General features: G+C 48.2%; 86 protein-coding genes and 2 pseudogenes. 57 read left to right on the top strand and 31 right to left on the bottom strand.

The features are described 5' to 3' along the window. The first annotated feature begins 383 nt into the window (after positions 1-383). The 3 genes from ACQ76X_RS24805 (at position 384) to ACQ76X_RS24795 (ending at position 2,850) form a co-directional block, all read left to right on the top strand. On the top strand, positions 384-1,115 hold the full coding sequence (locus ACQ76X_RS24805; protein ID WP_438496399.1) for an S-layer homology domain-containing protein: 732 nt from the start codon (positions 384-386) through the stop codon (positions 1,113-1,115). 478 nt (positions 1,116-1,593) lie between these two features. After that, a complete protein-coding gene (locus ACQ76X_RS24800) occupies positions 1,594-2,385 on the top strand; it encodes a hypothetical protein (protein WP_438496398.1) in 792 nt (263 codons plus the stop codon). A 261-nt stretch (positions 2,386-2,646) separates the two neighbouring features. Next, positions 2,647-2,850: a hypothetical protein gene (locus ACQ76X_RS24795; protein WP_438496397.1), complete on the top strand. Its 204-nt coding sequence runs from the start codon at positions 2,647-2,649 to the stop codon at positions 2,848-2,850. 218 nt (positions 2,851-3,068) lie between these two features. Here the strand turns inward: ACQ76X_RS24795 and ACQ76X_RS24790 are convergent, their stop codons facing one another. Beyond that, positions 3,069-3,662: a DUF4304 domain-containing protein gene (locus tag ACQ76X_RS24790; RefSeq protein WP_438496396.1), complete on the bottom strand. Its 594-nt coding sequence runs from the start codon at positions 3,660-3,662 to the stop codon at positions 3,069-3,071. 113 nt (positions 3,663-3,775) lie between these two features. Between ACQ76X_RS24790 and ACQ76X_RS24785 the strand changes: the two genes are divergently transcribed. Continuing rightward, positions 3,776-4,942: a DUF4317 domain-containing protein gene (locus tag ACQ76X_RS24785; protein WP_438496395.1), complete on the top strand. Its 1,167-nt coding sequence runs from the start codon at positions 3,776-3,778 to the stop codon at positions 4,940-4,942. A 153-nt stretch (positions 4,943-5,095) separates the two neighbouring features. Here the strand turns inward: ACQ76X_RS24785 and ACQ76X_RS24780 are convergent, their stop codons facing one another. Further along, positions 5,096-5,629: an NAD(P)H-dependent oxidoreductase gene (locus ACQ76X_RS24780; RefSeq protein ID WP_438496394.1), complete on the bottom strand. Its 534-nt coding sequence runs from the start codon at positions 5,627-5,629 to the stop codon at positions 5,096-5,098. A 191-nt stretch (positions 5,630-5,820) separates the two neighbouring features. On the opposite strand from ACQ76X_RS24780, the gene ACQ76X_RS24775 reads away from it, so the two are divergent. After that, positions 5,821-6,204: a winged helix-turn-helix transcriptional regulator gene (locus ACQ76X_RS24775; protein ID WP_438496392.1), complete on the top strand. Its 384-nt coding sequence runs from the start codon at positions 5,821-5,823 to the stop codon at positions 6,202-6,204. A gap of 17 nt (positions 6,205-6,221) precedes the next feature. On the opposite strand, the gene ACQ76X_RS24770 is transcribed toward ACQ76X_RS24775, so the two are convergent. Continuing rightward, the gene (locus tag ACQ76X_RS24770; protein ID WP_438496391.1) at positions 6,222-7,163 is read right to left on the bottom strand and encodes a helix-turn-helix domain-containing protein; all 942 of its coding nucleotides are present in this window, start codon (positions 7,161-7,163) and stop codon (positions 6,222-6,224) included. Positions 7,164-7,358: 195 nt separating this feature from the next. Between ACQ76X_RS24770 and ACQ76X_RS24765 the strand changes: the two genes are divergently transcribed. The 10 genes and pseudogenes from ACQ76X_RS24765 to ACQ76X_RS24720 all read left to right on the top strand — a co-directional run bounded on the left by ACQ76X_RS24765 (position 7,359) and on the right by ACQ76X_RS24720 (position 17,267). Next, positions 7,359-8,378: a glycoside hydrolase family 88/105 protein gene (locus tag ACQ76X_RS24765; RefSeq protein ID WP_438496404.1), complete on the top strand. Its 1,020-nt coding sequence runs from the start codon at positions 7,359-7,361 to the stop codon at positions 8,376-8,378. 12 nt (positions 8,379-8,390) lie between these two features. Then, positions 8,391-10,553, top strand: coding sequence for a 1,3-beta-galactosyl-N-acetylhexosamine phosphorylase (gene gnpA / locus ACQ76X_RS24760; RefSeq protein WP_438496390.1), 2,163 nt, complete (start codon positions 8,391-8,393; stop codon positions 10,551-10,553). 202 nt (positions 10,554-10,755) lie between these two features. Then, positions 10,756-10,983: a hypothetical protein gene (locus ACQ76X_RS24755; RefSeq protein ID WP_438496388.1), complete on the top strand. Its 228-nt coding sequence runs from the start codon at positions 10,756-10,758 to the stop codon at positions 10,981-10,983. A gap of 244 nt (positions 10,984-11,227) precedes the next feature. Continuing rightward, positions 11,228-11,506 carry a type II toxin-antitoxin system Phd/YefM family antitoxin gene (locus ACQ76X_RS24750; RefSeq protein WP_438496387.1) on the top strand — a complete coding sequence of 93 codons (279 nt, stop codon included), beginning with the start codon at positions 11,228-11,230 and terminating at the stop codon, positions 11,504-11,506. Positions 11,507-11,617: 111 nt separating this feature from the next. Next, positions 11,618-13,465 carry an N-6 DNA methylase gene (locus tag ACQ76X_RS24745; RefSeq protein ID WP_438496386.1) on the top strand — a complete coding sequence of 616 codons (1,848 nt, stop codon included), beginning with the start codon at positions 11,618-11,620 and terminating at the stop codon, positions 13,463-13,465. A 16-nt stretch (positions 13,466-13,481) separates the two neighbouring features. Continuing rightward, positions 13,482-13,793, top strand: a complete 312-nt coding sequence (locus ACQ76X_RS24740) for a type II toxin-antitoxin system RelE/ParE family toxin (protein WP_438496385.1) — start codon at positions 13,482-13,484, stop codon at positions 13,791-13,793. 98 nt (positions 13,794-13,891) lie between these two features. Further along, on the top strand, positions 13,892-14,680 hold the full coding sequence (gene yaaA / locus ACQ76X_RS24735; protein ID WP_438496383.1) for a peroxide stress protein YaaA: 789 nt from the start codon (positions 13,892-13,894) through the stop codon (positions 14,678-14,680). A 173-nt stretch (positions 14,681-14,853) separates the two neighbouring features. Next, positions 14,854-15,771: an AraC family transcriptional regulator gene (locus tag ACQ76X_RS24730; protein ID WP_438496382.1), complete on the top strand. Its 918-nt coding sequence runs from the start codon at positions 14,854-14,856 to the stop codon at positions 15,769-15,771. 74 nt (positions 15,772-15,845) lie between these two features. Next, a pseudogene (locus tag ACQ76X_RS24725) lies at positions 15,846-16,475 on the top strand (aminoglycoside phosphotransferase family protein); the annotation flags it as partial. A gap of 222 nt (positions 16,476-16,697) precedes the next feature. Beyond that, the gene (locus tag ACQ76X_RS24720; protein ID WP_438496403.1) at positions 16,698-17,267 is read left to right on the top strand and encodes a GNAT family N-acetyltransferase; all 570 of its coding nucleotides are present in this window, start codon (positions 16,698-16,700) and stop codon (positions 17,265-17,267) included. A gap of 78 nt (positions 17,268-17,345) precedes the next feature. On the opposite strand, the gene ACQ76X_RS24715 is transcribed toward ACQ76X_RS24720, so the two are convergent. The 6 genes from ACQ76X_RS24715 to ACQ76X_RS24690 are packed head-to-tail and all read right to left on the bottom strand — an operon-like array spanning position 17,346 to position 22,712. Continuing rightward, positions 17,346-18,797: a Sapep family Mn(2+)-dependent dipeptidase gene (locus ACQ76X_RS24715; RefSeq protein WP_438496381.1), complete on the bottom strand. Its 1,452-nt coding sequence runs from the start codon at positions 18,795-18,797 to the stop codon at positions 17,346-17,348. Next, positions 18,794-19,798, bottom strand: coding sequence for an aldo/keto reductase (locus ACQ76X_RS24710; protein ID WP_438496379.1), 1,005 nt, complete (start codon positions 19,796-19,798; stop codon positions 18,794-18,796). Before ACQ76X_RS24710 ends, ACQ76X_RS24715 begins: the two co-directional genes overlap by 4 nt. Before the next feature lie 11 nt (positions 19,799-19,809). Next, positions 19,810-20,175 carry a tautomerase family protein gene (locus ACQ76X_RS24705; RefSeq protein ID WP_438496378.1) on the bottom strand — a complete coding sequence of 122 codons (366 nt, stop codon included), beginning with the start codon at positions 20,173-20,175 and terminating at the stop codon, positions 19,810-19,812. A 45-nt stretch (positions 20,176-20,220) separates the two neighbouring features. Then, positions 20,221-21,054, bottom strand: coding sequence for a MetQ/NlpA family ABC transporter substrate-binding protein (locus tag ACQ76X_RS24700; protein WP_438496376.1), 834 nt, complete (start codon positions 21,052-21,054; stop codon positions 20,221-20,223). A gap of 42 nt (positions 21,055-21,096) precedes the next feature. Further along, positions 21,097-21,774, bottom strand: coding sequence for a methionine ABC transporter permease (locus ACQ76X_RS24695; protein WP_438496374.1), 678 nt, complete (start codon positions 21,772-21,774; stop codon positions 21,097-21,099). After that, positions 21,759-22,712, bottom strand: a complete 954-nt coding sequence (locus ACQ76X_RS24690; protein ID WP_438496373.1) for a methionine ABC transporter ATP-binding protein — start codon at positions 22,710-22,712, stop codon at positions 21,759-21,761. The genes ACQ76X_RS24695 and ACQ76X_RS24690 overlap by 16 nt, the downstream gene beginning before the upstream one ends. 311 nt (positions 22,713-23,023) lie before the next feature. Between ACQ76X_RS24690 and ACQ76X_RS24685 the strand changes: the two genes are divergently transcribed. The 6 genes from ACQ76X_RS24685 to ACQ76X_RS24660 all read left to right on the top strand — a co-directional run bounded on the left by ACQ76X_RS24685 (position 23,024) and on the right by ACQ76X_RS24660 (position 28,461). Further along, positions 23,024-24,070 carry a LacI family DNA-binding transcriptional regulator gene (locus tag ACQ76X_RS24685; RefSeq protein WP_438496372.1) on the top strand — a complete coding sequence of 349 codons (1,047 nt, stop codon included), beginning with the start codon at positions 23,024-23,026 and terminating at the stop codon, positions 24,068-24,070. Between the two features lie 86 nt (positions 24,071-24,156). Beyond that, positions 24,157-24,870, top strand: a complete 714-nt coding sequence (locus ACQ76X_RS24680) for a response regulator transcription factor (protein ID WP_038585898.1) — start codon at positions 24,157-24,159, stop codon at positions 24,868-24,870. Between the two features lie 170 nt (positions 24,871-25,040). Beyond that, positions 25,041-25,964, top strand: coding sequence for a sensor histidine kinase (locus ACQ76X_RS24675; RefSeq protein ID WP_438496370.1), 924 nt, complete (start codon positions 25,041-25,043; stop codon positions 25,962-25,964). A gap of 129 nt (positions 25,965-26,093) precedes the next feature. Then, positions 26,094-27,005, top strand: a complete 912-nt coding sequence (locus ACQ76X_RS24670; RefSeq protein WP_438496369.1) for an ABC transporter ATP-binding protein — start codon at positions 26,094-26,096, stop codon at positions 27,003-27,005. Further along, positions 27,002-27,709 carry an ABC transporter permease gene (locus tag ACQ76X_RS24665; protein WP_438496368.1) on the top strand — a complete coding sequence of 236 codons (708 nt, stop codon included), beginning with the start codon at positions 27,002-27,004 and terminating at the stop codon, positions 27,707-27,709. Before ACQ76X_RS24670 ends, ACQ76X_RS24665 begins: the two co-directional genes overlap by 4 nt. A gap of 17 nt (positions 27,710-27,726) precedes the next feature. Next, positions 27,727-28,461, top strand: coding sequence for an ABC transporter permease (locus ACQ76X_RS24660; RefSeq protein WP_438496367.1), 735 nt, complete (start codon positions 27,727-27,729; stop codon positions 28,459-28,461). 89 nt (positions 28,462-28,550) lie between these two features. Here the strand turns inward: ACQ76X_RS24660 and ACQ76X_RS24655 are convergent, their stop codons facing one another. Both ACQ76X_RS24655 and ACQ76X_RS24650 read right to left on the bottom strand, forming a co-directional pair. Continuing rightward, entirely contained in the window at positions 28,551-28,874 is a 324-nt protein-coding gene (locus ACQ76X_RS24655; protein WP_438496365.1) for a DUF2178 domain-containing protein, read from the bottom strand. Next, on the bottom strand, positions 28,874-29,080 hold the full coding sequence (locus tag ACQ76X_RS24650) for a helix-turn-helix transcriptional regulator (RefSeq protein WP_038585910.1): 207 nt from the start codon (positions 29,078-29,080) through the stop codon (positions 28,874-28,876). The genes ACQ76X_RS24655 and ACQ76X_RS24650 overlap by 1 nt, the downstream gene beginning before the upstream one ends. Positions 29,081-29,296: 216 nt before the next feature. Between ACQ76X_RS24650 and ACQ76X_RS24645 the strand changes: the two genes are divergently transcribed. The 6 genes from ACQ76X_RS24645 (at position 29,297) to ACQ76X_RS24620 (ending at position 39,113) form a co-directional block, all read left to right on the top strand. Next, positions 29,297-32,662, top strand: a complete 3,366-nt coding sequence (locus ACQ76X_RS24645; RefSeq protein WP_438496364.1) for a HEAT repeat domain-containing protein — start codon at positions 29,297-29,299, stop codon at positions 32,660-32,662. Positions 32,663-32,858: 196 nt separating this feature from the next. Continuing rightward, positions 32,859-34,856 (top strand): serine hydrolase domain-containing protein, encoded by a 1,998-nt coding sequence (locus ACQ76X_RS24640; protein ID WP_438496363.1) that lies wholly within the window; start codon positions 32,859-32,861, stop codon positions 34,854-34,856. A gap of 32 nt (positions 34,857-34,888) precedes the next feature. Continuing rightward, complete coding sequence (locus tag ACQ76X_RS24635; protein ID WP_438496361.1) at positions 34,889-35,587, top strand: response regulator transcription factor; 699 nt, start codon at positions 34,889-34,891, stop codon at positions 35,585-35,587. Continuing rightward, the gene (locus tag ACQ76X_RS24630) at positions 35,556-37,103 is read left to right on the top strand and encodes a HAMP domain-containing sensor histidine kinase (protein ID WP_438496360.1); all 1,548 of its coding nucleotides are present in this window, start codon (positions 35,556-35,558) and stop codon (positions 37,101-37,103) included. Before ACQ76X_RS24635 ends, ACQ76X_RS24630 begins: the two co-directional genes overlap by 32 nt. A gap of 207 nt (positions 37,104-37,310) precedes the next feature. Then, complete coding sequence (locus ACQ76X_RS24625) at positions 37,311-38,861, top strand: glycosyltransferase family 39 protein (protein WP_438496358.1); 1,551 nt, start codon at positions 37,311-37,313, stop codon at positions 38,859-38,861. Between the two features lie 6 nt (positions 38,862-38,867). Beyond that, positions 38,868-39,113 (top strand): hypothetical protein, encoded by a 246-nt coding sequence (locus tag ACQ76X_RS24620; protein ID WP_341377305.1) that lies wholly within the window; start codon positions 38,868-38,870, stop codon positions 39,111-39,113. A gap of 67 nt (positions 39,114-39,180) precedes the next feature. On the opposite strand, the gene ACQ76X_RS24615 is transcribed toward ACQ76X_RS24620, so the two are convergent. From ACQ76X_RS24615 to ACQ76X_RS24595, 5 genes are all read right to left on the bottom strand, one after another. After that, positions 39,181-39,819: a hypothetical protein gene (locus tag ACQ76X_RS24615; RefSeq protein WP_438496357.1), complete on the bottom strand. Its 639-nt coding sequence runs from the start codon at positions 39,817-39,819 to the stop codon at positions 39,181-39,183. Next, the gene (locus ACQ76X_RS24610; RefSeq protein WP_438496356.1) at positions 39,816-40,319 is read right to left on the bottom strand and encodes a flavodoxin family protein; all 504 of its coding nucleotides are present in this window, start codon (positions 40,317-40,319) and stop codon (positions 39,816-39,818) included. The genes ACQ76X_RS24615 and ACQ76X_RS24610 overlap by 4 nt, the downstream gene beginning before the upstream one ends. A gap of 11 nt (positions 40,320-40,330) precedes the next feature. Then, on the bottom strand, positions 40,331-40,900 hold the full coding sequence (locus ACQ76X_RS24605; protein ID WP_438496354.1) for a TetR/AcrR family transcriptional regulator: 570 nt from the start codon (positions 40,898-40,900) through the stop codon (positions 40,331-40,333). Positions 40,901-41,116: 216 nt separating this feature from the next. Further along, complete coding sequence (locus tag ACQ76X_RS24600; protein WP_038585936.1) at positions 41,117-42,892, bottom strand: ABC transporter ATP-binding protein; 1,776 nt, start codon at positions 42,890-42,892, stop codon at positions 41,117-41,119. Further along, on the bottom strand, positions 42,879-44,654 hold the full coding sequence (locus ACQ76X_RS24595) for an ABC transporter ATP-binding protein (RefSeq protein ID WP_438496353.1): 1,776 nt from the start codon (positions 44,652-44,654) through the stop codon (positions 42,879-42,881). Before ACQ76X_RS24595 ends, ACQ76X_RS24600 begins: the two co-directional genes overlap by 14 nt. A gap of 244 nt (positions 44,655-44,898) precedes the next feature. Between ACQ76X_RS24595 and ACQ76X_RS24590 the strand changes: the two genes are divergently transcribed. The 5 genes from ACQ76X_RS24590 (at position 44,899) to ACQ76X_RS24570 (ending at position 47,640) form a co-directional block, all read left to right on the top strand. Beyond that, on the top strand, positions 44,899-45,102 hold the full coding sequence (locus tag ACQ76X_RS24590; protein WP_438496351.1) for a MerR family transcriptional regulator: 204 nt from the start codon (positions 44,899-44,901) through the stop codon (positions 45,100-45,102). Further along, complete coding sequence (locus ACQ76X_RS24585; protein WP_438496350.1) at positions 45,099-45,674, top strand: hypothetical protein; 576 nt, start codon at positions 45,099-45,101, stop codon at positions 45,672-45,674. Before ACQ76X_RS24590 ends, ACQ76X_RS24585 begins: the two co-directional genes overlap by 4 nt. A gap of 269 nt (positions 45,675-45,943) precedes the next feature. Next, the gene (locus tag ACQ76X_RS24580; protein ID WP_081965672.1) at positions 45,944-46,279 is read left to right on the top strand and encodes a helix-turn-helix transcriptional regulator; all 336 of its coding nucleotides are present in this window, start codon (positions 45,944-45,946) and stop codon (positions 46,277-46,279) included. A 49-nt stretch (positions 46,280-46,328) separates the two neighbouring features. Next, positions 46,329-46,877 (top strand): DUF1700 domain-containing protein, encoded by a 549-nt coding sequence (locus ACQ76X_RS24575; RefSeq protein WP_076110270.1) that lies wholly within the window; start codon positions 46,329-46,331, stop codon positions 46,875-46,877. Positions 46,878-46,905: 28 nt separating this feature from the next. After that, entirely contained in the window at positions 46,906-47,640 is a 735-nt protein-coding gene (locus tag ACQ76X_RS24570; protein ID WP_438496349.1) for an aminoglycoside phosphotransferase family protein, read from the top strand. A 44-nt stretch (positions 47,641-47,684) separates the two neighbouring features. On the opposite strand, the gene ACQ76X_RS24565 is transcribed toward ACQ76X_RS24570, so the two are convergent. Further along, the gene (locus ACQ76X_RS24565; protein WP_438496348.1) at positions 47,685-48,845 is read right to left on the bottom strand and encodes a hypothetical protein; all 1,161 of its coding nucleotides are present in this window, start codon (positions 48,843-48,845) and stop codon (positions 47,685-47,687) included. Positions 48,846-49,078: 233 nt separating this feature from the next. Here ACQ76X_RS24565 and ACQ76X_RS24560 point away from each other — a divergent pair, with 233 nt between their 5' ends. Together ACQ76X_RS24560 and ACQ76X_RS24555 are read left to right on the top strand one after the other, a co-directional pair. Then, positions 49,079-49,780 carry an ABC transporter ATP-binding protein gene (locus ACQ76X_RS24560; RefSeq protein WP_341089812.1) on the top strand — a complete coding sequence of 234 codons (702 nt, stop codon included), beginning with the start codon at positions 49,079-49,081 and terminating at the stop codon, positions 49,778-49,780. Between the two features lie 13 nt (positions 49,781-49,793). Next, positions 49,794-52,322: an FtsX-like permease family protein gene (locus tag ACQ76X_RS24555; protein WP_438496347.1), complete on the top strand. Its 2,529-nt coding sequence runs from the start codon at positions 49,794-49,796 to the stop codon at positions 52,320-52,322. 49 nt (positions 52,323-52,371) lie between these two features. Here the strand turns inward: ACQ76X_RS24555 and ACQ76X_RS24550 are convergent, their stop codons facing one another. Both ACQ76X_RS24550 and ACQ76X_RS24545 read right to left on the bottom strand, forming a co-directional pair. Next, positions 52,372-52,842, bottom strand: a complete 471-nt coding sequence (locus tag ACQ76X_RS24550) for a GNAT family N-acetyltransferase (protein WP_438496345.1) — start codon at positions 52,840-52,842, stop codon at positions 52,372-52,374. Beyond that, positions 52,842-53,825, bottom strand: coding sequence for a DUF4003 family protein (locus tag ACQ76X_RS24545; RefSeq protein WP_438496344.1), 984 nt, complete (start codon positions 53,823-53,825; stop codon positions 52,842-52,844). The genes ACQ76X_RS24550 and ACQ76X_RS24545 overlap by 1 nt, the downstream gene beginning before the upstream one ends. Before the next feature lie 190 nt (positions 53,826-54,015). On the opposite strand from ACQ76X_RS24545, the gene ACQ76X_RS24540 reads away from it, so the two are divergent. Then, positions 54,016-54,921, top strand: coding sequence for a GNAT family N-acetyltransferase (locus ACQ76X_RS24540; protein WP_438496402.1), 906 nt, complete (start codon positions 54,016-54,018; stop codon positions 54,919-54,921). A 175-nt stretch (positions 54,922-55,096) separates the two neighbouring features. On the opposite strand, the pseudogene ACQ76X_RS24535 reads toward ACQ76X_RS24540, so the two are convergent. The 3 genes and pseudogenes from ACQ76X_RS24535 to ACQ76X_RS24525 all read right to left on the bottom strand — a co-directional run bounded on the left by ACQ76X_RS24535 (position 55,097) and on the right by ACQ76X_RS24525 (position 57,683). Next, a pseudogene (locus ACQ76X_RS24535) lies at positions 55,097-55,810 on the bottom strand (ABC transporter permease). An 80-nt stretch (positions 55,811-55,890) separates the two neighbouring features. Then, a complete protein-coding gene (locus ACQ76X_RS24530; protein ID WP_438496343.1) occupies positions 55,891-56,682 on the bottom strand; it encodes an ABC transporter permease in 792 nt (263 codons plus the stop codon). Then, positions 56,679-57,683, bottom strand: a complete 1,005-nt coding sequence (locus ACQ76X_RS24525) for an ABC transporter ATP-binding protein (protein WP_438496342.1) — start codon at positions 57,681-57,683, stop codon at positions 56,679-56,681. The genes ACQ76X_RS24530 and ACQ76X_RS24525 overlap by 4 nt, the downstream gene beginning before the upstream one ends. A 134-nt stretch (positions 57,684-57,817) precedes the next feature. Here ACQ76X_RS24525 and ACQ76X_RS24520 point away from each other — a divergent pair, with 134 nt between their 5' ends. Then, positions 57,818-58,819, top strand: coding sequence for a MerR family transcriptional regulator (locus tag ACQ76X_RS24520; RefSeq protein WP_438496341.1), 1,002 nt, complete (start codon positions 57,818-57,820; stop codon positions 58,817-58,819). A 177-nt stretch (positions 58,820-58,996) separates the two neighbouring features. Here ACQ76X_RS24520 and sstT read toward each other — a convergent pair whose 3' ends face one another. Both sstT and ACQ76X_RS24510 read right to left on the bottom strand, forming a co-directional pair. Next, positions 58,997-60,229, bottom strand: a complete 1,233-nt coding sequence (gene sstT, locus ACQ76X_RS24515) for a serine/threonine transporter SstT (protein WP_438496340.1) — start codon at positions 60,227-60,229, stop codon at positions 58,997-58,999. 286 nt (positions 60,230-60,515) lie between these two features. Further along, a complete protein-coding gene (locus ACQ76X_RS24510; RefSeq protein WP_438496338.1) occupies positions 60,516-61,052 on the bottom strand; it encodes a ClbS/DfsB family four-helix bundle protein in 537 nt (178 codons plus the stop codon). A gap of 388 nt (positions 61,053-61,440) precedes the next feature. On the opposite strand from ACQ76X_RS24510, the gene ACQ76X_RS24505 reads away from it, so the two are divergent. The 5 genes from ACQ76X_RS24505 (at position 61,441) to ACQ76X_RS24485 (ending at position 67,221) form a co-directional block, all read left to right on the top strand. Next, complete coding sequence (locus ACQ76X_RS24505) at positions 61,441-61,914, top strand: VOC family protein (protein ID WP_438496337.1); 474 nt, start codon at positions 61,441-61,443, stop codon at positions 61,912-61,914. 120 nt (positions 61,915-62,034) lie between these two features. Continuing rightward, on the top strand, positions 62,035-62,877 hold the full coding sequence (locus tag ACQ76X_RS24500; RefSeq protein WP_438496336.1) for an aldo/keto reductase: 843 nt from the start codon (positions 62,035-62,037) through the stop codon (positions 62,875-62,877). Between the two features lie 177 nt (positions 62,878-63,054). After that, positions 63,055-64,290 carry a GGDEF domain-containing protein gene (locus ACQ76X_RS24495; protein ID WP_438496335.1) on the top strand — a complete coding sequence of 412 codons (1,236 nt, stop codon included), beginning with the start codon at positions 63,055-63,057 and terminating at the stop codon, positions 64,288-64,290. Between the two features lie 151 nt (positions 64,291-64,441). Continuing rightward, complete coding sequence (locus ACQ76X_RS24490) at positions 64,442-66,139, top strand: hypothetical protein (protein ID WP_438496334.1); 1,698 nt, start codon at positions 64,442-64,444, stop codon at positions 66,137-66,139. A 185-nt stretch (positions 66,140-66,324) separates the two neighbouring features. Further along, on the top strand, positions 66,325-67,221 hold the full coding sequence (locus ACQ76X_RS24485) for an SDR family oxidoreductase (protein ID WP_438496333.1): 897 nt from the start codon (positions 66,325-66,327) through the stop codon (positions 67,219-67,221). An 83-nt stretch (positions 67,222-67,304) separates the two neighbouring features. Here ACQ76X_RS24485 and ACQ76X_RS24480 read toward each other — a convergent pair whose 3' ends face one another. Then, a complete protein-coding gene (locus tag ACQ76X_RS24480; RefSeq protein ID WP_438496332.1) occupies positions 67,305-67,898 on the bottom strand; it encodes a GNAT family N-acetyltransferase in 594 nt (197 codons plus the stop codon). A gap of 346 nt (positions 67,899-68,244) precedes the next feature. Between ACQ76X_RS24480 and ACQ76X_RS24475 the strand changes: the two genes are divergently transcribed. Then, positions 68,245-69,699, top strand: coding sequence for a serine hydrolase domain-containing protein (locus tag ACQ76X_RS24475; RefSeq protein ID WP_438496331.1), 1,455 nt, complete (start codon positions 68,245-68,247; stop codon positions 69,697-69,699). Between the two features lie 11 nt (positions 69,700-69,710). Here the strand turns inward: ACQ76X_RS24475 and ACQ76X_RS24470 are convergent, their stop codons facing one another. Beyond that, a complete protein-coding gene (locus ACQ76X_RS24470; protein ID WP_438496330.1) occupies positions 69,711-70,226 on the bottom strand; it encodes a DNA topology modulation protein FlaR in 516 nt (171 codons plus the stop codon). Next, complete coding sequence (locus ACQ76X_RS24465; RefSeq protein WP_438496329.1) at positions 70,214-70,645, bottom strand: NUDIX domain-containing protein; 432 nt, start codon at positions 70,643-70,645, stop codon at positions 70,214-70,216. The genes ACQ76X_RS24470 and ACQ76X_RS24465 overlap by 13 nt, the downstream gene beginning before the upstream one ends. A 343-nt stretch (positions 70,646-70,988) precedes the next feature. Between ACQ76X_RS24465 and ACQ76X_RS24460 the strand changes: the two genes are divergently transcribed. The 6 genes from ACQ76X_RS24460 (at position 70,989) to ACQ76X_RS24435 (ending at position 76,693) form a co-directional block, all read left to right on the top strand. Further along, positions 70,989-72,917, top strand: coding sequence for an asparagine synthase-related protein (locus ACQ76X_RS24460; protein WP_438496328.1), 1,929 nt, complete (start codon positions 70,989-70,991; stop codon positions 72,915-72,917). 31 nt (positions 72,918-72,948) lie between these two features. Beyond that, on the top strand, positions 72,949-73,074 hold the full coding sequence (locus ACQ76X_RS24455; RefSeq protein WP_038586022.1) for a paeninodin family lasso peptide: 126 nt from the start codon (positions 72,949-72,951) through the stop codon (positions 73,072-73,074). 114 nt (positions 73,075-73,188) lie between these two features. Continuing rightward, positions 73,189-74,121, top strand: a complete 933-nt coding sequence (locus ACQ76X_RS24450; RefSeq protein ID WP_438496327.1) for an aldolase — start codon at positions 73,189-73,191, stop codon at positions 74,119-74,121. Positions 74,122-74,125: 4 nt separating this feature from the next. Continuing rightward, entirely contained in the window at positions 74,126-74,425 is a 300-nt protein-coding gene (locus tag ACQ76X_RS24445) for a lasso peptide biosynthesis PqqD family chaperone (protein ID WP_038586027.1), read from the top strand. Beyond that, on the top strand, positions 74,422-74,880 hold the full coding sequence (locus ACQ76X_RS24440) for a lasso peptide biosynthesis B2 protein (protein WP_438496326.1): 459 nt from the start codon (positions 74,422-74,424) through the stop codon (positions 74,878-74,880). Before ACQ76X_RS24445 ends, ACQ76X_RS24440 begins: the two co-directional genes overlap by 4 nt. Before the next feature lie 13 nt (positions 74,881-74,893). Then, positions 74,894-76,693 carry an ABC transporter ATP-binding protein gene (locus ACQ76X_RS24435; RefSeq protein WP_438496324.1) on the top strand — a complete coding sequence of 600 codons (1,800 nt, stop codon included), beginning with the start codon at positions 74,894-74,896 and terminating at the stop codon, positions 76,691-76,693. A 1,199-nt stretch (positions 76,694-77,892) separates the two neighbouring features. Here the strand turns inward: ACQ76X_RS24435 and ACQ76X_RS24430 are convergent. Together ACQ76X_RS24430 and ACQ76X_RS24425 are read right to left on the bottom strand one after the other, a co-directional pair. After that, a complete protein-coding gene (locus tag ACQ76X_RS24430) occupies positions 77,893-79,077 on the bottom strand; it encodes a nucleotidyltransferase domain-containing protein (protein WP_438496323.1) in 1,185 nt (394 codons plus the stop codon). Between the two features lie 286 nt (positions 79,078-79,363). Beyond that, positions 79,364-79,825 (bottom strand): hypothetical protein, encoded by a 462-nt coding sequence (locus ACQ76X_RS24425; RefSeq protein WP_438496322.1) that lies wholly within the window; start codon positions 79,823-79,825, stop codon positions 79,364-79,366. 297 nt (positions 79,826-80,122) lie between these two features. Here ACQ76X_RS24425 and ACQ76X_RS24420 point away from each other — a divergent pair, with 297 nt between their 5' ends. The 4 genes from ACQ76X_RS24420 (at position 80,123) to ACQ76X_RS24405 (ending at position 83,372) form a co-directional block, all read left to right on the top strand. Beyond that, complete coding sequence (locus ACQ76X_RS24420) at positions 80,123-81,028, top strand: aminoglycoside phosphotransferase family protein (RefSeq protein WP_438496321.1); 906 nt, start codon at positions 80,123-80,125, stop codon at positions 81,026-81,028. A gap of 158 nt (positions 81,029-81,186) precedes the next feature. Continuing rightward, complete coding sequence (locus ACQ76X_RS24415) at positions 81,187-81,627, top strand: HEAT repeat domain-containing protein (protein ID WP_038586039.1); 441 nt, start codon at positions 81,187-81,189, stop codon at positions 81,625-81,627. A gap of 180 nt (positions 81,628-81,807) precedes the next feature. Further along, positions 81,808-82,404 (top strand): hypothetical protein, encoded by a 597-nt coding sequence (locus ACQ76X_RS24410; protein WP_438496320.1) that lies wholly within the window; start codon positions 81,808-81,810, stop codon positions 82,402-82,404. Between the two features lie 74 nt (positions 82,405-82,478). After that, a complete protein-coding gene (locus tag ACQ76X_RS24405) occupies positions 82,479-83,372 on the top strand; it encodes a lysostaphin resistance A-like protein (RefSeq protein ID WP_438496318.1) in 894 nt (297 codons plus the stop codon). 127 nt (positions 83,373-83,499) lie between these two features. Here the strand turns inward: ACQ76X_RS24405 and ACQ76X_RS24400 are convergent, their stop codons facing one another. After that, positions 83,500-85,041: an acyl-CoA synthetase gene (locus tag ACQ76X_RS24400; protein WP_438496401.1), complete on the bottom strand. Its 1,542-nt coding sequence runs from the start codon at positions 85,039-85,041 to the stop codon at positions 83,500-83,502. A gap of 433 nt (positions 85,042-85,474) precedes the next feature. Between ACQ76X_RS24400 and ACQ76X_RS24395 the strand changes: the two genes are divergently transcribed. The 3 genes from ACQ76X_RS24395 (at position 85,475) to ACQ76X_RS24385 (ending at position 87,766) form a co-directional block, all read left to right on the top strand. After that, positions 85,475-86,326, top strand: coding sequence for a hypothetical protein (locus ACQ76X_RS24395; protein WP_438496317.1), 852 nt, complete (start codon positions 85,475-85,477; stop codon positions 86,324-86,326). A 57-nt stretch (positions 86,327-86,383) separates the two neighbouring features. Continuing rightward, positions 86,384-86,908: a GNAT family N-acetyltransferase gene (locus ACQ76X_RS24390; protein WP_438496316.1), complete on the top strand. Its 525-nt coding sequence runs from the start codon at positions 86,384-86,386 to the stop codon at positions 86,906-86,908. 162 nt (positions 86,909-87,070) lie between these two features. Continuing rightward, on the top strand, positions 87,071-87,766 hold the full coding sequence (locus ACQ76X_RS24385) for a hypothetical protein (RefSeq protein ID WP_438496315.1): 696 nt from the start codon (positions 87,071-87,073) through the stop codon (positions 87,764-87,766). 94 nt (positions 87,767-87,860) lie between these two features. Here ACQ76X_RS24385 and ACQ76X_RS24380 read toward each other — a convergent pair whose 3' ends face one another. After that, positions 87,861-87,986 carry a DUF4023 family protein gene (locus ACQ76X_RS24380; protein ID WP_341089863.1) on the bottom strand — a complete coding sequence of 42 codons (126 nt, stop codon included), beginning with the start codon at positions 87,984-87,986 and terminating at the stop codon, positions 87,861-87,863. A 272-nt stretch (positions 87,987-88,258) separates the two neighbouring features. On the opposite strand from ACQ76X_RS24380, the gene ACQ76X_RS24375 reads away from it, so the two are divergent. Next, on the top strand, positions 88,259-88,906 hold the full coding sequence (locus ACQ76X_RS24375; RefSeq protein WP_438496314.1) for a TetR/AcrR family transcriptional regulator: 648 nt from the start codon (positions 88,259-88,261) through the stop codon (positions 88,904-88,906). A 12-nt stretch (positions 88,907-88,918) separates the two neighbouring features. Further along, the gene (locus ACQ76X_RS24370) at positions 88,919-90,127 is read left to right on the top strand and encodes an Acg family FMN-binding oxidoreductase (protein ID WP_438496313.1); all 1,209 of its coding nucleotides are present in this window, start codon (positions 88,919-88,921) and stop codon (positions 90,125-90,127) included. Positions 90,128-90,266: the final 139 nt, after the last annotated feature.

The following is a 90,266-nucleotide window of genomic DNA, read 5'->3' as shown; positions in this document are numbered from 1 at the left end:
GATGGGTCACACTTTTTATGGGAAAAGGTGAACTGGTCGGTCATTCCGGGTCCACAGGCTCGTTTGCTTTTTATTATCCTATAAAGGATCTGTTTTTTGTAGGGGATATAAACCAAATGGCTGATGCCGCTCTTCCGATCAGATTATCAATGCAACTTGCTATGGCAGCAGACTAACATATTTATCTTTAGGAAAAGATGAGATCGATTTGTAGATATGGTGTTCAAAACACTTTGTATTCGGCTCCGCCTCTGAGGCGGAGTTTTTTGCCGTTCAGCTGCTTATCTTTAATGCATTCAGCAACCGTAATCCTGCCCATTTCAGGCATTTCGATGTCCATTAATTTAATCTCGGGCCCCGCTTTTTCTTGTCGTATGAAAGTTATGACGAGTTGTCACTCGGCTACACCAACAACTACTTCCACTCCAGGCACATCCCAGGCGGAACTGGGCCAACTGACAGGGGTTTATCAGGATCTGCGACTTCCATTTTGGATTCTTCAGGTTTCCGTTACGGACGATGGCAAGCTGAAAATCAAGGACCCCTATGGCTCGAATATACTCCGGGAATTAGCTCCCTTGTTGTTTGAAGATGAGCTCGGGAATAAGGCGGCTTTTAAAGTCAATTCCAATGGTACCCAGTATGCCTTTTACAATAAGATGGATAGCTGGGCCAAAAAAGTTCCTGAACCCAACGTGTATACGGATGTGGGGAATGAGCATCCTTATGCGTCATGGATTCATGAAGCCGATCAGCTCGGTGTATTGTCTCCTGAAGGGGACAGCGATTTTCATCCGGAACAAGAAATGACCCGGGCGGAGTTTATTTCGGGGCTTATGCATTTGACAGGGATGGCCCCTTCTAAAAACACATCGTTAACAAGCGAACTGGAAGAGAAGGACTACTTGGGCTATGTGCAAAAAGCCAATGAGCTGGGGCTTGTGCAAGGGCGCGGCCCGGAACAGAGCATTGCTGTCACTGCGGCCATTACGCGCCAGGAGGCTGCTGTTTTGATGTGGCGGGCGGCGATGATAGCCGGGGTGAATATGAACAAGTCATCCGGTATCAAGCTTGCGGGGGACACGGCGCCGTGGATGCCGTGCAGTATATTGTGAATAATGGCATGTACGGGCCGGGAATTGCACGGAATTCCGCCGGAACCTTGGACTACCGCTCAAGCGAACCCCTTATACGGCAGGAAGCTGCCGCATTGCTGAGCCTATTTTGCAATCGGCTGTCCTTGAATTGAAATTTAGGGCTATCCCTGGAACGAATATTGTCTACAAAGATAAGGCGGGTCTGAATATTTATATGCAAAATACCCTGACTTATATTTAACGGTACACGAAGAAGATGAAGGAATCTATTGAGTAAAAACATAATATTCAATAAATAATGCCAGCAGAAATGCTGGCTTTCGCTTTTGTTAATTTATAAATTTTGTCTGAATTGTTAAGTATGTGAATTTATTTGGTAATTGACCTTTGGAAAATCGAAGCTTACAATTGTCATAAAATGGTATATAAAGGAGTGATATAGAAATTTCTGGAACTAGATGGTGTAAATGCCGATTCACTAATAGACATGATTAAAATGTCCTTTTCATGGGAGAACTGGTCAGCAATTCTCGAAATTTCAGACAAACTGCTTGAAGTCGCAGCTATAGCATACGATTCAAATAAGCATAGTTTCAATAAGATTACTTTTAAAAGAAGCATCGTGTATTATTTCGGATACAGTTCATGTATGAAAGGGATTGCGCTTCAGAAGTTGGGGAGACTTCCTGAAGCAAGGGAGTGTATAGCCCAATACTCAGACTTGAGTTGGATTAAGGACTCCACTCCTGAAGATCTTACTGAAATTGGTTATTACAAAAACATTGCTGTAGCTAACACATACGTCCTTGATTTGCTCGAAGGCAAGGTAGATGTGCTTTCTGATTATATAGAATTCCTTAGGAAGAACGATAAGGAAGAACTTCTTGCCGGTCTGATTACAGTATTGGAATCATCGATTAAATATAATTACTCTATAGATTGGATTCTTGACGATTTCAAAGATCAAGTCAAGGAGTTAAGCAGTAAAGAAAAAAGAGAAGATGTAAGGTATTACATAGATTACATGTACCTCCATGCAATATATTTGTATAAAAAAGGAAAGTTTTTTGATACAATATACCTGATACTAGACATTCTAATACTCAGTGATAAATTTGATGATGGGACAGGTTTCAGAAAAGCTATTGCATTTTATGAACTTCTCAGGAGTTACGCTTCAATTTCGCAACAAGAGATACATCAAAATATAATGAAAAATATCTTAGAGAGGGAGTTTTTGAAAGATGAAAAGAACATTTTTGTTATTGGCAGCCGTATTGTTAATTAGTTCTAGCGTAGTCATGACTTCCGCAAGCGCAGATGATAGGGATCTCTCAGCAAAGTCAGTATCCATCAGCAGCTTATCTCTCAACAATCATGGAGCAGGACACTGATTTACATTTCCTCTTTTGATAAGGTAGAATAATATTATGAATGTGGTTTATCGGTGGATTTTCGTCAAAAATCCACATAGGCTCTGTCTGAAAAGGCAGGGCCTTTTTGTTCCGATACTAACTGGGGAGACGGTGGTATCGGACAAGGTAACAACATGTTAGGCAAATTGCTGATGGAAATCAGAAACGGTCTGGATGGATATGTCCCGGAAATTCTTTTTGCCCCAGTGGATTGTGTATCCGGATATTCATCCCTTCAGCATTGGCTGGAGAAAGGAAATCTTATTCAGACACCATCGGTGACCAGAATTCAGGCAGTAGACGAGCTGCTTGATTCGGTTTGGGGCAGTCGGGAGTGAGGTTTTAGCGGACGTGGGCTTGGCCATAAAATATGCGGATCGCTGGCATTGTAATGGCGGAGTCTTAAAGGGTTTATCCATAGAAATAGACCGCTACCTTTGAGCAGGGCGGCCTATTTCTTTTTCCGCCCATAGAGCCTTCTATCGCTACTGCTATTATACGATGTTGTTAAGTGTAAAGAACGTCTTGATTAGGCGTTCTTTTTTTGCACAATCGATCAAATCCCGTACTCACCAAAAATACCCGCATACTTCTTTTCTAATATCGTCCAGCGCTTTTCGGCTCCGAATTTCAATTGTAGCTGCTTCAGATATTGCCCGGCGGCTTCTGTATCACCTGCTTGCAGCAAAAACCGGAAGGTTTCTTCGCTTAAATGCAGCGCTACCCTTGCCATGTAATAATCGACTATTGCTCTGGCGCTGGTCATTGAATGCATGAATGTAAGGGCCTCTTCCAAGTGCAGCAAAAGCTCATCTGATAATTGGTCTGGATCGATATCAGGCGTTAACGAATAATGGTCCGGAGCCGAGGGACAGATTTCTCTGATTCGGGCGGTAAAGTGAGACTTGTTCTCCAGAGGCGGCGCCGAGGGCAGAGTGGATTGCAATAGCGCTAACTCGGTGGAATGAATACTGCAGTTGATATAGAACAGGACGTGATTCCAAGTGTTCGCCTTCGATTTTTGAATATTGAATTTATAGACGAGAGTATCATCCGGTTTGTAGAAATTCAGATCTTTTTTAAGATAATCATATTTGGAGAAAAAGGGTTTGACGTCTTTCGTGATCATTTCTGTAAATAATTCTTGCAAAGGAAGCCCTCCCAAATCAAAATTAATAATGACAATCCGTCCTTACCATTTTCATTCCTTATCATTTATACTGAATAAAGTTATTACACATCTAAGGAGCCGCCGAACCCATTATGAATAAAAAAGAAGTCGCACACATACGCAAGCAGTTTAAGCTGGATCATGACCTGATGAACATCTACGACATTCTTAACGTGTATATTATGAAGGAGAGCAACGAGATCTATCATTGGGAGCGCCTGCCGTTTGGCCTTGTGGACAGAGAAAAGCAGGAACTGTATATGGGGAATTTCAAAAAACTGCTCACCGGTGAGTTGGACCATAAGCTGTTCGAGCTGAAGTTTCAGGAGGAAGCGGAGGACCCGACGCGGGTAATGCTTCACCAAGGTCTGGTGACAGGTGATGCTGAAGAATGGCAGGACCTGATGATGCTGCTCGTGGACAAGATGCTGGTAGATGTTAAGTACGAGAAGGATATGGTGATCACTTTTGTCCGCGGGCAGTATTACCGGCCGACTAAGGCCAGAAATGATGAAGCCGAAGAAAGTGAGAAGGACGAGATGTTCGCGCATCCGTTTATTCTGTGCAGCGTGAATTCCACGGAACAGCAGCGCAAAAACCTCATGTTCGATTATGTGGAGCGGGAATTCAAGTACAATATCATTGTCGATCCGATTATCAAGCTCAGTTCACCGGAGCAAGGGTTCTTTTATCCGAGTGTGACAGACAACTATTCTGATGTGAACCGCATTCTGTATTGTACGGGAAAATCGAATTATCCGGACCCGCAGTTCATCGAGCAGGTCCTGAATGCCGAGAGATCTGTAACAGCATTGGAAGAGAGAAGCTTCTTCGAAGATATCGTGAAGGAATTGGCGGGCGAACAGCTTGATACGACCACCCTCGCCCAGGTGTATGAGGAAATCCAGCTGGTTATCGAAGGTGGCGAAGGGGAGGAAGAACCTCCTAAGCTGGATTACAAAGATGTGGAACGTGTCCTGGCGGCAAGCGGCGTAGAGAACGTGACGGCGGAAAAGGTGGAGCGGGCGTTCGAAACGGTCGTCGACGATAAGTACTACGAAATGAAGGCAAGCAGCGTTATACCGAAATATACTTCAAAATCGATTAAGATCGAGACGAAGGTAGCCACCATTACCGTCAGCCCGCAGGATTTAAGGTATGTGAAGCAGGTGAATTATCAAGGAAAACGCTGCATCATGATCGAGGTTGACGAGGAAGTAGTGATCGAAGGGTTCACACTCAGTACGGAAACGTTGTAGACCCGTTTGACAGTGCTGGTTGAAGCGTGCAGTCTTCGAGTTGGTTTGAGCACAGGACTCACAGGTGGAGCGTTGCCCACTTTTGTGAAGTAGGGGCTATCCTTAAAGTCTTAGACAAAGACTTGGGATAGCCCCTGTTGTGTTTGGATTTAGTTACTTTTGGTGCTTAAAGATATAGTTGATATATTCTTTTGCACTATTATTAATTTCTTCATCGCTGGCTTGAAATGAAGCTCCGAAGACAGCAAAGTAGGGGAGTGCCACTGCACCTACATGCCCTGTACTGGCTTTGAAAGGCGCGATCACTTCATCCACGGTAAAAGAAACAGAGCCCTCCGGCAAATAATTTTCTTTTTTATCGCCGATGGACATGGCAAGCCCTAACTTCTTCCCTTTAAGCTTGTCACCTTTTGAACCATAAGCCCACCCGTAAGCAAAAACATCGTCAAACCATTTTTTTAATAGTGGAGGATAGCTGTACCAATACAATGGAAATTGAAAGATAATATGATTATAGGCTTCTAATAAATTTTGCTCTCTAGGAACATCTATATTCCAGTTAGGATACTCTTTGTAAATCTCATGAACTGTAATATCGCTTGGATATTGCAGCAATTCTTCTTTCCAGCGCTGGTTGATCCTTGAAGCCTCAAGGTTCGGGTGTGCCAGAATCACCAGTGTTTTCATTAGGAAATCTCCCTTCACAGGCCTGTATTTTTTTGAATATTATCATTATCTTGCAGGCCCCAAAAAAAGAAAATACACACAATAAAGTAAGATGGTTACTTCAAAGTACGTACTGGACTCGGAAAAAAATATATGCAACAATGAATTTTCAGACCTGTGTTATAAGATCGTCATTAACGAGGTGTTATTCAATGAAGCAATATCATCTGGGCATAGAGGCAACACTTGAAATCATCGGTGGAAAGTGGAAATCTCTGATCATTTGCTTACTGATGCCCGGTGCGAAGAGAACAAGCGAATTACAGCGCAATATTCAAGGCATTTCACAAAAGGTTCTGATCCAGCAGCTTCGGGAACTTGAGGAGGATGGACTCGTCAGAAGATATGTATACCCGCAGATGCCGCCAAAGGTCGAATATAGCCTCACGGAATATGGAGTTACAGCCAATAAGATCGTTGACGTTATGTGTACTTGGGGAAAAGAGAATATTAAAATGAGACAACGGCAAGGAGAAGATATCGTCTTGCTGGAGGATAAGTCACCGGAGCACTTTGAAGACCGGAAAGATTACTAAAACCATATACGCCCACCTCACACCCACCCCGTAAACTCCAATATCGACGCCTTCGCCGACTGCGCTTCGGACTGTGCCCCTTTACGCCATTGTTTAGGCGACTCTCCCATGAGCCTGGAGAAGCAGCGGTTGAAGCTGGAAATAGAACGAAAGCCGACCTGCTCGGAGATGGAAAGAATGGAATCATCCGTACTTTTTAGCTGCTTGCAGGCCTCTTCGATTCGGGTGCTGCTCAGGAAATCGAGAGGTGCCGTTCCCATGATTTCATGGAATTTTCTGCGGAAATGCGTTGTGCTTAAGTGGCATAAATCCGCCAGGAAACCAATGGTGATGGGGGCCATATAGTTTTTTGTGATATACTCCAGAGCTGGCGAAATGGCGAAATAGCCCTTCATACTATGCTCTGTTTCTTGTTCGGCCAGCATTTCATTTGTGGAATGAATTCTAAGCAATTCTATATAGAGAGACAGCAACAATCCGTAAGCGCTTTCCTGGTAGTAGGGCTTCTGCTGCTTGAGCTCCTCTACGACCGACGTGGCAAGAGAATAGACTTTGGGATATTGCTCCTTGTTCAAAATACAGTTCTTTCCCAGCACCCTCCACAGGTTCGGCTCGAAGCTGCTGTAGGCACTTTTGAAGGAATGCTGAAACAGCTCCTCCGGTGAAAAAAAGAGATAGGACCACAGACTCGCCGTATCAGGCGAACTGTACGTGGTATGGGGCAGGTATCTGGGGAGAAAAGTCACATCTCCGGCTTTAAAGGGGACGGCTTCTCCTTTGATCTCCATAATGCCGCCATCTGAATAGCAAATGCCAATCTCCAAATGGTTATGGAAATGAAGATGTTCGCTTTTGATATCGGATATCCTCCAGCGGTCCCCGCTTAACAGCAGGACAGGGAAATGGATAGGCAAGCTGTAATGGCGGTACTCGATGACAGGTTTCTTTTTTCTGGGCATATTCGCTGCTCCCATTCCATTACTTGAATTTGTATTGATTCAACAACAAATGGTTGAAATTGCGCAGTTTTGCTGTGAATGTGCTTAGATGTATACCATTATACTGCTTACAATAGAGTATATAAAGCGTTTACAATAAGACGGACGGCTCTAAAGGCGCCTTTGGGGGCGTGTGCGAAGGAGAGGGGAATGCAGATGCTTCAAATCAATTATGACAGGGAAGAAATATTAAGCGTTATCGACAAAGTCACCAGAAAAACACTCGCGATGGATTTAACGTGGGACTGGCCTTGCGGGGTGGCTTATTATGGGGTATCCAGAGCCTATCAGACCACAGGAAATAAAGAGTATTTGGATATGCTTGTCCAGTGGGCAGATGAATATATCGAGCTGGGCCTGCCGGACTGGACGGTAAACACCTGTGCCATGGGCCACATGCTGATCACCTTGTATGAAGAGACAGGCAACCAAAAATATTGGGATATTGTGATGAGTAAGGTGGATTATATCCGCAGCAATGCGCTGAGGTTCGGGGACAATGTGCTGCAGCATACCGTATCCGTGTCTAATGATTTTCCGGAACAGGCCTGGGCGGATACGTTGTTTATGGCGGCATTTTTTCTGCTCCGCGTAGGAAGCAAGCTAAATGATCAGGAAATGATCCAGGATGCCCTGAATCAATATTACTGGCATATCAAATACCTGCAGGACCCAAGCAGCGGTTTCTGGTACCACGGCTACAATAACATCAAGCAGGATCACATGTCCGGGTTATATTGGGGTAGAGCGAATGCTTGGGGCGCCTACACCATGTCGCAGGTCAAGCCGCTTTTGAAGGACTGGTATTTGTACCCTCAGTGTATGGACGTGGAGTGTTCACTCCGGGATCAGCTGGCGGCGCTCAAGCTTGTTCAGACGGAGAACGGTTTGTGGCGGACGGTGCTCGATGATGAGGAATCCTATGAAGAAGTATCCGCGTCTTGCGGGATTGCGGCGGCTATGATCAATAACGGCAATCCGCTGCATACCAAATATGTGCAAAAGGCCCTGAAAGGCATCTTGGACAATATCAGTGAAGATGGGCGGGTACTGGGTGTATCGGGTGGAACAGCGGTGATGAAGGACCGGGAAGGGTATCGCAATATCCCCAAAGACTGGATTCAGGGCTGGGGTCAAGGCTTAGCACTCGCTTTTCTGTCCGATATGCTTCAATAGGAGGGAACCAGGTTGTCCAATCTAACCAAGGGAGCCTTTACCCTGCCGGGAGAATCCGGTTATGAGGCACTGACCCTGAAACTCGCTGAACGGTGGGGTGCCGATGTCATCCGTGACAGTGACGGCACGCAATTGTCCGATGAAATTATAAATGCAGGATACGGTATCTACTCTACAATCTGCATCATTAGGGAACATAACGTGTGGGCGTCGCAAAATCCGGATAAGCTGCAGCAGTGTTTTTTAATTACGAATCCGAAGGTGGCTGTACAAGATTATGTATCCATCTATCTGATGGAGGATTTTTTTGCTGAACAATTCAGAGTGAATGATTCCAAAGAGGCATTTAAGTATTGGCAGGTTATAGACCGGACGACCGGGGAGGAAGTTCCAAGAGAACAGTGGAATTATGATCGGGAATCGGGAAATGTAGTCCTTACCGGAATTGCTCCTTGGCATAAATACACGGTCAGCTTCATGGCCTACCGGATCTGGGAAGAGATCTCCATGTACAATCATACGACGAACAACTGGGATAAAGAGCATTTGATGCAGATTGATCCCATCTATCCGGAAACGCAAAAGTATCTGCTGGACTGGATGGAAGACTGGTGTGTACAGCATAAGGAAACAACGGTTGTGCGGTTTACTTCGCTTTTTTATAATTTTGCCTGGATCTGGGGTAGCAGTGAGCGCAACCGCCATCTGTTCTCGGACTGGGGTTCATACGATTTCACGGTAAGTTCAAGAGCGCTTGATCTGTTCGCCAAGAGATATGGATATTCGCTGACTGCCGAGGATTTTGTGAATGGCGGCAAATATCGCGTCAGTCACATCCCGGCTGAGCAGCGCAAGCTCGACTGGATGGCCTTTATCAATGATTTTGTAATTGGATTTGGCAAGCAATTAATTGACATTGTGCATCGGCACGACAAACTGGCTTATGTCTTCTATGATGATAGCTGGGTTGGCGTAGAACCTTACAATGACCGCTTTCAGGAGTTTGGCTTTGACGGGATGATTAAATGCGTGTTCTCGGGTTATGAGGCACGGCTGTGTTCAGGTGTAAAAGTGGATACGCATGAGATCCGGCTGCATCCGTATCTTTTTCCGGTTGGGCTAGGCGGACTTCCTACCTTTATGGAGGGCGGTGACCCCACGCTGGATGCCAAAAAGTACTGGATCAACATCCGGCGCGCGCTCCTAAGGGAGCCTATTGACCGGATCGGACTGGGCGGGTATTTGCATCTGGTCGAGCCTTACCCGGATTTCTGCGATTATATCGAAAAGATTGCCAATGAATTTAGACAAATTAAAGAGCTGCATCAAGAAGGCAAGCCTTATCAGATTAAGACGAAGGTAGCCATTCTCCACGCTTGGGGCAAATTAAGATCGTGGACATTGTCCGGCCATTTCCATGAAACATCTATGCATGATTTGATTCATATTAATGAAGCTTTATCCGGATTGCCGGTTGATGTGCAGTTCATTGATTTTGAGGATATCCTTCAGGGCGTACTGCAGGATTGTGATGTAGTGATCAATGCCGGCTCTGCCGGATCTGCCTGGAGCGGCGGGGACTACTGGAAAGACAACAAGTGTGTGGACCTGTTGACCAAGTGGGTGTATGAGGGCGGTGCTTTTATCGGGATTAACCAGCCTTCGGCGCTTGAAGGTTACGACAGCTTTTTCAGAATGGCACATGTTCTCGGTCTGGATGAGGATACCGGCTCCAGGGTCGCTCATGGAAAATGGACTTATGACACTCGGGACGAGCACAGCTTGGTGCCTGAAGGGGCTAGGATAACACCCAAGAATAGCATTTATCTTACCGACGGGTCAGCTGCGGTAGTGGATGAAACGGGTGGCAGGATCACACTGTCTACTCATGCCTTCGGTAAAGGCAAGGGGATCTACCTTCCTTCGTTCGAATTCAGCTTTGCGAATACAAGATTGCTGCTGAATCTGATTCGCTTTGCGGGCAATGAGTTACATGAAACGAAGTACATTACGGATAACTTATTTACAGAGTGTGCCTATTATCCGGAAAGTAAGATATTGGTTGTGATTAACAATAGTGATCAACTTCAAAGCACTACGATTGATACGGAGTATGGGCAACAAACATTGGAGTTAGCTCCGTATGACACGATTATCTTAACTATTGGCGATTAAATAACATTCAAAAAGCTCAAGCCTGCGGCTATATGCCCGGTGCTTGGGCTTTTTTGCCATGATAAGGTTGTATAAAGTTATGATAAGAGAAGTATGATGGAGATAAGGGGATCAATGTTTGTAACATTCACCTTTTTAGGGCTACACAAATGGATCAGTATGCTATAATCCAGACATATCATTTATTTCTGGAGGGGTTGCAATGGCTCTGATTAGAAATTTAAGTAAAATATCAAGAAATTCAAGATTACAAACAGAGGCGGAATCTACCTACAACATTTTGATACACAATGGAAAGAAGTTTTTACAGATAAATACGTATGGTTCAAAGGATCGCGTTCATACAGACGTAGTAAGCCAAAGTATTCAAATAGACGAGCAATCGGCCAAACAATTATTGGAAATTATTAAATCCGAGTTTTCTTTGTAACTTTAGTTTTGATTTAGTCATTTTAAGGAGGGACTTTTTAATGCTACATATAAGCAAATTCAAGAATATATAAAGCAAAAACATGGCTATATTCCTAAATCATGCTGGTTTGCGCACATGAAAGAATCATTTGAATATTTTAAAATGATCTAGGTTTTTCGCAGTGATGAGTGGAGAACTAGGATCATAATATTGAATCGATATCATAATTATGATATGATGTCGCTAAGAAGGAGGGGGAGCTATGCCACAGATTAGACCTGTATCCGATTTGCGCAACAACTTTGCTGAAATATCTAAAATAGTACACGAAAGTCAGGAACCAGTTTTTCTCACGAAAAACGGATATGGTGATATGGTTGTTATGAGCATCAAGCAATATGAAAATATTCAACAGAACCAAGAGATCTTTATGAAGCTTAAAGAATCTGAGCATGAAGCTGATACCTCTAATGAACGTTATAGTCACTCTGAGGTGTTCAGTAATTTGAGGATGCAGATTCGGAATAGACCCAATAAATAACATTATCGACATCCAGTTTTAACCATGAAAAGATTTTTCCACGTCGTACTAAGACGTGTTTTTTTAGAAAGTGATAAATAGGTATGGTCATACATATTTGGAGGTGTGCTAATGAATAAAAGAGAGACCGAGCTTAAATACATACTTGAGTCCATAACGGAAGATCTAGAGGGCCTCTATCCTAACGAACAGATAGCTCGTATGATCTTGGTTATTGTGACTATATTTTATTTAAGAGAGTTAGAACATAGTGAAAAGGACCAAGTTTCTCGAGCTGTACTCTCAGAATCACGATCAATTGCCCATATGCTGGACCAAGCCGTGATTGAACTTGAGCATCTACACAAAGAGTTTAAAGGAGTTTTTACAGGATTGGTTCCCTCATTCCTTCAATATAACTACTCTGACACAGTCTTTAAAACAATGATTGAGAAGATTATCAATATTCAATTCATCGATCAAGAAGAGATTGTTCAATTTATTAATTTCATTGCGTTAAAATATAGTAGTAATAATGGAGGAAATCAGACGCCGGAAACAATCATTAAGCTAGTTTTGGGTTTGATTGATTTCAAGAATATTTCTTCAGTTGCTGATTATTGTTCTGGAATATCTAGTTTTGCAATTGAATTGTTTAGACATTTCAGAGTTGAGGGATCTAATAAGCCTGTCTCTTATTATGGTGAAGAGAAAAATGCGTCAGATTATTTAATTTCGAAGTTATTGTTGAACATCAATAATGTCCCCTTTTTTCATATTACGAATAAAGATGTGTTAGATAGGGTTTATCGAGAGCCTGAACGGTTAACGGTTGACTTTATCTGGTCAGATGCTCCTTTCGGAATGGTATGGAACCAATCGGAAGGTCAGAATGATCCAAGATACAAGTATGGCATCCCTCCCAAGTCCTCTGCAGATTGGGCATTTTATCAGAATGCCTTATATCATTTAAATAACCATGGACAAGCAGCCGTAGTCGGCACAAAGGGCACGTTGGTAAGGAGCACTGAAGTGCATATTCGCAAAGCAATTACGGAAGAAGACTTAATTGAAGCAGTAATTACGTTGCCGGAGAATCTTTACCTTAAAACGAGAGTGGGTACAGAGCTCATTATATTTAATAAGGCTAAGTCAAAAAGTAGGCGTGGACTGATATTGTTTATTGACGCCAGCAAGTATACACAGAGATTAAATAGGAACCAATGCTCGATTCAGGAAGAGGGGATTTCGAAAATTGTCTATGCATATAGAAATGGAATTGAAGAGGAGAACTTCAGCAGATTTGTTGATCTGGCGAAGATAAGAGAGTACGATTATAGTCTTAACCCCAAGGAATATTTAGACTTTGATGTGTTGAAACATTCTTTTCATCAAACAGTCAAGCTTGGTGAGGTTGCCGCAATTAGACGTGGCGTTCAACTAACGAAAGAAGAGCTTGAGGAGCTATCAAGTACAGCCACTCACTATTTATTGAATATTAAAGATATTGAGAATGGAAGAATTGCCTATGATGAGGAGTCAAGGATAACGTATAAGAAGCAGGACTGGCTGGAGAAATTTGCGATCCGCCCTATGGATATCATCATGACTTCCAAAGGGTCTGTGGTCAAATTCGCAATTGTAGAAGAGAAGTGTGAGGAAGCTTTTGTGAGCGGTAACCTGTCCATCATCAGAGTGGATCATGCTCTATATAATGTCTATGTTTTGTATGAGTTCTTACAAAGTGAAGTGGGACGTAGAATGCTTGATGGTCTGCAGACAGGGACTACAATTAAATTGATTAATCCGTCCAAATTAGAAAAATTTGAAATCCCCTTACTCTCTATAGATTTGATGAATCGAGTAGGAGCTGAGCTTAGAGAGAATAAGCGGAAATATGAAGAGCAGATTCAAGAAGCAGAACAGAGATTTACTCTGGAAAGAGGCTGGTTGTTGGAACAGATAGGAATGAGTAATTAACCTGGAGGAGACGCTTATGGACGGAAAATATAAACTGCGTTATCTAACTTTGGCTTATTTAGATTTGCAGGACATTGTTGATTATGTGTGTAATGAGCTTTCTGCGCCGGATGCAGCGAATGATCTCGTGGATAAGTTTGATGAGGCCATATCCAGGTTAGAGATGTTCCCTTTTTCAGGGCCGATCTGTTACAACATTAATGGTCTAAAAGATGAATATCGTTTTCTAGTTGTAGAGAATTATATGGTATTCTATGTCGTGTTTGACGATATTGTTGAAATTAGACGAATACTCTACGGTAAGCGCAAATATGAAGATCTGATATAAGTTTCGAAGTAAACTATGATAGCCTGGTTCCGGAAGACCAATTGGAATAGGATAAGGGTAAATTTATTTTCCCCCACGGGGCAAGAAAAGGGAACGACATGAGAATAATTATTTCGCCTGCCAAAAAGATGAAGCCGGACACGGATGTCTTTACTAGCCGCCAGATGCCGCAATTTATAAACGAGTCGAAAATTCTGCTGGCCACATTAAAAAAGCTGAACTATGAAGAAGCAAAATTCCTATGGAAATGCAATGATGCTATCACCACGCTAAATGTTGAGCGGATTGAGAATATGCATTTAACCCGCAATTTGGCGCCGGCTCTCTTCGCCTACGAAGGGATTCAGTACCAATACATGGCACCGGGGGTGCTACAAACGGAGGAGCTGGAGTATCTTCAGCAGCATTTACGGATCTTGTCGGGGTTCTACGGGATACTCCGGCCGTTTGACGGGGTTGTTCCATACAGACTGGAAATGCAGGCCAAGCTGGCCGGACCGGGCTTCAGTTCGATTTATGGATTTTGGGGCAGAAAACTGGCCGATCAGCTTTTTGCGGAGAGCGGCTGCATTCTGAATTTAGCCTCTAAGGAATACAGCAAATGCATTTCCCCTTATCTGGGAAGAGATGTTCGAATGGTTACTTGTGTATTCGGGCAGCACATCGGTGGTAAGGTGATCGAAAAAGCAACCCTGGTCAAGATGGCCCGAGGTGAAATGGTACGCTTCATGGCTGAGCGGCAAATCAGGTGCGTGGAGGATATCAAAGGCTTTACCGGGTTTGATTTCGAATTTGCTGATGAGTTGTCAAATGAGAGCACCTATGTGTTTATACAAAAAGTTACGAAAACTGGTGGTAATAAAGTCTGTACAGGAACAGGAAATTGATTGAAGGAATTAAAACAGTTAAAAAGCTCAAGCCTGCGGCTATATGCCCGGTGCTTGAGCTTTTTGCTGCAATAGACCCGTTCCCCCTTACTTATTTATAAGCGCTTATAATGGATGCAAATAATGTATAATTTTAGTAATCAATAAATACATAGGTATTGGGGAATTGATAGATGAATAATGACTATTTTAATAGAATTGATAACGTAATTAAATACATTAAGGAAAATAGCAATCAAAAACTCACTCTCGATATATTGGCTGGCGTTTCAAATTTTTCGAAATATCATTTTACAAGAATATTTACCTCTATAGTCGGTGTGACTCCAGTTGCGTTTGTAAATCAAGAGCGTTTACAAAAGGCTGTTTATCTTTTGGCTGAAACTAATAAGACTATTCTAGAAATTTCAAATCAATGCGGTTTCGAATCGGTGTCAACCTTCAATGCTCTCTTTAAGAAACGCTATAGTAAGACCCCAAGTGACGTTAGAAATAGTGTAAGGAAGAATAGCAATATTTCATTACACTTCAGCAATAAGCAAGAAGAGTTCTCTCAGCTTGAGGCTTACAATGGGATTGGGAGAAATCACATTCTGAAGAGGGCGTGGGAAAACGTGATCACAATCGAAGAACTTCCTGAATATGAAGTGGCATATGTTAGGCATGTCGGGAGTTACTTGGATACTCATGTTGCATGGGACAAGTTGGGACGTTGGGCAAGCTGGCAGGGACTTACTCCGAACCATCATTATTTTATCGGAATATCGTTGGATGATGGAAATCTAGTAGAAGAATTTGCTTGCCGATACGATGCTTGTGTCACATTACCAAGTGGATTCGAGAGATCCGGACATACAAAACATGTGGAATTCAAAACACTTTCTGGTGGAATGTATGCTGTATATCCATTCTACGACACAATCGATAAATTTGTTCTCGCCTATCAAAATGTATTCAGTCTATGGTTACCGAACAGTGAGTATGATGCCGACGATAGGCCATGCCTAGAATTCTGTATGAATGATCCTGCTAAGGATAAGGAAGGGAAATGTAAAGTGGATTTATATATACCGGTCAAGAAGAGAATATAAATAACCATATGAAAGGAAGATGATGATTGGGATCTCCTATAGGTATCGTGGACTGGGTAGAGAAAAATGAAAATATGGATGAATTATTAAAGCAAGAAGAGACCTTAACCACACATCCAATGGATCATGGCTTTGAAGCTGAAGTTATGAAGATAAGTTCAGATAAAGAGAGCTTTGTATTGAAAGTATGGAATAAGAGCTCAAGACCTGATGTTAGTTTTCAATTTCATTTATTGAATGCCCTTTTTGAAAGAGGATTATCAGTCTCTAAGCCATTGGGCTGGGGAGTAAATCCAAATGCAGATAAGGTGCTGTTGACTACCTTTGACGGGATGCCGGTTAATGAACTGAATGAAAAGAAAATGATGGATATTGCGAATATATTATCAAGGATACATCAAACTCATGTAGAAGAGATTGGAAATATACATCTTCCCGAGTACGATTTCATTGATTACTTTTTTCCTGGAGTAAGGGGACATGATGACTTAAATAGCGCATTAATTTTTCTTGTGCAAATCAGTCAAATCAAGCAAGATCAGATCATTCATGGTGATTTCCATTTAGGAAATATTCTAGAGGAAAATGACCGATACACCGTAATCGATTGGACGAACGGGCAATTAGGGGATTCCAGATATGATTTTGCGTGGTCACTTACTCTACAAAAAATATACATCTCAGAGCGATATGCACATGTGTTTCGTTCCGCTTATCTGTTAGATAATGATATTCAGCAGAATGAGTTTGAAGTTTTTGAGGCGTTGGCTTGTCTTAGGTGGGTATTACTTCATAGAAACGGTGGCGTACCCAAAGGGCTTAATACGATAGAGAGAGTAAAAGGGTTAATAGCCAACAATTCATTCTTACAAGAGCTGGAGTTTAGAGATTTATCAATTAAAAAGAAGATATGGAGCGGTGACAGAGTGAACATAGAAGCGGTTTTTGAGCAGTTACCTTGCCTGAAGTCAGAGGGTTTCGTATTGAAGAAGATTGAAGATCATCATCTTGAGGAAGTTTTTGAAATCTATAACAATGACAAAGTGTTTGAATACTGTGGCATAATACCCAAACACAATAAAGATACTGTGAAAAATATGATTGGCCATTTCGAGAGAGATTATAATAAAAGGTCAAGGGTTAAGTGGGGGATATTCGCCAGTCCTGAACCTGATCGGTTGCTTGGAATTATTGAAGCTGTCGACTTTAATCAAAAGGTAAATGCTGTGACGATTGGCTACTTTTTATCGGAAGCACATTGGGGCAAAGGTATTGCTAGCGAAGCGGTGAAAATATTAATCGATTTTTTGTTTATGGATGTCAACGTCAACAGAATTCAAGCTGAAGTGATGCCTCTGAATGAGACTTCAAAGAAGGTATTGTTGAAGAATGGCTTCATCAAAGAAGGAACATTAAGACAAGCGACACTATGGGCAGGTAAAGGAATCATCGATTTAGAGATATACAGTATTTTAAAAGAAGACTATGTAGAGTGAAAAAAGCTTCTCCATTCGGGTTCCATGCCAGTGGAGACAACCGGAAGCACCGGCCTTTCAGGCCGGTGCTTCACTCTGTTAATTTTGTTCTTTCTCCTCGCTTAACAGCTTGTCTATCACAAGAACCGCCTTAACATAAATCAGGAAGGCATCCCATATGGCCTCCAAATACATGGCCTCGTCCGGCTGGTGACCTCCTCCTCTTCCGGCAGGAAAGGGGGAGGGCTTGTCCCGGCGCAGAGGGCCGAAGGCTGCTGCCCGTGGCAGCCATCTGGCGTGGGTAATGCCGCCCATGGCATAAGGGGGCTGGTTGGTGCCCAGCTCCCGGTTGGCCAGATCACATAGGGCCGCCGCAATGGGATCATCCGGGGCGATATAATGCGGCGGACTATCCTCCGTGCGAGTCAGCCGCATACCGTAACGGGCGGCCGCCTCTTCCAGCAACTGCTGTATACCGCTTTTCTCCTGGGTAACCCCGTAGCGGATGTCGCATAACAAGCGAAGCCTGCCGTTTTCCATATGGACGGCTGCATTGACTGTGGCTTCTCCCGACATGTCACGGAAGGCGATGCCCAAGCCATGCCCGTAAGGCCTGGCGAAGCATTCCTGCACGAAAGCCAGCGCCCGCAGCGTCCGGCTGCCCCGAACCAGCCCATGGGCGGCAAGAGCGGCTGCCAGCTTCACGGCAGCATTGTCCGTGCCCTCGGGGAAGGCGGCATGTCCCGCTTTTCCCGATGCCGTAATGCGGACGCCCTCCGGTAGAGCCTCAACCGTGAAGGAACCGGGCAGCACCTGTCTTGCATGCTCCGGGTCCACGTCCCGCAAGATTGCCGAGGCGGCTGCGGGAACCACGTTATATTCGGTCCCGCCGCTAAAGGCCAGCAGGTTGCCGTCGGCCACTTCACCTTCGAAATCCGCACGCAGCATTCCCTTTTCGGCAAAGCACAGGGGGAAATAGGCGTCAGGCACAATGCCGAACAGAGGAGGCTCATGCCGGGACAGGAAGTGGCGGATATCGCGCATGCCGTTTTCCTCATTGCAGCCGAGAAACAGATACAGCCCGTGCTGGAGGGGCAGCTTGCTGTCAGCAAAAAATTTCAGCACATAAAGCGCCGCCACAGCCGCCGCTTTATTATCCATGGCCCCACGTCCAAATAGGTAGCCATCCCGTACAAAGGGCTCGTAAGGCGGGAAGCTCCAGTCCCCGCCCTCCGGCACCACGTCCAGATGGGCGAAAAATCCGATGCTTCCCCGCTCCGAAGCTGCCAATTCCCCTTTGACACCGTAGCCGTCAAAGTCCGTCACATCCAGCTTCTCCCGCTGCATGAGCCGGATGGCTTCGTCCAGGACAGAGCTGCAGCCTTCGCCGAAGGGCTGGGAGCTTCCGGGTTTGTAAGCCAGGCCTACGCTGTTGATGCGGATGAGCCCTTTGGCATCCTCGATCATGGCTTCCTGGTTCGCTTCAAGAAACTGAGAAATGTGCCAGTCCAGTTCCTGGCTGCTCTTCATCTCCATAGAGCTTGGCTTCATCGGCCCTGTCCGGCAGCCGTAAGATGCAGCCGGTTAAGCCGGCGGTCGATTTCCTCTATAGCACCGTCCGGGAAGCGGAAGTCTGCTCCGGCCAGATTTTCATGCAGGTGGCGTTCCTTGCGGATACCCAGAATTACATTCACATGCTCATGCTTGGCCCGCAAATATGCCACTGCCAGAGAGCTGGTGGAGATGCCGAATTCCAGTGCCAATGCCTCGAGCTCCCGGGCGAAATCAACAGCCAGCAGGAAAGCCTCTCCTTGCCACCAGCGGTCATTCTGCCGGGGATCGTCCTGGGGCAGGTGGTAATCCTTTCCGATGTGCCCGCTAAGAAGACCCTGGGCCAACGGGGAATACGCATGGAAGCTGATGCCATTGTCCTTGCACAGAGGCAGCACATCCGCCTCCGCCTCTCTGGACAACATGTTGTATTTCTTCTGCACAATGGAAATTTCCCCGTGCCCGATATAGCTTTGAATATGATGGGGCTCGCAGTTAGATGCACCGATGGCCCGTATTTTCCCTTCCTTCTTCAGCTCCATCAAGGTACCGATGGTTTCCTCAATAGGCGTCAGGAACGGCTCCATGGCCGGGTTATGAGTATAGTAAATATCGATGTAATCTGTACCCAGCCGCTTCAGGCTCTCCTCTACTTCAATGCGGATGACACGGGGGCTAAGGTTGCGCTTGACCCGGCGCCCCTCCCAGGTGAAGCGGTAGCTGCCTTCCTCATCACCCCACCACAGCCCGCATTTGGTAGACAGGATCACCTTGTCGCGTCTTCCCTTGATCGCTTGTCCCACGATTTCCTCACTGTGGCCGAAGCCGTACACGGGCGCCGTATCGATGCAGTTGATGCCCGCATCCAGTGCCGCATGGATGGCCCGGATGGATTCCCCATCGTCCGTGTCCGGGAACTGGAAGCCCCCGCCCATGCCGAAAGCGCCCAGTGTCAGGACCGAAGCCTCGATTCCACTACTGCCGATTTGCATTGTTTTCATAGCGCCGCTCCTTAAGCCTGGACCTGGTCCAGCCGCAGCTGGCCGCCTACGCCCACATTTTCATCTCCGTGTTCCTTAATAATGACGATGGTCTTCACGTTCACTCCGGCCAGTACCCGCTCCGCTGTAAGCTGGATGTTGCGGACAAGGGCACGCTTGGCTTCCACAGGTTTGCCCGGGGCTGTGTACACGAAGAAGGTAATCTCCTCGTAATCCTTCGGCGTGCTGTTGATACGCGGAAACTCCTGCAGGGTGATGGATTTCAGCTGGGGCGGAAGCTGCAGTGATTCCGTTACGGCGGTGCCGATTTCCTCTACAAAACGTTTTTTGTCAGCCTCATTCAGGGATGTGTTTGCCAAAACGATTACAGTTGCCATTTGGATCAGTTCTCCTTTTATATATAAGATTTTAGTAGTGCCGGATTATGAGTTGTAAGGCTTTTTCACACCGTTATAGGTTTCTAGCAGCCATTCCGCATACTCCTTGGAGGACAGAATGTTCACAACCTTATCCAGCCATTCCTTGTTTTGTTCTTCGGTGTCTTTATTGATAGCGAGAACGATACCCCCGTACTGCTTGTAAACCTCTGGGGTTTCCTGAAGCAGCGCCGTATCGATGGTGACCTCGGGATCTTTCATTTGATACACGGTAATGGAGGGAGCGGTCATAGCATCCAGATCAGCAAATGCGCCTACCCGGCTCCGGGGATCAATTTCTACGAAATTGAGCTTTTTCTTGTTTTCCGTAATATCCAGCAGGGTTGGCAGATCTACACCCTCACGGAGCTTGATCAGGCCGTTGGTGGCAAGCAACTGCAGTTCCCGGGCCCGGTTGGCGGAATCGTTGGCGATGCCGATTTTGGCACCTTCAGGAAGGCTGTCTAAGCTTTTGTGTTTTTTAGATACAAAAACCACAGGAGTCGTATAAATATTAGGACCATAGGTAATCAGGTTCGTACCATTGCTTTGGTTGAAGCTGGTCAGGTACTTCTCATTCTGAAAGTAGTTGGCGTCAATTTCCCCTTCCGCTGTGGCATTGTTCAGTGCGATGTTGTCGTTAAACACCTTCACCTCAATGTCATAGCCTTCGGTCTTCAGCTTTTCGGCCACGTAATCGATATCCGGCTGCTCACGGGCGATAACCCCGATGACGATTTGTTTGGACTGGTCACCGGAGGCGCTTTTGCCGCAGCCCGCCAGCACCGACAGGGCAAGGACGATGACCAGCGACAGAGCGGTGAAGGACATTTTTTTCATAAAAGCATACCTCTTTTCTTGGAATTGGTTTGGAATAAAAGCTTATTTTAGCTTTCGATAAAGAAAATTGCCGCCGAACTGGATGAACTGCACGATAATAATGAGAATGACCACAGTGCTGTACATGATGGTATCGTTGAAGTTCTGGTAGCCGTAGGTCAGCGCCACCGCTCCCAGTCCTCCAGCGCCCACTGTGCCGGCCATGGCCGTAAAGCCCAGCAGGGAAACATACCCTAAGGTCAGATGGGATACGATGGACGGAATGGATTCACTCACAATGACATGGAATGTAATTTGCCAATCAGAGGCACCAAAGGATTTGGCTGCCTCGATGAGGCTGGAATTGACTTCCTTGAAGCAGCCCTCCAGAAGTCTGGCGATAAGCGGAGAGCCCACAATGGTTATGGAAAAAATAGCCGCCGTGGTTCCGATGGTCGTGCCCACCACAAGCCGAGTCAGCGGAATGATGGTAATAATAAGAATGATAAAGGGCACGGAGCGAAGCACGTTGATAATGGCGCTTATGGTTTCGTACACCAGCCGGTTGGGTCTGAGCCCGTTCACATCGGTGGTAATAAGGATAAGCGCCAGCACAAAGCCGAAGAAGGTGCAGGTGACGACTGTGCCGCCCAGAATGATAAGCGTTTCGCGCAAGCCGGGCAAAATGATGCGGTCCAAAATGGTCTGGAAATCGTACTGGTAAATTACACTCTCCTCCATTCTGTACTCGTATCCTCAAGAAAAGTCTGTGCCTTGGGGAAGTCGTCCTTGTCCACCGCAAGGGTAAAGGCTCCCGCGATGCTCTCCGCATACCGGTCAAGCCCGCCCCATACAACCTCGAAACGGATTCCCGTAGCTGTGGCGAACCGTGACAGCAGATCATTCTGACCTGGCCGCTGTACGATCTCGAACACCACCTTGTCTTCCGGCTGTCCCGTACCGGGCAACCCGAGAAGCTCGTCCAGTACCTCAGAGCGGCCCAGGAAAATATCCTGCACGGAACCCGATACCTTTAGCTCCCCTTTGCTCAAGAGAGCCATATCGGTGCAGACCTCCTTCACTACCTCCATCTGGTGGGTCACAATCACGATGGTAATGCCCAACTCCTGATTGATTTTCTTCAAAAGCGCCAGGATGGATTTTGTAATATTGGGATCCAGGGCACTGGTGGCTTCGTCACACAGCAGAATCTTCGGATTCATGGCCAGGGCTCTGGCAATGGCTACCCGTTGCTTCTGGCCCCCTGAAAGCTGGTTGGGCCGGGAGTGGATTTTGTCCGACAGCTCCACCAGCCGCAGAAGCTCGTGAATACGCGCATCAGCCTCAGCTTTCTTGTAGTTGTAACACTTCATCGGAAACATGATATTTTCATAAACAGTCTTCCGCTCCAACAGGGAAAACTGCTGGAAGATCATGCCGATACCGCTGCGGAACTTGCGGAGTTCGGCACCACGCAGCCTGCTGATGTCTGTACCGTTCACCCGCAGGGTCCCCTGTTCGAAGGTTTCCAGCCCGTTGATGCAGCGCAGCAGGGTGGACTTCCCGGCGCCGCTTATGCCTACAAGACCATAAATATCTCCGTCCCCGATGGTTACATTAATGCCCGAGAGTACAGGCTTGTCCCCGAAGGATTTGTATAACTCTTTGATTTCGATCATGGCAAAACCCCTTTCACCGTAACAACCGGATAACCAGACAACATGGAACCTTCTGCAGCTTTCCGGGGAATAAATCTTGCCGAAACCGTCCTTTTCCCGTAAAATTATATCGATCTAATTTTGTGAGAAAAAAATTTTTGTTCCGTCCGGAAATAATAATCTTAAATGCATATAAGTTTACTGGGGATAATCGTAGCAGGTGCCTATGAGCCTGTCAATACTAAATATTATCTGTTTGAAATGTATGCTATACTATTGTAAATTTATCCGGATAAAGGAAATGAATCGTACGGAAAAAGGAGGAATGCGGTTTGGCTTCGCGGGACAAGCGGGTTACCCTTCAGGATGTGGCCGATGATGCCGGGGTTTCCCGGGCGACAGCATCGCTGGTCGTCAGAGGAAGCAAGTCTATTAAGCCCAGCACCCACAAGAAAGTAATAGAATCCATCGAAAAGCTCGGCTATGTGTATGACAGGGTGGCGGCGAGCTTCCGCTCCCAAAGCTCTTCCACGGTGGGAATCGTGATTACCGATTTTGAAAACCCCTTCTATCATCAGATGCTAACGAAGGTCGAGGATATGCTCTATGAACAGCAGTTTACTTTCCTGCTGGGCATGTCCTCCGAATCCCGGGAGAAGCAGGAACGGGTGCTGGAAACGATGCTGGAGCACCGGGTATGCGGGATTATTCTGACTCCGGTGGTCGACACCCAGCCGACTCTGTTCAACAAGCTGCGCGCCCTGCAAATACCGGCGCTTCTCATGGGGCGGGAGGTAGCGGGCTCCGGCGCGGATTATGTGGGAACGGATTACAGACTAGGCTCCCAATTGGCTGTCCGGCATCTGGTAGAGCAGGGACACCGGCGGATTGCCTATATCGGTGGTATGCTTCCCGGCAATACAGCCTACCAAGAACGGATAGACGGCTACTGCAGCGCCCTGCAGGAATACGGCCTGGAAGTGGACCCCAAGCTCATTATGCCTACCCCGCTGAACCGTGAGGGAGGGATCCGCGCCATTCAGGAGGTGCTACAGCTGGAAAACCCGCCGACGGCCTGCTTCTGCCATAATGATATTATTGCCCTTGGCGTCACCATCGGCTTGCGGCTGCAAGGTTTTATCCCAGGCGAGCATATGGCCATTGTGGGCTTTGACAATATTCTGGAGACGGAAACGGTGGAGCCTAAGCTGACCACAGTATCGGTCTTTCATGACCAATGGGGCGTTGAGGCGGCCCGGCAAATGCTGGACAGGATCGGAGGTTTGCAGAGCGACCCAGTCAAGATCATTATCCCGCCCAAGCTTATTGTCCGGAAATCCTCCGTTTGCTTCAAGGGCCTGCCGAACTTGAAGGCCTGAGCCAAATCCCCGGCGGGTTTGACACACTCGGAAGATGCCATTTCCATTTTGCAGTATAATAGGATGGAAAATGGAGGGGAATGGCGATGAACGATGCGATATTGATTATAGAAGATGAAGCAGGAATTGCCTGCATGCTGGAACTGCTGCTGTCCAGGGAAGGGTATTCTTCCGTCCTTACCGCTTCTACCGGGGCGGAGGCGATGAGCCTGATGGACAGCCGGGAACCGGATATAATTTTACTGGATGTGATGCTCCCGGACTGTAACGGCTTCGAGCTGTGTCTGGAGCTGCGCAAAAAAACAAACGCCCCGATCTTATTCCTGACTTCGCGGGCTGCCGATTATGACAAGCTGACCGGATTTGCGATGGGCGGGGACGATTATATTACCAAGCCGTTCAACTCCCTGGAGGTGGTGGCGCGGATCAAAGCCCAGCTTGCCAGAAGAAGACTGTATCAACAGGAGGCTCCATCTGCCTGTTACACTTTTGCTGATTTTGAAATCAGCAAGGATACCGGCGGGCTGACGGTGCGCGGCCAGCAGCTTCACTGTACGGCTAAGGAGTTCGCGCTGCTACTGTTTTTTGCCGAGCATCCGAGCCGGCTGTTTACAACGGCCCAGCTCTATGAACAGGTCTGGGGTGAAATGCAGCTGGGCGATGAGAAAACGGTTGTTATTTATATTTCCAAAATCAGAAACAAAATAGAGCAGGACCCGAAGCAGCCTCGTTACATTGTCAATTTCCGTGGATTAGGCTACAAATTTATTCCGAACCCCGTACCGACTGGTCAAATATGAAAGGGGTCGTTCGTGTTGGCCTGCGGCTGCTGCTTTTTTTACTTGCCCTGGGTATAGGTGTTATCGCCGCCTGGCTCGTTCTGTTTATCCTTTTTATTTTTATGCGGCAAATGCTTCCATAGCTGAAGGGACTTGAGTACATACAGTTTCAAATCTGGAGTTTCCTGATCGTGTGCTTGTCTGCGCTTGTCTTCTATCTGTGGAGCCTGACGAAATCGATTTTTTATATGCTGAACTGGCTGAAGCGGCTGGCACAAGGCCAATATGACGAACCTTCGCGGAGCAATTGGCGCGGCCGCCCCATTCCCGGAAATCAGCTCACGCTGCCCTATGCTCTCTTTAAAGAAATAATCGGGCAGTTGTCCACGTTGACCCTTGCACTGCAGCAAACAGAGAAAGAAAGACACGAATTGGATGAGAAGCGAAAAAGCTGGATTGCGGGCGTGCGGCATGATCTGAAAACCCCGTTGGCCTATATTCGCGGTTACAGTTCCATGATTGCAGCCGCTGATCAATATGCGTGGTCTACTGCGGAAATAATCCAGTTCGGCTCCTTAATGGAACAAAAGACGATCCAGGTAGAGCAGCTTATTGAAGATATGAATGCTTTCTATCAACTGGACGGCAGCGAGGTTCCGCTCTCGCGGGAGTCTACGGAGATGGCAGGATTTATCAGGCAGATCGTTACCGATGTCGCTGATCATCCGCTGGCTGCACAGCATACCTTTGCCTTCAATACGGACGGGGAGAAATATCTTGATATCGACCAACGCATGATTCGGCGGGCGCTGCACAATTTGCTGTGGAATGCCGTGGTTCACAATCCTGCGGGGTGCCATATTGAAACCGGGCTACGCTGGGATCAGTACGAACTGACGGTTGAAATTCGCGACAATGGGACGGGAATCGATGCGGCGGCGCTAGAGCGGCTAAACGCTGCGGATGACAATATGTTGTCGGCGCGGGCCAGATTGGCGGGCTCCGGCCTGGGCATGGCGCTGGCAAAGGGTTTTGTAACAAGGCATGGTGGCAAAATGGCTGTACATAGCAAACCGCAGCAAGGAACGCAAATCACACTTTTATTTTTTTCTTGAATGCAGGCTAGACACCTATTTTTTGTGGTGTTGGCCTGTTTTTTTTACTTGATTTTTACTTTTCTTTACCCTGCTGCTACTTCCAGCGCCTATTATTGTCCCTATATCAAAGATATGAGGTGACAGGAGATGCCACAACTTATAGTGGAGACAAAAGGGCTGACCCGCCGCTTCGGCGAGCAGGTGTCGGTGAATGAGGTAAACCTGGAGGTTCCCGAGGGGAAAATATACGGTTTTCTAGGGCCGAACGGTGCAGGGAAAACTACAACGATCAAAATGCTGCTGGGTTTGCTCCGGGCAGATAGCGGGACGATCCGTATTTTTGGACAAGAGATGCCGGGCAACAGTCAGGACATTTTACGCAAGGTAGGCTCATTAGTAGAGAACCCATCCTATTACGGGCATTTGACCGGGTACAAAAATTTGAAAATACTGAGCACACTGCTGAAGCTACCCGACCGGCGCATCGGTGAGGTGCTGGAAATTGTGCGGCTGACGTCAAGTGCAAACCGTAAAGTGAGCGGATATTCCCTCGGTATGAAGCAGCGGCTCGGCATAGCAGCAGCCTTGCTGCGGGATCCGCAGCTGCTGATCCTGGATGAGCCGACCAACGGCCTGGATCCGGCCGGTATCCAAGAAATACGGCATCTGATGCTGTCACTGGCCCATGATCAGGGAATGACGATCATGCTGTCCAGCCATCTGCTGAGCGAGGTGGATACGATTGCAGATGAGATCGGAATTATCAGCAGCGGCAAACTCGTCTATCAGGGAGCACTAGAAATGCTGGAGCGGCGCAGGGGAAAAGTCATGGAATTTGCAGTGGAGCGCCCGGAGGAAGCGCTTCGCACGCTAATGCTGCAAGGATTTTCCGTGGAGCGGGAAGGCAATATGCTGTCAATTTCAGCAGAGAATGTCAGTATGTCGCAGGCAGAATTGTTCAAACTGCTGGGCCCTTACGGGATTATGAATGTACGGGAAAACAGCAAATCGCTGGAAGAGCTGTTCATGGAGTTGACCGGAAAAGGAGTAAGCTTATGATGTGGCGGGCCCTGCGGGCCGAAGGCATGAGGCTCAAACCTGCGGCCCGCTGGCTGCCGGTTATCAGCGCCGGGCTGTTCATCGCATTTATGTCGCTGGAATGGTATCTCTATTTCAAAGGCCCGGCAGGGGTATACAGCGTGTTTAATGTGATGTATATGTTTCTAGGTTTCGTATTGCTGCTAAATACCGCGTTACTCACGGGTATGATTGCCGGTTTGGAACACGAATCCAATAGTTGGAAGCAGCTGCTGACCCTGCCTGTTTCCCGCTCTGTTCTTTATTGGGCCAAGGCGCTGTGGGTTCTTTTTCTGCTGTTGTGTACGGCCTTGCTGATTATTGCCGGCCTGATCCTGCTCTGGATTTGCTACACTTCAGAACCGCTGCCGTTCCAGCTTCTAATCAAGCAAATTATGTACAGCTTTCTCGCATCAACTGCGGTGCTGGGGCTGCAGATGTGGCTGTCTATCCAATTCTCGAACCCGGCCATTCCGATGTCCATCGGCTTCCTGGGCGCTGTTTCTGGCCTATTCATAGCGCGGGACAGCGGAGCAGCATTGTGGACCTGGCTGTGGCCATGGGCCTATCCGACGATGTCCAGTCCGTTCATGGCACATCCCGAGAGGTGGATTGGCATCAGTGCAGGCCTGGGAACGGTGCTGCTAGCCGCCGGGGCCCTGCATTTTAAAAACAAACAATTTTAATTAACAGGGGTGTGATTATGGAAAATTTGATGAAAGCCGAACGAATGAAGTTGCAGTATCCCGTCATCTTCATCCTGTTCCTCCTCGGTGCGCTGGGAAATGTGATGCTCGGAATGAATAGTTTAAATTCGGAAAATTTTGTCGGTTTTTTTGTGCGCGGATGGAAAACCTTTTATCTGCATATGGCCAGCTTTCACGGCTTGTTTTTTTATCCGCTTTATGCCGGGGTATTAGCTTCTTTTATTTGCCGTTATGAGCATACAAACGGGGGCTGGAAACAACTGTTTTGTCTGCCCATTCCCCGTTCCCGTGTCTATTATGCCAAATTAGGAACGCTGATGCTGCTGATGGGGGTGATTCAACTGCTTTTTACCGGATCATATCTGCTCGCGGGAGAACTGCTTCAATTGGGGAATGATTTGGATTTTACCGAATTGATCATCGGTACGGTTGGGGGCTGGCTGGCCATACTGCCGTTTGCGGCGCTGCAGTTATGGGTATCCATGCGCTTGAAGTCGTTTGTTTCCTCTTTGATTTTATCTGCTTCGATCGTGATAGCCAACATTGTGCTTACCGGGCTTCATGCTTCGATCGGCGCCTGGTTTCCTTCTACAACGGCCTACTACGCGATGTATCCAAGGGGGACGGCTTTGTCGCCCCGGCTGGATGTGATCCCGTTCATTCTCATTGTGGCCGTAACCTCTGGTGTTTACATCTGGGCGGGACGCCGTTCGCTTATGCGCAGGGTCTAGCTTCTTGAACAAGACAAACTCCTGAGTTCCATTAGGAACAAAGGAGTTTGTCTGCGAATAAGGCCTCGTATTAACTGTGTTTGTAAAGCTTATAAAACTTTATCAAAGTGGCGTAAGGAAAATAATTCAATTGCATTTCGCATAAAAATTGCAATTAACGAATATAGCAACACTCTATCAAGACCAATACTATATTGAATATCGAAGATTGTTGTTATAAAAACTCCAATACAAATTGCAAAGCCAAGTGCACTATAGTAGTGCATTGCTACGTGGTTCGCCTTATTCTGAACCAATTGCCAACGTTCATCATTTCTATATTCTTTTATTTTTACAGCTTGGAAGCATGGAAGGGCAATAGTGCATATACCTAATACGACCAACACCACTAACATTACGAATTGGTAAATCATTATTTTTCATCCTCCTCAAGTACAAATACTTCATTAATAGATACATTAAATGCTTTGGCAATTTTGAAAGCCAACTCCAACGAAGGTGTATATTTATATTTTTCAATGGATATAACTGCTTGTCGTGAAATCCCGACATGTTCTGCCAAATCAGCTTGTGTCCAGTCTCGTTCAGCTCTCAAAACTTTAATACGATTATTAACCAATGTAATGAACTCCTTCCTATATGTAATCAACCAATTACATTATCATTGTAACTACCTAGTTACATATTGTCAATAAAAGGATACATTATAGATAAAAATCTAATGGATTTTTGCCGATGCAAAAGAAAGCATGGTATGAGATTTTTTTAAAGGGTATGGATAGATATATATAGAATAAAGTTTGGATGGAACAAGAACAGGTGAAGGAGGGGACTTATGATTTTCAAAAAAGGTCCAATGGATAAAAAAGGTTTGCTTAAAGAATTAGACTCACTAGGCTATTCAGACAGAATCCATAAAATTGCCACTCTAGGCCGTGAAAATCATGGATCGACCCAATATTCAAAATTGCTCGCTTCATTACTGAAAGGCGGTGTCTATGAGGCACAGCTAGCCTTAATGGGGGCTATTGCCACACAGGATGCAAAGATTATTGTGTCAGCGTTAAAGCATCCTATGGCTACTATTAGAAATCAGGCAGCCGGTCTTTTGGCCAAAGTGGCTTCAGATATTGATATTGAACGTGAACTCCCGGAGCTATCCCATGATTGCCGCCGCAAAGTACTGCGCAGTATTTCATTTAATCATCGTCAAGAATTGGCGGAGCGTTTACTGCCTGTTGTGTATGCCCGGTGGGGGGCGGAGGAGGCCTCTATTCTGCTGCCTGCATGTTCTAAGGAAACGGTCAATAAATGGCTTGTAGAGATTGGATATATCGTTGTGAACTGGAAAAAATTAGCCAGCCGTCATCTTGATGCCGTTGCGGAGTATTTTAAAACAACGTTAGAAGGCACCCCCCTTAGGGAAAAGGGATATGTGTGGTGGAGATTTTCATCAGTTATCGAAGCTTTATGCAATTTAAAGCCGGATTTCATTCTCGAATGTGCCATGAATCATGGACCCATGGGTATCATCCATCCTGCGCTTAAAAAACATCTGGGTACTTTAGTCCGAATCCATCCTGAAGCAGTGTATAAGCTGCTAACCCGGAAGGAGTCACGAAGCGATCTGATCTCTCATGGTGTGCCGGATGGCGTTTTAAGAAGGAAAAAATATTTTTCCATAGATCAATGGATTGAATTAGCCAAGCTGCTTGCAGATACCCCCATACATATAGCGAAATTGCTTGAGTGTATGGCTCCTTCAAAGCGTAAAGTGATTTTTGAGTCGGTATATGAAGAGAACAAGCGTAAAGAGCGCATTTTTCCAGAGACATTACTGTATCAGTTACCGCATACATTGCGCGACAAGGAAGCAACCCGGATGCTTGGTCTGCGTGAAATCTATGATAGCCGGGACAAAACGATTAGGGTTTCGGCTTGCCGTTCTATTCATCATTCAAGAGAGCTGCTTGAAAAAGCGGCATATGCCTCTAATGCAGACGAACGCGCAATGGCACTTGTACAGCTGGTTAAAAGCACTGCGCTATCAAGGCAAGGTATGGATGAGACTTTGGTGTATTTAGGCCGCATCAAAAATGATCAGGATCCTGTACGCTCTGCAGTGATTAGAGAGCTTGCAAACAGCCCGGCATCTATGTTTACGGATGAGAATGTAAAGGAACTTACTTTACTCGTTGATAGTGTTATTGAGGCTAGAGATACTTCCTATGCTACAAGGTTTGCCACACAGGAATTAGCATTTGTGATTATGCGGTTTAATGCGGTACATCCCGGAAGTGAGATCTTTAAGTTCGCTTTAAGCACGATCGTAAAGTTAGCCAAGCAGAGCGGACAGCTTACACTTCCATCCTTCCAGGAAAATATACCCCGGGGTATAGAAGAGCGAATATTTGACGTGGTTTATCCACTAGCAGTGGCGGCAAATCGAAGAGAAGATTACAATTTGGTGATCAGCCTGGCGAACTCGTTTGGCAAAAGAGGCTTTGGTATCTCCAAACTTCAAAATTTACTAAGCGATGCAGCAAAGGAGAAAACAGCTTCTATCGCAGTACGGGCGGCAAGACATTGGCTTGCACCTCCTAACACACGGGATGAGAGAGTCAGAGAATTATTAACCCTGGATAAATCGTTTATTACCGTAAACGAAGTGTTTCTGCATCTGCATCTAAAACGTCAAGAATGGCTAGATCCATTTATTTCGGGTGAGGTTATTAAGGGCAGGTTCTTAACGGGGAAAACCATTCATGTTGTGCCGGCTACGGATGGGTTCCATAGGTGGCTGCCGCGTCAGCAACAATCTTTTAGAACCTCAATAGAAAGCATTGCGTCAGATGCCAAACGCAGTTTTTATGAACGTTCAACAGCTATAAAGCTAATGGCAAGAATGCCTGATGTCAGTCCGGATAAGCTGGTAAAGTATTTAAAAGATAAGGAAGTAGCTGTAGTAGAAGCTGCACTTTATGCACTTTCATTGTTGGAAGAACCCGAAAAGGCACTTCCCGTTCTACTGGAGAATTTGGATGGAGACAGAGCCCGTGTAGCCATGTACTCGATACCCAGATGCATTCGTAGAGTGAATCCGGTTGTATTGACTTCAATACTTAAAAAACTGTTAAACCGGGACAAACTTAAAATCACTGTCAGAAAAGAGGCCATCCGGTTACTAGGTGCTTATAGAAGCAGTGACAGCATTCCGCTATTGATGAACGAGTTTGAAAAGCCTAATGCACATAAAGATGTAATCATTGCCATAGGGCATGCAGCGAGACAGCTTTTAGATGATGAATGCGGATGGAAGATTTTAAGCAACATGGCCATTTCATCACAAAGTGATATTGCGAAAAGTGTACTATTGCAACAACCCAATGAACTTCCGGTAAACTATAGATCCCGGTATTTAGAATTAATCATTAGAATTGCCGGTCATACAGATCCGGATGTTGGAAGATTTGCTTTGAACAGTATGATCCGTTGGACAAATGGACATGAAGAAATCATTGCGGCTGCCGCTGCAAAGGTTATTCTGGATTTAGAAGATAACGCCAGATGGAATATTGCAATGAACACGCTGACAGAAACATGCCGTGATGGTAAGGTCAATGAGAGGGTAATTGCTGTGTTTAAGGATTTGACCAGTGTAGAAATAAGTGAGGATTGGAATGCTAATGCCAAAAGAGATTTGCCTCATCGGCAACGTCTGTTGAAATTTGCTGACAAACTGACCTCTTTGCCACAGAACACACGCGTAAACCTCGTGCCGCTGTATACGGGTATTATTGACTGTCTGGCAGCGGATGAGACCTTAAAGCAGGTTGTAATGAAATTGTATGTAGCCTCAATGGAATGGAATAATGTTCAGGAATCCGTTGCTTACCTAAATAAAATAGTTCATTGTATTTCAAATCAGCCACATCTTTTAGGCGATGCCTATAAGCAGGTTGCACAAAATTTAAAAGACAGCAAAGGCTACTGGAATCCAGAAACCCTATTAGAGATTGTAGATGTTATAGGGTCGGAAGGTAGTTACGAATCTCAGTTTATTGGACTTTCTTTGCTTGAGGTTGCAGGAAGTGTTTTATTGTGGAGTCCGGATTGTGCCCGGCTTTTAAGATTATATAGAAATCATACGAACATTGAGATTCGCTCACTTGCGTTAGACATTTGGACAGCAATCGATTAATTATGATAATAGTAAATGGATAAGGCCATGAATTTCTACGTCAGTAGAGCTCATGGCCTATTTGGATATCGCAGTTATTCGCCGGATTGCGCATTGTACACGGCTTTATCTTTTCTTTAGATTTATACCGCTTTTTTCTCCATGTTGCCGCTGTATCATGGTCCTATAAGGTGTTAATAGAGACAGGAGTGGGAGCATGAGAACAGGGTTATGGATGAAAATAGGGCTGGTGGTGGCGATTTTGGCGCAACCAGTGGCGATGCAGCCGCAGTCTACGCAGGCACAAGCGGTGAAGGTGCAGCCGAAGGAGGCGCAGTCGCTATCGTCTGCAGCGGCCACCGCGCCGGAGCAGCATGAGGAAGCAGCCGCTTCCGCGGAACGGGAGCGCTTTGAGCAGCAGACCGATGAATTTATGAAGACAGCGATGGACAAGTACCATGTGCCGGGCGTAACTTTGGCGGTGGTCAAGGATGGCGCTGTCTTGCTGAAGAAGGGCTACGGCTATGCGGATGTGGAGGCCAAGGTGCCGGTAGATCCGCTCCAGACCCGCTTCAGCATCGCTTCGGTCTCCAAGGTTTTTACGGCTACAGCAGCCATGCAGCTGGCGGAGCAGGGGAAGCTGGACTTGGCGGCGGATGTGAACCAGTATTTGCCGGATTCTCTGCAAGTGGCCAACTCTTACAAAACTCCGCTAACCATGAAACATTTGCTGACCAATACCGGGGGGTTCGGCAATGCCGAACAACGCGAAGGGGCTTGGTCGAACACAGTTCCGGAGCAGCGGGTTCCGCTGGAGCAGACTCTGCAAAAGCTGCTGCCGCCGCTGGTGAGGGCACCAGGAGATGCGGTGCAGTATAGCAATGAGGGCTTCACACTCGCCGGATATATTGTGGAAAGAGCAAGCGGCCTGTCCTACGATGACTATATCCGCCAGCATATTTTTGCTCCTCTACATATGGACAATAGCTTGACCTATCTTACGCCGGAGCGTTTGAACCAGCAATTGGCCCAGGGATATTCTTACGATAAGGGGTTTGTCAAAATGAAGCAGGGGGAGGTTTTGACCTACCCCACTGGCTCTATCTGGTCAACCGGTGACGATATGAGCAAGTTTGTATTGGCCCATCTGCAGGGTGGGGGCCAAGGGGAGAACGCGATTTTACAACAAGATACCGCCAAGCAGATGCACTCGCAGCAATATTCCACGCATCCCCTAATGCCCGGTTATGCCTACGGCTTTTTTCAAAACTACAAAAATCCTGCCATTCTGGTTCACCCCGGAGATACGGAGGCTTTTTCCAGTCTGATATCGATCATGCCGTCCAAGGGACTCGGGTTTTTTATCGGCTGCAACTCCCAATACGAAGGAGACGACGGGACCTTCCGGGATGCCTTTGAGGAACAGTTCTACTCCTTTTTCGGAGTAAGTCTGGATCAGCCGCTGGCCGAATCGACCGGGGAGGCGCCGGAACCCGCTGCAAGCATTCAAGCCTACGCGGGTACATACGCCATGGTGATTAGCGAGGGACTGGGCCCGGGGGTTTCCAAGCTGCGTTACCAGATGGTTACACCAAGAGTGACCGTCAGTGAGCAAGGGGAGGTTACCCTGAAATCGGCGGGTGAGGAGCTGAACGGGCAATATACACGGATTGGCAAGCGGATTTTTTACAATAAAAAGGTCAATAAATATCTTGTGCTTAAAGTAGGGGAGAGCGGGAGCAAATATGTCGTGCTGGACACTACAGTGCCCTTCCAGGCGTTTGTTAAACTGAATCCCTGGGAAGCAGGGGCCGGAGGATTGGCTTGGAAAGTAGCGCTGGCTGGCGCATTGCTGGGTCTTATAGCGGGAGTGATTGCCATTTGCAGACGCAAAAAATCGGGACCCAAGCGGATGTGCCTGCGGCACAGGCTTCCTGCCTATCTTATTGCTCCGCTTATTCTTGGTACCGCGGTAGTTACGATGCTGGGCGTTTTCTCCGAAAGCCGTGCGGTACAGGGCCAGTGGCTGCTTGCCGCCAACCTCCTTGCAGCGGGAATCGCAGCAGGCATAGCGTGCTCGATTGGATTTGCGGTAAAATATGGACGAAGCAAAAAACTGCATCTCCTTGACGCAGCGGTCATACTGGGATTGGGACTGGCCGGAGCGAGCGCGATCTTTTACATGTATCTGATGAAGCTGCTGCTTTTTGCATAGAGGAGACAGAGAATGAAAGGCGGCTGGCCGAGATGTGCGCCCGGATTTTAATTGTGGATGACGACCGGACGATTGTGGAATTTTTATCAATATTTTTGGAACGGGAAGGGTACAGCATTTCGTCGTGTCATGATGGGGAGAAGGCGCTGGAACACATTCGGAGTGAGGTCTTTCAGCTCATTTTGCTGGATATTATGATGCCGGTCATGAATGGTTTTGACCTGATTGGCCGGATTAGGGAAATCTCGGAGGTTCCGGTAATTTTCCTGACAGCCAAGGATCAGCAGGAGGATAAAATCAGGGGATTCATTGCCGGCTGCGATGATTATGTGACGAAACCTTTTGATCTGACAGAGCTTTCCTTGCGAATCTCGGCGATTTTAAAGCGCAGGCCGGCGGCTGCGGAAAAGACGGCTGTAACCCCGGGGGAGCTGCAGATTAAGGATATCACTCTGTTGCCGGAGGAGCATGCGGTGTCCAAAAATGGTGTGGAGATCAACATGACGCCGAAAGAATATGGGATATTGCTGCTGCTGGCCAGGAACAAGGGCCGGGTGTTTACCTCACGCGATATTTATGAGCTGGTCTGGGAGGATACCTACCTGGAGAGCGACAACACCGTGCTTACCCATATCCGTAATCTGCGGGAAAAGCTGGGGGATACCGTCAAAAATTCCAAGTACATCAGAACGGTCTGGGGTGTTGGTTATAAAGTGGACAAAGAAGCTTAAAACAGGGCTAGTCGGAGAACTGGTCCTGATTTTTATTCTGTCACTGGCAGCCACGCTGGTCGCAGTTTCGTTGACAGCCCATTTTCTGAAAGGCTCGGCATTATTTTATCCGGCTCAGACCGATGCGGAGCGGATGATGAGCTACGGTGAGAAGGTTGGCAATCCGCTGGCGGCTTGGCTGGAGGCCCGGGCAGGCGAGGCGGCTATTCCCCATCGGCTGGAGCAGGAGCTGCGGGTCAAGTTTCCCTTGGACTACAATAAAAGCTTTAGGGCCGTAGAGGAAGTAGTCGTGTCTGTGGTGAACGGGCAGGGGGAGCTGCTTCAGGCCAATTCGCATGTTGTCATTGTCCGCTCCGGAGAGACATTGCCGGGGGGGAAGGCGTTGCTGTCTACCGCAGATTATTCCCCTGCGCCGGAGGCTGGTGGTTTCGTGATCGGCAATCCCGAGCAGGAGCAGGTCTACAATATCGTGTTCTTTTCACCCAAAGAAGGCATCAACATCAGCTATAACAACGGCTCCGGCACAAAATTGCAGGAAACGCGGAAGCTCGGAAACGGGCTCTATCTGGTGGCTGCAAGCACGATTACTTATACAGAGAGTCCTGTATCTTTGCTGGGTGTTGTTGTGTTTTTGCTGTTTTTTTATCTTGGTGTCCGGGGGCGAATCCGGTATATGCGCACTCTCGAACGGGGCACGCATACGCTGTACGCGACTGATTTTCAGGCTCGAATCCCGTTAAAATACAACAACGAGCTTACCACCATGGCTACAGCACTGAATGATATGGCCGAGCAAATCGTCGCAAGCCGGAGCAAGGAGAAGGATTTTCTGCTCAATATTTCTCATGACCTGCGCACGCCGTTAACTTCCATCATGGGTTTTCTCAGTTTGCTCAAAGAGAAATCGTATAGCAGTGAGCTGGAAAGGGAGCGGTACGTCGAGGTTCTGGAGGAGCGGACCGAGTACTTAAAGAAGCTGATTGATGAGTTTTTTGAAATTTCGAAGCTGAAATGGAAACCGCCGGTGATAAATAAGAGCAGGGTGAATATGCAGGAGCTGCTGCGCCAGGTTGTGGAGGGGTACCATCCCCAAAGCAGGGACACGCATATTGAGACGGTTCTGCTGTTGCCGGATCAGTCGGTTCATGTGGAGGTGGATGCTGATCTTTTCGTCCGGGTGCTCGAAAATCTGTTGTCTAACGCCTTCAAATACAGCCGCGCAGATACGGAGCTTGTCATCCGCCTCCGGGAACCGGTGGCAGAGAGCCGCCGACAATTCCCGGTACGGCTGGAATTGTGGAGCACGCCGGCCCAAGCGATGGACAGCTGGGAGCTGCAGCGGTTGTTTGAACGGTTCTACAAGCGGGATTCATCGCGGGCTGGCGAAGGCGCGGGGCTGGGCCTGTCCATTGCTGCCGAGATCATCAGGCTGCATGGAGGCAAGCTGGACGCGCGGATCAAGGAAGAACGCCTGGGGATGATTATTGAACTGGAGCGTTCGCCGTGCAACAGCTGATGTACATGAACGCTGCAAGACGCTCGGGGAATTGCTCCCCGCAGCGTCTTTTTTTTGGATACACAGGCACAATAGGGCTCGTGATAGGCGGGGGACTTCGACCCTCCCGATTTTCATTGGATATTCAGGTTGGGTGTTTATAATACGTCTATGAATCGGGGCAAGAGAATATAAAGCTGTGAAACTATTACGTTTAGGAGGTTTTCCATGGTAAGGGGAACTCAAAGAATACTGTATATCCTGCTTGCTTTCTGTATAGGACTTTTTATCGCATCCTCCTTTTTTATCCGGGCAAAGTATACCTACTCTGTGTACGGTGATACCACGGTTCTGGAGAAACAACATTGGGTTCTGTTTATCCTGGCGGCCGCGGCCGTTCTGGCTGTAAGCTTTGTTCTGTACAGAATGTGCTTAAAGCTTAACCGGTACAGCAGGAAAATCGTAATTCCGGCTGTGCTGCTGTTTTCGTTTGCGATCCAGCTCGTGATCATTTTCCTGTTTCCCCGGCTGCCGACGGATGATTCGCAAACGGTGCTGTCGCTGGCGATGGATATGCTGTATGAACAGGATTATTCCTCTTTTCAAACGGGGGGATATCTGTATATGTTTCCGTTTAATTTCTCCATGGTCCTGTACCTGAAAACATTGCTGTTCTTATTTCCGGATAATTATCTGGTGATCAAAATATTCAACATCCTGTTCTCGCTCGTTACAACGTTAATGGTCTATTTGCTGTATAAAGAGCTTAATGCCCGGTCGAAAGAAAATGATTATGGGGTTTTGATAATTGCCGCAACCTATGTTCCTTCCTTGTTCATGAGCAATTTTATATATAACGATGTGATTGCTACAGCTTTTCTGACCAGCGCTTTATATTTTGCCGTCAGGTTCCTCCGAAGAATGTCCATGAAGGATATTCTGCTGACTGCCATTCTGCTGGCTATCGGCAACTATTTCAGAAGCACCGGGATGATCTTTCTGATCGCAGTCCTGATCTGCCTGTTCTTCAGCATCCGGACCCTTGGGCTTAAGAAGGCCTTAGCTTCTATAGGCATAACAGTATTGCTGTTCAATGTGCCCGGCTGGACCCAGAATGCTGTACTGCAGGCAACGCATGTCGTAGATGAGCCGGTGAACAAGAAGTCCGCTCCCGTCTATATGTGGCTGAATATGGGCATCAATCTGGAGACCCTTGGGTTCTGGGACAATCAGCAGAGCTACAATATATACCAGAGAGAGGCAAACTATAATAAAGCGGACAGCGTAGAGCTGTTCAAGGCATCCATCGGCGATAAGCTCTCTGAGGCCAGTCTGGGTGAACTCGCGGAAATGTATTATAAAAAGCTGGTGTGGACCTGGACAGAAGGGACGTACCAGATGGAGAGATACGGCATTGGAAATGACGGATCGTCCAGAAGCGGAGGGAGAGCGGGGTTTGTGATGGACCGCTATAGTTATACTACCTTTGCCACGGATTTGTTTAAAGGAGATTCGAAGTATAGAAGCGGTCTGCTCTGGGTGCTGTATGTCCAGAATTTCCTGATGTATGGCTTTATTCTCATTCGATTGATAGGCAGCATAAGTGCTAAAAGGTTTGAGGAAACCTCTATAATTCTAGTGGTTCTGGGTTTTATCGCGTTCTATCTGCTATGGGAAATAAAGTCCCGTTATATCTATCCGGTGTATCCGTTATTGATCGTGCTGTCGTATATGGGATTCAAAGACGTATATGATTATATGTTAAACAGAAAGAGGTGATTGAAGATGCGAACCAAGAGATACTCTATCTTCTTACTTGCAGCAGTGCTGGGTTGTTCACTGGTGCTCACCTCATGCGAGGCCATAACCGCTCAAAAAATCACAAAAACGGACTCCGGCTCAAGAATGAACGGGTTCCCGGGAGTGAACGGCGGCACGGACCGGGGTGGAGGCGGCCAGGGAATAAATGGTGGAGGTCCGGGAAGAAGCGGCAGTCAAGGGACGGACGGCGGGCAAGGCGGGAGACGGTGAGCACTCCCTGCCTTGTACTGTCCGTTGCGGGAGGCCGCTGAAGTCTCATGCGTAATCCCAAGGCAAGCTATAGGGTTCTTCGGATGTCTTTCTTCTTCAGGCCGTTCTTCTTGGCGGTGGTGTTCCAGAAAGAGTGGGTCGCGGCAAATTTCCAGGCGAAGCGCGGGAAGTTTGGACTGAAGAGCATAGATTCATCTATACTTTGCGATTGTACATTATGTGCCAGGCTTTCCATTGCCTTGCCCAGATTCTTAAGCGGGCCCGTTCCAAGGGGAACCTTCTCGATAAAGTCCATCATTTCACCGGCGCCTTGACCGAGACCCTGCCCGAAAATTAGACCGGAACGGATGCACCAGTTCTGAATGATCTCAAGGGCAATGTGATTCTGCTTCCCTTCAAAAAAACCATTATTCATCAGGGTATAAACGTAAATATCCTTCTCACGCCGCGTTTTCATGTATTCCTCAAGGGTAACAAGCATTCTGAATAGATGGGACGGGACTCCATCCACATAAAGCGGGAAGGCAATAATCAATATATCCATGCCGCACAGTTCGCTATATTGCTCGGGGGTCAGCGGTTTTTTGTTAATGTTATAATGGGTGATTTCATGCCCGGTGCTTATGAGCGGCTCCAGTGTCTTCAGCAGGTGGTCTGAATTGCTTTTTCGCAGCTTGGGGCTTCCGTTGATCATTGCGATGTTCATGCCAGTACCTCCTTGACGGCCTGCAGTCCGTTATGGAAATAAACCGAATTCCCTGAGGAATACAAATTTAAGCTATTTGCTGCGACCAGCTTTTGTGCTGTTCCCTTCTCGGCTTCAGTGATGTCTTCACCGTAAAAATGCACGGTCAGGGCAAATTCATGGTCATAACGGTTGCGGTGATGGGTTTCACCGTTTTTGGTTACAAAATAAGGCAGCACGTAGGAAATGCTCCGGTTCAACACATTGAGGATGAAAGGACTGTAGCTTCCATATTCACATTTACTGATAATCATCAGTTCATCGCATTTCGAGAGAAGTTCCCCCATGTTGTTATAGCCGTCCTTCAGAACACAGACTCCAGGCGTCCGGATCCAGCACCCGAAGCAGCCGATACAATGACGGATAGTACCATTGTCCGAGATTACAGTTACGTCGGGGGTGTTGTCTTCAACCAATGCCGCAAATTGTTGCGGATCCAAGTCGTGAATAATCATTTTCATGGGTTATCCTCCTAAAATACAGGTTTGAGCGTAAAGATATCCCGCCAATCTCCGGAATACCGAACCCCGTTATTGGTGAGCAGTGAGGCCATTCCGTGCACCATTGACCATAGGGCAACCAGCTGCTTCGCATATTCTTCTTCCGGCAGGCCAAAGCTCTCAAACAACTGATAGGCTGTTGTGCGGAATAGAGCAAACGGCGGATAATTATCCGAATTATAATGGTCCAGGTCAATGGTGATGTCCGAATGGTAGAAAATAAATTGAAAATACTGCGGATGGTCAACGAAAAAGTCAATGTAGGCCTGCCCCAGCAAGGAAATCGCCTCCTGAGTGCCCTCCTTTCCGTGAATGGATGTACGCAGTGTGTCCATAAATTGCGCAGTGACATGCTCGCCCATAGCGTAAATCAATTCGTCAATATTCTTAAAATGGCTGTACGGTGCGGTATGGCTGACACTGCATTTCGCTGCGACCTTGCGCAAGGAAAAGCTCTTTAAACCATCTTCATTAATAAGTGTGATGCCAGCTTCTATAAGCTGATTTCGCAGATTGCCGTGGTGATAGGGTTTGTCTTTCATGTGATGGATGCATCCTTCCATTAATCTTAGCGCTGTAAAGATTGTAGCATATAATCTTTACAGTGTTAAGATGTGAAATCAGTTTTAGAATACAGCTGTGTCAAACTCCGCGTTTATGAGAGAGGAAGGTTCTATATCCATAAAAAAATCCCTTCCAGGTTTTTCCTGAAAGGGATTATGACAGCTATAGAATAATGTCTGAGTTTGATTTAGTGGCTATGCTTCCATCTTCTGCGCTGTATAAAGCCGGTAATAGTGGCCCTTGCGTGCTATAAGCTCGTCATGCGACCCGCTTTCCGCGATGCCTTTGTTTGCGACATACATAATGCGGTCGCAGTTTTTTACGGTGGACAGGCGATGCGCGATAATGAACGAGGTGCGTCCCTTAAGCAGCTCATTGAGGCCCTTCTGGAGCAGACGTTCAGTTTTCGCGTCGATTGAAGAAGTTGCTTCATCCAGGATCAGAATGCGCGGATCAGCCAGCAGCGTTCTGGCGAACGAAATGAGCTGCCGCTGTCCTTGCGAGAGCTTGGAGCCACGTTCATTAACCTCGGTCAGGTAACCCTGATCAAACTCACGGATGAATTCGTCGGCACAAACTGTCTTGGCCGCAGCGATCACTTCTTCCTCAGTAGCATCGAGTTTGCCGTAACGGATATTATCCAGGATGGTCCCGGAGAAAATGAAGCTGTCCTGCAGCATGATCCCCATCTGGCTGCGAAGGGACTTCAGCGTAACCTGCGAAATATCCTGTCCGTCCATAAGAATCCTACCGCCAGTAAGGTTATAGAAGCGGGAGATCAGATTGACGACTGTTGTTTTGCCTGCGCCAGTCGGTCCCACCAGGGCGATGCTTTGTCCTGCCAGAACATCAAAGGAGATATTCTCCAGAATGTTAAGACCCGGATCATAGGCGAAGGTTACGTTGTCGAAGGTGACGTGGCCCTGTACAGGCGGCAGTGTCTTCGCATCCGGAATATCGCTGACGGTAACCGGCTCATCCAGCGTTTCGAAGATACGCTCCAGGTAGGCGACGGCATTGATAAAGTTATTATACAGGTTCGAGAGATTCAGAATCGGCTGCCAGAAGCGGGCGGCATAGCTGCTCATGGCAAGAATCACACCAAAGGTGACATTTACAGGGTCCAGCGTCAGGAGACCCACCAGAAAGATCATCGTTGTAACGATGGTGCTCAGGTTGTCGACGCTAAACGGGATCAGCATGTTGAAACGCACCGCCGTTATCCATTCCTTGCGGAAATTACCGGCCAGACGCGTGAAAATCCCCTCATTGCGCTGTTCACGGTTGAACATTTGGGTGACGCCGATGCCGCTGATGCTTTCCTGCAGGTAGGCGTTCAGATTGGAGCTTTTGTTGGACACCGCCTGCCATGCCCGGCGCTGCCGGGTTTTGATCAGCAGCATGATGCCGAAGAATACGGGCAGTCCTGCCAGGATGACGAACGAGAGCCGTACATCGACGGCGAACATGAATGCGGCAATAAAGACCAGATTCACGATTTCCAGAACAAAGTTGATAATACCATTGGACAGCACATCCGAAACCGAATTGACGTAATTCACGACCCGGATCAGGATCTTGCCCTGCGGCCGGTCATCATAATATTTGAAAGGCAAATCCTGCAGATGCTTAAACAAATCCGTGCGGATGTCAAAAATAATGTCCTGTCCGACGCTTGTCATGATGCGTGAGCGATAGGTGGCCAGAATAACACTGACCACGATGGTCACAAGCATCAGTGCGGACCAGCCCAGCAGCGGAAGCTTGGCTTTGGCGGGAATGGTCACGTCGACGACATGCTGCATGATCAGAGGAGCGGACAGTGAAATGGCCGCTGAAATCGCGCTGAGCACAAACGCGAAGATCATGGGCTTTTTCTTCCGTTTGATATACACCATTGCACGACGGAAGTGTTTGATATTAAACGGCGATTCCAGATTCTCATCGACGTCGAATTTATTCCTTGCCATTAGCGGTCACCAGCCTTCCAATACCCTCGTTCTGCAGCATAAACACATCGTAGTAGTAGCCCCGTTTCACCAGCAGTTCGGCGTGGGTACCCTCTTCAATCAGGCGTCCGCCATCCAGAATGAGAATGCGGTCAGCCTGCGAGGTAGTAGACACCCGCTGCGCGATAATGATCTTCGTGCAGGGATAATCCAGATCGCGCAGACTTTTCTGAATGTGTTCCTCAGTCTCAAGGTCAACGGCAGAAGTCGTATCGTCCAGAATCAGAATAGGACGGTGGACCGCCAAGGCCCGCGCCAGCGCAATACGCTGCTTTTGCCCTCCGGACAGTCCAACCCCACGTTCCCCGACAACCGTGTCATACCCTTCGGGCATTTTGGAGATGAAGTCGTGGGCAGCTGCGAGCTCGGCATAGGCCATGGCCTCTTCCTCCGGAAGATCGGGGTCGCCATAGGCGATGTTTCCGTCGATGGTATCGGAGAACAGGAGAACGTCCTGGGTTGCCATACCGATATTGTCGCGGAGCTCATCGAGCTCAAGCTGGCGGACATCCACGCCGTCTACCAGCACACGTCCTGCGGATACGTCGTAGAAGCGGGGGATCAGGTTGATGATTGTCGTTTTGCCCGATCCCGTCGAGCCCATGATCGCTATCGTTTCACCGGGTTCAACTGTAAAGCTGACATCGTCCAGCACGGTAGCGCTATCATATTTGAAGCGCACCTGATCGAACTCAATGCGGCCTTCGTAACGGCGTTTCTGTATGGACTTATGTTCGTTTACAATATTAGGCCGGGCATAATAGATGTCGATGATTTTAGTCAAGCTGGCAAAAAAGCGCTGAATGTCGTTGATAATAATCCCAATGTTGCGCATCGGGTTGGATATGGCCCAGATGAGCGAAGAGAAGGCAGCGAATTCACCAAAAGTGATCCGGCCTTCCATAAGGAACAGCCCGCCAGCCAGCATCAGGATGACGTTGAAGCCCTGAGCGAAGGATTCCAGATAAGGAAAGTAATCAAGCCATACCAGGGCAGCCTTTTTGTTAGCTGTTGAATAGTTGACATTCTTCTCTGTGAATTTTTCGATCTCGAACTCCTCGCGGGCGAAAGCCTTGACTACACGGTTGCCTGAAATATTCTCCTGTGTAGTGGTGTTAAGCTGGGACAGCCGCTCGCGCAGGTCAATATACATTGGACGGACGCGTTTGGCGAAAATGAAGGCCACGATAAAAATCGGTGGCGACAGGATAAGCATCCACAGCGTCAACTCCGCATCTATTGTGAAAAAATAGATAACGGCAGCAAGGAAAATTGTTAACGATTCGATGATCGTCTTGAAAATCCATGCCATAGAGTGCCGGACCATGTCCAGATCGCCTGTCATCTTGGTCATGAGGTCGCCGGTGCGGTTATGGTCGTAATATTCCCTGTCCTGTCCCTGAATCTTGTTGTACAAATAAATACGGATGTTGTACATCATGTTCTGCGAGGACTTTTCGTACTGCATGGTTGTCAAATAAGCAAGACCCGTGCGGAGCAGGGAAAAGCCGATCATGCCCAGGCAGAGCGCGATCAAGAGCCCCCGCTCTTGTGTGAGATTCTGCTGCGCATTATCGCCGGCTATGAACGTGTCGACAATGCGCTGACTGATGTACGGATTCACGATCGTAAGACTTGAGCCTACCACCGAGAGGCAGAGCGCCAGAATGTACCGCGTACGGTTTCCCTCCAGGTTCTGCCACAGCCATTTTAGTTCGAACATCTAATCACCTGTTTCTGAATGTTCTTTCACTCTTGCTGGAAAAAGAATGAATAAATCAAGGTGATTATAACATTATCAAACGGCCAAGTATCGTATCCTGCAATATTTTCTTGTTACAATCGATTGAACTCTTTCGAAGGGGTTTTGATTGATTTTGCGGAATTAGAGAAGGAACGGGTTGAATATGGAACCTTGACTTTGACGTCGCGTCGCACTTTACAATGACCCTGAGAGGAGGAGTCGCATGGAGCTTCAGACCATTAGCCAGATATCCAAAAGCTTTAAGCTCTCTACGCGCACCTTGCGCTACTATGAGCAAATCGGACTGATCCAAAGTACAAAGGTAGCGGAATATGCATACCGGACCTATGATGCCCAAACGGTGCTGCGTCTGCAGCAAATCGTGGTGTTGCGGAAGCTCGGGATTCCGCTAAAGCAATCATTGTGATTCTGGAGAGCAAGGATTCGGCGGAAATCATCGCAACGTTTGAACAGAACCTGAAGCAGGTAGCGGATGAAATTACAGCGCTCTCTACCATACGCACCATTCTGAACACGTTCATCGTCCGACTGAATGAAAGTACTCAGCTGAATCTGAAGCGGAATCTGCTGGATGATGTGTCCATCCTGCCGCTGTTCGACTCCTTAATCACAAGCAAAATCCATTTCAAGGAGGACAAGACGATGGAGGATTTAAATCGGGCGAATGACCGGCTGGAGAAGCTGACGGACCGGGAGGTGCGGATTCTTTATTTGCCGCCGATGTCAGTAGCCGCACTGCACATTATTGGGAAGACAGCGGAGCTTGAGGGGAAGGAACCGATTTATGAGTTTATTCAAAAAAGCAAGCTGCCGCAGATCAAGCCGGATTTCCGCCATATCGGGTTCAATCATCCGGATGGACAACTGCCAGATGGGAGTGATCATGGCTATGAAAGATGGATCACCATTCCGGATGAGATGCGGTCTTTTGGAGGAACATCTGAATTACATTCACAAGTACATGCTTGCGGCGGATGACAGCACGATCCAGTTGGACCTGTTGATGCCGATTAAAGAAAAAGTGCGTAAAAACGTATAGGCGTATGATGTAAAACCATATTTAGATATTTGCTGGAATCTATAATGTAGAAGAGATGGCTGCTAAGCTCATTAGGCAGCTTCTTTAGTTATCTTGAAACCGTTATCATTTGTTGTTTGGGGTAATCGTAGAAAAAATAGGAAAATAAAGTTTGTTCACTAGTGTACGCCGCACAGTACTGTGTGGTATTATAGTAGTGTAAGGGGGGATGGCTTTGGATATGTCGGAATGGATTTCTCAGGTGCGCCGGGGGCTGCTGGAATATTGCATCCTGCAGCTGATCAGCAGCCAGCCCCGTTACGGTTATGAGCTGGTGACGGCGCTGGGTCAATGGGAGGTGCTGGCCGTTAATGAAGGGACGCTTTATCCTCTTTTGCGGCGGCTGCTTAAGGAGAATTATTTAGAAGCCTTTTGGAAGGAATCGGAGACCGGTCCGCGCCGCAAGTATTATTCGCTCACCCCGCCTGGACGCGAGCTGCTTGCTTCCATGACAGAGGAATGGAGCAAGGTTGTAGGTGCTATCGGGCAAATTCAGCTGTATTGATTAGGTAATCAGGTGCGGCAAATACATGTTCAGTTGGAGGGAAACACAAATGGAAACAAACTCGAATGATTATCTGCGCAGGTTTTATGAGGCATTGGATTTTTTGCCTGAGGAGGAACGGGTAGATGCTGTCCGGGAAATTGAAAGCAGCATTGCCGACGGCATGGCGAGCGGCCAGCCGGAGGCGGTTATATTAGCTCGACTTGGCAATCCGCGCAAGCTGGCCAAGGCTTACCAAAGTGAATATATGATGGGCCGGGGCAGGAGCCTGTCGCTGAAATCCCTGTGGCAGATGGTGACTTTTTATTGCACTACCGGACTGCTCAGCATCATGATTATTCCAATCCTGGCTACTATCGCTTATGGCTTTGGCTTTAGCGCAGTTTTGATCTTGCTGGCAGGGGTGATCCGCAGCTTCGGCGTTTCCTGGATCAATATGAACCTGGGTAACGGATACGAAGTTCCCTACGCGTGGAGCATCCCTGTTGCCCTTCTGTTCAGCCTGTTTGTTGGTGGAATTGCCTTCATCAGCCGCAAATACTTGCTGATCTATATGAAGTTTCTCTCCAGGCAATACAGCCGGCTGATTCCCCGCTAAAATTTATATGAAAAGGCAGGTAATCTAAATGAAATATGGGAAGATCATTGGTGAGGGTAATACAGCGACCGTATATGAATGGGAAGAAGGGAAAGTGCTTAAGCTTTTCGCTGCGGGTTATCCTCAAAGTGATGTGGAAACAGAGTTTCAAAACACCAGAATGATCAATGATATGAGCTTTGCCAAAGCAAAGGCTTATGAAATGATTAGCTGCGAAGAGCGCATGGGCATTATATATGAGAAGGTGGATGGTGAATCCCTGTTGGATTGGGTTTTGAGGACAGGCGACCTTCAGGGCTGCGCTGAATATATGGCAAGACTGCATAAGACAATCCTTCAGAACAAAGTCAGCGATGTAATGAATTACAAAGAATTTCTAAAATATCATCTATTAAATGTTCCGCCGTCTAAAAGAATGGATCACGGACAAATATGCGGGATTCTGAATAAACTTAAGGATGGAGATACCCTTTGCCATGGCGATCTTCATCCCGGTAATATATTGCTCGTAAGCGGTCAGCCCGTTGTTATTGACTTCATGAACGTGTGTCATGGAGATTTACTATATGATGTGGCGAGAACAGTGTTTTTGGTACAGTATACTCCCGTCCCCGAAGCTGCTGACGACCGGGAGATGCTGTTGCGGTTCAAAAAAACACTGGCAGATTTATATCTTAACGAAATGAATATTAGCCGGCATATGATAGAAGATTATCTGTCCGTTATTATCGCGGCGAGAGCGGGAGAGTGCCCCGACGAATAGCCGGGGGAGCACTCTTCATAGTCTAGTGGCGGTCAGGTTCATTACTAACTCAGCTTACCGTTTCGCCCGGTTATTGCCTCTTCTAATTCCTTATATTCACTAGACCGGGGGTCCACATTGCTTCCTGACAGTCTGAGCTTCTTCAAATGAGAGAGGTTCAGGAGTAGGCCGGGATCTGAAAATGAGGTTTTGCATAAATCCAGTGTTTCAAGCCCGGTCAGGGTGGAGATGAATCCCCATGATTTTGGCTTAAGCATAGTCAGATCCAGGTTGATTAACGACGACATCCCGGTCAGTGCTTCCAGATTCTTTACTTTGGTTCCCCATATCCAGAGCAGCTCCAAATGGGGGAATTGCTCCCGTATGCCTTCGATGGAATTCAGTTTAGTTTTTTCCAGATACAATGTTTTTAGGTTTGGACAAATCCCCATTTCTTGAAAACTCTCCACAGATGAGCCTCTAAGCCGTATTTCCTCAATGCTGTCATGCTGGTAGAAGGGACTTAGATCACTTGCGGCAGCAAAATTAGCGTCCAGAATCTTCAGTTTCCTCAGCTGTGAAACATATGAAAGATCCACAAGCTTTTTAGGTGCGATCAATCTGATTTCCTCTACATTTGGAAAAACCCTGAAAGAATCTAGGCTTTCCAGCTGGCAGGTTTGCCCTCCCAAAGAAACCTTCTTCACACCCGCGGCGGGTGCAAAGCCTGGCACAGCCTCAATCTCATCAAAGCTCATACTGATAGTCTCCAGGCTGTCCGGGAGAACGGTTTGACTGTCATAATTATGCTTGGAGAAACTGACCGACTTCAAGGATTTAAGAGGGGACAGCAATTGATCGGGCAGCGTGTGCTGGACATAGAACATTTGCAGAGATTCCAGATGTTCAAGCCGGGAAAGGGTCTCTATATTCTTTTTAATCGTTGTTTTACTTATAAAGCTTAGATGTTCCAGACTCGTGGCGGAATCCAAGCCTGCAAGATCAGGCAGGGTCAGCCTGGAATTTGTGGTGCCGAATTCAAGCTTCTTGAGATTTGCGAATTCTTTTAAAGGCTCGTAGGTTGTGATCTGTTTGACCTGGAGAAGTTTCAGTGTGTCCAGCTCATAAATGGAGCGGGGCTGATGAAACCATGCGTACTTTTTATAGTTCTCGACGTATGAAGCTGCTTCGTCCGCAAGGGCAGCTTTTGACTTGGCGTAATCCATTTCACGGCCTCCTAGCAAAATAAAATGATATAAACAGATATTGCTAACTTAGCATACGGCCTCTCCTATAACAAATCACAAGATGCCGGATCGGGGAACCTGCTGAGCCCCGGCAGGCCTCATCTTTGTATTTATGATAAACTAAACCATATACAGCCGCACCGGACAGCGTATTGAAAATGTACATAGAGTGAAGACTGGGCTTGGTCCGGATAGAGACAGGAGGATGAGGCATGAGCTTTGTTGCCGTAAAGGGTGAGTACAAGCGTTACAAGATGGGCGAGAATGTGATTGTCGCCAACGACGGGATTGATTTTGAGATTAATAAAGGTGAATTTGCCGTCATTGTCGGTCCCAGCGGCGCGGGTAAATCGACCGTGCTTAATATTCTTGGCGGAATGGATTCCGCTGACGAAGGCCAGGTCATTGTGGACGGTACGGACATTGCCAAGTTCAGTGCCAGGGAGTTGACAGGCTACCGCCGCAATGACGTGGGTTTTGTGTTTCAGTTCTACAACCTGGTGCCCAATCTGACAACGCTGGAAAATGTCGAGCTTGCTTCGCAGATTTCCCCGCGTGCCTTGGATGCGCGTAAGGTGCTGGAGGATGTAGGACTGGGGGCGCGGCTGGATAATTTTCCGGCTCAGCTGTCCGGCGGTGAGCAGCAACGCGTCGCGATTGCCAGAGCGCTGGCTAAGCAGCCGAAGCTGTTGCTCTGCGACGAGCCGACAGGCGCGCTTGACTACAACACCGGCAAGCAGGTGCTGAAGCTGCTGCAGGATACCTGCCGCAATACCGGAACTACGGTCATCGTAATCACGCATAATCTGGCGATTGCCCCGATGGCAGACCGGGTCATTGAGATCAACAACGCTAAGGTACGGAAGATGGTAACCAATCCTTCGCCGGTATCCGTTGACGATATCGAATGGTAAGGAGAAGGCATCTATGAAAAAACGAGCGCTATGGGAAGATATTTTTCGTGAAATCGGGCACACCAAGGCCCGCTTTATTTCAATATTTGCAATTATTATGCTGGGCGTCAGCTTTTTCTCAGGGATCAAGGCAGCCGGGCCGGATATGCTGGATACCGCCGGAACCTTTTACCGGGAGACGGGGTTGATGGATCTGAAAGTGCAGAGCACCTACGGTTTGACCGAAGACAACCTTAAGCTGCTGAAGGATGTGCCGGGGATCGGTGAGATTCAGCCGGGTTACAGCGCGGATGTGTTCGCCGGAGACAATGCTTTGATCCTTAAGGTCTTTTCGTACAATACAGATGCAACGCTTAACCAATACCGCATGATCGAAGGACATCTACCGGAGCATTCCGGAGAAATCGTGCTGGATGACGTGCTGGCCGGAGAATATGCGCTCGGAGACAAGATAACGTTTAGCGGAAACGGTAAGGATACGGAGCTGACAGACGACTTTGGTACACTGGATTATACCGTAGTGGGCTTTGTGCGGAGTCCCCAGTTTATTGAGAAGAACAACCGGGGGACCAGTACGATTGGCAAAGGCACGGCGGATGCGTTCGCCGCTATCCCGGAGGCAGACTTTAAGCTGCCAGTATATACGGAAGCCTATCTGTCTTTCACGGATACTGCCGGGCTGAAGGCTTATTCGCCGAAGTATGAGGCGCTGATCGAACAGCATACTCAAGCGGTAGAGCAGGCGCTATCCGGCTTGCCGGAAGCGCGGCTTGCGGAGCTGCGGGCGGAAGGCGAAAAGGCGTTGTCCGGCGGCCCCCTGGAGGTGGCTGCTGCCAAGCAGCAGCTCGCAGCGCTGGAGCTGCCCAAGATCTATGTCACAGACCGGAATGTAAGTCCGGGGTATACCGAATATAAAGACAACGCTGACCGGTTGTCGGCGATTGCGAGCGTGTTTCCGGTGTTCTTTTTCCTGATAGCTGCGCTGGTCAGCCTGACGACCATGACACGGATGGTTGAGGAGCACCGCCTGCAGATCGGAACACTTAAAGCGCTTGGTTATGGTAACCGTGACATTATGGCCAAATTCATGGTCTATGGCACGCTTGCCAGTCTGGCGGCTTCGGTAGTTGGGCTTGCCGTGGGCTTCACCCTGTTGCCTACCATTATCTATAATGCGTACAGTTCACTCTATAACCTGCCGGATATCGTCAAGAGCTTCTATCCTTCGTATTCCATTCTCTCCGTTATTGTGGCGCTAATTTGCACTACGCTCACGGCTTGGATCGCTTCCCGGGTAGAGCTGCGCAGCAACGCTTCCGTATTGATGCGTCCGAAGGCGCCGAAGAGCGGGCAGCGGATTATACTGGAGCGGGTATCCTTTGTCTGGAAACGGCTGAATTTTGTCCAGAAGGTTACCGCACGGAATCTGTTCCGCTACAAGCAGCGGATGTTCATGACTGTGTTCGGTGTAGCCGGCTGTACGGCGCTGATCCTGACCGGGTTTGGCCTCAAGGACTCGATCGGCAGCATCGCCGGAGAGCAATTCGGCACGATTATGAAATATGATGCGCTTGTAGCGCTGCATGATGATGTACCTGCCGGTTCACGGGATGCCTATGAGCAGTTGATCACCGGGGAGTCCGCCATCACCGGGACGCTGAATGTGGCGCAGGAAACGATGACCGCACGTGCCAGCGGTGTAAATGACCAGGATGTGAATTTGTTCATACCAGCAGCTGTTGATTCGTTATCCGACTATGTGGAGCTGCGGGACCGGACAAGTGGAGAAGGGCGGAAGCTTACAGACGAGGGGGCTATTGTCTCGGAGAAGCTGGCTAAGCTATACGGGCTTGAGCCGGGCGACAAGTTGAACGTCGTGGACAACAAGAACGAAACCTTCAAGATTCAGGTCGCGGGGATTACGGAGAACTATGTGATGCACTATGTGTACATGACACCGGCGTATTATTCTTCTGTATTCGGGAAAGAACCGGTATTCAACACAGAACTGCTGAACTATGGCGTGCAGGATGCAGCCTGGGAAGACGGACTCAGTGAAAAGCTGACGGCTAGTGAGCGTGTTGCTGCGGTCAGCTTCTCCAGCAGTGTAGGCTCCGCCTTCGACGATACCATGAAGAGCATGGACGTTGTAACCTTGGTGCTCATTGTGTCAGCGGCGGCACTGGCTTTTGTCGTACTTTACAACTTAACCAATATCAATGTGTCCGAGCGGATCCGCGAGCTGTCGACGATCAAGGTGCTGGGCTTTTATGATAAGGAAGTAACGTTGTATATTTACCGCGAGAATATTCTGCTGAGTGTACTCGGCATTGTGGCCGGTTCTGGGCTCGGCATATTGCTGCACAGCTTCGTTCTGAGGACGGCTGAGCTGGATGCGACGATGTTCGCCCCAATCATCAAGTGGCCCAGCTATGTGTATGCCGCGCTGTTAACCTTGTTGTTCTCGGGTATTGTTATGGCTTTCATGCATATCAAGCTCAAACGGATTCATATGATTGAGGCGCTCAAGTCAGTGGAATAACGCTTGATAACAATATGAGCAAAGCCAGCCGATATCGGCTGGCTTTTTGTCAAATAAGGGACGATAATTTCATATGCAGGATAGGAAAAGGGTTTCCCTGCTCATCCAATGCAGACCGGTCAAACACTTGAAATCCCATATGCTCGTAGAACCCTGCAGCTTGGGGATTCTGCTCATTCACGTCCACCTCGTGTACATCCAGTGCTTCAAAAACCCGGGCAACCAGCTTTCTGCCGATGCCTTGCCCCATCGCCTCAGGGGCTACGAACAGCATCTCAATCTTATGGTCCTGCACCCCTATGAAGCCCAGCGGCTGCTCCTGTTCATCGGTGAACACAAGCAAATGGCCGATTTCCCGGAGTCCTTCAAGAACCACAGGCCGAAGAGCAGCGATATCCTGTTCGGAGAGAAAATGATGGGTAAGGCGTACCGATGCTTCCCAAATGCCCAATAGACCGGATAGCAGACCTTCCGTTCTGGCTATGACCCGAAGTATGCGTTCCCGATCTTCCTCCGTCATCAGCTTGAGGACGCCGCGGCAGCCGAAGCAGCCGCAGCTGCAGTGATTGCAGTCTGCTGGGCAATGATAATGTTGGTGATGCTGGTGGAGAGCACCGTGTTCAGGATACCGTTTTGCACTTCATCCACAGCTTTGAACGCTGCCAGCGCAGCAGACAGCAGCAGCAGCTCCTGCTCGGTGATCGACCATTTGCCGAACCCCTTTTGCGTGCGGAGAAATTCGAAGGTCCTGGAGACATCGTTCACAATGTCCTCCCTGCTTAGGGGAAGCAGGGACAGCACGCCAAGCGAAGATAGGGTGAATTGCTTGTCCATGCGGATGTTCTGTGCAAGGAAGGCATCGCGTAAGGCCAGTACACGGTCCGCCGCCTCCTTGGCTTGATTGCCAAGAACCAGCACTTGTGTCAAGGCTTGCACGCTGTTGCCGGACCGGAATTCGGGCTTAAGCGTGGCATAGAGCTGCTCCATCCGCTCCACGCCGCTTTCGATATCGATATCGGACAGGCCAAGCATGGCGGCGAAGATGTAATCATCCTGCCCCGTAAGGAAACGGTGCTTCGCCTTCATGCTGTCATAAAACCGCTTTGTCCGCTCTACCGTGCGCAGATATTGATCCGGCGCTTGGTTTGCGGCAATTTGATAAGCCGCCACGACCAGATAATCGGAACCATAGAATTTGATATCCTTCAACATGTCATATACGGACAGCGTGTTTCTAAGCTGTCCTTCCCTGTCGGCAGAAAGGGAGAGCAGGGCGGAAATGCTGATTGCAGAAGTCCCTCTGAATGAAGAGAAGAGGCCGGTGTTCTCCTTGATCAGCTCATAGCTGGCGCGGATCGCCCCTTCATCTGCAACTTTATCCTCTATTGTGTACAGTAATGCCGCTAACCGGCTGACCAGCGCATTTTGCCAAGGGAACTCCTTTTTGATACTTTGTGCGTTTTGTGCGAACAGCACAAGCCTTGCTGTATACGGTTCCTTCATTAGCAACCACCTCTCACTAAACTGTGTTTAATTTCCTATTAGATATTTTACTATAAAATGCAAAAATGAAGAAAAACGAAAGCTATAGATGACTATATTTAAAGTCTACCTTGCCGGGTGCAGTGTACTCAGTCAATATTGAATTAGGAAAGTAAGCGGTACCCGAGAAAATTGGAGGGCGATGCTAGTGATGAAGGATTTTGTAATCCGAAATCCGAAAGAAGAAGATGCGGAGCAGATCGGGAGCCTGGATTTTGTTCTTAATATGACCTATCTGTATCATGGTGATCTGGATAAGAGAAATATGTTCTGCGCAGTGAATGGGGAAGATAAAATTATAGCGGTTGCCCACCTGATGGAGCATGAGACCTTTCATGCGGCCGGACATGATGAAGACAAGGATTTCATCCGATATCTAAAGTTTCAAATCCTATTTGCGGACGGTGTTGAGGATGAACAGATTAAAGATGCCCTGACGGATGCGTTAATTAGACGATCCAGAGAAATTAAAGCCGAGCATCCGGATAAGCGCATTGTACTAGCTGAATATTTAGACGCGGAAAATCTCAAGGATTTGAGCTACTACCTGGCCCGCGGATTTACCATCCGGGACACGATTATCGTATTTAAATTCGACCTCAGTCAGGACATTCCCCGCTATCCTTTACCGGAGGGGGTGCAGGTGCTGCCATTTCTACTAGATAACAGCGAGGCTTTGGAACAGTATCATCAAGCGGAGCTCGCTTCCTTTGACGGTGTCGCCTGGAGTATGAACCATTTAAGCTGGATGCAGGGATCGCCGGAAATGGTCAACTTTTGTGCGTTTGCCGGCAATCAATTGATCGGCAACACGTCCACATGGCGCATCACGGATGAGCGGAGCGCAACGGAAAGTGTTTTTGTCATACCGGAGTGGCAGAAACAAGGCGTCGCCCGGAGCATGATATGCACAGCTCTGGAGCATCTGAAGCAGCAGGGCAAATCAATCGCCACCTTGGGCACACATGGAAACAATCAGAAGGCCATTCGCCTATATACTCAGATTGGCTATGAGCTGTACGGGTTCATCCTGACGATCGGCTATGCAATCGATTAAAATACGTAAAAGGAACGTCCTGAAATGGACGTTCTCTTTACGTCGTATAAGAGTTAGAACGATTACGCTTCAAAGCGAATTATACAACTAGGAAGCTGCCAATGTAAAAGTGGAACAACCAGGCAGCGTGGTGCTTCCAGCCAAGTTTTTCGTCGGGATCATCAAAATTGGTTGTTCAGCTGGATGCGCTGGAATACTTGTGGAGGCTGCGGTTGAAGAAGAGTGTCGCAATTGTAAAAAGGATGACCATAAGCACGGCTCCTGCCGCAAGCATAAGGGGCTCAGCTTTCTGGACAAGTGCTTCAGCCGGAACCGATACAATGAACCCGACAGGCAGCACCCACGTCAAGACCAACCGGAGCGGGCGCGGATAGATGCCGATCGGATACCGTCCCGCTTGCAGGATATCTTCCATAATCCACAACAAGTAGGTCCCTCTGTACCAAAAAGCGACAGAGCTCAGAATCAGCATCACGGAATACAGAATTCCGAGTGAAATAACTAGTGCAAGCAGAAACTGAGCAGCGGCTAGGAGGGTTATTTCGCTGTTCATGCCGTCTATCGCGAAAAGGATTACACCTGTGGCAACGGCGATATGCAGAATCGATCAGAGAGACCATTCCCGCACACTGATGTAATATTGGGTCGATATAGGTTTCAATAGGGTATAATCAAACGTCCCGCTTTCAATCTCGCCGTCCATGCCGCCAAGCTTGTTCATGCTGGGGCCGATCACAACATTTTTTACGGCTTGCACCAGCATGTAAACGCCGAGCACAGCCAGAGTCTCCGGCATCGTCCAGCCGTTAAGGACCTCATTGTTGACGTAGAGAATATAAATTCCCCCAATACCGCCTGCCAGACCTAACACCGCACTTAAAAAATTCATAACAAAGTTCAGACGATATGCTGACTCATTCTGAAACGCCGCTTTCATGAAGGTAAAGATTAGTCTGAAATATCTCATGGTTATCCTCCCACTGCCGAATATTTACGCTGGCCGTACCGGTTCACACCATAACACACAAGCATCAATACAGCAGTCCAGAGCAGCTGCATGGTGAAGCCCCGGATCATGCTCTCACGGTTTAATGTGCCCATAAGCGCCTCCACCGGGAAAGAGATCAGGTACCGGTAGGGCAGAAAATGCGTAAGCTGGTTAAGCTGGCCGGGGAACAAGGCAAGCGGAGCCACCTGTCCGCCGAACAGAAAGATGAAGGTATCGTTGACACTGAGCAGTGCCGAGGAATGCTGTGTCCAAAAAGCGAGAAGGGACAGGATGTAGGCTAGCAGAAAGCGAATCATGAGTGCAAGCATAAGGGCCGCAAGGCCGGCAGCTACGGACACAAATGTAAAACTGGCCTGCACGCCCAGCAATAACCCGAGTAGCGTAACCACAACCGCAACAAACGGGATGCACACCATTTTGACAGCCGCTTCTTGTCCGACCGCTCCATAAATAAGAGGCAACGGGCGCAGCAGCGCTGAGGATATCGAGCCATTATGTATCGCTTGAGCCGTTGACCAGTGTGTCGTCGGATACGTCATTTGATTGATGAGGATGAGGCACAGATAGTATAGAACAAAGGCATTCCTGTCATATCCCCCGATTGTGCCGGATGACGCAGCCGTCGACCAGACGATCATATAGATCACAGGTCCGATCATCCAGCCGAGTGCAAGCGTCCAGAAGAATCCTTTTTCCGACATGAAATTGAAGAGCTGGCCCCGAATCATCGCTATTCCGCCGCGGATATTCATACGGTGATCCCCTCTGCATATATGGTGTCAATCACTGATTCAATGGGGGGATCAGCGATTCCGAAATCAATGAGGATATACCTGCTCATCAGCATTCCGCTAGTCCTCACGACATCCTCTTTCTTTACCCGGAGGGTGTACTCATTTCCGCTATTCTCAATCCATTCTGTGGGAATTCCATCTATCTGAAGGCTCTCCGGGCTCAGAGGAGGATTATCTTCTTCAAGAGTCAGCTTAATGATCCGGTAAGGCGTGATCTTGTCCGTCAGGCTGGAGAGCTTACCGTCATAGACCAAGTGTCCGCCGTTGATCAGCATCACCCTGGAGCAAAGCGAAGTGATATCGGACATATAATGGCTTGTCAGAATAACCGTTGTACCAAATTTCTGGTTATATTCCTTCATATATTGCCGCAGCCTTAATTGCATTGTCACGTCCATCCCAAGTGTCGGCTCATCCAGATACAGGATTTCCGGCTTATGCAGAAGGGTGACAATAAATTCGCATTTGGACCGTTCACCGAGCGAGAGGTTGCGGGCGCGTTTTTGCATAAGCTTACCTACATCGAACATGTCCCCAAGCTCTACAAGATGTCTTTTGAAATCCGCTGTGGGCACTCCGTAGATCTCTTTGAAAATGTGCATCGTATCATACACGGTGTTATTCCACTGCATTTGGCTGCGATTGCCCATGAGCATGCTGATCTTCTTGAGATATTGGGGTTTGCGCTGCCAGGGCGTAAATCCCGCCGCCGTTGCACTGCCTGAAGTCGGGTAGAGCAGCCCGGAGAGCATTTTGAGTGTCGTGGTCTTGCCTGCGCCATTCGGCCCGATGAACCCCACCATTTCGCCGCGTTCTATGGCAAAGCTCACCTCGTCTACAGCCTTAACTTCATTAAACTGCGGACGGAACAGGCTGCCGAACGCCGAACGAAGGCCGGCTTCCCTGACTGGAATACGATATGTTTTTGACAATCCATTTGCTTCGATATGATACGCCATAGATTCATCCTCCTTTGATGACAGGAGTTTATCATGCCAGGGGAGGGGGGGTGCGAAACTGGAAGGTTCTATTTGATAGCTGTTGTTCTCTGTGGTATAACAGATGTATCTTTTTTCCAAATGGGGGTTGTTGCATGCCGGAACAGTGGGGACACTTCGATATTATCCTTGGGTCAGTCATGAGCAGCAAAGGCATTGACAGCGGGAGGCTGGCTCAGCTTGCACACGTTCAGAGGAGTCAGCTGAATCTGTATATTACCAATGAAATCAAGCGTCCCGATCTTGGCGTTCTGGCCCGGATTTGCACAGCGCTTGCTTGTGACATTGGAGAGATTATGAAGTTTACCCCCGGTGAATCAGCCGCGAGGCCCAAGCCGATTCTTAATACATCCGGTGAAGCATTTTATAGGACAGGACAAATCGCTCAGGAGCTGGGCGTACATCCCAACACGATAAGGTTTTATGAAAAAATAGGGCTGATCTCACCGGTAGAACGCACGGAAAACCGCTATCGGCAGTTTACATACAGACATCTTACACAGCTTCGGGTTTGCCGATTGATCTTCGGTACCCCCTATACCAACCGCACTCTAAGAAACACCGCCTTTTCGGTTGCAGCTGCCCTTAAATCATGGGATGTGGAGCTGGCGTTAACCAATGCTGAAGCCTATCAGCATCTATTGGAGAAGGAATACGCCTCTGCACTGGAAACAGCGTCGCTGCTTAAGAATTGGACCGAGAAAGGCCAGCTGCCCGGCACAGGGAATGTGTATAGCCATAAGGAAGCCGCGTCTTTGTTAGGAGTCACACCGGAAGTGCTGCGCAATTGGGAGCGCAACGGGCTGATCTGTGTTCCGCGGCAGCCTGATCAATCCCGCGTCTATGGAGATGAAGAAATTGCAAGGCTACGCATCATCTATATGCTCAGGCAAAATCATTACAGCATATCCGCTATCCAGCGCAGTATGCTCATTTTCGACAGTGGCAACAGCGCCGGAGCCGTTCTTGCGCTTAACCAGCCTGCGGCGGATTTGGAAATTGAATTTGTCAGCGCAGGCGATCATTGGCTGGACACCCTTGCCAGCCTGACTATAAGCGCAGCTGCAATCAAACAAATTGTAGTGGAGATTAGATAGGAAGGCTCCAATTATTCACCACCCGATAGCCATCTCAAGATAGCAACCTTCACTTGCTGCAAATAACTTTATAAAGAGTGACATCAGGGTTGACGAAGCGCAGCAGAAACCCAATCCAACCGGGAACAATAAACAAGCAGGAGCTCAAGGTCTCCTGCTTGTTTTTATCTACACTATTTATTGGGTATTAATCACAAATTCCACGCCTTCTTTGCGATTTTTTGCATATTCAGCGGTTGCTGTGAATAGTAAGTCGGAAGATGAGTTAAGCGCAGTCTCGAAAGAGTCCTGCAGAACACCGATAATGAAACCTACACCAACGACTTGAATCGCAATATCATTCGGAATGCCGAAGACGCTGCATGCTAGAGGAATCAGTAAGAGCGATCCTCCGGCAACACCTGAGGCACCTGCAGCAGAGATAGCAGACAACACACTAAGAACAAGCGCCATACCAAAATCCACTTCAATGCCGACCGTGTGAACAGCAGCGAGGGTCAAGACGGAAATTGTAACAGCTGCACCCGCCATATTAATCGTAGCACCTAAGGGAATGGACACAGAATACGTATCTGCATCCAGATCCAGCTTTTCACATAATCTCATGTTGATGGGAATGTTTGCGGCTGAGCTGCGAGTAAAGAATGCGGTAATCCCGCTTTCCTTCAGGCAATGGAAGACAAGAGGGTAAGGATTTCTACGAATATTCAGATATACAATTAACGGATTAATCACAAGCGCCATGAATAACATACATCCAATGAGAACAAGAAGTAGTTTACCGTAATCAAGCAGAGATGAAAGTCCCTTTGCTGTAATAGAATCAAAGACAAGTCCCATGATGCCTAATGGTGCCAAGCTGATTACCCACTTGACGATTCGCGAGACAGCATCTGAAAAATTAGTAAGCGTGTCTTTGGTGTTATCATTGGCATTTCTAAGAGCAAAGCCAAGTAATATAGCCCATGTCAGGATACCGATATAGTTGGCATTCATTAGGGCGTTTACCGGGTTATCGACCACATTAAACAGCAAAGCTTTGAGTACTTCTACAATTCCATCAGGTGGAGTCAGGTCGCTCACACCCTTTACAAGTGATAAGCGTACCGGAAACATAAAACTTACGATAACTGCAATCAGCCCTGCCAAAAATGTACTTAAACCATACAGAACAAGAATCGCTTTCATATTCGTTTGTTGGCCTTTTTTATGTTTGGATATGGCCGACATGACTAAGAGCAAGACCAATACAGGTGCGACTGCCTTTAATGCCAGTACAAACAAGGAGCCGAAAATGCTGACCCCAGTTGCATCAGGAATCAATACAGCTAGAATTATACCAATTACAATCCCCACAAGTATTCGTTGTACTAGGCTCACTTGGTTCCACTTGAGCAATGCTGTCTTCATTACTTCCCCCCGGTTTCAATATGGAAATATAACTAAGCCCTGACGCCTGCTTTATCGCGGCAGCGTATGTAAGTTTATCACGAAAAATGTCGATTGTGTGCAACTGTAAAAATTTGCACACCGTTATTCGATCTTCCGCTTTTTGATAGTGTTCCGCCGGAAATGGGCGGCTTGTCAGGTGCAAATGTCCATTTAGCCACTTACCCGATTGGGGGGAGTAAACGGGACTCTATGGTTTGCATTAATAACGAGCTTAACGCTCTTGGGATGCTAACCTCAACATTTGTTATGCATTACCCGGGTTCTCCGCCGCACTGTGTTTCTTCCACTTTCTGATTTTGGCGCGGAAGTTGGTGAACGGTGCGACTGAATTGATGTGAATCCATCGGGCCATCGGCCAGTTATCCTTGCTGCCGGTCCATTTGCGGGTGCCTTGGGTGAACAACTCTTCTTCGGTTAACGTACCGATCCATTCCAGCCACTCCTGCTCCCTCTGACGGAATAGGTCTCGCAGCTCGGCGAGGGATAATGCGGCATATTGCTCGTAGAAGGACTGGTAAAGTCCGCCAAGCTGGTTCCATTTATAGCCGGGTGACGGCATGTGGACCTCATGGCCTTCCCGTTCATCCTTGTCCCAGCCCATGACGAGCGGAAGCCAGCCAAGCTGGTAGGCGATAATTTCGGCGGGTGTTTTATCCACCTCAGGTATTCTTGCATCCCTCTGGCTGTCGTCGATCCCGTCAAATTCTGCATCCAGCAGCACATACTTGGAATGAATGGTCTCGATTAATTCCTCTTTGGACGAATATTCATAGCTTGCCACAGCAGCGCACCTCGTTTTTATTCTAGTTATACCATAGAGCAGTGACGACAGTATGTCATATTTAACCAAAGCAGGATCATAGCAAAAATCTATAATCGTATATAAAGGATGGAAGTGAGATCACGCTAATTTTGTTAATGGCCCAAACTATTTACCTGCTGTATTATAAAATCCAGATTAAGGGTATTGGGAATCAGCTGGATCATAATTCTTTTAAGTTTATAGAAAAGCATTTAAAGCCTAAGGAACTCTAGTCCCGATGAATCGATACGGCAACACAGCGTGGAGTAATGTAGAAGATTATCTATTGGCAGTCCCCCAGTATGGGGAGTTCTGGTACGTGGAAGAATAAGACGAGCGGAATATGAAACTATTGGAGGAATCTGTGATGCAGAAAATAGTTACGAATTTATGGTTCGATACCGAAGCGGAAGCAGCGGCCAGCTTTTATATCTCTATCTTCAAAAACTCCAAAATCATAGATACCCTGTATTACGGAGAAAACGGGCGGCGGCCCGCCGGAACGGTTCTGACGGTGACGTTCGAGCTTGACGGTCAATCGTTCACTGCGCTTAACGGCGGACCTGAATTTAAGTTCAGCGAAGCCATCTCCTTATTGGTCAACTGTGAGGGACAGGAAGAAGTTGATCATCTGTGGGAGAAACTGTCCGAAGGCGGCTCCAAAGGGCCATGCGGCTGGCTAAAGGATAAATACGGCCTGTCCTGGCAGATTTGTCCCACCGTCCTCGAAGAAATGCTGAAAGATCCCGATCCGCTCAAAGCGCAGAGAGTTACAGAGGCGATGATGGGTATGGGCAAGCTGGACATCGCGGCGCTGAAGCGGGCGTTCGAAGGGGAGTAGAGGCGACACTTCCAGACTAAATAAGGTAAAATAGAACTGGGTGCAAGCGCGTTTGCGTCTTCAACATAAATAGAGTGCAGCCCGTTTGGGGATTGCACGACACAAAGGAGAAGAGTAACGATGACTGAAAGAATCCCGGAAATTGAATTGAACGATGGACTAAAGGTGCCTGCGATTGGATTTGGGACTTACCGCTTGAAGGGTGAGGGCGGTGTGAAAAGTCTTACAACAGCGATTGATGCCGGCTATCGCTTGCTGGATAGCGCCTTTAATTATGAGAATGAAGGAACGATTGGCGAAGCGGTTCGCCAAAGCTCTGTGCCGAGGGATCAGCTGTTCATTACGTCCAAGCTGCCGGGGCGCCATCACGCTTATGACAAAGCGGTGGAAACGATCCAGGAATCCTTATATCGGGCCGGATTGGACTATTATGATTTCTATCTTATCCATTGGCCGAACCCCAATGTGAATTTATACGTTGAGGCCTGGCAGGCGATGATCGAGGCCAAGAAGCAAGGGCTGATCCGCTCCATAGGGGTCTGCAACTTTTTGCCGGAGCATATAGAGCGTTTGATCAAGGAAACTGGAGTAGCGCCAAGCATGAACCAAATCGAGCTGCATCCTCTGTTTAACCAGGAAGAGCAGCGTCGTTGGCATAAAGAGCACGGAATCGTGACCGAATCATGGAGTCCGCTCGGACGGGGCAGCAGTATTCTGGAGAATGACAAGCTTGCTGAAATTGCCGGAAGATATAACAAGTCAATCTCCCAGGTCATCTTGCGCTGGCATGTCCAGCTTGGAGCGGTTCCGATTCCCAAAGCAGGATCTGTAGAGCATCAGCGAGATAACCTGAACGTGTTTGATTTCGCATTGACTGAAGCAGAAATGGAGACAATTTCAGGATTAACCTCAGCATCCGGGCGTATCGCGGATCAAGATCCGGCGACCTATGAGGAATTCTAAACGTACTTGACGCATGTGTGTTCACAAATGCTATAGATCGGACAACCCTATCCGCAGTAATGGATAGGTTTTTTTTATGTGCAGGTGGGCAAAAGGGTTCGATTCATAATTAAGCGGGCGCGGGCATTTAACCGATAAATAAGTATAGTTGAAAGGACACGGAGGATTTATTGAACGTTGAAAAATATACTCAAAGTCGCATCCACGATCATACTGCCGTTTGCTCTGCTTGTGCTGGCGTACTTCTTTGCCAATAACACACATACCTTGTCCCAGCCGCAGCTGGAGCTTGTGAGGCTTGCCCCCTATCCTATCTTTCTGATCGGAGGCGTCCTCTCCTGGAAATTCAACCGCAGCCGGGAGTTTTTCCTGCTCCTTATTTTTACGCTCAGCCTGGCCTCACTGCAATATTTGCGGGAGCTGCCCGGCGCGGGTGGCGAGGTGTCGGTGTCCGATCTGCACTCCATTCTCTGCCTGGTGATTCCTGTCAATGTCCTGATCTTCTCTTTCTTTAAGGAGCGCGGGATATTCAGTCTATGGGGACTTCTCCGCATTGCATTTATATTGGCTCAGGCAGCAGCCGCCGTGTGGTTGTTGAACCCGGACCAAAGCGTCATTCTGCACCGGATCGGCAAGGATCTGCTGCCTGTAACGCTGCGTGATCTCACCCCATTGTCGCAAGTCTCGCTGATTGCTTTTGTGTTGGCGGGGATAAGACTTATCATCAGGCAAGTTTCCCAGAAGTCATCGCAGGATATTTCTTTCATTGCGGTGCTGGCGGGAATGTTATATGTGCTGCATAGCGAGTATGATCTTATCCTATATTCCATATTATGGGGCGTATCGGGGATCATTCTGATCACCTCGATCATTCAGGATTCGTATTCGATGGCGTTCTCCGATGAGTTGACCGGACTTCCTTCCAGGCGGGCCTTGAAGCAGGATATGATGAAGCTGGGGATGAATTATGCGATTGCCATGCTGGACATCGATCACTTTAAGAAATTCAATGATACTTATGGCCATGATACGGGGGATGAAGTGCTAAGGCTCGTCGCTTCTACCTTAAGAGAGGTTGCCGGAGGCGGAAGGCCCTTCCGTTATGGCGGTGAGGAATTTACGATCCTGTTCCCGGGTAAAAGCATTCAGGATGCTTTGCCGCATCTGGAAGAGCTGCGCGAGAAAGTGGCTAAGCGTGCTTTTACACTGCGGGGGAAGAACAGAGGAAAAGGTAAAACAAAGCGCAAATCGAAATCTGCAAGCTCAAGATCAGCCAGGCCCATTTACATAACGATAAGCATCGGCGTTGCCCAAAAAAATGAAAAAAACAAAACGCCGGATACGGTCATGAAGTCTGCGGACACCGCCTTATACCGGGCCAAGAAAAAAGGGAGAAACTGCGTAAGTAAGTGAATATTCTATTTCATAAGGCACCAAAGCAACAAAAACATACATAGTATAGCGGTTCTTAGACCAAGCAGAAACGGGGGCATTCGGTAAGGTTCAATGTTGGAGCAGGCAGGAGTATTCTTAGCAAAATTATAATCGATGGAGGAAACAACGAATGAAAAAGCTATTTAGTCTGCTGCTTATATTGTTAATGGTTACACCAGCCTTTGGCAGCACAACCTTTGCGGACAATGCGGTGAAGGCTAAGGTGGCAGAGAGCAGCACATTTTTTAATGGAGAAGAGAAGCAGTCTAACGGATTCGCGATACTCGGCAATAATTATTACAGCTTGCGTGATATCGCCGAACATTTCTCTGGAACCTCCAGCCAGTTCGATATTACCTGGAATAAGAAAAACAACGCGATTGAGATCATAACCGGACAAGCCTATACTCCTGAGGAGAGCGGAGGCAGCAAATATTACAGCCAGAGCAGCAGCTATAGCGCTACACTGTCCAATTCCAAGGTGGTGCTTGACGGGCAGTTGCAGTCTATTAAGGCCTATACGATTGACGGCAGAAATTATTTTCAGTTGAGAGATTTGGCCGCCAAGATTCCGTTTGAGCTCGAATACGACAATAAGCTGAACCAGCTGTCGATGTTCTCTAAGGTTCCGGACCATGCGTACCGTGTGAAGACGGGGGCTGCGGTGGAGAGCAATGCCGAATCGTCTAATTTCCCCAGATGGAAAAGTACAGTAGAGTCCTACCTTGTCAACAATAGCGACGGGACAGTAAGCGTCATTGAGGCGGGCAAGGAGGTTGCGATTGAAACGTACAATGCCAAATATGAATTGACAGCAACTCAAAAAGTAGCTTATGAGCTTCCGCTGTTCGGCGGCTTCTACAGCGGTGAGAAGTACAACTATATTGCGTTTGGACAAGAGAACCGTGAAGAGGATAACAGCAAAGAGGTCATTCGCATCGTCCGTTATGATAAAAGCTTCAACCGTATCGACAGTGTGTCTGTTAAAGGCGGGGAGAGCTACACGGTAGTACCTTTTGATGCAGCCTCCGGAAGGATGGCCGAACAGGGAGATACGCTTGTCTTCCACACCAGCCGTGAAAGATACACGACAGAAGACGGATTAAACCATCAGTCCCAGCTCACAATTATCGTGAACACCAGCACCATGACCGTGACCAATGATATGGGAAGATTTCAGAAAAATCATGTCAGCCACTCCTTCGATCAATATGTGCTGTTCGATGGAAGCAGCCATGTGCTTGTGGATCATGGTGATGCCTATCCCCGTTCAATCGTCCTGAATAAAGGCGACGGCAAGAGTTACAGCGAGGTGGACCTGTTCCAGATTCCTGGGAGAACCGGGGCGAATGCCACCGGGGTTTCGGTTGGCGGGTTCGAAATGTCCGCAGGCAATTATATTGTTGCTATGAACAGCATCGACCATTCCTTGGTTAAAGATTACACCTCTTATGAGATGGTTGGCCTGGAGAAGGATCAGCGGGATATCATGCTGAATGTATTGCCCAAGAACAGCCTTGCCAGCGCTTCCGTTAAACATATCACCCTGGCTAAGTATGTAGGCACCGATCGTATTGCCTCCATACCGAAACTGGTGAAGATAACGGATGACAAATTCATGGTGCTGTGGCAGGAATTTGATAAGGACAATCATCCGGGTGATTTGAAATATGTATTCATCGATGGTTCGGGGCAAGCCGCAGGTGCGATCCAGACGATTAAGCATTTTGTATTATCCGAATGCAATCCGGTCGTCAGCGGGGGCAATATTGTCTGGTACACCAACAGCAATGGTTCGCGGCTATTCTATACGATTCCGGTGAACTAGGCAGCAAATTATAGCGGGACTCTCTCCCGATCCTAACAGCATCAGGCCGCATCCTTATTCGTAAGGGCGGCCTTTTTGCTGTGCCTTTTGCATTGGAATGGAAATAATCTTCCGTTTAGAGAGCCCAGTTCTGGTTACATAAAGAGATAAGAGTTGAATCATTTTGGACTGAGGAGGAATTTACGATGAGTGATCAATATACGATTCAGGACCCTGTGAAACAATATCAGAAAGCCACGCCGGAGTTCCAGCAGCAGCAGCCCGCTCCGGGACTGGAGAAGGCGATGCATCCGAAGCCGGATGACGGTGCGGAAACCTACCGCGGCAGCGGACGGCTTACCGGACGCAAAGCGATTGTTACCGGAGCAGACAGCGGGATTGGCCGCGCGGTGGCGATTGCCTTTGCCCGCGAAGGTGCTGATATAGTCCTGTCCTACATGCCGGAGGAAGAGGCTGACGCGAAGGAAGTGGTCAAGCTTGTAGAGGAAGCGGGCCGCAAGGCCGTCGCCCTGCCAGGCGATCTCAAGGATGAGGGCTACTGTGAGCAGGTGATTGCCGCAGCGGTCGAACAACTGGGCGGAGTCGATATTCTGGCCAATATTGCGGGCAAGCAGCAATTCGTCCCGGATATCGCCGATCTCACCACGGAGCAGTTCGACGCCACCTTCAAGACGAATGTGTACTCGCTGTTCTGGCTCTGCAAGGCGGCGATCAAGCACATGAAGCCGGGCAGCACGATCATCAATACTTCTTCGATTCAGGCGTATCAGCCTGCACCGATTTTGCTGGACTACGCAACCACGAAGGCTGCGATTAATACGTTCAGCAAATCACTCGCTCAGCAGGTGGCGGGCAAGGGGATCCGGGTGAACGTTGTGGCTCCCGGCCCGGTGTGGACCCCGCTTCAGGTCAGCGGCGGCCAGCCGGAGGAAGTGCTGAAGGACTTTGGGGCGAAGACGCCGCTGAACCGTCCCGGCCAGCCCGCCGAGATGGCTCCGGCCTATGTATTCCTGGCCAGCCAGGAATCCAGCTACATCAGTGGTGAAACGCTGAATGCCAATGGCGGGATGCCGACGCCGTAATCAGGATAGTCCCAAAAAGCAGACGCCGTTATGCAAACGGCGTCTGCTTTTTTCGTTATTATAGCTAGGAACAATGGGGGGATTCACTCCCCTCCGTACTCTACACCCCGAACCTTGGCAAATATCATAGTATGTCTTAAAGTACCCGTTACATCACATTTGTCGTTGCGCAGCGTCCCTTCCAAGGTAAAGCCTGAACGCTCAGCGATTCTGGCACTCTGCACATTGCGGGAATCACAGCGGATTTCAATCCGGTTCGCCTGCAGCTCCTGAATCGCGTATTTCGTAATGGCATCTACGGCTTCTGTGATGTACCCCTGCCTGGCGAAAGCGGAATGAACCCAATATCCGATCTCGAACTTGCGTGATTGCCAATCGATCCGGTGCAGGCCGCTGCTGCCGATTAATTCCCCCGTTTCCTTCCGGAATAAGAGCAGCCTCAGATCTGTACGCTCCAGGAATTCCAGCCGCGAGCGGCGGATGCTTGCTTCGGATTCCTCAATGGTAGGTACTTTGTTTGCCCAAGGCATCCACGGACGCAATTCCTCAATGCTTTCTTTGACGGCCTCGTTTACAGCAAGACCATCTCCCCAATGTGGGGCGCGGATCAGCAGGCGTTCACTTTCAAAGCTTTCGGGTATGGATAACATAATAAGGTTGCTATCTGTGATGCCCATAGGTCCAACTCCTTGATTAGATTTCACTAGTCTATATTCTATCGTAATTGTTCTATACTATGAAATAATGCACTCGGAAAACAAATAGTAACGATAAAATAACTATATAGATTGAACTTAAGGTTTTAGAGTACAGGATCAGTCGCAACTACGGTGAATATTTGGACTTCCGGCCGCTGTTGTCTTCAGATTTCTTGATTTTAACCGCTATTAGCGGTAGAAATCCGAAGACAAAGGCGGACACTACCGCTCCTCCAGTTCCAAAATCCCCCTCCGTTGCTCCTTTTCCTTATCTCAAGTTTTTAAGTTCATTCTATATAATATTTTAGATTAGGAGGTATAAACCATGAAGTTATCCAGAGGTATTCCCGATCATCACGGGATATCTTCCAGAAACCTCTTAGATTTCTTCACTGCGATCGAACAACGGGAGCTTGAGGTGAACCAGTTTATGCTGCTGCGGAACGGTGTAGTAACGGCTGAGTTTTCACGGACACCGTATCGCCCGGATTGCCCACAATTGCTGTATTCGCTGAGCAAAAGCGTCACCTCCATAGCTGTAGGCATCGCCTGTGACGAAGGGCTTATGGAACTGGAGGCCCCGGTGATCTCCTTCTTTCCGGACAAGCTGCCGCAGCGGATCTCTGCCAACTTGGCGAAAATGACGGTGCACCATCTTTTATCCATGAACGCAGGCCACCATGATAATATGTATGCCGCTGTGGCCAGGGAGCAGGACTTTGTGCGGGCATTTCTGGCACAGGATGTTCCGCATGAGCCGGGAAGTTATTATGTGTACAGCACGCATTCCACCTATATGCTGTCTGCCATTATGGAGCAGGTTGCGGGGCAGGGCATGGTTGATTTTTTGATGCCAAGATTGTTTGAGCCTTTAGGCATACCTCGCCCATCATGGGAGACTTGTCCGCTGGGTATTACAGCAGGCGGGATGGGATTAAGCTTATCGATTGAAAGTATCGCGAAATTTGGCCAGTTGCTGCTGAATAAAGGACTGTATGCGGGAAAAAGAATTGTGTCTGAGCAGTATATCGAATTAGCCACTATGGAACAAAGTGACAACCGCCGCCTCGCCAGAGCAGACCGGGTCGACTCGGCACAAGGCTATGGATACCAATTCCATCTATGCCGGCGTGGGGCGTATCGGGGGGACGGCTCTTTTGGCCAGCTCTGTTTTGTGGCTCCTGAACAGCAAATAGTTATTGCGGCCACCTCGGCCTTTGAGAATATGACGAAGCTGCAGCGTCTTTTAGACTTGATTTATGATTACATTATCGATCGATTAGACCAAGGTGGGGTCAAACGGATTTCCAGTCACTCTGAGGATATGCTCAAGCTCCAGCACCGGTTGGGGGCTATGGCTTATCCTGTTCCTGCCTTCAAGCCTATACCGGAAAATATACCGAATCTGGTTAACAGATGTTATTTAATCAATGAAAATCCCCACGGTCTCCAAAAAATCATTTTTGAGTGGAAAGACGAACAACTGGAGCTTCATATGTTCTATGGGGATGAGCGGGATAACGTCATTCTGTTTCATTTTTCCAAGCCGCTTCATGGGGCAGATGTGTTCCCTAAAGACTTATCCCAAGAGCGGCAAGAGGTGGTCACGTATGCGCTCTGGGAAAATGCCAGCATGCTTCAACTCATCCTGTTCTACATCGAAACGCCATACGTGGTCACCTATACAATAGCCTTTCATGACAACAAAATCGACTTTGCGTTCAACATTAATGTATCGCTTGATATACCGAACTATAGGGTTACGGGAAATCCCGCATAATACAGGCGGATTTATAGCTTGATGTGCTTGTGAAGATTGCTGTTGTCCCGTAACACAAGCAGCTTATCCTGATACGGCTTCAAGGCTGCGAAAATTTCAGGCCGCTCTTTCTGCTGATGTCCGTAATTCCATATGTACATTTTTTTCAGCATTTCAAAGGATTGTTTATAATTCCCTTTTTGAAACCCCAGTTTTTGTACGGCGAATCGTTTGAATATGCGGTAATTCCTTTTCCAGATATGTGTGTCCAGATACATAATCATCTCTGCCTGCTCAAAGGATTGCATTACCCATTTATGATGCACGCCTTCAATGATCCACTTGTCAGTGGCAAGGATATTATTCAGTATCTGGTCTCTGTCTTCCACGCTGTTCCTGACATCACCGCCTTCTGTCCGCCTCCATACGATGTTGTCGAGCTCGTAATAAGGGATATCTAATGAGGAGGACAGATTTCTTGCTAAGGTGGATTTACCGCTGCCGACGGGACCAATGATATGAATCCTGTTTGGTTTTACTCGGTCCATTGTCTGGGTCCGATCACATGGAAAAGTTGCTGGCTGGCGGGATTTAGCGCGTGCAGGATTCTTTGCACAGTGAAATCGCTAATGGGCCGGGGCAGGTCGTCTACAGCACAATATTTGCACTCCACAATCTCCGGCGAGCAGGGTTTAGGTGTTTGATAGGAGTCTTCTTTACAAGTGAAAACAAAATGGTGCATATCATTACTCGGGTCATAGTAGACCCCGGTTAAAGACTCTGGAGTGACCTTAAGTCCTGACTCCTCCAGCACTTCGCGCCGCGCGCTTTCCTCTGCCGACTCTTGTGCCTCGGATAACCCTCCGGGCAGTTCCCAATTGTATTTACCGTAGCTGTGTTTAACCAGAAGGACATGCCCTTCCAGATTCAGGATGACTGCTGCCGCGCCGATCAGTTTATTTGACACAATAGACACTCCTTAATCGTTATATTTAGGATGATTGCTTGTCTGGTGGCTGACTGATCAGGTTGCCGATACTATTTATAATAGTAAGCAATGGCTGAACAACAATCAACCGCCGGGTGTGATTCCCTAGATGCTTTCCTCTACCACAAAAGTCTACTGAGGTCAATACGCTAAAGGATACCTAAAAGTAGTCTTAGGTGCTATTCACAATGAATGGCAATACCGTTATCTTATATATTAAGAAGTGTTCTTTATTAAGAACTATTAAAATATAAACGCTGGAAAACTCCTGCCGGGTTTTAAGAGCCGAGTGGAGATTTTTTATACAGGTGGAGGCCACAAAATGAGCGCAATCGCCGGTATCTGCCAATTGCAGCACCATAATCTGAATCCTGATCAGGGACCGAGTCTTATGCAGCAGCTGAGCCGTTATCCTGCGGATGATGCAAGGGGCTGGCAGGGTCAGGGGATTTTCCTCGGTTGCCGTGCGCAGTGGATTACTCCACAATCCTTGAACGAAAAGCTGCCGTTTTATGATCCCGAGCGGAGGATAGCAATTACAGCGGATGCCATTATCGACAACCGCAGCGAGCTGTTTGGGCAGCTTCAGGTGCCCTATGAAGACCGGGACACCATACCCGACAGCTTGCTCATCCTGCTCGCCTACGAGAAGTGGGGAGATCAGACACCCGTTCATCTGGTAGGAGACTTTGCCTTCATGATCTGGGACGAGCGCAAGCAAACCCTTTTCGGAGCCAGAGATTTCTCCGGCAACCGGACGCTCTATTTTCATAGATCCACTGAAAGTTTCGCTTTTTGCACAGTTATTCATCCGCTGCTTTCTATGCCGGGTGTAAGCCATAAGCTGAATGAAGAATGGGTCTCAGAGTTTCTGGCTATTCAGAATAGAGTCGATGCGACGGACTGCTTTTCAACGGTTTATCAAGCTATTGAACAGCTGCCTCCTTCACATTCCATGACCATCACCGGGGAGAAAATTACATTCTCCCGTTACTTTATATTGCAGGCACCGCCTAAACTGCGTCTTGGCTCCAACGGGGAATACGAGGAAGCCTTCCGCGAAGTATTCGGACAGGCGGTCAAAGATAGGCTTCGGACCCATCTTGCCGCCGGTGCCAACCTGAGCGGGGGGCTTGACTCCGGCTCGGTAGTCAGCTTCGCTGCTGAAGAACTCCGTCGCCGCGGGAAACCATTGCATACCTTCAGTTATTATCCTGTAGACAGCTTTACCGGTTTTAATCTGGGCAAAAGGGTAGCAGATGAGCGTCCTTTTATTCAGGAGACGATTGATCATGTAGGGAATATTCAGCCGAGCTTTCTGAACTTTCCCGAGCAGAGTCCTTATACCGAGATTGACGAATGGCTGGATATTCTGGAGATGCCCTACAAGTTCATTGAAAATTCTTACTGGCTTAAAGGCATATTTGAACAGGCACAACAGCAGGGACTTGGTGTTCTGCTGAGTGGACAAAGAGGCAATTGGAGTGTTTCCTGGGGACCTGCACTGGATTATCAGGCCAAGCTGATTCGTGAATTCCGGTGGCTCTCTTTCTACCGTGAGAATAAGCAATACAATCAGTCGATGGAAGCGAACCGCAGAAAGGTGCTGCAGATCGTCGGTAAAAAGGCCTTTCCGTCGCTTGAGCGGCTGCTGCCCCGCAAACGGGAGATGCAGCTTGAGCTGATTCATCCCGATTTTGCCAAACGAACGGAGGTCCATGAACGTCTTCGGGAATTCAATATGGACCGTAGACCCTCCTCGCAGACGGTTTATGATATCCGCCAGAAGCATTTTGAGCAGCCGCATATCTGGAATGTCAACGGAACAGTGGCTACCAAGATGTCGCTGAAGTACCGGGTATGGGACCGTGATCCCACGAATGATCTGCGCGTGATCCGCTTCTGCCTGTCCGTGCCGGAGGGACAGTTTGTCCAGAACGGGGTGGACCGTTCCCTGATTCGCAGAGCCATGGAGGGACGTCTGCCGGATGAGGTCAGAATGAACCGGAAGCAGCGCGGAGTGCAGGGAGCAGACGGGATTCTCCGGATGCTGCCGCAGTGGGACAGCTTCCTCGAAGAGCTTCGGGAAATGATTAAGGACCCCCGGACTGCAGCCTACTTGAACAACAATGTGCTTGCGGGATGTTTGGACCGGATTAGTGAGCCTAAACCGGAGATGATTTACAATTCGGAGTTCCGCCTCCTTACACGGGGACTTGTATTTTACCGCTTTCTGAAATCATTATCCTGATAGCAAGACGCCTGAAAGGGGGTGAAAGAATATGAAAAAGGAATACAGCAAGCCTGCTTTGGAAGTGCTCGACGTTAAAATGACTATGGCTGGACCAGGATTTAAACTCGCCGACTCCTTCCAAGATGATCCGGATGAGATCGTGCACTACTCCTAAGACTGCTTTTGGTCGTGCGGCCCTCATCCCCCTATGCTTGCTGAAGGGGGAGAAGGGCTATCTTTTCATCATCACCTTTTAGAACATGTGAATTTACAGGATGGAGTGAATCGTATGGCGAGTATCGTTCAAGGCTTGGCTTATAAAGCATTTGGTCTGCAAATTCATAGTGAATTTCCCTTGCCGGAGCTTCCTCTTACTGACCAGCCGGGGGTGATCGGCAGTGTGTCGGTCCTTCAAGAAGACTTGTCGGAGCGTTGGCAGGCCATTCCGAAGATCACACCCAGCCTGGGTGTATCAGGGAACGAAGTTATGTTTGAAGCCAAGGAAACCGCTATTTTCTCCATTCGGGACGGCAGTACGATTACAGTGTCACCTGCACCAGGTGCGGATGGCGACTGTGTACGGCTCTTTATTCTGGGAAGCTGCATGGGCGTTCTGCTGATGCAAAAAAAAATTCTCCCTCTTCACGGCAGTGCGCTTGTACTGGACAACAAGGCTTACGCGCTAGTTGGGCGTTCAGGGGCAGGTAAATCGACACTTGCCTCCTATTTGATGGATCAGGGCCACCTGCTGATCAGCGACGACGTTATTCCCGTTATGGTGCAAAATGGACATCCATTAGCAGTTCCAGGTTATCCGCAGCAAAAGCTGTGGCAGCAGAGCTTGGACTATTTGGGAATGAATTCGTCCTCTTACCGCCCGTTATTCGAACGTGAAACTAAATTTGCCGTTCCCGTGCATGACCGCTTCCAGGCTGAACCGCTGCCGCTCGCAGGTGTGTTTGAATTGTCGGCGGCCGGAGAAAGTCCGGTAGCCCTGCACGCCATCAGCGGCCTGGAACGGTTCCATACTTTATTTAATCACACTTATCAAAAGGCGATGATTGACCGGATTGGGATCCGCGAATGGCATTTTGGCATGTTGGCCTCTTTTGTTAACCGGCTGCCGATGTACCGGCTTACCCGTCCTGAAGCAGGCTTCAGTGCCCCGGCACAAGCTTCGCTTATATATGAAACGATCCAACATCAAGTGGAGGAGAGATGAACCTATGAATACTACAAATATTTTGTCCCTTGAAACGGTCCTTGTGCAGCGTGAGGGCAATATCGCCAGTGACATGGACGGCGAGAAAGTCATGCTGAATGTGAAGAATGGCAAGTACTACAATCTGGGTGAGGTTGGCGGAGAGATTTGGTCGGCCCTGGCATCACCGGTTACCGTAAGACGGATTGTGGAGACCATCCAGGAGATTTTTGAAGTTTCGGCGGAGCTTGCCGAGCAGGATGTGGTTGCTTTTGTGCAAAGTCTGCTGGATGAGGATCTCGTCGTAAATGTTAGCGGATCATGACAACCCTCCGTCGCATCCGCCTGTTGCTGACCGTTGACAAGGCTGCTGTGGCGCTGATTCCAGAGGCATTATGGAGGCTTTTTCTGGTGCGAATCCAGCTGCTTTTTCCGTTTGCAAGAACGGCTCCACGGCTGGGGATACAGTCTCAGGAGACTTCTGAGGTGTCCAATGCGGCCGATATTCCCCGGATTAAGCATATTACGAAAGCGATTCGTGTCATCAGCCGTTTTACACCCTGGAAGAGCACCTGTATGGTCCGTGCAGTGGCTGGGCTACAAATGTTAGAGAGACGCGGGATTGAAAGCACACTCTATATGGGGGTTGCCAGAGATAAGCAAGGTCAAATGATCGCCCATGCCTGGCTGCGCAGCGGAGCTTATTATGTCTCCGGCGATGATGCCATGCAGGGTTTTGTAGTTGTGGAGAAGTTTGCCAAAGTGTTACAAGCCGAGTAATCGAGGTGGGACCATGCAATCCATAATCTATTACATCCGGCAGCTTCAGCGCTTGTCCGGAGTCAAACTGTACCTTAACCTCCTTGGCATGGTCATCAGCGGACTGCTGGAGAGCTCAGCCATTCTGCTGCTTGTACCGATGCTGGGAATGGCCGGTATTCAGCTAGGCGGAACAGGAGCGGGATACAGTATACCTATGCTCGGTTTCCTGTCAGAGCTGCCGCAGACGACGGCGCTTGGGATTGTGCTCGGCGGGTATGTCGTTATCGTGTTCTGTCAAAATTTGATTTCACGCTTTGTTGCGGTCCGTAATGTGGAGATTCAGCAGAGCTACAGCCGGCAGCTGCGGTATGATGTTTACAGCGCACTTTTGCGGTCGGAGTGGGCCTTTTTCCTCAAAAAACGCACCTCTGACCTTATCAACGTAATGACCACGGAAATGGCGAGGGTGCTCGCTGGAATCAGCTGTTTTCTGCAGTTTCTCACCTCACTCCTGTTCACACTGGTGCAGATCGGCTTCGCCTTCTGGCTGTCCCCTAAGATGACTCTCTCTGTACTGGTATGTGCGGTTCTGCTGTCCTTGTTCTCCCGCAGATTCATCCGCAAAGCCAAGAGGCTGGGCAGTCGCAGCTCCCAGCTCGGCCAGATGTATCTAGCCGGAATCACGGACCAACTGAACGGAATCAAGGATATCAAAAGCAATAATCTGGAGCATTCCCGGTTGGACTGGCTTCATGGGTTTACCGCTGAGGTCAAAAACGAGCAGCTGGACTATACAAGACTGCGCTCGAATTCCCAGCTGCTGTACAAAATGTCGTCGACGCTCCTGATTGCTGCGTTTATCTTCGTGTCTTTCCGGTTTCTGCACGCAGAAGGCCCGTCTTTCCTGTTGGTCATCCTCGTGTTTGCCCGGCTGTGGCCGACTTTTGCTGCCCTTCAGTCGCTGATGGAGCAGCTCGCCTCTGTACTGCCTTCCTTCAAGCAGCTTCAGGCGCTGCAGGAAGAATGCCTGCAGGCTGCTGAACACGGTGCGGAAGGGGAAAGTGCGAAGCAAGTTACACCTATGGCTTTGAAGCAAAGCCTGGAAGCCCGGAACGTGAACTTCCGTTATGATCCGCAGGAGCCGCAATATTCGCTCCAGGGGGTAAATGTGGTGATTCCGGCTAATAAGATGACGGCGATTGTCGGACGTTCGGGCGCAGGGAAAAGCACGCTAGTCGATCTGCTTATGGGGCTGATGCAGCCGGAATCGGGCGAGATCTTGGCCGACGGTCAGTCCATTTCAGGAGACAACCTCCTGTCTTACCGGCGCTCCATCGGTTATGTAGCGCAGGATCCTTTTCTGTACAACGCGACGATCCGCGATAATCTGACGATGATCAAACCGGATGCCAGCGAGGAAGAACTGTGGGAAGCGCTGGAGTTTGCTTCTTCGGCCGATTTTGTCCGCAAGCTGCCGGAAGGACTGGATACGCTGATCGGTGACCGGGGCATCCGCCTGTCCGGCGGCGAACGGCAGCGTCTGGTGCTGGCACGCGCGATTATCCGCAAGCCTTCTATTCTGGTCCTCGATGAAGCGACAAGCGCGCTCGATACCGAGAACGAAAAGCGGATTCAGGAAGCGCTCGAACGGCTAAAGCATTCCGTGACGGTAATCGTGATCGCCCACCGGTTGTCCACCATCCGGGGAGCCGATCAGATTCTGGTCATCGACCAGGGTCGGGTCATCCAGCAGGGCGTGTTCGGCGGTCTGGCCTCGGAAAAAGGCGGCATGTTCAGCCGGTTGCTGAGCAGCCAGGAAGAGGCAATGTAGGCGACGCACAATTTCGGGTTGAAGCTGGCGAGACCTGTTGACGACTGGACATCTTAGAGGGATAGATCGGTAAAGAGATAACAAATAGAGAAATAGACTAAAGAACGAATAGACGAATAGACGAATAGACGAATAGACAAATAGCATGGCCCCTCTCTACCGAAATCGGCAGGGAGGGGCTTTTGGTGTCACATCTATCAGCCGATTTGGCATGGAGTTTGAAGATGATTGCACTTTGTACAGCAGAATTCCACCGAAAGCAGGTATATTTCGATTCTACTGCACTTTGTGCAGTCATATTTCGAAGAACCGCCGATATGCAGCTATATTTGAGAAATCTAGTGTACGAAATACAACAGAATGCTATGTGAGCTCCAAAAGAAAGGAATCTAGTGTATGAAGTACACCAGATTCCTTGATGGCTTTTACTATAATTAGTGAAAATGCTCTCTAAACCCCATCGACGCCATAGCAGAGCTTAACTGCCGCATACGGGCAATGGGTGTTCGACACACCCAATTTGGGGCACGCGCAATGCTTACTCACCCAATGCTCGGCACTTATGTATCAGTTCACCCAACATCCCGCACACGCAACGCTCGGCTCATCCATAACTCGGTTTACCCAACGTCCCGCACACGCAACGCTCGGCTCACCCAGTACTCAGTTCACCCAACGCCCTGCACGCGATACCCAGCTCACCCAACGGCACACACATCCTTCTCCTGTGCCGTCCTCCGATTAAGCACGCGAAATCATCACTCCGCCGCAATCTCAAGGTTAGCTTATATAGATGAAGGTTTGATTTGGACAGCAGCCTAGTTAGATGTAGTTACTGCAGCTATCTGGTGCCACGGCGGCCGTTTCTGGGAGTTAGATGTAGTCTGTGCAACTAAAAATAGGAATTTGCTCACTTTTAGCTGAATTCCTCAAAATAGATGTAAGGAGTGCAATTATATCCATATCGAACACGAAAAGCTGGATTATAACTGCACGAAATACAACTAACCAAACAGAGGGGGAAACCCGAACTCGCACTCCCACCTGTACCCGAACCCGAACTATGAACCCGCACCCGCACTATGAACTCGAACCCGCACTACCCAAACACAAACCACAGGCGTGTATCTCCGTCCACGTTGTACAATTGTATTTGGCCCGCCCTGTAGCAGCTGCCTTATCACACTTATGTAAATATGTTAATTCTTTTTGCCGGTTAGTTTTCGCCAAGTCCATAAGAAGGGGCGTAGGGGGAAATAAAGAAAATGCAGTGGCTTCGGCAGGGGCAGCGTTTTCTTATCCACCGCATAAGGATAAAGGAAGCCTGCTGCATATAGGAACTGATGCCACGGCGTAAGAATCGCCGGCTGATAATATTTGTAATGCCGCTCCACCTCGGGTTCCAGGGGCGGATTGTGCAGATTAACCATACGTGCCACATAGAAAAGTGCAAGCTGTGCCAACCGGCGAGCCTTCGGCTTGTCCGTCAACCCGGACAGACCGGGAGCAATCGGCACCTCCAGCAAATCCGCCGCGAGGATCAAGGCTTGCCCACCAACGCTGTCGTAATTATAACGCCGGAGCAGCCCGGTCAACACGCCGGCGTCAGGCTCTTGCAGAAGCAGCTGTTTAATATCCAGCAGCCATCTCAGCCTCGACCAGCCATGCCTTGCCCCATGCGCAGCCAGAAACAGGAATAAATCCTCCCTGCCCAAGTAATGGACGTTTTGTCCGAGCTGGCTGCTTGTCCGTGCATGTTTCCAAAGCTCATCAAAAACCGGCTCCTTAGAAGGCCCGGGACTTAATCGCCAATGAACCTCAACCTTGATGTTTTTGGCGGGGTGATTGAAGGTGTTGTGATGTTCGCGCCACTTCCAGTCTCCCAATATGCTCTCGAATTCCTCTTCTTTCACGTAACCGAGAGAGACCAGCAATGCTTCCGTCTCGGCCAGCTGTTCCATCGGCACAATAAAATCGAGGTCACGCGAGGTGCGCAGCGAGATATCACCGTATAAATCCTGTGCAAGCACCGGACCCTTCAGAAACAGAGAACGGATATTCAGCCGGGCAAGCGATTCGCCGATATTCCCCATTTCACCGCTGAGCTGAAGCATCTGGACGGTATTTCTGCGGTACTCCCATTTCAAACGCTGGGTAACCACAGACGGTACAGATTCACCTTGCATGCGGCTAAGCTTGGGATATAAAAAAGGATAAACGCGGTGATGCAGCGATAGCCGGATCATCAGCTCCCAGTCGATATCCGCGAACCGCTCCGGATTCCGCTCCGCCATATCATCGATGCTGTCAGCTGTAAGCAGTGCAAGAAGAAGTAATACTTCCTTAGATAAGCTCCTTTTATCAAGGGTATACCGGTCAGTCATAGAGACTCTCCTTAGTGGAATGTGAACAGATCCGTTGGCGGATTTGTTCTATTTAAAGAACGCATTGTGAGCGTAACACCGTCATCCGAAATTTGTCAATTTTTATGTGGATGATGTGCATTGTCCTTGCATTGGGCATGTCTTTAATTAAACATACAATGTGCAATAGAAGCATGTAAGAAACTCTATGATTGCCCAAATCCACAATGAAAATTCAAACACTGGAAGCGGTCTGCCGGACGTATTTACCATTCTCCATCTCGTTGTAGAGCACCCGGATGCCTCTTTATAGATGCCGATTTCCTTCCCGGGAAAAGAGGCCTGTTCTACCGTTTGCCCTAATCCCTTCGATCCATTGTGCGGTATGGTCCACGTTCCAGGCGGCAGCTTCTTCGTGCTCTCCAGTGAGATAGCTGATACGGAGCAGGGAGGAACCCGCTTTTCCGGTTTTGCCCAGATGGGTACGTACGGCCTCCACCCTGTTTATCGTTTCAAGAGGGATGTTTAAGCTTTTGGCCGGAAAATACATCTTGAAGATCAGGGAATCTTTGGTCAAGGCCAGCCAGCCGTTTCCGTGGAATTGACCTGGGCCTAGGGAAGAAAGACCATAGAAGTTAGCCAAACGCTCAGAAAATATGATCTCACAGGCGCTCATCTGCTTCCGTACCTGTAGGAATCTCAAGACTAGTCCGACCAATGCAAGGACCGCAATGCAGCCTGCTGCAATAACTGCTGGAATGAGTACCACCTTCTCCTGTTTCTTATTTCGAACAGATTAGGGCTGAAGTGAATCCGTCCCGTGCAAATATTTTACCACTTTCATCCATTACAGGAAAATGAGATCCCCCACTTTTCGAGTGGATAATTCTGATTTTGGCCAGTTAATACTGCATTTCCAGTAGGGTCCATTTATGTTAAGATATTTATCCGATGCCACAAGAAGAGGAGAGCGACACTGATGTTGCCTGAACTGGCGAAAAAATAGTTATAAGTAGAAGCTTGTTTGGGGAATCTCTGACTTCTAGATCTTAAGGGGGAGAGGGAATTGCATGAGGAATTAAGCGGAATTCACGGGGCGGAATCGTGGACAATCATCGAACCGGTACTTAAGGGCTGGTCGAAGGATAAAAAGTATTATGTCGAGGATGAGGCCGGGCGCAAGCTGCTGCTGAGGATCTCGGGCATTGAAGCCTTCCAGCGGAAGCAGGCAGAGCATCAGGTTGTAAAGCTGTTTAATGAGCTTGATTTTCCGATGTCGCGGGTGATTGATTTCGGAACATGCGGCCAAGGCAGGTATACCTATATGCTGCTGACGTGGGTAGAGGGTCGTCCGCTGGAGGAGTGTCTGCTTACGCTAACGGCTAAGGAACAGTATGAGCTTGGCGTGGAGGCGGGAAGGATATTGAAGCTGATGCACTCCATCCCGAATAGCAATGACCTTCCTCAATGGGAAGTACAGATGCAGGCGAAAATTCTGGCCCGGATCAAAGAATACGAAGACTGCCTGTATCATTTGGAGGGCGATGAGCAAGCTATTGCTTATGTAAAAGAAAATATCAGGCTTATCCATAACGTGAAGAAGGTCTACCAGCACGGAGACTTTCATATGGGCAATCTCATCTACACTCCTGAAGGCGGGATTGGAGTAATTGACTTCAACCGCTGGGATAACGGTGATTATGTTGAAGAGTTCTATAAGCTGCAGTTCTTTGACAGAGACCGGAGCGTTCCGTTTGCCAAAGGCAAACTTGAAGGATATTTCGAAGGAACGCCTCCAGAGGAATTTTGGAACAGGCAGGCACTGTACGTGGCCTACAGCTCGCTTTTTTCGATTAAGTGGTCGATCCCCTTTGGGGCAGCCGACATTGAATGCATGATGACCCGCGGCAGGATGGCGCTGGAGGATTATGATTATTTCAGTAGAGTCATTCCGCGCTGGTATCAGGCATAAGGCACATCGAAGATGCCCGCAATCTGTAGAAGACGAAGGCGATTCTGCAGGATTTTTTTTACGGCGTATTAATGTTTGGCCAAAAGATTGAAATTAAGGAGTGCAGTACGGTAGAATTGCACTATCAGCAGATTTAACCAAGAAGGGGATTGTATCGTTTGAATAATGAAGAAGTGAACCAAGAGCTGCCCGAGAATTACGAGGAGCTGAAGAAAGCCGCCGGCCGTTCGGCGGATTGGAGAGCGCGTCTTGCTGCAGTGGAAGAGCTGGGACAGACGAAGCACAAACAAATTATCGATATTCTGAATCGCCTGATGATTAGCGATCCTGTATATACCGTTCAAGAAGCTGCGTATGAGAAGCTGAAAGCCTTCGGCGAAGATGTGAAGGTGCCGTCGAAGAATAAGGCAGAGCTGTTCAGAGGCGTATCCAAGATTGCGCTGCGCATCAAGAAGAGTCTCCCTAAAGACCATTCGTATGAAGAGTTCAAGGAAAAGCTGAAGAAGATGAGAATCGACGTCTACGATGCTTACGAAGGTGAGAAGGGCGAGGATTTCGATCAATGGCTGGAGAAGTTGTGGATTTCAGCGACGAAATAGTTAGCAGTAATATAGCGGGGAGCCAAGGACTGGACAAGTCCTTGGCTCTTTCGTTTTTAGTTCCAGCCGCTCACTCCATTGCTAAGCCCGGCGGATATATAGTAAGGTGGCAAGAGGAAGAGATTGGAACATTGCAGCAGCAATCTTTTCCTATATCAATTACACACAAAGGATGACAACATGAACACTAACCCATCAAACGAACCGCTCTTTGAGCAATTTCAGGAATTTCTTAAGCTCTCCGGGGAATTGCGCCCCAATTATATTGCCAGCCTGGGAAGCCGTCCGGAAGACGGTAACTCTTCAATCAGCAGCATCGTGCCCGAAGTGCCGGAGCTTCTAAAAGTAATTTATAGCGCGGTTTCAGGTACCGGCAGCGATGAGGAAGAACCAAGCCTGATTGAGTTCATACCGGGATACAGGCTGATTCATATTAAGGAATATAAGCAGGAAATGCAGGTGCTGGCAGGCATTCTGGAGGAGAAGGGCCACCGGACAGACGGAGTGATTCTTCCGATCTTGACCAATTACGGCAGCGACTTTATTTGCTACTACCGGTCCACTGACGGAACGGAGCGGATTTGCGACCTGCTGCATGACTACGGCGACCTGGTTGTGATGTATGATTCACCACAGAAATTTCTGGAGACGTTATGCGAATTCTATAAGCAGGAAGTTTATTTTTTAGATGAGGAAGGTTATCTCGACTGCGATTTGGTCAAAGAAGGCGAGGTAGGTGCAGCCCTCAATCCGGCTGCGGAATATTGGGCGGAATAATCCAAATCTGTTGCGGGGTTTCTTCCTTTTTTACCGTCTAATGGACAGATTGGTAAAGGGAAGGTGCAGGTTAGATGCATAATCTATTTAGAAATAAAAACCGCCAAATCAGAGCAGGATGGGAGATACTGCTGCTGACAGCAGCAATATTTGCTATTACAATGATTGTCTCATTTGGGGTCTCGCTGCGGGTGGATTCCCGGCAATGGTTCGACCAGGACGGCTGGGTGCGGATATTCAAATCAAATGGTCTTTATATGTTTATCACCGTATGGTTTACGGTACGTGTCCTGCATAAACTTCCCTTAACCTCTATCGGACTCCCGCGGCCTGACGGAGCCAGATTCATTCAAGGATTCATTAGCGGAATGCTACTCTTGACATGTATTTCTCTGCTGCTGTGGGGGTTCGGCTCAGCAACTTTTCAGGGGGAGTGGGCCAATCCTCAATTTATGCGGCTAGATATCGTTGATCTGGTCATCACCGCAATCCTAGCTGGAATCTGCGAAGAAATTCTGTTCAGAGGATTTATTCAGCATCTGCTGGCCAGTCGCGTGGGCCTTTATTGGGCCGTGGCCATCACCTCTGTACTATTTTCACTTGCGCATATAGCCAATCCGGGCTACAACGGGATATGCTTTCTTAACATTGTGTTGGTAGCTCTTATCTTCTCAACGATGGTCATCCGGACAGGAAACTTATATTTTGCGATAGCCCTGCATATCTCGTGGAATCTGTTTCAAGGGTACGTACTGGGCATCGCAGTCAGCGGAAATACACCACATGGGTTGTATTCGCTGAAATTAACGGGTGCCGATTGGATCACCGGAGGAGAGTTTGGAGTAGAGGGAAGTCTTGTAACAACGATTGTGCTTGGGTTGGTTTTTGTTTTTATACTATTGGCTGTCAAACGCGGAACGGGGATGAGGAATACGATGGGTAAGGGCTTCGGTTCAGTTAATCGTTGATGTCGCTGCTGCTTTAAGCAGACCGAATGATAAAATAGCTACTGTACCTGCAACAAAGAGCAGCCCGAATCCGGGCTGCTCTTTGTTAGATTCGCACACTGATACGAAACTTAGCAACTGTTATCCATTACCCCTGCACGGACCGCTTTTCCTGCTCCCGCAGCTCAATTCTCCGTATCTTGCCGGAAGTAGTCTTCGGAAGATCCGTGATAAATTCAATTTTGCGCGGATATTTATAAGGGGCTGTCATTTCCTTGACATGACTCTGCAATTCCTTAATCAGCTCCGGTGTGCCTGCGCTATTGTCCTTCAGCACGACAAAGGCTTTTACGATCGAGCCGCGGATCTCGTCAGGGCTGGCCACAACTGCGCATTCTTTAACCATGGCATGCTTCATCAGGGCTTCTTCCACTTCAAAAGGACCGATGGTGTAGCCTGAGCTGATGATGATATCGTCTCCCCGGCCTTCAAACCAGAAATAGCCATCCTCATCTTTGCGCGCCCGGTCTCCGGTGACAAAATACTCCCCGTGGGAGCAATTCGCCTTACGTTCAGGGTCTTTGTAATAGTTCTGGAACAGGGCAGGCATGCTCAAATGCACGGCGATATCGCCGACAACACCCGCAGGAACCGGCTGCCCTTCCTCGTTAATCACCTCGACAATGCCCGGCGCGATGGATTGGCCCATGGACCCGACACGGATAGGCTGATCCTTCAGCGCAGCGATGATCAGCGTGCTTTCCGTCTGGCCGTAGCCGTCGCGGATGGTAATGTCGAAATGCTGTTGGAAGGTCCGGATGACCTCCTCGTTCAGAGGCTCGCCGGCGGATACGGCACAGCGCAGTTTGGACAGGTCATACTGCGGCAGTCCTTCCGTCTTGGCCATTAAGCGGTATTCCGTCGGGGTGCAGCATAATACCTGAATGGCTTGATCCTGAAGCAGCTGCAGATACCGGTCCGGATGGAATGGACCATTGTAGACAAAACCAGTGGCACCATTGCCGAGCACAGTTAAGAACGGACTCCAGATCCATTTTTGCCAGCCCGGTGCTGCAGTTGCCCAGACGGTATCTGATTCGCGGATGTCCAGCCATAGGGATGAGGTGATCCGCAGGTGTGCATATCCCCAGCCATGTGTATGAACTACGGCTTTAGGGTTGCCGGTAGTGCCGGAGGTATAAGCAAGGATGGCAATATCGTCGCGGCGGCTGGCTACGGCCGGGAAAGTATCCGGCTTGTCCGCCATAAGGCTCTCCAAACTGATCCAGCCTTCACCAAGGTCATCTTCATTTCCGGATACGGAGAGACGGTAGTCCAAGGCCGGCAGATCTTCGGCGATTTTGTTAACTTCTGCGGTAACTTCAGACCAGACGATTACAGCTCTCGCTTCCGAATGGCGCAGGCGGTAGGATAAATCCTTTGCCCGGAGCATCTCGGAGGAAGGGATAACGGCGAGTCCGAGCTTAAGGCAGGCGAGATAGATTGCGTAGGCAATAATGCGGCGCGGAACCATGACCAGCACGCGGTCACCTTGTTGAAGTCCGAGTTCTTTAAGGCCGCCGGCAAGCCGGTTAGCTTGTCCTAACAGCTCCCCGTAGGTAATTTCCTCGTAAGCGCCATCCTCATGCAACCATTTAAGCGCAATCTTATCGGAAGGATGCTGTTCCATTTCCGAAGTCAGATTGTAGAATTCCGGTGCGATCCAATGCTGATTGTCCAAATGAACCTCTCCTATATAAACGTAATGGTATATCCATACTCTATAGTATAGCACTTTACTTAGTACCAGATGCTAATTAGAGGTAATGAGAAGGAGGCTAAGAGAAGGTTCTGTGACTATTTTGTTATAATGCCTATAAAAAGGATGACGGCCTGAGAGTTATTTGCAGATCCGTGTTTTGGTTATCCCCTCCTGATCGAAGCGGAAGCCTGGATTTAGGTGTATCGCCATCCGCAGTTGCATTACAAAGACATCTGAGAGGAGAAAAATGTAATTTATAGTCATATTTTGAGAAAAATTATCAAAATTGAGACCATTCAATCTTTGGAAGACTTATAATATATAGATTAAAGAACTTCACGAAAGATAAGGAGACTCCAGCATGCTTTTTAAACCGATCCCTGTTATAACGGGATTCTTAACAATATCCTGCTTATTGTCAGCCTGCAGTAGCCGGCCTGCGGCTGCCGGTAATCTTTCAGCGGATTCTTCGTCCATTTCGTCACCTTTCGTTTCACGGGTGGCCCAAGCTAATCCTGGCGCTTCCGTCATACCGGCTGTTCCCGGACCTTCTAGCTCAGCGGCGGTATCAAACGCACTCTCTATTCAATTAAAAGGAACGACTTATTTCTTCCCAGGCCACAATGTCGCGACGAAGCGTTATAATTTTGCGGCGGCAACCTCAACCGGGATCGTCTGGTCACCTGCTCCCCCAATGGAGGGGGAAGGTACTGATCCGGCAGGTATCCCGCTGGAGCCTTTCACCATTTATCTTAGCGATCCGGCGGATATCGAGCTGAATGCTGCGAAGGCCCGTAAGCTTTGGACGCTGGCATTGCCTGAGGCTGCCGATGAATATACAAAGCTCAATAGTCTGCAGGGTGTAGGTGAATATGTAGTCTACCATACGTACACCATGTTCCGGGGAGGCGCACAGGCGTTGAGGAATCAGGCTTGGGCGCTGAAGACCGGCGATCCGGCGGATAATATTGAAATTCTCTCCTTCCGTGCCGCAGGCGGTTACTTCTATAGTTGGGGAATCGAGGAACAGAACAAGCTATATGTATCGGTGAGCCAGCGTCCTGATGGTGATGGCAGCTATGAATATGAGGTATATGTATATTCCCTTGAACAGGAACGGAAGATGCAAATGAAACAGTTTACGTTAGATAAAGATATGATTAAGTTTCAATATAATGGCAGGTCATATTCCGTCAAGCTGCAGCAGGTCTAAACCTCCTGTACAGCAGTCTAAACGATACACACTTTACCAGAAAGCAGGCAGTTGATTATGGGCCCTACAACCTTTGATGAGATATTTGGTATTATGAAATCTTCTTTTCCAGTGAGTGAGATCAGAACCTACAGCGGGCAGCGATCTTTGCTGCATAACCCTAACTACCGCCTGTTCACTGAGCAGGATGCCAAGGGGAGGACGCTCGCCTTTTTGGCGGCGTGGGAGTTTCCGGCTCTGCGTTTTGTCGAGCATATAGCAGTAGATCCCGGCATCAGGGGAGGAGGACTCGGCAAAAAGCTGATGCTCAATTATATCGGCCGTTCGGACATTCCTATTCTGCTGGAGGTAGAGCCGCCAAGCGGGGAACTGGAGCAGCGGAGAATCGGGTTTTATGAGCGGCTTGGCTTTCACCTCAATGCCTATGAGTATAACCAGCCCCCGCTCCGTACAGGACAGGCTGATCTGCCGCTGCGCATTATGACGTATCCCCGCCCGATAAACCGGGAGGAATTCCATCAGTACAGGGAAATCCTGTACACTGAGGTGTATAGAGTTACAGCACCAGGCAGCCACCCATAGTGATCATACCCTAAACAGCCCGCGCTATCGCAAAGATAGGCGGGCTGTTCTGACTTGGAAATCCTTCTTTACAATCCGGATACAAGTTAGAAACAAGTTCATGATTAAATTGAACTATAGCAAAGGACATAACAAACCAACTCGCAAGGGAGACGATATTCAATGAAAAGCAAAAAAATGATCATAGCAACGATGGTATTCGGAATGGCGGTTACGGGCTCGGCAGGTGTGTACGCAGGAACTAATCTGCAAAAGATTAGTGCCTATCTGAACCATAGCATCGGCTTCCAAGTAAACGGAGCGGCTTATACGCCCGTAGACGGCAATGGCAAAACACTGGCGCCCATTACTTATAATAATACGACTTACTTGCCTGTACGTGCGATGGCGGATGTGCTGAAGGTGCCGGTGACCTTTGACGCCTCATCCAACCAGGTGATTCTGGGTACCAATAATAGCTCAGCTGTTACTTTAGCGGCGGTTCCATACAGCACATCGCAAAAACAGGAGATCACCAAGGCATTCGCAAACTTCCAGGGTTTTGAGACTGCTTATGCTCCACTCAAAATGACCAGCGGTGATGCTCTCCAGAAAATTGGCGGCGGCGAGGATGGGCTAAGCTTCCTGTTCAAACATATGAGAGTGGTTGTTTCTCCCCGCGATTACTCTGATTCCTATGATGGAACTACAGTGAAGCTGTCGAACGGAACGGAAGGCAAATGGTACACGCCTAGTGATCTTGCGATGATGACCTTCAAAGTAGCTGACCGCTATGTCACCATCAGCTCCCCGGATAAATCATTGAGTAAAGCACAGTTGGAGAATGTAGCCGTAAGCGTGGCGAAACTGAGCAAGTAAGCACCAGCCCCTCGGACGTTAGAGTCAATATAGGCGATCGGCAAAAACAAGGGGATGTCTGTCAAAGCCACCGGCTCTGCAGACATCCCCTTGTCTATTTATTTGTACCATGTTGTTTAGTTGGCAGCGCTGCTTCTGGTGACCCCTTCCCCCGGCGTTTGTTCTTCTCCGCCTTCCGCTGATTCTCCTGAAACTTCTCCACAAATTCGTGAGTATTCATGCTGAACCTCCTAAAAGTATTGTGAGCATCCGCTTCTCGGGTCCACTTCGTACATAACTCGCTTCGGAAGCATAGGCCTTAACCAAACTGCTGTTTGTTACTGTAACCATATAGGCATCAAATCATTCACGTTGAGCGGTATGTGACTGTCTCAACATGCGGTTGGTCTTTTCTGGAGCAATCCAATGGTTGACAAAACATTTAAAATGGAGCAAAGTAAACTTATAGTTTACTTTATGACACTGTGGTGTAATGTGGAGGCGGCGAAACCATTGGGAATCGATCAACGCAGGGAGAAGGAAAAACAGATCCGTCGAAATGACATCCTGGAAGCGGCGGAGCATGTCTTTTTTGCCAAAGGATACAATCAGGCGACCATGGACGATGTGGCTAAAGCGGCTGAGTTCAGCAAAAGAACCGTATACGTGTATTTCAACAGCAAGGAGCAAATCTATTTTGAAATTATGATTCGGGGCTATAGGCTGATGATCGGTTTGCTGAAGCAGAAGATCCAGAATGCAGGCGCAGTTACAGCTATAGAGAGTCTGAGGCAAATGGGAGATGTTTTTTACAGCTTCAGCAGGCAGCATCCGGAATACTTCAAGGCCATTATTGAATATGAGACCGCAGAGATCGATTTTGAGAGTGGGGTGACGGACGAGGCGAGGGATGAATGTTATGCCCTGGGTGAAGAAATGACGGAATATTTGGTTGGACTTTTGCGTCAGGGGATGGATGAAGGGGGGATCCGCAAGGACCTGGATGTGGTAAAAACAGCGCTCGTACTTTGGTCTTGTGTGATTGGTGTGCTGAATACTGCGCATAAGAAGGAAAAATACATCCGCCACATGCATTCTACAACACCGGATGAGCTGGTTTCGGCAGCATTTACTCTCATGCTTGAGTCTATCCGTAACTAAGGGGGAGAGAACGTGAAAGGGATAAGGTGGAGAAGACGGGTGATTCTCATTCTTTCAGCGATTGGCGTTTTGATTGTCATAACTTTTGCTTCATTAATGTTCATTAGTGGAGTCTTCCGGGAGCAGAAGTATCTGGAGCCTTGGAAGCCAAGCTATTCTGCTGCAATCACGGACCCGAGGGTGCAATTGGCCGCGCATGGGCTTTTGGCTGCCAGCAGCCACAACATGCAGCCGTGGAAGATCAAGCTGGACAGCAGCGATCCGCTGAAGTTTGCTCTGTACGCGGATAGTGAACGTTTATCGCCTGCAGTTGATCCATATGCACGGCAGTTCATGGTTTCACAGGGGACTTTTTTAGAATATGTCAGGGTTGCCGGAGAAGAGCTAGGTTATGAGACAGCGATTGAGCTGTTTCCGGAAGGGGACTATGATGAGAAGAGACTTGTGCAGAGTATAGGCACCAAACCTGTAGCGGTCATCACTCTCACCAAAATGAACTCCGCGAGCCAGCCACTCTACCCGTATTTATTCCTTTCGGACACCAACAGAGGGGCATACCGATCGGATTCACTGCTTGCCGATCAGGTAGATGAGCTGCAGGGTCTTCAAGAGAATAAGGATATTTCCATAAGAATTGTTCAAGATACGGATAATATGAAGCGGCTCGCAAACTACATAAAAGAAGCATCTATTGTTGAGGCTGGCGTCGAGCCGGTCATGGAAGAGTCTGCAAGGATATTCCGATCTAATGAAAAAGAGAAGAATAAATATCGTTATGGCTTCTCCGTAGAGGGGCAGGGAACGGATGGGCTTATGCGTCATATGCTGCAAGGTCTAGTTACACTGTTTCCTTCGCTGAACAAGGGAGAGGCTGCTTCCAAGCAATTCATCACATCGACTGAAACTTCCGTAAACAACACGCCTGCCTTTGCCATGATTCGTTCTGCCGACAACAGCCGTTTGAGCCAGGTCCGCAGCGGAATGTTATACAGCAGGCTGGTGCTGTCCGCTCACCGTTTGGGCCTTGCCATACAGCCCTTAAGCCAGGCCTTGGAGGAATATCCCGAAATGAGCCAGCTATACAGCGATATTCACCGCAGTTATGCAGCGGATGGAGAGACCATTCAAATGCTCGTACGTATCGGTACTCCAGTAAAGGGAGCGCCTTTAAGCTTGAGAAGAGATGTGCACGAATTGCTAATCAGCGAATCTTCAGAATAATAAAGCTGAAAAGGGGTAATATAAATAAAGTGTTGCAATGTTCTCAAATACATGATATATTCTATTTCTGGCCGCGAAACATCAACGCCGGGCTCGAAAAAGAAGTTGAAAAAAAGAGCTTGCATTGATCGGCTGGATG

Origin of the sequence: Paenibacillus sp. IHBB 3054 (genome assembly GCF_051594305.1) — a bacterium.
In the GTDB taxonomy this organism is placed as follows: Bacteria; Bacillota; Bacilli; order Paenibacillales; family Paenibacillaceae; genus Paenibacillus_AQ.
This window is presented reverse-complemented; position numbering and strand designations above follow the sequence as displayed.

Excerpts from the sequence above, each read along its gene's own strand:
- ACQ76X_RS24805 (WP_438496399.1), top strand. The coding sequence starts at position 384 with ATGACGAGTTGTCACTCGGCTACACCAACAACTACTTCCACTCCAGGC.
- ACQ76X_RS24800 (WP_438496398.1), top strand. The coding sequence starts at position 1,594 with ATGTCCTTTTCATGGGAGAACTGGTCAGCAATTCTCGAAATTTCAGAC.
- ACQ76X_RS24795 (WP_438496397.1), top strand. The coding sequence starts at position 2,647 with ATGTTAGGCAAATTGCTGATGGAAATCAGAAACGGTCTGGATGGATAT.
- ACQ76X_RS24785 (WP_438496395.1), top strand. The coding sequence starts at position 3,776 with ATGAATAAAAAAGAAGTCGCACACATACGCAAGCAGTTTAAGCTGGAT.
- ACQ76X_RS24780 (WP_438496394.1), bottom strand. The coding sequence starts at position 5,629 with ATGAAAACACTGGTGATTCTGGCACACCCGAACCTTGAGGCTTCAAGG.
- ACQ76X_RS24775 (WP_438496392.1), top strand. The coding sequence starts at position 5,821 with ATGAAGCAATATCATCTGGGCATAGAGGCAACACTTGAAATCATCGGT.
- ACQ76X_RS24770 (WP_438496391.1), bottom strand. The coding sequence starts at position 7,163 with ATGCCCAGAAAAAAGAAACCTGTCATCGAGTACCGCCATTACAGCTTG.
- ACQ76X_RS24765 (WP_438496404.1), top strand. The coding sequence starts at position 7,359 with ATGCTTCAAATCAATTATGACAGGGAAGAAATATTAAGCGTTATCGAC.
- ACQ76X_RS24755 (WP_438496388.1), top strand. The coding sequence starts at position 10,756 with ATGGCTCTGATTAGAAATTTAAGTAAAATATCAAGAAATTCAAGATTA.
- ACQ76X_RS24750 (WP_438496387.1), top strand. The coding sequence starts at position 11,228 with ATGCCACAGATTAGACCTGTATCCGATTTGCGCAACAACTTTGCTGAA.
- ACQ76X_RS24745 (WP_438496386.1), top strand. The coding sequence starts at position 11,618 with ATGAATAAAAGAGAGACCGAGCTTAAATACATACTTGAGTCCATAACG.
- ACQ76X_RS24740 (WP_438496385.1), top strand. The coding sequence starts at position 13,482 with ATGGACGGAAAATATAAACTGCGTTATCTAACTTTGGCTTATTTAGAT.
- yaaA (WP_438496383.1), top strand. The coding sequence starts at position 13,892 with ATGAGAATAATTATTTCGCCTGCCAAAAAGATGAAGCCGGACACGGAT.
- ACQ76X_RS24730 (WP_438496382.1), top strand. The coding sequence starts at position 14,854 with ATGAATAATGACTATTTTAATAGAATTGATAACGTAATTAAATACATT.
- ACQ76X_RS24715 (WP_438496381.1), bottom strand. The coding sequence starts at position 18,797 with ATGAAGCCAAGCTCTATGGAGATGAAGAGCAGCCAGGAACTGGACTGG.
- ACQ76X_RS24710 (WP_438496379.1), bottom strand. The coding sequence starts at position 19,798 with ATGAAAACAATGCAAATCGGCAGTAGTGGAATCGAGGCTTCGGTCCTG.
- ACQ76X_RS24705 (WP_438496378.1), bottom strand. The coding sequence starts at position 20,175 with ATGGCAACTGTAATCGTTTTGGCAAACACATCCCTGAATGAGGCTGAC.
- ACQ76X_RS24700 (WP_438496376.1), bottom strand. The coding sequence starts at position 21,054 with ATGAAAAAAATGTCCTTCACCGCTCTGTCGCTGGTCATCGTCCTTGCC.
- ACQ76X_RS24695 (WP_438496374.1), bottom strand. The coding sequence starts at position 21,774 with ATGGAGGAGAGTGTAATTTACCAGTACGATTTCCAGACCATTTTGGAC.
- ACQ76X_RS24690 (WP_438496373.1), bottom strand. The coding sequence starts at position 22,712 with ATGATCGAAATCAAAGAGTTATACAAATCCTTCGGGGACAAGCCTGTA.
- ACQ76X_RS24680 (WP_038585898.1), top strand. The coding sequence starts at position 24,157 with ATGAACGATGCGATATTGATTATAGAAGATGAAGCAGGAATTGCCTGC.
- ACQ76X_RS24670 (WP_438496369.1), top strand. The coding sequence starts at position 26,094 with ATGCCACAACTTATAGTGGAGACAAAAGGGCTGACCCGCCGCTTCGGC.
- ACQ76X_RS24665 (WP_438496368.1), top strand. The coding sequence starts at position 27,002 with ATGATGTGGCGGGCCCTGCGGGCCGAAGGCATGAGGCTCAAACCTGCG.
- ACQ76X_RS24660 (WP_438496367.1), top strand. The coding sequence starts at position 27,727 with ATGGAAAATTTGATGAAAGCCGAACGAATGAAGTTGCAGTATCCCGTC.
- ACQ76X_RS24655 (WP_438496365.1), bottom strand. The coding sequence starts at position 28,874 with ATGATTTACCAATTCGTAATGTTAGTGGTGTTGGTCGTATTAGGTATA.
- ACQ76X_RS24645 (WP_438496364.1), top strand. The coding sequence starts at position 29,297 with ATGATTTTCAAAAAAGGTCCAATGGATAAAAAAGGTTTGCTTAAAGAA.
- ACQ76X_RS24640 (WP_438496363.1), top strand. The coding sequence starts at position 32,859 with ATGAGAACAGGGTTATGGATGAAAATAGGGCTGGTGGTGGCGATTTTG.
- ACQ76X_RS24635 (WP_438496361.1), top strand. The coding sequence starts at position 34,889 with ATGTGCGCCCGGATTTTAATTGTGGATGACGACCGGACGATTGTGGAA.
- ACQ76X_RS24625 (WP_438496358.1), top strand. The coding sequence starts at position 37,311 with ATGGTAAGGGGAACTCAAAGAATACTGTATATCCTGCTTGCTTTCTGT.
- ACQ76X_RS24620 (WP_341377305.1), top strand. The coding sequence starts at position 38,868 with ATGCGAACCAAGAGATACTCTATCTTCTTACTTGCAGCAGTGCTGGGT.
- ACQ76X_RS24615 (WP_438496357.1), bottom strand. The coding sequence starts at position 39,819 with ATGAACATCGCAATGATCAACGGAAGCCCCAAGCTGCGAAAAAGCAAT.
- ACQ76X_RS24610 (WP_438496356.1), bottom strand. The coding sequence starts at position 40,319 with ATGAAAATGATTATTCACGACTTGGATCCGCAACAATTTGCGGCATTG.
- ACQ76X_RS24605 (WP_438496354.1), bottom strand. The coding sequence starts at position 40,900 with ATGAAAGACAAACCCTATCACCACGGCAATCTGCGAAATCAGCTTATA.
- ACQ76X_RS24600 (WP_038585936.1), bottom strand. The coding sequence starts at position 42,892 with ATGGCAAGGAATAAATTCGACGTCGATGAGAATCTGGAATCGCCGTTT.
- ACQ76X_RS24595 (WP_438496353.1), bottom strand. The coding sequence starts at position 44,654 with ATGTTCGAACTAAAATGGCTGTGGCAGAACCTGGAGGGAAACCGTACG.
- ACQ76X_RS24590 (WP_438496351.1), top strand. The coding sequence starts at position 44,899 with ATGGAGCTTCAGACCATTAGCCAGATATCCAAAAGCTTTAAGCTCTCT.
- ACQ76X_RS24580 (WP_081965672.1), top strand. The coding sequence starts at position 45,944 with ATGGCTTTGGATATGTCGGAATGGATTTCTCAGGTGCGCCGGGGGCTG.
- ACQ76X_RS24575 (WP_076110270.1), top strand. The coding sequence starts at position 46,329 with ATGGAAACAAACTCGAATGATTATCTGCGCAGGTTTTATGAGGCATTG.
- ACQ76X_RS24570 (WP_438496349.1), top strand. The coding sequence starts at position 46,906 with ATGAAATATGGGAAGATCATTGGTGAGGGTAATACAGCGACCGTATAT.
- ACQ76X_RS24565 (WP_438496348.1), bottom strand. The coding sequence starts at position 48,845 with ATGGATTACGCCAAGTCAAAAGCTGCCCTTGCGGACGAAGCAGCTTCA.
- ACQ76X_RS24560 (WP_341089812.1), top strand. The coding sequence starts at position 49,079 with ATGAGCTTTGTTGCCGTAAAGGGTGAGTACAAGCGTTACAAGATGGGC.
- ACQ76X_RS24555 (WP_438496347.1), top strand. The coding sequence starts at position 49,794 with ATGAAAAAACGAGCGCTATGGGAAGATATTTTTCGTGAAATCGGGCAC.
- ACQ76X_RS24550 (WP_438496345.1), bottom strand. The coding sequence starts at position 52,842 with ATGACGGAGGAAGATCGGGAACGCATACTTCGGGTCATAGCCAGAACG.
- ACQ76X_RS24545 (WP_438496344.1), bottom strand. The coding sequence starts at position 53,825 with ATGAAGGAACCGTATACAGCAAGGCTTGTGCTGTTCGCACAAAACGCA.
- ACQ76X_RS24540 (WP_438496402.1), top strand. The coding sequence starts at position 54,016 with ATGAAGGATTTTGTAATCCGAAATCCGAAAGAAGAAGATGCGGAGCAG.
- ACQ76X_RS24530 (WP_438496343.1), bottom strand. The coding sequence starts at position 56,682 with ATGAATATCCGCGGCGGAATAGCGATGATTCGGGGCCAGCTCTTCAAT.
- ACQ76X_RS24525 (WP_438496342.1), bottom strand. The coding sequence starts at position 57,683 with ATGGCGTATCATATCGAAGCAAATGGATTGTCAAAAACATATCGTATT.
- ACQ76X_RS24520 (WP_438496341.1), top strand. The coding sequence starts at position 57,818 with ATGCCGGAACAGTGGGGACACTTCGATATTATCCTTGGGTCAGTCATG.
- sstT (WP_438496340.1), bottom strand. The coding sequence starts at position 60,229 with ATGAAGACAGCATTGCTCAAGTGGAACCAAGTGAGCCTAGTACAACGA.
- ACQ76X_RS24505 (WP_438496337.1), top strand. The coding sequence starts at position 61,441 with ATGCAGAAAATAGTTACGAATTTATGGTTCGATACCGAAGCGGAAGCA.
- ACQ76X_RS24500 (WP_438496336.1), top strand. The coding sequence starts at position 62,035 with ATGACTGAAAGAATCCCGGAAATTGAATTGAACGATGGACTAAAGGTG.
- ACQ76X_RS24490 (WP_438496334.1), top strand. The coding sequence starts at position 64,442 with ATGAAAAAGCTATTTAGTCTGCTGCTTATATTGTTAATGGTTACACCA.
- ACQ76X_RS24485 (WP_438496333.1), top strand. The coding sequence starts at position 66,325 with ATGAGTGATCAATATACGATTCAGGACCCTGTGAAACAATATCAGAAA.
- ACQ76X_RS24480 (WP_438496332.1), bottom strand. The coding sequence starts at position 67,898 with ATGGGCATCACAGATAGCAACCTTATTATGTTATCCATACCCGAAAGC.
- ACQ76X_RS24475 (WP_438496331.1), top strand. The coding sequence starts at position 68,245 with ATGAAGTTATCCAGAGGTATTCCCGATCATCACGGGATATCTTCCAGA.
- ACQ76X_RS24470 (WP_438496330.1), bottom strand. The coding sequence starts at position 70,226 with ATGGACCGAGTAAAACCAAACAGGATTCATATCATTGGTCCCGTCGGC.
- ACQ76X_RS24460 (WP_438496328.1), top strand. The coding sequence starts at position 70,989 with ATGAGCGCAATCGCCGGTATCTGCCAATTGCAGCACCATAATCTGAAT.
- ACQ76X_RS24455 (WP_038586022.1), top strand. The coding sequence starts at position 72,949 with ATGAAAAAGGAATACAGCAAGCCTGCTTTGGAAGTGCTCGACGTTAAA.
- ACQ76X_RS24450 (WP_438496327.1), top strand. The coding sequence starts at position 73,189 with ATGGCGAGTATCGTTCAAGGCTTGGCTTATAAAGCATTTGGTCTGCAA.
- ACQ76X_RS24445 (WP_038586027.1), top strand. The coding sequence starts at position 74,126 with ATGAATACTACAAATATTTTGTCCCTTGAAACGGTCCTTGTGCAGCGT.
- ACQ76X_RS24440 (WP_438496326.1), top strand. The coding sequence starts at position 74,422 with ATGACAACCCTCCGTCGCATCCGCCTGTTGCTGACCGTTGACAAGGCT.
- ACQ76X_RS24435 (WP_438496324.1), top strand. The coding sequence starts at position 74,894 with ATGCAATCCATAATCTATTACATCCGGCAGCTTCAGCGCTTGTCCGGA.
- ACQ76X_RS24430 (WP_438496323.1), bottom strand. The coding sequence starts at position 79,077 with ATGACTGACCGGTATACCCTTGATAAAAGGAGCTTATCTAAGGAAGTA.
- ACQ76X_RS24410 (WP_438496320.1), top strand. The coding sequence starts at position 81,808 with ATGAACACTAACCCATCAAACGAACCGCTCTTTGAGCAATTTCAGGAA.
- ACQ76X_RS24405 (WP_438496318.1), top strand. The coding sequence starts at position 82,479 with ATGCATAATCTATTTAGAAATAAAAACCGCCAAATCAGAGCAGGATGG.
- ACQ76X_RS24400 (WP_438496401.1), bottom strand. The coding sequence starts at position 85,041 with ATGGAACAGCATCCTTCCGATAAGATTGCGCTTAAATGGTTGCATGAG.
- ACQ76X_RS24395 (WP_438496317.1), top strand. The coding sequence starts at position 85,475 with ATGCTTTTTAAACCGATCCCTGTTATAACGGGATTCTTAACAATATCC.
- ACQ76X_RS24390 (WP_438496316.1), top strand. The coding sequence starts at position 86,384 with ATGGGCCCTACAACCTTTGATGAGATATTTGGTATTATGAAATCTTCT.
- ACQ76X_RS24385 (WP_438496315.1), top strand. The coding sequence starts at position 87,071 with ATGAAAAGCAAAAAAATGATCATAGCAACGATGGTATTCGGAATGGCG.
- ACQ76X_RS24380 (WP_341089863.1), bottom strand. The coding sequence starts at position 87,986 with ATGAATACTCACGAATTTGTGGAGAAGTTTCAGGAGAATCAGCGGAAG.